This is a genomic window from Pseudoxanthomonas sp. SGNA-20 (assembly GCF_003931635.1).
Taxonomy (GTDB): Bacteria; Pseudomonadota; Gammaproteobacteria; order Xanthomonadales; family Xanthomonadaceae; genus Pseudoxanthomonas.
In genome coordinates, this window is record NZ_RRYK01000002.1 from 283,748 (window position 1) to 374,243 (window position 90,496).

Here is a 90,496-nt window from a genome sequence, read left to right on the forward strand (position 1 = left end):
CGTCCGCCGGGTTGAGCACGATGCGCGGGGCGACGTTGAGCGGATGCGCCTGCAGCGCGGCCGCGCGGCGCACCACCGCGTCGGTGCGGTAGATCGCCGGGACCAGGGCCAGCTCCAAGGCGCCCTCGCCCGCCGCGCCGGCCGAGCCGGCGCGCACCTGCACCTGGCGGCCGCCTTCCAGCATCGCGCGTGCGCCGGCCAGGTCGGTGAACTCGAAGCCGGCCAGCCCCAGCTCGCCGCCGAGCGCGCGCAGCACGCGCCAGCCCTCGCGGGCCTGGCCCGGCAGGCGGCCGGCCGCGTGCGCGGACTGCTCGACGCCGTTGAGGTTGGTCAGCGTGGCCTCGATCTCCGGCAGCAGGCCGATCGGCAGGATCACGTCGGCCACCGCGCGGGTGGATTCGCAGGCGAAGTGGCTGAAGGCCACGACCTTTGCAGCGTTCAGCGCCTTCAGCCCGGAGGCGGTGTCGGCGAAGTCCAGGCCCGGCTCGATGCCGTACAGCACGTAGGCGCGGCGCGGCTCGGCGAACATGCCGGCGACGTCGCGGGCGGCCGGCAGCACGCCGGCGCGGGCCAGGCCCACGGCGTTGGCGCCCTGCGGGATGCGGCACAGCGCCGCGCCGGTGGCGGCGGCGAAGTCGCGCGCGGCGGCGCGGATCGCGGCGGCCTGCGGGTGGTTCTCGGCGATGGCGCCGACGATCACCACCGGGCGGGTCGCGCCCTGCAGCGCGCCGCGCAGCTCGGCCCCGCCCAGCACCTCGGCGATGCGCGACGGCGGCACGATGTGCTTGCCGGCGGCGGCGAAGGTGAAGTCGAAGTCGACCGGGTTGACCACGTGGATGCGCGCACCGCGCTTGGTCTGCGCCTTGCGCAGGCGGGCGTGCAGCAGCGGCAGCTCGTGGCGGATGTTGGAACCGACCACGACGACCACGTCGGCCTGCTCGATCTCGGCGACCGGCAGGGCGAACGGCTCGGCGACCGCGGCGTCGGAGAAGTCGCGGTTGGCGATGCGGTGGTCGATGTTGGCGGTGCCCAGGCCGGCCGCCAGCGCGGCCAGCAGGCCGCCCTCCTCGTTCGAGGTCGCCGGGTGCACCAGCACGCCCAGGTCGTCGCCCTTGTTCTCGCGCAGGATCGCGGCGGCGGCGGACAGGGCCTCGGCCCAGGTCGCCTCCTTCCACTCCCCGCCCTGCTTGACCAGCGGCACGGTGGCGCGGTCGGCGGCGTTCAGGCCCTGGTGCGAATAGCGGTCGCGGTCGGACAGCCAGCACTCGTTGACCAGCTCGTTCTCGCGCGGCACGGCGCGCAGCACCTCGCCGCGGCGGCTGTGCAGGAACAGGTTCGAGCCCAGCGCGTCGTGGTAGCCCAGCGACTCCTTGGCGATCAGCTCCCACGGACGGGCGCGGAACTGGAACACCTTGTTGGTCAGCGCGCCGACCGGGCACACGTCGATGACGTTGCCGGACAGCTCGGTGGTCAGCGGCTTGCCGTCGTAGGTGCCGATCTGCAGGTTCTCGCCGCGGTACATGCCGCCCAGCTCGTACGTACCGGCGATCTCGCCGGTGAAGCGCACGCAGCGGGTGCACTGGATGCAGCGGGTCATCTCGGTGGCGACCAGCGGGCCGATGTCCTCGTCCGGCACCACGCGCTTGCGCTCGACGAAACGGCTGACCGAGCGGCCATAGCCCAGCGACAGGTCCTGCAGCTCGCACTCGCCGCCCTGGTCGCAGACCGGGCAGTCCAGCGGGTGGTTGATCAGCAGGAACTCCAGCACGTTGCGCTGCGACTTGAGGGCCTTCTCGTTGCGGGTGAAGACCTTCATGCCGTCCATCACCGGCGTGGCGCAGGCCGGCGACGGCTTCGGCGCGGCGCGGCCGCCGACCTCGGTGTCGACCAGGCACATGCGGCAGTTGGCGGCGATGGCCAGCTTGTCGTGGTAGCAGAAACGCGGGATCGGGATGCCGGCCTTGTCGGCAACCTGGATGATCATCGACCCCTTGGGCGCGGCCAGCTCGACGCCGTCGATGAAGACGGTGACGTGGTCCGGCGGAAGGTTCGGGTTGACGGGCTGCGCACTCACGCGGCCACCTCCACGTTGGAGCGGACGACCGTGCCGCTGCGCTCGTCGTCGACGAGGAAGCGCTTGTTCACGATCGCGTATTCGAATTCATGCCAGAAGTGGCGCAGGAAGCCCTGCACCGGCCACGCGGCGGCCTCGCCGAACGCGCAGATGGTGTGGCCCTCGATCTGCCCCGCCGCGGTGCGCAGCATGTGCAGGTCGTCCAGCGTCGCCTCCAGGTTGGCGATGCGGGTCAGCATGCGGTACATCCAGCCGGTGCCCTCGCGGCACGGCGTGCACTGGCCGCAGCTCTCCTTGTAGTAGAAGCGGGCGATGCGCTGGCAGGCGCGCACCATGCAGGTGGTGTGGTCCATGACGATGACCGCGCCCGAACCCAGGCCGGAACCGGCCTTCTGGATCGAGTCGTAGTCCATGGTCAGGCCCATCATCACCTCGCCCGGCAACACCGGCATCGACGAGCCGCCCGGGATCACCGCCTTGATGCGGTTGCCGTTGCGGATGCCGCCGGCCATCTCCAGCAGCTCGGTGAACGGGGTGCCGAGGCGGATCTCGTAGTTGCCCGGGCGCGCGACGTGGCCGGAGACCGAGAAGATCTTGCAGCCGCCGTTGTTCGGCTTGCCCAGGCCCATGAACCACTCCGGGCCGTTGCGGATGATCGCCGGCACCGAGGCGTAGGTCTCGGTGTTGTTGATCGTGGTCGGCTTGCCGTACAGGCCGAAGTTGGCCGGGAACGGCGGCTTGAAGCGCGGTTGGCCCTTCTTGCCCTCCAGCGACTCCATCAGCGCGGTTTCCTCGCCGCAGATGTAGGCGCCGGCGCCGAGGGCGTTGTAGATGTCGATGTCCACGCCCGAGCCGAGGATGTCCTTGCCCAGCCAGCCGTGCTTGTAGGCCTCGGCCAGGGCTTCCTCAAGGTGCTCGAACGGCTCGTGGTGGAACTCGCCGCGCAGGTAGTTGTAGCCCACGGTCGCGCCGGTCGCGTAGCAGGCGATGGCCATGCCCTCGATCACCGCGTGCGGGTTGAAGCGCAGGATGTCGCGGTCCTTGCAGGTGCCCGGCTCGGACTCGTCCGAGTTGCAGAGGATGTACTTCTGCATGTCGCCCTTGGGCATGAAGCTCCACTTCAGGCCGGTCGGGAAGCCTGCGCCGCCGCGGCCGCGCAGGCCGGACTGCTTGACCATCTCGATGATGTCGGCCGGCGGGATCTTCTCGGTCAGGATCTTGCGCAGCGCCTGGTAGCCGCCGGTCTTGAGGTAGTTCTCGTACGACCAGGGCTTGTCGAAGTGCAGCGTCGTGTAGACCGCCTGGTGCTCCTTCGGCGCGGGGCCGACCGGGCCGTAGCCCTCGGAAATCTTCGGGTGATGTGCCATCTGCGCCGGCCTCACTTCAGTCCGTCGAGCAGCTCGTCCACCTTCTCGGGGGTGAGCTTCTCGTGGTAATGGCCGTTGATCACGACCACCGGGGCGCCGCAGCACGCGGCCACGCACTCTTCCTCGCGCTTGAGGTAGACGCGGCCGTCGGCGGTGGATTCGCCCAGCTTGCAGCCCAGCTTCTTCTCGGCGTGCTCGACCAGCTCCTGCGCGCCGTTGAGCCAGCAGCTGATGTTGGTGCAGAACGCAACGTTGTTGCGGCCCACCGGCTGGGTCTCGAACATCGAGTAGAAGGTGGCGACCTCGTAGGCCCACACCGGCGGGATGTCCAGGTACTTGGCGACGGCGGCGATCAGTTCGTCGCTCAGCCAGCCCCCGTTCTGTTCCTGGGCCGCGTGCAGGCCCTGCAGCACCGCCGACCGCTTGCGGTCCGGCGGGAACTTGGTCAGCCAGTGGTCGATGTGCGCGCGCGTCGCGTCGCTCAGCACGACCATCGGGTCGACGTTGCGCGCGTTCTCGAAATTACCGGTGGCCTTCATCGATCCACCTCACCAAACACAAGGTCATAAGTACCGATCATGGCCACGACGTCGGCCAGCATGTGGCCGCGCACGATCTCGTCCATGGACGACAGGTGCGCGAAGCCCGGGGCGCGCAGGTGCACGCGGAACGGCTTGTTGGCGCCGTCGGAGACCAGGTAGCAGCCGAACTCGCCCTTCGGCGCCTCGACCGCGGCGTAGGTCTCGCCGGCCGGCACGCAGTAGCCCTCGGAGAACAGCTTGAAGTGGTGGATCAGGGCTTCCATGTCGTCCTTCATCTCCTCCCGCTTGGGAGGGGCGACCTTGTAGTTCCTGACCATCACCGGGCCCGGGTTTTCCTTCAGCCACTTCACGCACTGGGCGATGATGCGGTTGGACTGGCGCATCTCGGCGATGCGGACCAGGTAGCGGTCGTAGCAGTCGCCGTTGACGCCCACCGGGATGTCGAAGTCCACCGCGTCGTACTTGGCGTACGGCTGCTTCTTGCGCAGGTCCCAGGCGATGCCCGAGCCGCGCAGCATCACGCCGGTCATGCCCCAGGCATAGGCCTGCTCCGGGGTGACCACGCCGATGCCGACGGTACGCTGCTTCCAGATGCGGTTGTCGGTCAGCAGCGTCTCGTACTCGTCGACGCGCTTGGGGAACTCGCGGGTGAAGTGCTCGAGGTAGTCCAGGAGCGAACCCTCGCGGGCCTCGTTGAAGCGCTTGAGCTTGGCGCCCTTGTGCCAGGGCGACTCCTTGTACTTCGGCATCCGGTCCGGCAGGTCGCGGTAGACGCCGCCGGGACGGTAGTAGGCCGCGTGCATGCGCGCGCCGCTGACCGCCTCGTAGACGTCCATCAGCTCCTCGCGCTCGCGGAACGCGTACAGGAACACCGCCATCGCGCCCAGGTCCAGCGCGTTGGAGCCGACCCACATCAGGTGGTTCAGGATGCGGGTGATCTCGTCGAACATCGTGCGGATGTACTGGGCGCGCTCGGGCGCCTCGATCCCCAGCAGGGTCTCGATCGCGCGCACGTAGGCGTGCTCGTTGCACATCATCGACACGTAGTCCAGCCGGTCCATGTACGGGATCGACTGGTTGAACGGCTTGGACTCGGCCAGCTTCTCGGTGCCGCGGTGGAGCAGGCCCACGTGCGGGTCGGCGCGGACGATGGTCTCGCCGTCCATTTCCAGGATCAGGCGCAGCACGCCGTGCGCGGCCGGGTGCTGCGGGCCGAAGTTCATCGTGTAGTTGCGGATCTCCTGCCGCAGCGCGGAGGAGTCGCCGGCCGGCGCCTGGCCGGGCTGGCTGTGGCTGTCGGTAAGCATCTGGGCGCTCACTTGGCGGCCTCCCGTTGTGCGGCCTCGCCTGCGGCGGTCTGGTAGCGGGCGTCGTCGCGGATCACGCGCGGCACGCCGACGCGCGGCTCGACCGAGGTCACCGGCTCGTAGACCACGCGCTTGCGCTGCTCGTCGTAGCGGACCTCGACGTTGCCGATCAGCGGGAAGTCCTTGCGGAACGGATGGCCGACGAAACCGTAGTCCGTCATGATCCGGCGCAGGTCCGGATGGCCTTCGAAGACGATGCCGTACAGGTCGAACGCCTCGCGCTCGAACCAGTTGGCGCCGCGCCACACCGGGGTCAGCGACGGCACCACCGGCAGCGAGTCGTCCTCGGCGAAGCAGCGCACGCGCAGGCGGCAGTTGTTGGCGTAGGACAGCAGGTGGGCGACCGCGGCGAAGCGGCGCTCCGGCGCCAGCACCGGCAGCGAGCCGGCCGGGCCCTGCTCCATGGGCTTCTCGCCCCAGCCGAAGCGGCCCGGGCCCTTGCCCTCGACGCCGCGGCTGAAGCCGGTGGAGGACACGTCCTCGGTATCCCACTCGTCGCTGCCGTAGCCCATGTAGTCGACGCCACACAGGTCGGTGAGCTGCTCGAAGCCGAACTCGTCGCGCAGGGCGTGGCAGGTGGCCAGCAGGTCCTGGGCGGAAACCTCGAGGGTGACTTCACCACGGGGCTCGGCCACGGTGACCGTGGCGCCGGGGAATCGGTCGCGCAGTCGCTGGGCGAAGGTGGCAGCTGGCTCGGCCATGGGGCTTGGCGTTTCCGTCGTTCGTGCGCGCCGGGGCGCGCGGTGGATCAGGTAGGAGGGTCAGCGGGCGATGGTGTTGTTCTTGTTCGCCGCCACCGTCTGGGTGCGCCAGATCTTCTTCTGCAGCTGCAGGATGCCGTAGACCAGCGCCTCGGCGGTCGGCGGGCAGCCGGGCACGTAGATATCCACCGGCACGATGCGGTCGCAGCCGCGCACCACGGAGTAGGAGTAGTGGTAGTAGCCGCCGCCGTTGGCGCAGCTGCCCATGGAGATGACCCACTTCGGGTCGGGCATCTGGTCGTAGACCTTGCGCAGCGCCGGGGCCATCTTGTTGACCAGGGTGCCGGCCACGATCATCACGTCGGACTGGCGCGGCGACGGGCGGAACACCACGCCGTAACGGTCCAGGTCCAGGCGCGCGGCGCCGGCGTGCATCATCTCGACCGCGCAGCAGGCCAGGCCGAAGGTCATCGGCCACATCGAGCCGGTGCGGGCCCAGTTGACCAGGGCGTCGACGCTGGTGGTGACGTAGCCCTTCTCCAGCAGCGGGTTCTCGCCGGCGGGCCGCAGGATGTCCTCGACCCGGCCCTCGGGCATCGGGTTGGTCATCAGGCGGTCGATGGTTTGGATCACTCCCATTCGAGCGCTCCCTTCTTCCAGACGTAGACGAAGCCGAGGAAGAGCATCCCCACGAACAGGGCCATGGTGACCAGCGCGCGCGGCCCCAGGTCCTGGAACACGAGGGTCCACGGCACGATGAAGATGATTTCCAGGTCGAAGACGATGAACTGGATCGCGATGAGGTAGTAGCGCACGTCGAACTTCATGCGCGCGTCCTCGAAGGCCTCGAAGCCGCACTCGTACGGCGACAGCTTCTCGGCGTCCGGACGGCGCGGTCCGAGCACGCGGCCAACGATGATCAGCGCGATGCCGATCCCGGTGGCCACGATCAGGAACAGCAGGGTCGGCAGGTATTGGGCCAGCACGTGTGGTTCTCTCTTGCCTCTGCCCTGGAGCGGGCTTGGGTGGGCGGTGGCGGCCGCGTCAGCGGCTCCCCTCGCCTGTCCTGCCGCGGCCTGGCCGCGGAACTTGCCAATGCGCCGCGCGGCACGGGAGCCCCCGGCCGCGCGGTTGTGCATAGCAGCGGGATTGTAGCGTCCGCGGCGATAAGGGTAAACGCTTTGGACGTTTGTCGCCGCCTCCGCAACTTTCCCGCGGAAACAAAGAAGCCCGCCGAAGCGGGCCGTCTTCGCCCGGCGCACGCGCCGGGACCATGTAGTTGGTGCCCAAGAGGGGACTCGAACCCCTACGACTCTCGTCGCTACCACCTCAAGGTAGTGCGTCTACCAATTCCGCCACCTGGGCCTGAAACCTTCACCGCGCCGCCTGGCGCGGTGGCGCATTGTACGCGTTACTGCTGCGGCTGCGTAGCCGTTCCGGCGGCATTTTCTTCCTGCGCCGGGGCCGGGACCTCGCCCGCCGCCGGCGTGGCGGCCGGGACCTCGGAAGCAGCCGGCGGGGCCGGCAGCTCGCCCGGGGCCGCGACGGGCGCCGCCGGGACCTCGAGCTGGCCCATCACGCCCAGGTCCTGCTGCACCACCGGGCGGGCGCTGTGGGTGGCGTACCAGGCCATGAACAGGCTGATGCCGAAGAACACCACGGCCAGCCACTTGGTGCTCTTGGACAGGAAGTTGGACGCGCCGCGCGCGCCGAACACGGTGCCGGAGGCGCCCGCGCCGAAGCCGGAGCCGGCGGCCGCGCCGGCGCCGCGCTGCAGCAGGATCAGCACGATCATGGCGATCGCCACCAGCACGTACACCACGTTGAGGATCAGCATCAGCATTGTCAGGGTCTCGCTTACCGCGCCGCCGCAGCGGCCCGGGCAATGGCCAGGAAATCGGCGGCCACCAGGGATGCGCCGCCGATCAGCCCGCCGTCCACGTCCGGCTGCGCGCACAGCGCGCCGGCGTTGTCGGGCTTCACGCTGCCCCCGTACAGGATGGGCAGCGAATCGGCGATTCTAGCATCGTGCGCGGCGATCTGGCGACGGATGAAGGCGTGCATCTCCTGGGCCTGCTCCGGGCTGGCGGTGCGGCCGGTGCCGATCGCCCAGCACGGCTCGTAGGCGACCACCGCCGATTCGAAGCCCCCCACCCCGACCAGGTCCAGCACAGGCTGCAGCTGGGCGGCGATGACGTCCTGGGCGCGGCCGGCCTCGCGGTCCTCCAGGTGCTCGCCCATGCACAGCACCGGCACCAGCCCGGCCTGCAGGCAGGCCTGGAACTTGCGCGCGACCAGCTCGCTGCTCTCGGCGTGGTAGCGGCGGCGCTCGGAATGGCCGCACAGCGCGTAGCGGGCGCCCACGTCGGCCACCATCCGCGCCGAGACCTCGCCGGTGTAGGCGCCTTCCATGTTGGGGCTCACGTCCTGGGCGCCGAACACCAGGGCCGAGCCCTCGAAGTCCTCGATCAGGTCGCCCAGGTAGGGCATCGGCGGCATGACCACCAGTTCCACGCCCGGGACCGGGGCCTGCGCGGCGACCTCGGCCACCAGCGAGGTCGCGAAGTCCCGCGTTCCATAGAGCTTCCAGTTGCCGGCGACGATCCTGCGACGCATGCCTGCTCCCGAATCAGCGGTTGGGGCGCGGAAGAATACCCTGCGGTACGGAAAAGCGCCCCCTGACAACGCTGGACAGGGGGCGCTTCCACCCAGGTGGTGCTTACTTGAGCTTGATCTCGCGCAGGCGCTGCTCGAGGAAGCCCTGGGCGGTGATCGGCTCCGGATAGCGGCTGGGGTTGTCCGCGCTCACGCAGGACGGCAGCACGTCGATCAGGAAATCCGGGTTCGGGTGCAGGAAGAACGGCACCGAGTAGCGCGGCTTGCGCGCCTCCTCGCCCGGGGGGTTGACCACGCGGTGGATGGTCGACGGGTACACGTGGTTGGTCAGGCGCTCGAGCATGTCGCCGATGTTGACCACGATGGTGTCGCCCTCGGAGGTGAACGGCACCCACTCACCCTCGTGCGAGCGCACTTCCAGGCCCGCGGCGCTGGCGCCGACCAGCAGGGTGATGAAGTTGATGTCGCCGTGGGCGCCGGCGCGCACGTTGGGGATGTCGTCGGCGGTGATCGGCGGGTAGTGGATCGGGCGCAGGATCGAGTTGCCGAAGTTGGTCTTGTCGGCGAAGAAGTCCTCCGGCAGGCCGATGTGCAGCGCCAGCGCGCTCAGCACGCGCGAGCCCAGCGAATCCAGCGCCTGGTACAGGGCGTAGCCGTACTCGCGGAACTCCGGCACCTCCTCCGGCCACAGGTTCGGCGGCATGTACTGGCGGTACTTGGAGTCGTCCGGGATCTCGCGGCCGATGTGCCAGAACTCCTTGAGGTCGTAGTGCTGGCTGCCCTTGGCGGTTTCCACGCCGAACGGGGTGTAGCCGCGCGCGCCGCCGCCGCCGGGCACGTGGTACTTCTTCTTCACCTCCTCCGGGAGGGCGAAGAACTTCTTGAAGGCGGCGTAGGCGTTGTCGATCAGTTCCGGCGGGATGCCGTGGTTGCTGATGCCGGCAAAGCCCCACTCGCGGTAGGCCGCACCGAGCTCGGCGACGAAGGCCTCGCGGTCGGTGTCGTAGCGGGTGATGTCGAAGGTGGGGATACGGGCGGACATTAAGGGGAATACTCCGGGGTGGTGCGGCGCCGGCCACCCGGCCGGCGCCTTGGGGATCTGCCGGCTCAGCCGGCCGCCTGGCGCACGGCCGAGGCAAGGGTGTCGAGGGTGGCCTGCATCAGCGCGGCGTCGTCGGCTTCCACCGTGACCCGCACCACCGGCTCGGTGCCGGAGGGACGCAGGAAGGCGCGGCCGCGGCCCTGCACCGCCGCCTGGGCCTGCTCCAGCGCCTGGCGCACGCCCGGCGCGGCGACCACGTCGGCCGCCCTGGCGCCGTCCAGGCGCACGTTGACCGTGGCCTGCGGCACCACCGACAGGCCTTCCAGGGCCTGGTCCAGGCGCTTGCCGGCGCGGCGCAGGGCGTCGAGCACCTGCAGCGCGCTGACGATGGCGTCGCCGGTGGTGGCGCGGTCCAGGCACAGCAGGTGGCCGGAGGCCTCGCCGCCGAGCACGCCGCCGCCCTCGACCAGGGCCTGGTGCACGTAGCGGTCGCCGACCTTGGCGCGCAGGAACGGGATGCCGGCCTGCGCCAGCGCCTTCTCCAGGCCGTAGTTGGTCATCAGCGTGCCGACCACCGGGCCGCGCAGGCGGCCGCTGGCCTGCCAGTCGCGCGCCAGCACGTACAGCAGGCCGTCGCCGTCGACCGTGCGGCCGGCGGCGTCGACCATCAGCACGCGGTCGCCGTCGCCGTCGAAGGCGATGCCCAGGTCGGCACCGGCCTCCACGACCTTGGCCGCGAGGTTGCCGATGTGCATCGAGCCGACGCCGTCGTTGATGTTGATGCCGTCCGGGGCGGCGCCGATGGCGGTCACCTCCGCGCCCAGCTCGCGGAACATCAGCGGGGCGATGTGGTACGTGGCGCCGTGGGCGCAGTCGAGCACCACCTTCAGCCCGCGCAGGTCGAAGCCGCGCGGCACCGAGGCCTTGCAGAACTCGATGTAGCGGCCGACCGCGTCGCGCGCGCGCGCCACCTTGCCCAGCTGCCCGGACTCGACCGTGGCGAACGGCGCGTCCAGCGCGGCCTCGATCGCCAGCTCGGTGGCGTCGTCCAGCTTCTCGCCCTCGGCGGAGAAGAACTTGATGCCGTTGTCGTAGTGCGGGTTGTGCGAGGCGCTGATGACGATGCCGGCGTCCGCGCCCAGGGTACGGGTCAGGAACGCCACCGCCGGGGTCGGCATCGGCCCCAGCATCTGCACGTTGACCCCGGCCGCGACCAGGCCGGCCTCCAGGGCCGACTCGAACATGTAGCCGGAGATACGGGTGTCCTTGCCGATCACCACGGTCGGGCGGGCCTGGCCGCCGGCGGCCAGCACCCGGCCAAGGGCATTGCCCAGGCGCAGGACGAAGTCGGCGGAAATCGGCCCCTGCCCGACCCGGCCGCGAATGCCGTCGGTCCCGAAATAGCGGCGGGAACTGCTCATGCTGCGTCCAGCGCCCCGTCGTCGGGCTTGGGCTGGCGCATCAGCATGGCCAGCAGGGTGGCCAGGCGGTCGCGCAGCTCGCGGCGGTCGCAGATCTGGTCGATGGCGCCGTGCTCGAGCAGGAACTCCGAGCGCTGGAAGCCCTCGGGCAGCTTCTCGCGCACGGTCTGCTCGATCACGCGCGGGCCGGCGAAGCCGATCAGCGCCTCCGGCTCGGCGATGTTGAGGTCGCCCAGCATCGCGAACGAGGCCGACACGCCGCCGGTGGTCGGATGGGTCAGCACCGAGATGTAGGGGATGCCGGCCGCACGCAGGCGGCCCAGTGCCGCCGAGGTCTTGGCCATCTGCATCAGCGAGAACAGGCTTTCCTGCATGCGCGCGCCGCCGGAGGCGGAGAAGTTGACGAACGGGGCGCCGATCTCCAGCGCGCGCTCGGCGGCCAGGGTGAACTTCTCGCCCACCACCGAGCCCATCGAGCCGCCCATGTAGGCGAAGTCGAACGAGCTGGCCACCAGCGGCCGGCCCTTGAGGCGGCCCTCCATGGCGACCAGGGCGTCGTACTCGCCGGTGGCCTTCTGGGTGGCCTTGATGCGGTCGGCGTAGCGCTTCTGGTCGCGGAACTTGAGCACGTCGGTCGGCGCCAGGTTGGGGGCGATCTCGGTGGTGCTACCGGGGTCGAACAGCGAGGCCAGGCGCGCGCGGGCACGGATGGGCATGTGGAAGGCGCACTTGGGGCACACCTCCAGGTTCTCCTCCAGCTCCGGGCGGTAGAGCGCGGCGCCGCAGCGGTCGCACTTCTCCCACAGGCCCTCGGGGACGCTGCGCTTGCGGGTGGAGGCGCTTTCGGTGCGGATGCCGGAGGGCATCAGTTTGCTGAGCCAGCTCATGCGGGGCGGTCGTTTCCGTTCAGCGGCCGGGGCGGCCGGTAAAGGCGGACAGTCTAGCCCAGCACCCCCTCCCCCCGCGCATGAAACCATTTCCGTACCAATACGTATGGTACGCTCCTGCCCCCGCCCCCGATCCGTGTTCCCACCGCAATGACGCCCGCGCTGATGCGCCACGGCATGAACCTGTGGCCCCCGTTCCTGTTCACCGGCATCCACGTCGCCGAGCTGGCGCCGGACTGGCGCCATGCCCGGGTCGAGCTGCGCCTGCGCCCCTGGAACCGCAACTACGTCGGCACCCACTTCGGCGGCAGCCTGTTCGCCATGACCGACCCGTTCTGGATGCTGTTGCTGATGCACTGCCTGGGCCGGGACTACTACGTGTGGGACCGCGAGGGCCGGATTGAATTCCTGCGCCCGGGGCGCAGCACCGTCTCCACCGAATTCCGCATCGACGACGCGGTGCTGGAGCAGATCCGGGCCGCCACCGCCGGCGGCGACAAGTACCTGCACTGGTTCGCCAACGACGTGGTCGACACCGAGGGCCAGGTCGTGGCCCGGGTGCACAAGCAGGTCTACGTGCGGCGCAAGCCCGACCGGCGCCCGGCCCCGGGCGGCTGAAGCGGCCGACCGGCGACGGCATCCTCCACGCCGCCACCGCCGCGGCCAGCAGCCTGCCGGCTTCCGGGTCCGGGGGCGGCCCCCGGCCCGCCCGGACCATGCGGGTGGCGCTATACAATCCGCGCCATGACCCCCGCCGCCCCTGCGCCGTCGCGCGCCTCGCTGCAACGCCTGTTCCTCACCGGACTGCTGACCCTGTTGCCGCTGTGGCTGACCTGGGTGGTGATCAAGTTCGTGTTCGTGCTGCTGTCCGGGATCAGCAGCCCCTGGGTGGGGCCGCTGTCGCGGCGCATCGCCGCCTCCTTCCCCGGCTACCTGGACTGGGTCCAGGCGGTGTGGGTGCAGAACACCATCGCCATGCTCGCCACCCTGCTGGTGATCCTGGGGGTGGGCGTGCTGGCCCGGCGCGTGGTCGGCCAGCGCCTGCTGCGCTGGTTCGAGGCGCTGATCGCGCGGGTGCCGCTGGCCAACGTGATCTACACCAGCGCGCGCAAGCTGCTGGACATCCTGCAGACCAAGCCCGGCAGCACCCAGCGCGTGGTCCTGATCGACTTCCCGCACCGGGAGATGAAGTCCATCGGCCTGGTCACCCGGGTGCTGCGCGAGGAAGGCACCGGGCGCGAGCTGGCCGCGGTGTACGTGCCGACCACGCCCAACCCCACCTCCGGCTACCTGGAGGTGGTGCCGGTGGAACTGCTCACGCCCACCGACTGGACCGTGGACCAGGCCATGAGCTTCATCATCTCCGGCGGCGCCGTGGCCCCGGAAAGCATGCCCTTCACCCGCGCGGGGGAGCGCTGATGGAAGCGGCCGTGTTCGCCCGTCCGCTGCAGGACCGCGCGGTGCGGCTGTTCGTCGTGCTGGCCGCGTTCTTCTGCGCCAACGCGGTGCTGGCCGAGTTCATCGGGGTCAAGATCTTCGCCCTGGAGGACACCCTCGGCCTGGCCCCGTTCGAATGGAACCTGTTCGGCCAGAGCGGCTCGCTGAGCTTCACCGCCGGCACCCTGCTGTGGCCGGTGGTGTTCGTGATGACCGACACCATCAACGAGTTCTTCGGCCGCCGCGGGGTGCGCTTCATTTCCTGGCTGGCGGCCGCGCTGATCGGCTACGGCTTCCTGTTCGCCTTCGCCGCGATCTGGCTGGCCCCGGCCGGCTGGTGGCGCGAGGCCGCGGTGGCCCAGGGCGTGCCGGACTACCAGGCCGCGTTCGCCGCGGTGTTCGGCCAGGGCCTGTGGACCATTGCCGGCTCGCTGACCGCGTTCATGGTCGGCCAGCTGATCGACGTGGCCGTGTTCCATCGCATCCGCCGCGCCACCGGCGAGCGCCACGTATGGCTGCGCGCCACCGGCTCGACCGCGGTCTCGCAGCTGGTGGACAGCTTCGTGGTGATCTGGATCGCCTTCGTGCTCGGCCCGCAGAAGTGGCCGACCTCGCTGTTCCTGGCGGTCAGCACCCTCAACTACGCCTACAAGATGCTGTGCGCGATCGCCCTGATCCCGCTGCTGTACCTGATGCGGCGGGCGATCATCGCCTACCTGGGCGCCGAGCGCGCCCGCCAGCTGCGCGAGCAGGCGGCGGCCTGACCCCCGCCTTCCGGCATATCCCGGGGCCGCCCCGGGCACGCTAGGCTGCAGCCAGTCCCTGGACTGGAGCCGCGCCGATGCTGCGACTGCTGCCCTTGCTGATGCTTGCCGGCACCCCGGCCGCGCAGGACGTGCACGACGTGCCGGAGCAGGTGCAGGCGCTGCTGCGCGACTACCAGGGCCAGGTGCCCGGCGCCTCGGTGCTGGTGCTGCGCGACGGCGAGCCGCTGCTGCGCGCCGCCTGGGGCATGGCCGACCTGGAGGCCGGGGTGCCGGCCACCCCGCGCAGCTGCTACCGCCTGGCCTCGCTGACCAAGCAGTTCACCGCCGCGGCGATCCTGCTGCTGGCCCAGGACGGGCGGGTGTCGCTGCACGATCCGGCCAGGCGCTGGCTGCCCTCGCTGCCGCCGGCGGCCGCGGCGGTCACCCTGCACCACCTGCTGTCGCACACCTCCGGCCTGGTCGACTACGAGGACGTGCTGCCGGCGGGCCTCGACCGCCAGGTGCACGACGCCGACGTGCTGGCCATCCTCGAAGGCCAGGACCGCACCTACTTCCCGCCCGGCAGCGCCTACCGCTACAGCAACAGCGGCTACGCCCTGCTGGCGCTGGTGGTCGAGCGCGCCTCGGGGCAGGACTTCCCGGCGTTCCTGCGCGAACGCATCTTCGCGCCGCTGGGCATGGCCACCGCCGTGGCCCATCGCGAAGGCCACGACACCGTCGCCCACCGCGCCTGGGGCTACAGCCAGGCCGGCGGCGCCTGGGTGCGCACCGACCAGAGCCCGACCAGCGCGGTGCTGGGCGACGGCGGCATCTACGCCTCGGTCGACGACCTGGCGCGCTGGGAGGCGGCGCTGCACGACGACCGCCTGCTGCGCCAGCCCTGGCGCGGGCTGATGTTCGCCCCGCACACGGCCACCGACGAGCCCGACGTGCCGCACTACGGCTATGGCTGGCGCCTCAACGGCGACAGCACCTGGCACAGCGGCGAGAGCATCGGCTTCCGCAACGCCATCGTGCGCTGGCCGCGGCAGCGCCTGGCGGTGGTCGTGCTGAGCAACCGCGACGAACCCGGCCCCTATCCGCTGGCGCTGGCCCTGGGCCGCCTGTACGGCGCGCCCGCGGCCGGCGCCGGGCCCTGACTCGGATTTTCCCGCCCCCGGCACCCGCCATCCGCCGATGGCGCCGCCGGCCGACCGGTCCGCATCATCCAGGAGTTCCAACGGAGGAGACGAATGCTGTAGATCCGCTCGCTGTCCAAGACCTACGCCAACGGCGTACAGGCACTGAAGGACGTGTCGCTGGACATCCCCAGGGGCATGTTCGGCCTGCTGGACCCCAACGGCGCCGGCAAATCCACCCTGATGCGCACCATCGCCACCCTGCAGGAGCCGGACAGCGGCAGCATTCACCCTCGACGGCCTGGACGTGCTCGCCAACAAGGAACAGGCGCGCAAGCGCCTGGGCTACCTGCCGCAGGACTTCGGCGTGTACCCGAAGGTCTCGGCCGAGGCGATGCTGGACCACTTCGCCGTGCTCAAGGGCGTGACCGCGCGCGGCGAGCGCAGGGAGCTGGTGCAGGCGCTGCTGCAGCAGGTCAACCTGTGGAACGTGCGCAAGCGCAAGCTCGGCACCTTCTCCGGCGGCATGCGCCAGCGCTTCGGCATCGCCCAGGCGCTGATCGGCCAACCCTCGCTGGTGATCGTCGACGAACCCACCGCCGGCCTGGACCCGGAGGAGCGCAACCGCTTCCTCAACCTGCTGGCGGAGATCGGCGAGAACACGGTGGTGATCCTGTCCACCCACATCGTCGAGGACGTGACCGACCTGTGCCCGCGCATGGCCATCATCGCCGCCGGCCAGGTACGCCTGGCCGGCGAGCCGCGCGAGGCGATCCGTTCGCTGGAAGGCCGGATCTGGCGCAAGCGGGTGGAGAAGGAGGAGCTGGACCGCCTGGTGCACGAGCACGCGGTGCTGTCCTCGCGCCTGGTCGCCGGCAAGCCGGTGGTGCACGTGCTCGCCGACAGCGACCCCGGCGACGGCTTCGCCGCGGTCCCGGCCAGCCTGGAAGACGTCTACTTCGGCGAGCTGCGCCAGGTCGCGCTGGCTTCCGCCCCGGCAAAGGCGGCCTGAGCCATGTTGCGCCACATCCTGTCCTTCGAAGGGCGCCTGCTGCTGCGCAACGGCGTGTTCTGGATCGTGCTTGCGGTGTTCGGCCTGTTCGGCTTCGCCAGCATGGCCTCGGACAACGTCAGCTTCGGCGGCGGCGGCGGCGGCGGCAACATCATGCGCAACGCGCCGGCGGTGGTGGTCAGCCTGCTGTGCGCCTTCAGCGTGCTGAGCGTGCTGCTGTCGACCATCTTCGTGGCCGGCATCGCCTGCGCGACTTCGAGCAGCGCACCGCGGAGCTGTTCTTCGCCACCCCTCTGCGCAAGCGCGACTACCTGCTCGGCCGCTTCGGCGGTGGTTTCCTCGCCAGCCTGGCGATCATGCTGGTCATCGCCTTCGGGCTTTGGCTGGGCAGCCTGATGCCGTGGCTGGACCCGGAGCGCCTCGGCCCCACGCCCTGGTCCGCCTACGCCTGGGCGTTCGCGGTGCTGGTGGTGCCCAACCTGCTGTTCCTGTCGGCGCTGCTGTTCCTGCTGGCCACGCTGACCCGCTCGATGCTCTACACCTACATCGGCGCGATCGCCTTCATCGTGCTGTGGACGGTCTCCAGCTCGCTGACCTCGGACCTGGACACGCGCTGGATCGCGGCGCTGGTCGATCCGTCCGGCGGCGCGGCCGTGGACGAGCACATCCGCTACTGGTCCAGCGCCCAGTACAACACCCAGCTGCCGCAGCTGGGCGGCCTGCTGCTGGGCAACCGCCTCCTGTGGCTGGGCGTGAGCGCGCTGCTGCTGGCTGCCGCCTTCCGCCTGTTCCGCGCCGACCGCGAAGGCCTGGTCCTGCGCCGACGCAAGGGCGCGGCCGCGGCTGCGACGGCGCCGGCCGTGGGCCTGCGCGAGGGCCTGGCCGCGCGCTGGACCCAGTACCGCAGGCTGGCCGCGTTCGACCCGCGCGCCTCGCTGCTGGGCGCGCCGTACCTGGTCATGCTGCTGCTGGGCCTGCTGGTGATCCTGGTCGCCCTGATGTTCGGCGACAACATCTACGGCACCGAGCTGTACCCGGTGACCCGGCAGATGCTCGGCACCATCCGCGCCAGCATGAGCCTGTTCCTGGTCGTCGTGGTGACGTTCTACGCCGGCGAGCTGGTCTGGCGCGAACGCGGCGCGCGCGTGGCCGAGGCCACCGATGCCTACGCCCTGCCCGACTGGATCCCGCTGGCCTCGAAGCTGACGGCGCTGGCCGGTCTGGTGCTGGCCATGTACCTGGGCGGCGCGCTGTTCACCCTCGCCTGGCAGCTGGGCCACGGCTTCACCGCGATCGAGCCGCTGCTGTACCTGAAGGGCATCGCCCTGGACGCCCTCGGCTTCATGCTGATGGCGGCGCTGGCGGTGTTCCTGCAGGCGGTGTCGGGCAACAAGTTCATCGGCTACCTGCTGATGATCGTGTTCCTGGTCGCGCAGGCGGCGAAGGGCATGCTGCACTTCGACCACCTGCTGTACAGCTACAACGCCACCACCCCGCTGCCGTATTCGGACATGAACGGCTACGGCCACTTCCTGGGCGCGCACCTGACCGTGCGTGCCTACTGGGCCGCCCTGGCCGTGGCCCTGCTGGCCGTGGCCCTGCTGTTCTGGCCGCGCGGCACCTCGCTGCACTGGCGCGACCGCCTGCGCCAGGCGCGGGCGCGGCTGCGCGCGCCGGTGGCGGCCACCCTGGCGGCCTCGCTGCTGGCCTTCGCCGGGCTCGGCGGCTGGATCTTCTACAACACCAACATCCGCAACGAGTACGTGCCCGGCGACCTGGCCAAGGAGCGCGCGGCCGACTACGAGAAGCGCTACCGCCAGTACAAGGACCTGCCGCAGCCGCGCATCGCCTCGATCCGCGCCGACGTGGACATCTTCCCGGAGGAGCGGCGGCTGCAGATCCGCGGCCACTACCGCCTGGAGAACCGCGGCGACGCCCCGATCCGCGACCTGCACGTGCGCCTGTCCCCGGATTACGAGGTGCGGCGCATGGAATTCGGCCCGCACACCGTGGTCGATGCCGACAAGGTGCACGGCTACACCATCTACCGCCTGGAGACCCCGCTGGCGCCGGGTGCGGCGATGGACTTCGAGTACGAGATCGCCGCGCGCCCGAACGGCTTCACCGTCGGCGGCACCGATACCCAGCTCGTGTACAACGGTTCGTTCTTCAACAACTACGCCGTGCTGCCGCAGTTCGGCTACAGCGAGCGCGCGCAGCTGCAGGACCGCAACGACCGCCGCAAGCACGGCCTGCCCGAGCTGCCGCGGATGAACCCGATCGACGACCCGGCCGGGCGCAACGCCAACTACCTGACCACCAACGGCGACTGGGTGGACTTCGAGACCGTGGTGTCCACCAGTTCGGGCCAGGTCGCGCTGGCCCCGGGTTACCTGCAGCGCGAGTGGGAAGAGAACGGGCGCCGCTACTACCACTACAAGTCCGAGGCGCGGGTGCTGCCGTTCTTCTCCTGGCTGTCGGCCGACTGGAAGGTGGCGCGCGACCGCTGGAACGACGTGGCGATCGAGGTCTACCACCACCCGACCCACGCCTGGAACGTGCCGCGGATGATCGACGCGACCAAGAAGTCGCTGGACTACTTCAGCCGCAACTTCTCGCCCTACCAGTTCCGCCAGTTCCGGATCCTGGAATTCCCGGGCTACCAGACCTTCGCCCAGGCCTTCGCCGGCACCATCCCGTACTCGGAGTCGATCGGCTTCATCGCCGACCTGCGCGATCCGGACGCCATCGACTACGTGTTCTACGTGACCGCGCACGAGGCCGCGCACCAGTGGTGGGCGCACCAGGTCATCGGCGCCGACGTGCAGGGCGCGACCATGCTGTCGGAGTCGCTGGCGCAGTACTCGGCGCTGATGGTGATGGAGAAGGAGTACGGGCCGCGGCAGATGCGCCGCTTCCTCCGGTACGAGCTGGACCGCTACCTGGGGAATCGCGCGACCGAGCGCGTCCAGGAACTGCCGCTGGCGCTCAACGAGAACCAGCAGTACATCCACTACCGCAAGGGCTCGGTGGTGTTCTACGCCCTGCGCGACGCGATCGGCGAGGAGCGGCTCAACGCGATCCTGGCCGAGTTCCTGCGGCAGTGGGCGTTCAAGGGCCCGCCCTACCCCACCACCCGCGACTTCCTCGACCTGCTTTACGCGCGCACCGAACCGGAGCACCACCCGTTCATCCGGGACCTGTTCGAGCGGATCGTGTTCTGGAACCACCGCGCCACCGTGGCCGAGGCGCGCAAGCGCGAGGACGGCAAGTACGCGGTGACCCTCACCGTGCAGGCGGAGAAGGTCTCCACCGACGGCAAGGGCAAGGAAACCCAGGAACCGGTGGACGTGATGGTCGACATCGGCGTGTTCGCCCGTCCGCCGGGCGGCAGCGAGGCCGACGAGAAGGTGCTGTACCTGGCCAAGCACCGCCTCACCCAGGCGGAAACCACGCTGGAGCTGGTGGTCGACGAACTGCCCTACGAGGCCGGCGTGGACCCGTACAACAAGCTGATCGACCGCGCTTCCGGCGACAACCGCAAGAAGGTCACCGTGGTGCAGTGAGCCAAGGCTCCCGGCCCCGCATGGCGCGGGGCCGGAACCCATCCGGCTTGCGCGGCCCGCCTGCCGCGCGGCGGGCGCCGCCTCAGCGCAGGTCGCCGATCACCACCTGGGCGGCGTTGTGGCCCGGCGCGCCGGTCACGCCGCCGCCGGGATGGGTGCCGGAGCCGCACAGGTACAGGCCCGGGATGGCCCCGCGGTAGTGCGCCTGGCCCAGCATCGGCCGCGCCGAGAACAGCTGGTTGAGGCTCAGCGCACCATGGAAGATGTCGCCGCCGACCAGGCCGAACTCGCGTTCCAGGTCCAGCGGCGAAAGTACCTGCCGGCCCAGCACCGAGGCGGCGAAGCCCGGCGCGTAGCGGTCCACGGTGGCGATCATCAGGTCGGCCACTTCGTCGCGGTGGTCGTCCCAGCTGCGGCCGCCGGGAAGTTCCGGCGCCACGTGCTGGCAGAACAGGCTGGCCACGTGCATTCCCGGCGGCGCCAGCGAATCGTCCAGGCTCGAGGGCACCAGCATCTCGACGATGGGCTCGCGCGACCAGCCGTGCTCGCGGGCGTCGCGCCAGGCGCGGTCCATGTAGTCCAGGCTGGGCGCCAGGATGATGCCGGCGGTCAGGTGCTCGCCCTCTCCCGGCAACGCAAGGAAGTCGGGGGCCCGCGACAGCGCCACGTTCATGCGGAACGTGCCTGAGCCGCAGCGCCAGTTGCGCATGCGCTCGGCGGTGGCCGGCGGTACCGCGCCGGCCGGCAGCAGGCGCTGGTACAGCAGCTTCGGGTTGACGTTGGCCACCACCGCGCGGGCGCGCAAGGTCTCGCCCGCCGCGGTGACCACGCCGGTGGCGCGCCCGCCCTCGACCAGGATCCGCTCCACGCCCTGGCCGGTGTGGATTTCCGCGCCGGCCGCCTCGGCCGCGCGCGCCATCGCCCGGGTGATGGCGCCCATGCCACCGATGGCATGGCCCCAGGCGCCCTTGACCCCGTTGGCCTGGCCGAACACGTGGTGCAGCAGCACGTAGGCGGTGCCCGGGGCGTACGGGCTGGCGTAGTTGCCGACGATGCCGTCGAAGCCGAGCAGGGCCTTGATCGGCCCGCTCTCGAACCAGCGGTCCAGGTATTCGGCGGCGGAAATGGTGAACAGGTCCAGCAGGTCCTGGCGCAGCGCCGGCTCCAGCGCATGCAACTGCCGGCCCAGCCGTGCGGTGCGCAGCAGCTCCGGCAGCGCCTGCAGCCAGCCACCGTCGGTGACGTTGGGCGGTGGCTGCAGCGCCAGCGCGCGCAGCACGTCGGCCATCGCCTCCAGCCGCGCCTCGTAGGCCGGCAATGCCTCGGCGTCGTGGCGGGAGAACTTCGCGACCTCTTCGGCCGTGCGCCCGCCGCCGGTGAGCAGGTAGCGGCCGTCGGGCAGCGGCAGGAAGTTGTTGCGCCGGCGCAGGACGATGCGCAGGCCGTGGCCGTGCAGGTCCAGGTCCTCGATCACCTTCGGCTGCAGCAGCGAGACCGTGTACGAGGCCACCGAGTTGCGGAAGCCGGGATGGAACTCCTCGGTGACCGCCGCGCCGCCGACCACGCCGCGGCGCTCGAGCACGGTCACCTTCAGCCCGGCCCGGGCCAGGTAGGCGGCGCAGACCAGGCCGTTGTGGCCGCCGCCGACCAGGAGCACGTCACGCCGCGCGTCTTCGTTCCGCATGCGCGCAGGTATACCACCGGCCACCGGAGCCGCGCCTCAGACCGCCAGGCGGGTACCGGGCCGCGGCAGTTCCACCCGCGCCCCGAAGCGGCGGCCGAGTTCGCCGGCCAGTGCCTGGCGCGCGGGGTCCTCGCCGTGCACCAGGGCCACCGGCGGGGTGCCGCGGAACTGGCCGTACCACTGCAGCAGCCCGCGCTGGTCGGTATGGGCCGACAGGCCGCCGACGGTGTGTACCTGCGCCGCCACCCGCAGCTCCTGGCCGTGGATGCGCACCCAGGGCGCGCGCTCGACCAGGCGCCTGCCGAGCGTGCCCTCGGCCTGGTAGCCGACGAACACCACGTGGGTGTCGCGCCGCTCCAGGCGGTGGCGCAGGTGGTGCTGGATGCGGCCGCCATTGGCCATGCCCGACCCGGCGATCACGATCGCGCCGGAGGCGATCGCGTTGATCCCCATCGAGGCCTGGGTGGTCTCGGTGTAGTACAGGTTGGGCAGCCGGAACGGCGAGGGCCGCTGCCGCCAGACCTGGCTGGCCTGCTCGTCGAACAGCGCCTGGTGGCGGTCGTACACGGCCACCACCTTCCCCGCCATCGGGCTGTCCAGGAAGATGCGCCATCGCTCCAGCTTCCACTCCTGCCAGTAGCGCGCGAACCAGTACAGCAGCTCCTGGCTGCGGCCCACGGCGAAGGCCGGGATCAGCACCGTGCCGCGCTCGCGCCAGGCGTGCTCGAACACCTCGCCCAGCTCCTGCACGGTGGCGCTGCGCTCGCGGTGGTTGCGGTCGCCGTAGGTGGACTCCATCACCACCAGGTCGGCCTCGGCGATGGCCTCCGGGTCGCGCAGGATCGGCGTGCCCTTCGGCCCCAGGTCGCCGGAGAACACCAGCTTGCGGCCGTCGCCCCACAGCTCGACGATGCTCGAGCCGAGGATGTGCCCGGCATCGCGCAGGGCCAGCTCCACCCCCGGCAGGATCGCGGTGCGCGCGCCATAGTCCAGCGGCCGCAGCAGGTCCAGGACCCGGGCCACGTCGGCCGCGGTGAACAGCGGCGCCTGGGCCGGCTCGCCCGGTGCCCGCCGGCGGTTGGCGCGCTCGGCCTCGGAGGCGGCCAGCGAGGCGGCGTCCTCCAGCATCACCGGCAGCAGGTCGGCGGTGGCCCGCTGCAGCCAGACCGGCCCGCGGTAGCCGCGCGCCACCAGCAGCGGCAACCGGCCGATGTGGTCGATGTGGGCGTGGCTGAGGACCACCGCGTCCAGCCCGGCCGGGTCGAACGGGAACGGGGCGGCGTTGCCGGCCTCCAGCTCGCGTCCGCCCTGCAGCATCCCGCAGTCCAGCAGGATCCGCCGGCCGGCGGCCTCGACCAGGTGCATGGAGCCGGTCACTCCGCCGGCCGCGCCATGGAACTCGATTTCCATCCGCCCTCCTCCCGGGTCCCGGCCCATTGTGCATGACCTCCGGCAGTGCCACCGGCAGTAGACGCTGGCGTACAGTCCGTGCCACTGCCCCCCAGGGGGCCATTGCACGCCCATACGGGCCGGAGACCCCAAACCGTGAACATGCGCAAGACCCAAGCCCTGCTGCTGCCGCTGGCGATCGCCACGGCGCTGGCTGCCTGCTCCAAGAAGGACGAGTCCGCCCCCGCCGCGGAAGCGCCTGCCCTGACCCTGGACGAGAGCCGGCTGCCGCCGGTCAACCGCTTCCAGGTGGCCGACCTGGACGAGACCAAGCAGGCCTGCCACGACTTCGCCGGCTACGCCAACGGCAAGTGGCTGGACGCCAATCCGGTCCCGGGCGACCGCACCAGCTGGGGCGCGTTCGAGATGCTCGACGAGCGCTCCACCGCGATCCAGCAGCAGCTGGCCGAGCAGGCCGGCGCCGACGCTTCGGCCACCGGCGTGAAGAAGATCGTCGGCGACCTGTGGGCCACCGGCATGGACGAGGCGAAGATCAACGCCCAGGGCATCCAGCCGCTGGCCGCCGAGCTGGCCGCGATCGACGCGCTGGCCGACAAGGACGCGATCGCCGAGTACCTGCGCAGCCGCGCCGCCAAGGGCGGCAACTTCCTGTTCGGATTCGGCCCGGAGGCCGACTTCCAGAACCCGGACATGAACATCGCCTACGTGTCGCAGGGCGGCCTGGGCCTGCCGGACAGCAAGTACTACACCGACGCCGACAAGCAGGACATCCGCGACAAGTACGTGGCCCACATCGCCCGCATCCTCGAGCTGTCGGGCGTGGACGCGGCCGCGGCGCAGGAGCAGGCCAAGCAGGTGATGGCGTTCGAGACCCGCCTGGCCAAGGCGTCCAAGTCGCGCGAGGACCTGACCCGCGACGTGTCCCTGTTCTACAACCCGGTCAGCCTGGCCGACGCCGATGCGCTGACCCCGAACTTCCCGTGGTCGAAGTTCTTCGAGTCCCAGGGCGTGGCCGCGCCGGAGATGTTCTCGCTGGCGATCCCGGACTTCCACAAGGAGGTCGACAAGGCCCTGGCCGACACCGACGCGGCCGTGTGGAAGGCCTACCTGCGCTTCCACACCGTCGACGGCGCCGCGCCGTACCTGAGCGACGAGTTCGTGCAGGAGAACTTCAACTTCTACTCGGCCACCCTGCGCGGCCAGAAGGAAATGAAGCCGCGCTGGAAGCGCGTGCTGGCCACGATCAACGGCCAGGCCGGCGAGGCCCTGGGCCAGATGTACGTGCAGGTCGCCTTCCCGCCCGAGTCCAAGGCCAAGATGGAGGCCCTGGTCGCCAACCTCGGCGAGGCCCTGAAGGCGCGCATCCAGAACCTGGAGTGGATGAGCGAGGAGACCAAGGCCAAGGCCCTGGACAAGCAGGCCGCGTTCACCACCAAGATCGGCTACCCGGACAAGTGGCGTTCCTGGGACGGCCTGGAGACCGGCCGCGACAGCTACATCGGCAACGTGCTGGCCGCCCGCGAGTTCAACTACCGCTGGGAGCTGGGCAAGATCGGCAAGCCGGTCGACAAGTCCGAGTGGGGCATGCCGCCGCAGATGGTCAACGCCTACTACAACCCGCTGTCGAACGAGATCGCGTTCCCGGCCGCCATCCTGCAGCCGCCGTTCTTCGATCCGGAAGCCACCGACGAGATGAACTACGGCGGCATCGGCGCGGTGATCGGCCACGAGATGACCCACGGTTACGACGACCAGGGCAGCCGCTTCGGGCCGACCGGCAAGTTCGAGAACTGGTGGACCGAGGCCGACGCCAAGGGCTTCGCCGCACGCACCGCCAAGCTGATCGAGCAGTTCAACGGCTACACCACCGCCGACGGCCAGAAGGTCAACGGCCGCCTGACCCTGGGCGAGAACATCGCCGACCTGGGCGGCCTGGCCACGGCCTACGACGCGATGAAGAAGGCCACCGAGGGCCAGCCGGACCCGATGACCGACGGCCTGACCCGCGACCAGCGCTTCTTCCTCAACTGGGCCACGGTGTGGCGCCGCAACTTCACCCCGGAAGAGCTGAAGCAGCGCATCGCCACCGACGAGCACGCCCCGTCGCAGTTCCGCGCCATCGGCGCGCCCTCGAACCTGCCGGCGTTCGCCGCGGCGTTCAAGTGCGAGGCCGGCGCGCCCATGGCCCGCCAGGGCGATGCCCAGGTCGTGATCTGGTAAGCGCACGCGCAAGGCAAGCGCACGCGGGGCCCGGCATTGCCGGGCCCCGTTCTTTTTGCGCCGGCGGCGGGCACCCCGGGCCGTTCCCGGCATCGCCTCGGGGACCGTGCCCTCCCCGCCCCGCGCCGGCACCGCTTCGGTCCGGCCGCGCAAACAGGAAAGGCGCGGTTGCCCGCGCCTTTCACCTTTCCTTCCCGCCCGCGCCTACTTCACCCGGCGCAGGTGGCTGGGACCTCGCGGCGGGCGCCGCCCGCCAAACGGCGGCTGGCCGCGCCAGTAGCGGATCACCAGCCAGCCGAACAACATGCCGCCCAGGTGGGCGAAGTGGGCCACGCCCGGCTGCCAGCCGGTGAAGCCCAGCACCAGCTCGATCGCGCCGAACACGATGACGAAGGTGCGCGCCTTCATCGGGATCGGCGGGAACAGCAGCATCACCCGCTGGCTGGGGAACAGCATGCCGTAGGCCAGCAGCAGGCCGAACACGCCGCCGGAGGCGCCCAGGGTGGGATACGGCGGGCCGCCGGCGGAGACCGTCCACCAACCCACCAGCAGCTGGCACAGGCCGGCGCCGGCGACGCAGATGAGGTAGTAGGCCAGGAACCGGCGCGGGCCCCAGGTCAGCTCCAGCGGGGAGCCGAACATGTACAGCGCCAGCATGTTGAACAGCAGGTGGCCGAAGCTGCCGTGCAGGAAGCCGTAGCTGAGCAGCTGCCAGGGCTGGAAATTCTGCGCGGGCGAGAACGGATCGAAGCCTTGCGGCGGCCACAGCATGAAGGTCGAGAAGGTGGCGTTGCCCAGCATCAGCTGCAGCAGGAACACCACCACGTTGGCGATCAGCATGGCCTGGGTGACGGGGGGCAGTCGCGCGAACATCCGCGGCTCCATGGAAGGGGAAGCCCATCATAACGGCCCCGCGCACCGGGCCGGGCCCCGCGCTCAGCGCGGCGGCGGCCCCCACACCATGGCGTCCAGGTCGCCGTGCGCGTCGGCCATCAGCTCGCGGCGCACGCGCCCGTCCACCACCGCCACGCCCTCGGCGCGCAGCCGCTGGCACTGCTCGCGGTAGCCGGCCGACCCTTCGGGGAAGGCGATGCGGCCGTCGGCGCGCAGCACCCGGTGCCAGGGCAGCGTGCGGTCGGTGTTCTGCGACAACACCCGTGCCGCCAGGCGGGCGCGTCCGGGCAGGCCCGCGCGCCGCGCCACCTCGCCGTACCCGGCCACCTGCCCGCGCGGGATGGCGCGCACGGCGGCGAGGATGCGGGCGGCGGCGTCCTGGGTGGCGTCGGGCATGGGCCCAGCTTAGCCAGCACCGCCGCGCCGTAAAAGCGAAGGCCGCCTTGCGGCGGCCTTTGCTTTGCAGCGGCGTGGCGGCAGGCAGGCGCTCAGGCCCAGCCGAGCGCCTTCATCCCGCGCAGGAACAGCCAGGCCAGGCCGCCGGCGGCGGGGATGGTCATGATCCAGGCCCAGACGATGCGCTCGATCACGCCGATCTTCAGCGCGCGCGGGTTCTTGGCGAAGCCCACGCCCATGATCGCGGTGGAGATGCTGTGGGTGGTGGACACCGGCATGCCGAAGTGCGCGGCCAGGGTCAGCACCGTGGCCGAACTGGTCTCGGCGGCGAAGCCGTGGATCGGGTGCAGCCTGACCATCTTGTGGCCCAGCGTCTTGATGATGCGCCAGCCACCGGACGCGGTGCCGGCAGCCATCACCAGGGCACAGGTCAGCACGATCCAGGTGGCGATGTGGGTGCTGTCGGTGTCGCCCGGGTGCAGGAACGCCAGCCAGCCCGGCAGGTCGTCCAGGGTGCCGGCGGCCTCGGCGCCCATCAGGGTCAGGGCGATGATGCCCATGGTCTTCTGCGCGTCGTTGTGGCCGTGGGCGAAGCCCATGTACGCGGCCGAGGCGATCTGGACCTTGCCGAAGAAGGCGTTGACCCAGCGCGGGCGCGCCAGCCGGCGAAGCACGCCGCCGGCGCGGGCCATGGCGGCGATGATCGCCCACAGCAGGACCATCACGCCCACGCCCATGACGAAGCCGGCCAGCGGCGAGGTGACCATCGGCAGGAACACCTTCCACAGCAGGCCCTTGTTCTTGGCCCAGTTGCCGAGGTCCTGCGACCAGATCAGCGCGTCCCAGTTGTTGCCGGCGGCGGCCAGGCCGGCGCCGCACAGGCCGCCGATCAGGGCGTGCGAGGACGAGGACGGCAGGCCGAACCACCAGGTGATCAGGTTCCAGCCGATGCCGCCCAGCAGCGCGCACAGGATCACCTGCGAGCTGGCCTCGACCACGTCGGTGTTGAGGATGCCGGTGGCGATGGTCGCCGCCACCGCGGTCCCCATCAGCGCCCCGACCAGGTTCATCACCGCCGCCAGCGACACGGCCGCGCCCGGCGACAGCACCTTGGTCGCCACCACCGTGGCGATGGAGTTGGCGGTGTCGTGGAAGCCGTTGATGAACTCGAAGACGAGCGCGGCCAGGATCACCACCAGCACGAGGGTCAGCATGGCAGCGGCCCGTCAGCTGTTCTTGAGCGTGATCTGGTAGACCACCACGCCGGCCTCGCGGCAACGGTCGATGGCCTTCTCCAGGATCTCGAAGAATTCCTTCAGCAGGAACATCTGCAGGTGGTCCAGGCGCCCGGAGTAGATGTCGCGGTACAGCTCCAGCATCAGCCGGTCGGCCTCGTTCTCGATCGACCGCAGCTTCTCGTTGAGCACGGTCATCTTGTCCAGGTTCATGTGGCGCAGGCCATGGACCATCTCCACCACCACGCCCGCGGCCTGCTCCAGCATCGCCGCGCGCGGCGCGAAGTCGATGTGGGCCAGGTGCTGGGTCGCCAGCGAGTAGCGGTCCGCGAACTTCTCCACCTGCTTGGGGATCTTGTACAGCGCCGAGCCCAGGGCCTCGATGTCCTCGCGCTCCAGCGGGGTCATGAAGCTGTCCACCAGGGCCTGGCTGATCTTCTCCGAGGCGGTGCGCTCGCGCTGGCGGGCCAGCTTGAACGCATCCAGCGCCGGCTGCCGGTCGGCGGCCTTCATCATCTGGTACAGGGCCTTGGTGCTGTCGTGGGCCGCGATGGCCGCCTCGTCCAGCAGGGTGAAGAACTGCTTGCCGGAGCCGAAAATGGTCTGGAGTGAGAACATCGAAGACTGTCCTCCGCCTCGGGACGGGCGGCGATCCGGGAAATTATGACAGCCCGCGCCGGAGCCCGGTACTGCCGCAGCGCAACATGCCCCGGCGGGAGGCTCCCGCGCCTCTGTTATCATCGCCCCGCGCCCCGCGGGCGCAGCCTATGGACGACGACCCTAGCCCGCACTTCCGCCGCGCCCTGACGGCGCTGCACGACCAGCCCTCCCATGCACGCCGCGGGGTCCGCCGCCGTGGCTGAGCTGCTGATCGTTTTCGCCCTGATCCTGCTGAACGGCTTCTTCGCGATGTCGGAGATGTCGGTCATGACCTCGCGCAAGAGCCGCCTGAAGCAGCTGGCCCAGGCCAGCAAGCGCGCGGCGCGCGCCCTGGCGCTGTCGGAGAAGCCGGAGAACTTCCTGTCCACGGTGCAGATCGGGATCACCCTGATCGGCATCCTCACCGGCCTGTTCGGCGGCGAGGCCATCGGCCTGGCCATCGGCGACTGGCTGGACGACGTGTTCCCGGCCCTGGGCCAGTACGCGGCCGGCATCGGCAAGCTGCTGGCGGTGGCCCTGATCACCTACTTCACGCTGATCTTCGGCGAACTGGTGCCCAAGCGCCTGGCGATCACCGCCCCTGAGCGGATCGCCGGGTTCGTGGCCATGCCCATGGGCTGGCTGGCGAAGGCCGCCTTCCCGTTCGTGTGGCTGCTGTCGCAGAGCACCCGCCTGGTGCTGCGCGCCGTCGGCCTGGGCAAGGACCAGGTCAGCACCATCTCCGAGGAGGAGATCCGCATGCTGGTGGCCGAGAGCCACGAGCAGGGCGTGATCGACGCCTACGAGCGCGACATGATGAACCGGGTCATGCGCCTGGGCGACCGCACCGCCGACAGCCTGATGACCCCGCGCAACCGCATCGCATGGCTGGACGCCAACGCGCCGCTGGAGGAGAACCTGGCGGTCATGCGCGAACACCGCTTCTCGCGCTATCCGGTCTACCGCGGCAGCGACGCGGACGTGGCCGGCGTGCTGGAGGTCAAGTCGCTGCTGCACACCGGCGGCGGCATCGAGGGCGGGCTGTTCGACCACCTCAGGGACACGCTGTTCGTGTCAGAGTCCACCCATGCGATGAAGCTGCTGGAGATCTTCCGCGAGGAACAGCAATCGATGGCGCTGGTGGTGGACGAGTACGGCGAGATCCAGGGCCTGGTCACGGTCAACGACCTGATGGGCGCGATCATCGGCCGCCTGCAGGCGGTCGAGCACAACGACGGCGAGGCCCTGGTGGTCGCGCGCGACGACGGCTCGCTGCTGGTCGGCGGCGCCCTGCCCACCGACGACCTGCGCGAGCTGATGGACGGCGCCGCCCTGCCCGACGCCGAGGACGGCGACTACCACACCCTGGCCGGCATGTGCATCGCCCACTTCGGCCGCATCCCGCACGTGGGCGAGCACTTCGACTGGGCCGGCTGGCGCATCGAGGTGGTGGACCTGGACGGCGCCCGCGTGGACAAACTGCTGCTGACCCGCCTGCCGGCGGAGGAAGATGGCCAGCCCGCCTGACCAGGGCGGCACCACCCCGCGCAGCGGGCTTACCCGCGTGCTCGACGCGTTCGCGCACGGCGACCCGGAGGAGCTGCTGAGTCTGGACCGCCTGCTCGGCGGGCTGGGCCGCAGTGCGTTCGGGATGTTCCTGTTCGTGGCCATCCTGCCCGGCTTCATCCCCATCCCCGGCGCCGGCGGGGTCGTCTCCGGACCGCTGGTGATGCTGATCGGGCTGCAGCTGGTAGCCGGCCTGGCGCAGCCATGGCTTCCCCGCTTCGTCGGCCGCCGCGGTCCGCGGCGGCATACCCTCAACCGCTTCCGCGCGCGGATCGCGCCATGGCTGGCGCGGCTGGAGCACCTGGTGCGGCCGCGCCTGCAGGGCCTGGCCGGCAACCGCGCCGCCAACGTCCTGACCGGGCTCCTGCTGCTGGTGCTGGGCCTGCTGCTGGCGCTGCCGATCCCGATGACCAACTACATCTTCGCCGGCCTGCTGCTGCTGTTCGCCCTGGCCCTGCTGGAACGCGACGGCGCCCTGCTGCTGGGCCTGTGGCTGGTCTCGGCCGCCACCATCGCCGGCATGGCCCTGGTCTCGGGCGAGCTGGCGCAGCTGCTGGGCGAATGGATCGGGCGCCTGCGCCGCGCCTGAGCCGGCTCAGGCGTCCCGCGCCGCCAGCCGCGCGGCCAGCTCCTCGGCGCCCAGCGGGTGGCTGAGCCAGTAGCCCTGGACCAGGTCGCAGCCCAGGCCGGCCAGCAGGTCCAGCTGCGCCTGCTTCTCCACGCCCTCGGCCACCACGGTGATGCCCAGCGAGTGGGCCATGGCGACGATCGCGCTGGTCAGGGCCAGGTCGTCCGGGTCGCGCTGCATGTCGGCGATGAAGCTGCGGTCGATCTTGAGCCCGTCCACCGGCACCCGGCGCAGGTGGCTGAGGCCGGAGAAGCCGGTGCCGAAGTCGTCCAGCCAGACCTTCACGCCGGTGGCGTGCAGCCGGGTCAGCAGCGCCCCGGCCTGCAGCTCGTCGCTGATCAGCGCGGTCTCGGTCAGCTCCAGGTGCAGGCACCCGGCCGGCAGCCCGGACTCGGCCAGGCACTGGGCCACGATCCCCGGCAGCTCGCCGTGGCGCAGCTGGCGCGGCGACACGTTGACCGAGACGAACGGCGGCTCGCCGCCGCACTCGCGCGCCCAGCGCGCCGCGTCGATGCAGGCCTGGCGCAGCACGCGCGGGCCGAGCTGGTCGATCAGTCCGCTCTGCTCGGCCACGTCGATGAACGCCGCCGGCGAGATCGTGCCCAGTTCCGGGTGCTGCCAGCGCAGCAGCGCCTCGGCGCCGACGATCCGGCCATCGCTGGTGCGGCCGATCGGCTGGTAGACCACGCTGACCTCGCCGCGCTCCCAGGCGCCGCGCAGTTCCTGCTCCATGTGCGCGCGGCGCTCGACGGCGTGGTCCATGGCCCGGCTGTAGAAGCGGAAGCCGTTCTTGCCGGCGCTCTTGGCCTGGTACATGGCGATGTCGCCGTTCTTCATCAGGCCGCTGGCGCCGGTGGCGTCCTCGGGGAACAGGGTGATGCCGATCGAGGTGCCCAGGAACACCTGGCGGCCCTCGATCTGCAGCGGGTCGCGCAGTTCGGCCACCAGCACCCCGGCCAGGCGGGTGGCCAGCGGCCGCACGTCCTCGCCCTCGACCAGGATCACGAATTCGTCGCCGCCGAAGCGCGCCAGCCGCGCGTCCGGGCCGCCGTGGCGGCGGACCGCCTCGCGGATGCGGGTGGCGAACTGCAGCAGGGCCTCGTCGCCGGCCTCGTGGCCGAGGGTGTCGTTGACCCGCTTGAAGTCGTCGATGTCGGCGAACAGCAGCGCCAGCTGGCGGCCGGAGCCGTGCAGCTGCTCCAGGCGCTGTTCCAGGTCCTCGCGGAAGGCCAGGCGGTTGGTCAGGCCGGTCAGCGGATCGGTATAGGCGATCTGGCGCACGTCGCGGTCGTGGCGTGCCACGCTCTCGCTCATGCGGTTGAACGCGCGCTCCAGCTCGCCCAGTTCGTCGTTGCGGGCACTGGCGCGCACCTGGACGTTGTAGTCGCCGGCCTCGATCCGGCGCGCCGAGGCGGCCAGGTCGCGGATCGGCCGCACCAGCACCCGCTGCACGTACCAGGCCATGCCCAGCACCACGGCCAGCAGCAGGCCCAGCAGCAGCGCCACCCAGGCGTTCTGGCGCCGCGCCAGCTCGTCGGCGCGCTCGCGCAGGCGTTGCAGGTTCTGCTCCTCGAAGCGGTGCGCGACCTCCAGCGCCAGGCCCACCCGGACCTGGCCGATGCGGCGGCCGTCGCGGCGGACCGGCGCGATCGCCTCGAGCACGTCCTCGTCCTGGCGCACCACCACCTCGGCCACCGGCGGGGCCCCGGCCGGCGGCTCGATCACCCGGAACGGCCCCGCGTCGGCGCGCCCGGCTTCCTGCACCACCCGCCCGTGCGCGTCGGCCACCTGCAGGTACCGGACCAGGCCGTCCTGGCGCTGCTCGCGCAGCAGCGCGGCGATCGCCTCGGTGTCGCCCTCCTGCAGCGGCCGGGCCAGGCTGGTGGCCAGCTGCTGCGCCAGGGTACGGGCGCGCGCATGCAGGTGCGCGTCGATCAGCTCGTGGATCGCCGCACGGCTGAGCTCCTCCGACTCCTGGCGCATGGCCTGCTGCCGCTGCAGGACCAGGCCGAGCAGCACCAGGACCACCACCAGCAGCAGCGACATCGAGGCCAGGAACCTGGCCTGCAGGCCCATGCGCAGCTTCATTCGCCCTCCGTGCAGGCCAGCCGGCGCCGGGACGGCGCGGCCTTGGCAGGGCAAGGATCGGCCCGGAGGAAGGCCACCGCAACGGCCATCGCCCGGCCGTACCTCGACGCACCCGGCAGCGCCCGCGGCGCCACCAGGACCGGATTGCGCATGCTCGACAAGCGTGAATCCCCCCTGTGACCGGCAAAGCCTAGCCGAAAGCCGCTCAGGGCGACAGCGGCCCCTTGCCCGCCGCGCCTGCCAGCCGCGCCATGCGCTGGGCATCGGCCAGCACCCCGCGCAGCAGCCGCACCTCGTGCGCGGTCAGGCCGGTGCGCACGAACAGCCGGCGCAGCTTGCGCATGGCCGAATCCGGGGAGCGCCCCTTGTGGAAGTCGATCTCGTCCAGGGTCTGCGCCAGCTGCGCGAAGAAGCCTTCCAGCTGCTCATGGGTGGCCGGCTGCGCGTCCGGCGGCAACGGCTCGGCCGGAGCCGGATCGGCGGCCAGCACCGCCAGCCGCACCTCGTAGGCCAGCACCTGCACCGCCGCGGCCAGGTTGAGCGAGCTGAACGCCGGATCGGACGGGATGTGCACCGAGGCGTGGCACAGCTGCAGCTCCTCGTTGGTCAGGCCGGTGCGCTCGCGCCCGAATACGATCGCCACCGGCCCCTCGGCGGTGGCCTGCAGCGCCCGCTGCGCGGCCGCGTCCGGCTCCAGCTGCTCCAGCTGCACCCGGCGGCTGCGCGCGGTGCAGCCCAGCACCATGCGGCAGTCGGCCACCGCCTCGGCCAGGGTGGCGTATACCGGGGCGCGGTCGAGCACGTCCTCGGCGCCGGCGGAACGGCGGTAGGCGGTGTCGTCCAGCGGCTTTTCCGGGCTGACCAGGACCAGCCTGGACAGGCCCATGGTCTTCATCGCGCGCGCGGCGGCGCCGATGTTGCCCGGGTGCTGGGTGCCGACCAGGACGATGCGGATGGCGCCGGCGGCCCCGGCGGCGGATTGTGGGGCGATGGGGGATTCGGACATGGCGCAGATGGTAAACTGCGCGGCCGGCCTCGCGTGCCGGAACGCTCTTTTAATTCGCCCAACCCCCACAGCCTTTACCGGGAGCCTTCGCCATGCTCAAACCCGCCGTCAACGTCATGGTCAAGGCCGCGCGCCTGGGCGGTAACGTCCTGCTGCGCAACATCAACCGCCTCGACGCCCTGAACGTGGTCCAGAAGCAGCGCATGGACTACGCCAGCGAGGTCGACGCCGAAGCCGAGAAGGTCATCGTGAAGGAGCTGCGCCGTGCCTACCCGGACTACGGCGTGCTGGGCGAGGAAGGCGGCCACCAGCCAGGCCGCCAGTCGCGCTTCCAGTGGGTGATCGACCCGCTGGACGGCACCAGCAACTACCTGCGCGGCTTCCCGCACTACTGCGTGTCCATCGCCCTGGTCGACAACGGCGAGCCGATCGACGCGGTGATCTTCGACCCGCTGCGCAACGAGCTGTTCGCCGCCAGCCGCGGTGCCGGCGCGGTGCTCAACGACAAGAAGATCCGGGTGGCCGAGCGCAAGGACCTGTCCGGGACCGTGATCGGCACCGGCTTCCCGCCGCGCGAGCGCGCCCGCGCCAGCGCCCAGCTCAAGTGCGTGGACGCGCTGCTGGCCCACGCCGAGGACGTGCGCCGCACCGGTTCGGCCGCCCTCGACCTGGCCTACGTGGCCTGCGGCCGCCTGGACGCCTACTTCGAGGCCGGGGTGAAGGCCTGGGACATCGCCGCCGGCGTGCTGCTGGTGCGCGAGGCCGGTGGCCGGGTGTGCGACTTCCGCGGCGGCAACGCCGCGCGCATGGACGAGCGCGGCCCGGACGGCCGCCAGATCATCGCCGGCAACGTGAAGGTCGCCGACGAGCTGCAGAAGCTGGTGGTCAACACCGGCTACGCCGCCGCGTTCAACTGAGATCCGTCTGGAAAAGCCGCCTGCCCTCCGGGGTAGGCGGCTTTTTTCGTGCCTGGTGCCTGCCCGCCCCCTCTGCAACAGGGAGGGGCTGGGGTGGGTGCGGGATGGCAACCGTGCCGCGGGTGCAAACCGTGCCTGGCACCCTGCCCTCTCTCCCCCACACGCGGGGAAGGGTTGGGGAGGCAAAAGAAAAGCCGCCCAGGGGCGGCTTTTCCAATGCTGCAGGCGGCGCCTGCTTACGGACGGCGCGCCAGCTCCGCCTCGTCCCTGGCCTTGGGCAGCAGGTCCTGCTTGGTGACCTTCAGGAAGCCGATGGTCAGCAGCGGGCAGGCCAGGAAGATGGAGGACAGGGTGCCGACCACGGCGCCAATCATCTGGGTCAGGGCCAGGCCCTCCAGCGAGCCGCCGCCGTACAGGTACAGCGCCAGCACCGACAGGAAGAACACCAGCGAGGTGATGATGGTGCGCGACAGGGTCTGGTTGATCGAGCGGTTGAAGATCTCGTGCGGCTCCGCGCGCATGGAGCGGAAGTTCTCGCGCACGCGGTCGAACACCACGATGGTGTCGTTGATCGAGAAGCCCATCACCGACAGCAGGCCGGCCAGCACGGTCAGGTCGAAGTCGCGCCCGCTCCAGGCGAAGTAGCCGGCCACCACCAGCACGTCGAACAGCGTGGTCAGGGTGGCGGAGACCGCGAACTTCCACTCGAAGCGGAAGCCGATGTAGATCAGGAAGCCCACCACCACGAACAGCGCCGCGTACAGGCCGTTCATGGCCAGCTCGCGGCCCACCTGGGGACCGACGAACTCGGTGCGCATCAGCGTGGCCGGGTTTTCCGCGGTGGAGACCGCGGCCAGCACCTCCTGCGCGGTGCGGTTGTTGGCGTCGGTGGTGGTCTGGCCGTCGCGCGGCTGCAGCCGCACCAGCACGTCGGTGCCGCTGCCGAAGCTCTGCACCTGCGCGCCCTCGTAGCCGGCGCCGGCCAGGCGCTCGCGCACCTGGTCGACCGGGGTGGACTGGGCGAAGCGCACCTCGACCACGGTGCCGCCGGTGAAGTCCAGGGCGTAGTTGAAGCCCTTGGCGATGCCGGCCAGGGCGGCCACGAACATCAGCACGGCGGCGACCATCGCCACCCAGCGCATCTTCATGAAGTCGATGCGCGGCTCGTGCGGGATAAAAGTCAGCGGGAAGATCTTCATGTCCGGTTTCCTTCCCTCAGACGGCCAGGGACTTGAGCTTCTTGCGGCGGGCGTACACCAGCACCGCCAGGGAGCGCGACACGGTGATCGCGGTGAACATCGAGGCGAAGATGCCGATCACCATGGTCACGGCGAAGCCCTTCAGCGGGCCGGTTCCGAAGGCGTACAGCGCGATGCCGGCGAGGATGCCGGTGAGGTTGGCGTCGAAGATGGTGCCTGAGGCCTTCTCGTAGCCGTTGGCGATCGCCGCCTTGGGCGGCACGCCGGCGCGCAGCTCCTCGCGGATGCGCTCGTTGATCAGCACGTTGGCGTCCACCGACAGGCCGATCGACAGCGCCAGGCCGGCGAAGCCCGGCAGGGTCATGGTGGCGCCGAACAGCGACATCACCGCGACCACGATCAGCAGGTTGAACAGCAGCGCGATGCCGGTCAGCACGCCGAACATGCGGTAGTACACGGCGAAGAACACCAGGGTGAACAGGAACGCGTACAGCACCGCGGTGACGCCGCGCTCCACGTTCTCCTTGCCCAGGCTGGGGCCGACGATCTTCTCCTCGACGAAGTCCATCGGCGCGGCCAGCGAGCCGGCGCGCAGCAGCTTGGCCAGGTCGTCGGCCTCGGCCTTCTCCAGGCCGGTGGTCTGGAAGTTCTTGCCGAACACGCCGTTGATGTTGGCCACGGAGATCACTTCCTCCTTGACCCGGAAGCTGCGCACTTCCTGGCCGTTGACCATCTTCACCTGCGGGATGCGCTCGGTGTAGACCACCGCCATCGGCTTGCCGACGTTGGCGCTGGTGAACTCGAACATGCGGTCGCCGCCGACGTTGTTGAGGGTCACGCTGACCGCCGGCAGGCCGTTCTGGTCGACCGTGCTCTGCGCGGCCACCATCTGGTCGCCGGTCACGATCACGCGCTTGCTCAGCAGCACCGGCGAACCGTCGCGGCGGTAGTAGACCTTGGCTTCCGGCGGCACCCGGCCGGTGCGCACCGCGTCGATCGCGCTGCCCTCGACCACCGCGCGGTACTCCAGGGTCGCGGTGGCGCCGATCATGCGCTTGGCCTCGGCGGTGTCCTGCACGCCGGGCAGCTGCACCACGATGCGCTCCTCGCCCTGGCGCTGGATGATCGGCTCGGCCACGCCCAGTTCGTTGACGCGGTTGCGCAGGGTGGTGATGTTCTGCTCGATCGCCGAGCCGGCGATCTGCTGCAGCTCGGTTTCCGGGATCCGCACCAGCAGGCGGTTGCCGCCCTGCACCTCGACCGACATCGCCGGCAGCGCCTGCGCCAGCACGGTGCGGGCCTGGGCCGGGTCGGCGCCGCTGGCCAGGGCCACGGCGATGGTGTTGTCGGGGCGGCGGTCGACCGCGGTGTAGCGGATGCGGCGGTCGCGCAGGGTCACCCGCACGTCCTCGGTGTAGGCGTCCAGGCGCTTGTCCAGCGCCGCCTTCTGGTCGACCTGCAGCACGAAGTGCACGCCGCCCTGCAGGTCCAGGCCCAGCACCATCGGCTTGGCGCCGATGCGCTCCAGCCAGTCCGGCACGTTGGAGGCCAGGTTCAGGGCGACGGTGTAGTTCTCGCCCAGGCTGCCGCGCAGTGCGTCGGCGGCCAGGGTCTGCGCCTCGGCGTCGTCCAGGCGCACCAGCAGGTTGTCGCCCTCGACCGCGACCGACTTGGGCGTCACGCCGGCGGACGACAGCGCGCCGGCGACGCGCTCGGACAGCGCCTGGTCCAGGGCGGCGCCGCGGTTGCCGGTGATCTGCACGGCGTAGTCGCTCTGGTACACATTGGGCAGCGCGTACAGCACGCTGAGCGCCAGCACGGCCAGGATGACCAGGTATTTCCAGCGGGGAAACTCGAGCATTGCGGGACCCCGCGCGGCCCCGCCCCGCGGGACCACGCTCAGTGGTGGAACGGACGGATCAGGCGGACTTCAGGGTGCCCTTGGGCAGCACGTTGCCGATGGCGGCCTTCTGCACGCGGATGCGGACGTTGTCGGCGATCTCGACGGTGACGAAGTTCTCCCCGATCTCGGTGACCACGCCGGCGATGCCGCTGTTGGTCAGCACCTCGTCGCCGCGCTGCAGCTTGCCGAGCATGGCCTGGTGCTCCTTCTGCCGCTTCATCTGCGGGCGGATCATCAGGAAGTACATGATCGCGATCAGGATGATCGGGAACAGCAGCATGCCGAAGCCGCCCTGCGGCGCGGGGGCCGCGGCGATGATGGCGGTCGGGCTGAGGGTGGCGAGAAGGCTCATCGGTGGTTCCTGTCAAGGCTGAAAATAGCCGTGGATTATGCCATAGGGGCGGCCCGCCCCCATTGCAACCGTAGCTGGGACCTTTTCCCCCGGCGCCCGGTTCCCGCCGCCCTGCCCCGCCGGCGCAGGCGCCGGCTCAGCCGGCGCCGCGGGCGGCGTAGAACCCGCGGCGGAAGGCCTCGAACCGGCCCTGCTCGATCGCCGCGCGCATGTCCGCCATCAGCTTCTGGTAGTACCAGAGGTTGTGCAGGGTGCCCAGGATCGGCCCCAGCATCTCGTTGCAGCGGTCCAGGTGGCGCAGGTAGGCGCGGCTGTAGCCGCCGCTGCAGGCCACGCAGCCGCAGCCCGGCTCGATCGGGTCCATGTCCCGCTCGTAGCGGGCGTTGCGGATGCGGACCGTGCCGTAGGAGGTGAAATAGTGTCCGTTGCGCGCGTTGCGGGTGGGCATCACGCAGTCGAACATGTCCACGCCGCGGGCCACGCCCTCGACCAGGTCCTCCGGGCGGCCCACGCCCATCAGGTAGCGCGGGCGGTCGGCCGGCAGGCGCGGATGCAGGTGCTCGAGCATGGCGTTGCGCTCGGCCTCCGGCTCGCCCACGGCCAGGCCGCCGATGGCGTAGCCGTCGAAACCGATGGCCTGCAACCCATCCAGCGAGCGGCTGCGCAGGTCGTGGTAGACGCTGCCCTGGACGATGCCGAACAGGGCGGCGTCGTTGCCCAGCCCGTCGTGGGCATCGCGCGAGCGCCGCGCCCAGCGCAGGCTCAGCTCCATCGAGCGCCGGGCCACGTCCTCGCTGGCCGGGTACGGGGTGCACTCGTCGAAGATCATGACGATGTCCGAGTCGAGCACCTTCTGGATCTTCATGCTCTCCTCCGGCCCCAGGAACACCCGGGCGCCATCGGTCGGCGAGGCGAAGGTCACGCCCTGTTCGGTGATCTTGCGGCGGTGCGCCAGGGAGAACACCTGGAAGCCGCCGGAGTCGGTCAGGATCGGCCCGTCCCAGCGCGCGAAGCCGTGCAGCCCGCCGTGGTCGGCGATCACGTCCAGGCCCGGGCGCAGGTACAGGTGGAAGGTGTTGCCGAGGATGATCTGCGCGCCCAGGTCGCGGATCTGCCCCGGCAGCACGCCCTTGACCGAGCCATAGGTGCCCACTGGCATGAACGCCGGCGTCTCCACCGTGCCGCGCGGGAAGGTCAGGCGGCCGCGGCGGGCGGCGCCATCGGTGGTCTGGAGCTGGAACTGCAGTCGGGACATGGGCTCGGGGCGGCAAACGGGCCGCGTATTGTCGCCGATCGCGGGCGCCGGCGCGGGCCGGCGGCGGTCAGCGCTGGAACAGGGCGATGCTCTCCACGTGCGCGGTGTGCGGGAACATGTCCATCACCCCGGCCGAGACCAGCCTGTAGCCGCGCTCGTTGACCAGGAAGCCGGCGTCGCGGGCCAGCGAACCGGGATGGCAGCTGACGTAGACGATGCGGTCCATGTCCTGCAGCGGCAGCTGCCTGAGCACTTCCTCGGCGCCGGAGCGCGGCGGGTCCAGCAGCAGGCGGTCGAAGCCCTGGCGCATCCACGGCGTGCCGCGCTGGTCCTGGGTCAGGTCGGCGGCGAAGAACTGGGCGTTGGCCAGGCCGTTGCGCTCGGCATTGGCGCGGGCGCGGGCCACCAGGCCCGGATCGCCCTCCACGCCCACCACTTCGCGCACCTGGCGCGCCAGCGGCAGGGTGAAGTTGCCCAGGCCGCAGAACAGGTCCAGCACCCGGTGCCCGGGCGAGGTGTCCAGCAGTTCCAGGGCGCGGGCGATCATCTGCTCGTTGAGGCGGGCATTGACCTGGATGAAGTCCAGCGGCTGGAACGCCAGCTCCACGTTCCACCGTGGCAGGCGGAAGGCCAGCTCCGGCGCCGGCTCCTCCAGCGGATGCACGCTGTCGATGCCCTTGGGCTGCAGGAAGATGGCGAAACCATGCTCGCGGCCGAACGCGGCCAGCGCGGCGCGATCGGCCTCGCCCAGCGGCACCAGGTGGCGCACGGTCAGGGCGATGGCGTCGTCGCCGGCGATGAACTCGATCTGCGGGATGCTCTCGCGCGCCTGCAGGCCGTCGACCAGGGCCGACAGCGCGGCCACCTTCATCCCGATCTGCGGGATGGTGGTATGGCACTCGCGCAGGTCGGCGACGAAGCGCGGGTCCTGCTCGCGGAAGCCGACCAGGGTCTTGTCCTTCTTGTTGACCCGGCGCACCGAGAACCGGCCCTTGCGCCGGTAGCCCCAGCTGGACGCGGTCAGCGGCGGCAGCACCTCGCCCGGCTGGACCTTGCCGATCCGCTCCAGGTTCTCCAGCAGCACGTGCTGCTTGGCCAGGATCTGCTTGTCCTCGTCCAGGTGCTGCAGCACGCAGCCGCCGCAGGTGCCGAAATGCGGGCAACGCGGCAGCACGCGGTCGGCGGAGGGCTCCAGCACCTGGAGGGTGCGCGCCTCGTCGAAGCGGCGGCTGCGCGCGGTGGGCTCGGCCAGCACCAGCTCGCCGGGCAGCGCGCCGGCGACGAACACGGTCTTGCCGTCCTCGCGGCGGGCGACGCCGCGGCCGTCGTGGCTGAGGTCGAGGATGCGGGTCTGGAACGGGGTACGGTCGAATCGGGCCACGTGGCGGAGGCTTCGGGGTGGCAAGGGGGCGGGCATTATCCCGGAATGCGCCTGCGGCGTGTCCCAAATCTGAACGGATACCCTTGCGGGGCGGCGCCCCTGCGCTAGGATGCACCCAGCCGACAGGGAGTCAGCCACATGGGAGCGCGAGAACCCTCCGTGCCCGCCACCCCGCGGGTCCTGCTGGTCGAGGACGACAGCATCAGCCAGGCCTATTTCCAGGCCGTGCTCGAATCCCTCCCCGCCACCGTGGAACTGGTGGCCACCCAGCAACAGGCACTGGCGCACGGCACCGCCATGCGCCACGACCTCTGGCTCATCGACCTGACCCTGCCCGACGGCTCCGGGATCGAGCTGCTGCGGCAGCTGCAGGCGCACTGGCCGGAGCCGCCGCCGGCGCTGGCCCACACCGCCCATTCCGACCCGGCCGCCCACGCCCCGGCGCTGGAGGCCGGCTTCCGCGAGGTCCTGGTCAAGCCGATGCCCGGCGCCCAGCTATTGCAGGCCGTGCGCGCCGCGCTGGCCACCGCCGGCAGCCTGCCGGACTGGGACAACGCCGCGGCCGCCGCCGCACTCAACCACGACACCGAGAACATCCGGGTGCTACGCCGCATGTTCCTGGACGAGCTGCCGGGCGCGCGCGAAGAGGTGCTGGCCAGCGCCCGCCGCGGCGACATCGGCGCGGTGCGCGCGCGCCTGCACCGGCTGCAGGCCGGCTGCGGCCTGGTCGGCGCGCGCCGCCTGGGCGCGGCGGTCGAGTCGCTGCGCCGCGCCCCGGATTCGCCGCGGGCGCTGGAGCACTTCGACCACGTCGCCCGCGACCTGCTGCGCTGAACGCAGCCGGCCCCGGATGGCCAGGCCACCCGGGGCCGCGCCGGCGCCCCGTCAGCCCAGGCTCGCCGAACGCTCGTACCAGTCGATGCGGCGGGTGACCAGCATCACCAGGGCGAGCACGCCGAACAGCAGCAGCGAGCCCATCAGCAGCGCGTGGTCCTCGGCCGCCAGCAGGCTGTAGAGCATCCCGTACAGCCCGGACAGCAGCCCGGCGAACACGCCGGCGCGCCACCAGCTGCGCAGCACCCCGGACACGTAGGCGAACTGCAGGCCGATGCAGGCCGCGGCGGAGGCCAGGTAGGCCAGACCGAACGCGACGTGCTCGGACAGGGCCAGCAACAGCAGGAAGAACACCGCCAGGGCCAGGCCCACCATCAGGTACTGCAGCGGGTGGATGCGCAGCCCCCGCACCAGCTCCAGCAGGGCGAAGCCGACAAAGGTCAGGACCACGAACAGCACCCCGTACTTGGTGGCGCGGTCCACCCGGGTGTGGGCGTCGACCGGATCGACCAGGGCCACCTCCAGGCTGTCCCAGTCCGCCGGCGCGCCGGGGCGCGACGCGGCCTGGCCAGTCGCCGGATCGGCCACCGCGGCCAGCACCTGGGCGCGCGCCGCGCTGGCCAGCGAGGACACGCTCCAGCTGGCGCTGAATCCCTCCGCGCCGACCTCGCGCTGGCTGGGCAGGAAGCGCCCGCCGAACGAGGGATGCGGCCAGGCCGACCGCAGCCGGACTTCGTTGCTGTCGGCGACCGGCACGATCGCCAGCGAGCGGGTCCCGGCCAGGTCCATCCGCAGCCGCGCGCGCGAGGCCTCCAGTCGGCTCGCATCGGCGGCCGGCGGCACCAGGCGCGCATGCACGCCGTCCAGGCGGCCGCCCAGGTCGGCGGTGCCGGCGCTCAGCCGCGCCGCGGCGCCATCGACCTCCAGTCCCGGGGTGCCGACCAGCCCGCGCACGTCGCCCAGGCCGAATGCCAGGTACGGGGTGCCGTAGCGGCGCCCGTCCACGCGCGGCAGGGCCAGCGGCTCGAACGTCGCCTCCAGCTCGGCCTGCCAGCGGAACACGCGCACGTCGTACAGGCCGACCCGGCGCGCCTCCGGCAGCAGCACGCCGCCGGCGTGCAGCGTGGCCGGCGCCTGCACCAGATAGCCGGAGACCGTCTCCTCGCGCAGTTCCAGGCGGCCGTCGGCGCCGGCGGCATTCACCTGCCGGGTCGCGGTCCAGGGCACTACCCGCAGGGGCCCGGTCAGCCGCTGCGGCCCGGCCATGCCCTCGGCCACCCGCTGGACCGCCGCGGCGCGGTGCGCCTGGCGGTCCTGGACCAGCCCCCGGATCATCGCCAGCGGCACCAGCAGCAACAGCACCAGGGCGCCGACGGTGAGGAATCGCAACAACAGCCTGAATGAAGTCATCGGAATGCTCCGCGGTGGACTGCGGCGCATCCTCGACGGCGTGCGTGGCGGGGCAATGGGGCGTGTTTGAAGCCAGGGTGAAGTCGGCTTGCGGCTAGCCGCGCGGCAGGGCCAGGCCGGCCTCGGCGCCGCCGCCGGCGCGGTTGCCCAGCCAGGCCCTGCCCCCGTGCAGGCGCGCGACCTCGCGCACGAACGGCAGGCCCAGGCCGGAACTGCGCGGCTGGCCATCGGGCCGCGGCAGCGAATAGAAGCGCTCGAACACCCGCTCCAGGGCGTAGTCCGGCACGCCCGGTCCGCGGTCGAGCACGCGCAGCACCGCCTGGCCGCCCTCCTCCGCCAGCGCCAGCACCAGCATGCTGCCGCGCGGAGCGAAGGCCAGGGCGTTGTCCAGCAGGTTGCCCAGCGCCTGGCGCAGCAGGAAGGGATCGCCGGCGACGCGCGGCGGCTGCGCTGGCAGTTCCAGGCACAGGTCCACGCCCGCCGCGGCCAGGCGCGGCTCGCCCGCCGCCGCGACCGCGGCGGCCAGCTCCGCCAGGTCCACCGGCTCGCGCCGCTGCAGCCAGCCATGCTGCTCGACCTCGGCCAGGGCCAGCAGCTTGTCGATGGTCTCGGTCAGCCGCCCCTGCTGCTGCAGGATGTTGCGGGCAAAGCGCTGGCGCTCGGCCTCCGGCAGCGGTTCCTGCAGCAGCTCGGCAGCGCCGCGGATCGCCGCCAGCGGGCTCTTCATCTCGTGGGTCAGCGACTGCACGTACTGCTCCACGTAGGCCTTGCCCTCCAGCTTGCGGCGCATGTCCTCCAGCGCCCGCGCCAGGTCGCCGAGCTCGTCGCGGCCCGGTGGCGGTGGTGCGGCCGGCTCGCCGGCGGCCACCGCGCGCGCATAGCGGGCCAGGCGGCCGATGCGGCGCGACAGCCAGGCGGTGACCAGCACCGCGACCAGCGCCGACAGCCCGACCAGCCATGCCCCCTGGTGCAGCATGCGCCGCTGCCCGGCCTCGATGAACGGCTCCAGGCTGCGGTTCGGGCGGGCCACGGTCAGCACGCCGATCAGCCGTCCCGGATCGTCGGGGTCGTGCACCGGCGCGGCCACGTGCATCACCGTGTGGGCGTGGTCGCCGGGCGCCTCGGGGCTGGAGCGCGCGCCGTACTCGCCGCGCAGGGTGCGGTAGACGTCGTTCCAGCGCGAGTTGTCGCGGCCCAGGTCGCGCCCGCGCGAGTCGTACACGACGATGCCGCGGGCATCGGTCACGGTCACCCGCAGGTCGATGCCGCGCTTGGGCACGTCCCAGATGCGCGCGCCCGGGTCGCGCCTGGCCGCCTCGGCCAGCTGCCGGGCGAAGTCGCCCTCGGCGATGCGCCCGGCCTTGAGGTCGGCGGCGGCCATCACCGCCAGCGCGTTGGCGGTGTCGACCAGGGTGGATTCCATGGCCTGGCGCACGCCGGGCTTGACCTCGCCCACGAACACCTGCAGCACGAAGAACGCGGCCAGGCCCACGATCAGGAAGAAGCCGAGGAACAGGCGCAGGCCCAGGCGCATTCAGGCCTCGATCGCGTAGCCGAGGCCGCGGTGGGTGCGGATCGGGTCCGGCTCCACGCCGGCGGCGCGCAGCTTGGCGCGCAGGGTCTTGACATGGGTGTCCACGGTGCGGTCGCCGCTGGCGGCGGCGCTGTCCCAGGCCCGGTCCATCAGCTGGGCGCGGCTGAGGATGGCGCCGGGACGCTGCAGCAGGGCCTCCAGCAGGGCGTATTCGTAGCGGGTCAGGTCCAGCGGCCGGCCGCGGTAGTGGATGCGGTGCCCGGCGCGGTCCACGGCGAAGTCGCCGCGTTCCAGCCAGGCCGCGTCCGCGCCCGCGGCGGGGTGCCGGCGCAGGCGCGCGCGCACCCGCGCCACCATCTCCCGCGGCGAGAACGGCTTGGCCACGTAGTCGTCGCCGCCCAGTTCCAGGCCCAGCACCCGGTCGATCTCCTCGCCGCGCGCGGTGAGGAAGATCACCGGCACGTCGCTGAACGCGCGCACCTGGCGGCACACGTCGAAGCCGCCGATGTCCGGCAGGCCCACGTCCAGCACCAGCACGTCGACCCCGCCGGCGCGCACCCGCTCCACCGCCTGCCCCCCGAGCAGGCAGTGCTCGGCCTGCAGGCCCTCGCTGCGCAGGGCATAGAGCAGCGTGTCGGCGATCGCCGGTTCGTCGTCGACGATGAGGATCAGCGGCGCGGATGGCATCGGCCAAGCATAGTCGCGCCCCATGGCGGCGGCTATGCTGCGCGCATGAATTACCGCCACGCCTTCCATGCCGGCAACCATGCCGACGTGCTCAAGCACGTCGTCCTGCTGGCGCACCTGGACGCCCTGCTGCGCAAGGACGGTCCGTTCTTCGTGCTCGACACGCATGCCGGCCGCGGCCGCTACCTGCTGCAGGGCGAGGCCGCCGGCCGCACCGGCGAGGCGGCCGGCGGCATCCTCGCCCTGGCCGGGCGCGGCGAAGCGCCGCCGGCGGTCGAGCGCTACCTGCGCGCGGTGGCGGCGATCAACCCGGTCGACGCCCTGCTCGCCTACCCCGGCTCGCCGCTGCTGGCCGCGCAGGCCATGCGCGAACAGGACCGCCTGGCCGCCTGCGAACTGCAGTCGGAGGAAGCAGCGGAACTGAAGGCGCTGTTCGCCCACGACGGGCGCGTGGCGGTGCACGCGCGCGACGGCTACGACGCGGTGCGCGCCCTGCTGCCGCCGCGGGTGGACGGAGTGCGCTACGCGCGCGGACTGGTGCTGGTCGACCCGCCGTACGAGGCCCAGGAAGCCGAATACCCGAAGGTGGTGGCGGCGGTACGCGAGGTCCTGCAGCGCTGGCCGCAGGCGGGCGTGGCGATCTGGTACCCGGTCAAGCAGCGGCGCTCGCTGCAGCCGTTCTTCCGCAAGCTGGCCGGGCTGCCGGCGCGCTCGGTGCTGCTGGCCGAGCTGCTGGTGCGCCCGGACGACTCGCCGCTGCGCCTCAACGGCAGCGGCATGGCGCTCATCAACCCGCCGTGGAAGCTGGACGAGGCCATCGCCCCGGCCCTGCCGTTCCTGCAGCGCCACCTTGGCGAGGCCGGCGCCTCGACCAGGCTGGAGTGGCTCCGGCGCGACGAGGGCTGAGCGCGCTCAGGCGGCCGGGCGGTCCTCGCCCTCCGGTTCGAAGAAGCTCCAGCGCACCACCGGGAACCGCGCCTTGAGCGCGCGCTCGACGGTGTCGATGTCCTCGAGCATGGCCGGGCCATCGTGGGAACGGCGCATGCGCGCATGGGTGGAGACCAGCACGTCGTGGCCCTGCTGCAGGGTGATCACGTGCAGCACCTCGGCGATCTCCGGGCGCGCCGCCAGGAACTCGGCGACCTGCGCCTGCAGGAAGGGATCGACGCTCTGCCCGATCAGCATGGCCTTGACCTCGATCGCCACCAGCACCGCGACCACGATCAGCAGCAGGCCGATGGCGATGGTGCCCAGCGCGTCCCACAGCGGGTTGCCGGTGAGCACCGCCAGGCCAACCGCCACCAGGGCCAGGACCAGGCCGGTCAGCGCCGCCAGGTCCTCGCCGAAGATCACCACGAGTTCGGCCTGGCGGCTCTCGCGGAACCAGCCCCACAGCGAGCGGCCGCCGCGCGCCTTGTCCACCTCGCGCAGGCAGGCGCGCATGGAAATGCCCTCGGCGACGATGGCGAACACCAGCACCCCGGCGGCCCACCACCACTGCTCCAGCGGCTCGGGATGCTGCAGCTTGTGCACGCCCTCGTACACCGAGAACATGCCGCCGACGCTGAACAGCATCACCGCCACCAGGAAGGACCAGAAGTAGATGGCGCGCCCGTAGCCCAGCGGGTACTCCGGGCTCACCGGACGCTTCGACTGGCGCAGCCCCAGCAGCAGCAGGAGCTGGTTGCCGCAGTCGGCGAAGGAGTGCACGGTCTCGGCGAGCATCGCCCCGGAGCCGGTGACGAAGGCGGCCACGCCCTTGGCCAGCGCGATCGCCAGGTTGGCGCCCAGCGCGAAGAAGATCGCGCGCGTGGAATCTCCATTGCCGGCCATGCCTGTCCTCCGTCGCGGGGCCGGCGGAGTCTAGCAAGGCCCCCCGGCTCCCCGCGTGCAGCCCGATGTGGGAATATCGGACCCATGCCACGCAACCGGCTTCCCCCCTGGCACGAGGAATTCGTGCTGCCCAACCGCAGGGCCATCCTGATCCGTCCGATCCGCCCGGAAGACGCCGCGCCGCTGCACGCCGCGTTCGGGCTGCTGGGGCCGGAGGAGATCCGGGTCCGCTTCGCCGGCGGCGAAGGCGGGCTGGACCTGGACGAGGCCGGCCGCCTGGCCCGCCCCGATCCACGCCAGGAGCTGCTGCTGGTCGGCGCCGAGCCCTACCCGCCCGGCGAGGCGATGATCGCCGGGCTCGGCCGCGCGCGCCGGGTGCCCGGCACCCGCCAGGCCGAATGCACGATCCTGCTGGCCCGCTACGTGGCCGGCCTGGGCCTGGGCCGGCACCTGCTGCAGAAGCTGGTGAAGTGGGGCCGCGGCCGCGCCGTTGACCGCCTGTTCGGCGACATTCCCGCAAGCAACGTGCCGATGCTGGAGCTGGCGGAATCGCTGGGCTTCCGCCCGGAGCCGGAGGCGCAAGTCCCGGCCGGGCTGGTGCGGGTGGTGCTGGACCTGGCGCGCCGCTGAGCGCCGCGCGCGGACGCACCCGGTCGGGTGCGCACGGGCCGCCCGCGCCCGCCCGGTACAATGGACGGCTCATGTCGTCGTCGAACCGAGCCGTGTCTCCCATTCCCCCGCTTCCCCGGCGTGGCCAGGCCCGCGCCTGGTGGAACGCGCCGGCCTCGCCCTCCGCGCTGGCCTGGCACCTGGTGCGCGCCGCCCGCGCCCATCCCGGTCCGCTGCTGTTCGTGGCCCGCGACACCCTGTCCGCGCACCAGGTCGAGGCCGACCTGCTGACCCTGCTGGGCGCCGGGGCCGACCTGCCGGTGGTGCCGTTCCCGGACTGGGAGACCCTGCCCTACGACCGTTTCAGCCCGCATCCGGACATCATCAGCCAGCGCCTGGCCGCGCTGCAGCGCCTGCCGCGGCTGGAGCGCGGGATCGTGGTGGTGCCGGTGCAGACCCTGCTGCAGCGGCTGCCGCCGCTGCGCTACATCGCCGGCAGCAGCTTCGACCTGAAGACCGGCCAGCGCCTGGACCTGGACGCGGAGAAGCGCCGGCTGGAATCGGCCGGCTACCGCAACGTGCCGCAGGTGCTGGACCCGGGCGACTTCGCCGTGCGCGGCGGCCTGCTCGACGTTTACCCGATGGGCGCCGAGGCGCCGCTGCGGATCGAGCTGCTGGACGACGAGATCGACTCGATCCGCCGCTTCGACCCGGAGAGCCAGCGCTCGCTGGAGAAGATCGAGGCGGTGCACATGCTGCCCGGGCGCGAGACGCCGATGGACGAGGCCAGCCTGGCGCGGGTGATGGACGCCCTGCGCGAGCGCTTCGACGTCGATACCCGGCGCAGCGCGCTGTACCAGGACCTCAAGGCCGGCATTGCCCCGGCTGGCATCGAGTACTACCTGCCGCTGTTCTTCGCCCCCAGCCGCGATGGTTCCGGATCGACCGCGACGCTGTTCGACTACCTGCCGGTGAGCGTGCTGCCGGTGCTGGCCGACGGCGCCAGCGCCTGCGCCGACGCGTTCTGGCAGCAGGCCGGCAACCGCTACGAGCAGCGCCGGCACGACGTCGAGCACCCGGTGCTGCCGCCGGCCGAGCTGTACCTGCCGCCGGACGCGCTGCGCGAGCAGCTCAACCGCGGCATCCGCATCGAGGTGTGCGGCCCGCAACACACCCACGCCGCCGACGCCGCCGCCCTCGGCGACCAGCCGGCGCCGGCGCTGCCGATCGCCGGGCCCGACCAGCCGCGCGCCGGCGAGGCCCTGCGCAGCTTCCTGTCCAGCTACCCGGGCCGGGTGCTGGTGGCCGCCGACTCGCCCGGCCGCCGCGAGGCCCTGCTGGAAGTGCTGCAGGCCGCCGGGCTGCAGCCGAAGACCGTGGCCGGCTTCCCCGCCTTCCTCGAGGGCGACGAGCGCTTCGCCCTGGCGGTGGCGCCGCTGGAAGACGGCTTCGCCCTGGACGAGCCACGGCTGGTGGTGCTCACCGAGCGACAGCTGTTCCCCGAGCGCGCCACCCAGCCGCGGCGCGCGCGCCGCGCCGGGCGCGAGCCGGAGGCGATCATCCGCGACCTGGGCGAGCTGACCGAGGGCGCGCCCATCGTCCACGAGGACCACGGCGTCGGCCGTTACCGCGGCCTGGTGGCGATGGACATCGGCGGCATGCCCGGCGAGTTCCTGGACATCGAGTACGCCAAGGGCGACCGCCTGTACGTGCCGGTCACCCAGCTGCACCTGGTCAGCCGCTACTCCGGCGCCTCGCCGGAGACCGCGCCGCTGCACTCGCTGGGCGGCGAGCAGTGGACCCGGGCCAAGCGCAAGGCCCAGGAGAAGGTCCGCGACGTGGCCGCCGAGCTGCTGGAGATCCAGGCCCGGCGCAAGGCCCGCGCCGGCCTGGCGCTGGACATCGACCGCGCCATGTACGAGGGCTTCGCCGCCGGCTTCCCGTTCGAGGAGACCCCGGACCAGCACGCGGCGATCGAGGCGGTGCTGCGCGACCTGCAGTCCAGCCAGCCGATGGACCGCGTGGTCTGCGGCGACGTGGGCTTCGGCAAGACCGAGGTCGCGGTGCGCGCGGCCTTCGCCGCGGCCAGCGCCGGGCGCCAGGTGGCGGTGCTGGTGCCCACCACCCTGCTGGCCGAGCAGCACTACCGCAACTTCCGCGACCGCTTCGCCGACTGGCCGCTCAAGGTCGAGGTGCTGTCGCGCTTCAAGAGCAGCAAGGAGATCAAGGCCGAGCTGGAGAAGGTGGCCAGCGGCCAGATCGACGTGATCGTCGGCACCCACCGCCTGCTGCAGCCGGACGTGAAGTTCAAGGACCTGGGCCTGGTCATCGTCGACGAGGAGCAGCGCTTCGGCGTGCGCCAGAAGGAGGCGCTGAAGGCGCTGCGCGCCAACGTGCACCTGCTGACCCTGACCGCGACCCCTATCCCGCGCACGCTCAACATGGCCATGGCCGGCCTGCGCGACCTCAGCATCATCGCCACCCCGCCGCCGAACCGGCTGGCGGTGCAGACCTTCGTCGTGCCCTGGGACGACAACCAGCTGCGCGAGGCGTTCCAGCGCGAGCTGTCGCGCGGCGGCCAGCTGTACTTCCTGCACAACGACGTCGAAAGCATCGGCCGCATGCAGCGCCAGCTGCAGGAACTGGTGCCGGAGGCGCGCATCGGCGTGGCCCACGGGCAGATGCCCGAGCGCGAGCTGGAGCGGGTGATGCTCGACTTCCAGAAGCAGCGCTTCAACGTGCTGCTGGCGACCACGATCATCGAGTCGGGCATCGACATCCCCAACGCCAACACCATCATCATCAACCGCGCCGACCGCTTCGGCCTGGCCCAGCTGCACCAGCTGCGCGGCCGCGTCGGCCGCTCGCACCACCGCGCCTATGCCTACCTGCTGGTGCCGCCGGACCGCCGCGCCATGACCCCGGACGCGGAGAAGCGGCTGGAGGCGATCGCCTCGATGGACGAGCTGGGCGCCGGCTTCACCCTGGCCACCCACGACCTGGAGATCCGCGGCGCTGGCGAGCTGCTGGGCGAGGACCAGAGCGGGCAGATGGCCGAGGTCGGCTTCAGCCTGTACACCGAGCTGCTGGAGCGGGCCGTGCGCAGCATCCGCCAGGGCAAGCTGCCGGACCTGGACGCCGGCGAGGAAACCCGCGGCGCCGAGGTCGTGCTCAACGTGCCGGCGCTGATCCCGGAGGACTACCTGCCGGACGTGCACACCCGCCTGACCCTGTACAAGCGCATTTCCAGCGCCGGCGACGGCGAGGCCCTGCGCGAACTGCAGGTGGAGATGATCGACCGCTTCGGCCTGCTGCCGGACGCGGTCAAGAACATGTTCGCCATCGCCGAGCTGAAGCGGCAGTGCGACGCCCTGGGCATCCGCAAGCTGGAGCTGGGCGAGAACGGCGGCCGCATCGTGTTCGAGGCCAAGCCGAAGGTCGATCCGATGTCGGTGATCCGCATGATCCAGCAGCAGCCGAAGCTGTACGCGATGGACGGCCCGGACAAGCTCAAGGTGCGGCTGCCGCTGCCGGAACCCGCCGACCGCTTCAACGCCGCGCGCGGACTGCTCACCGCCCTTTCCCCCAGCTGAGCGCCCGCCACCGCTCCTCCCCCGCCCCCACATGCCCGACCCCATCCCCGCGCTGGCGCTGCCGCTTGGCCGCGCCAGCGCTTCGCTCCGTGCGCTGGCCCTGGCCCTCGAGCAGCGCGACGCCTACACCGACGGCCACTGCGACCGCGTCTGCCGCCTGGCGGCGCTGCTTGGCCAGCGCTTCGACCTGGACCGCGAGCGCCTGGCCCACCTGGCCCTGGCCGCGCGCTTCCACGACATCGGCAAGATCGGCGTGCGCGACGACGTGCTGCTGTATCCGGGCCGGCTCGACGCGGCGCGGCGGCAACGCATGCGCCTGCATCCGGAACTGGGCGAGCGCCTGTTCCGCGCCACCGAGCGCGACGACGCCGCGCAGGTGGCGCACCTGATCCGCCACCACCACGAGGCCTACGACGGCAGCGGCTATCCGGACGGCCTGGCCGGCGACGCGATCCCGCTGGAGGCGCGGATCCTGGCCGCGGCCGACGGCTACGACGCGATGACGTCCGACCGCCCGTACCGGCCGGCCCTGCCGGCGCGCGCGGCGCTGGAAGCGCTGGCCGCCGAGCGTGGCCGGCGCATCGACCCGGAGGTCTACCGCCAGCTCGAGGCGGTGCTGCGCCGCGATCCGGACGCCTGAGGCGCCGGCCTCAGAGCTGCGATTCCAGCGGCAGCCAGCCGATCACGCGCGCGGCGGCGCGTTGCCAGGCCTTTGCCTCCGGCTCGCGTTCCCAGGTGGCCGGCGGCTGCGCCGCGTCGTCGTGCCAGCGCAGGCGGCCGTCCTCCAGGGCCAGGCGGTAGGCGGTCTGCGCCGAGGTCTTCTTCGCGTACAGCGCCTCCAGCTCGGCCGCCGCGCCGGGATGGTCGAACATCAGCCCCATCTCGGTGTTGAGCTTGATCGAGCGCGGGTCGAGGTTGAACGAGCCGATGAAGCCGTGGCTGCCGTCGACCACGTAGGCCTTGGTGTGCAGGCTGGCGCCGCTGGAGCCGAACAGGCTGGTGTCGACCGCGCCATGCGGCTTGAGCTCATACAGCGCGATCCCGGCGCGCAGCAACGGCACCCGGTAGCCGGCGTAGCCGCCGTGCACCGCCAGCACGTCGTTGGCCGCCAGCGAGTTGGTGAGGATGCTCACCTCCACCCCGCGCCCGCGCATGCCGGAAAGCCACTCCAGGCCGGCGTGGCCCGGGACGAAGTACGGCGAGATCAGCTTCAGCTCGCGGCGCGCGGTGCTCACCCGCGCGACCAGCACCGGGGTCATCCAGTCCGGCCGTTGCGGCGCGCCCTCGGCCTTCTGCGGCGGGTCGGACACCAGCATGGCGTTCTCGGTCCAGTGCACGCTGCCCCGGCCCTGCAGCAGCTCGCTCACCCGCTCGGAGGCGCGCAGGCGCTCCAGGTAGGGGCCGGCGCGATCCGAGCCCAGGCCCGCGTCCAGGCTCGCGCGCACCCTGTCCAGCGCGTCCGGCGCCGGATCGACCAGCGCCGCCAGCGGGATCGCGCTGGCGCTGTTCCAGTAGGCGTCGAACACCTCCTCGGCCTGGCGCGCGGCGCTGCCGACCATGGCCACGTCGGTGTCCATGAAGTTCACGTCGGCGGCGGCGTCGAAGTACTCGTCGCCGATGTTGCGCCCGCCCACCACCGCGATGCGGCCGTCGGCCAGCCAGATCTTGTTGTGCATGCGCCGGTTGAGGCTGACGAAGCGCAGCAGCAGCTCCACGCCGCGCGCCAGCGTGCCCTCGCGGGCCCGGGTCGGGTTGAACAGCCGGACCTCGATCAGGGGGTGGCTGTCCAGCGCCGCCAGCACCGAGTGGCTGCCATGCACGTTCATGTCGTCCAGCAGCAGGCGCACGCGCACCCCGCGGTCGGCCGCGCGCAGCACTTCGTTGTGCAGCATGTTGCCGGTGAAGTCGTCGTGCCAGATGTAGTACTGCAGGTCCAGGCTGCGCCCGGCCGAACGCGCGGTCATCGCGCGCACGGCAAAGGCGTCGAGGTTGTCGCCCAGGATCACCATGCCGGTCTGGCCCGGGCGCGCGTCGGTGAGCGGCACCACCGCGCGGTCGATCGCGGTCTGCGCGTCGGCCAGCGGCAGGGCCATGACCACCTCGCCGCGCGCGCGCTCGGCGAAGCGGCCGTAGGCGTACAGCGACAGCAGCGAGGCCATGGCGAACACGGCCAGGCCGAGCGCGAGCCACTTGAGGACCTTCTTCGCCTTCGCCTTCATCGCGCCCTCGCCGGTGTGGATCGGCGGATTGTAGGCACGGACCCGCGAGGACGCCGCATGCGGGCGCGCCGCCGTGTCCGGCCTACTCGGCCAGCAGCCGATGCAGCGGCGCGGTCGCCTCCTGGCCTGCCTCGTCCTCGATCCAGGCAGCCACCGACGCCACTTCCGGGCGCAACTCGGCCTCGGCCTGCAGCAGCCAGTAGCCATGCCCGGAAGACGCCGGCGCCGGCAGCTGGTCCAGCACCACCAGCCGCCCCTCCTCCAGCAAGGGCCGCACCAGTTCGCGCCGGCCCAGGGCGATGCCCTGCCCGGCCAGCGCGGCCTGGATCACCAGGTCGTACTGGTTGAAGTGCAGGATCGCGCGCGGGCGTGCCTGGCCCCAGCCGATGGAGGCCAGCCAGGGCAGCCACTGGATCCAGGGATAGCCAGGCTTCTCGAACTCCAGCAGGGTCAGCCCGGCCAGCGCTTCCGGGCCCTCCAGCGCGCCCACCCGCAGCGCCGGGCTGGCGACCGGGACCACGGTCTCATGGAACAGCAGGCGCGCCCCGGGCGGCGCGCGTTCGGCGCTGGTGTAGCGGATCGCCAGGTCGACCCCGTCGTTGCGCAGGTCGACCACGCGGTTGTGCGCCGACACCCGCACGTCCACGCCGGGATGCCGGGCCTGGAACCGGCTCAGGCGCGGCAGCAGCCACAGCCCGGTGAAGCCGATGGTGGCGCTGACCGTGACCGGCCGGCTGCGGGCGCGCTCGCGCACCGCGCCCAGCGCGTCCTGCAGCTGCTGCAGGGCGGCGTCGGCGCTGCGGAACAGGCGTTCCCCCTCGGCGGTGAAGGCCAGCGAGCGATGGCCGCGGCGGAACAGCCGGGTCCCCAGCTGCTCCTCCAGCGCCTGCACCTGGCGGCTGACCGCCGACTGGGTCAGGCACAGTTCGCGCGCGGCCTCGGTGATGCTCAGCCGCCGTCCGACGGCGACGAAGCCGCGCAGCAGGTCCAGCGAAGGCAAACGGTGCAGGTCCACTCGCATTCCTCCAGCGCATGCGTGCAGTCCGAAATCTCGTTTGAGCCGGACGCTCCGACCACGGTTAATGGCGGCAACCGCAGCTTACACGGATCGCCGCCATGACTTCCCGCATCCCCGAGGATTCCATGACCGCATGCGAACCCGGGCCCGGCCGGGCCCGGGTGTGGATGGTGGTGGCGGCGGCCGGCGTGGTGATGGGCCTGGCCCTGGGCCTGCGCCACGTGCAGGGCCTGTTCCTGTTGCCGGTCACCGGGACCCGCGGCTGGTCGCGGGAACTGTTCGCCCTGGCCCTTGCAGTGCAGAACCTGGTCTGGGGCCTGGCCCAGCCGCTGGCGGGCATGGTCGCCGACCACCACGGCTCCGGGCGCGTCGTCGCCAGCGGCGTGGTGCTGTACGTGCTCGGGCTGTACGGCATGACCCGCGCCACCAGCGCCGCCGGGTTCGTGCTGGCGGCGGGCGTGGTCACCGGCCTGGCCCTGGCCGGGACCGCGTTCGGCGTGGTCTATGCCGCAGTCAGCCGCCAGGTGCCCGGCGAGCGCCGGGCCTGGGCGGTGGGCATGGCCGGCGCGTTGGGCGGACTGGGCCAGTTCCTGCTGGTGCCGGCGACGCAGGGGCTGATCGAAGGCCTGGGCTGGCAGGGCGCGCTGCTGGCCGGTGCCGCAGCGTTCGCCCTGGTGCGGCCGCTGGCGCGGGTGCTGCGCGAACCGCGCCCGGCCGCCGGTGCGCAGTCCGCTCCCCCGCAGGCGCTGGGCGAAGCCCTGCGCGAGGCCTGCGGCCATCGCGGCTTCTGGCTGCTCAACCTGGGCTTCCTCGCCTGCGGCTTCCAGCTGGCCTTCATCGCCAACTACCTGCCCGCCTACCTGGCCGACCGCGGCCTGGCGCCGGAGGCGGCGGTGGCCGCGCTGGCCACGATCGCGCTGGCGAACGTGGCCGGGATCTACGCCTGCGGCGTGCTCGGCGGCCGCTACCGGCCCAAGTACCTGCTCGCCGGGATCTACCTGGCGCGCAGTGTCGCCATCGCCCTGTTCGTGCTGCTGCCGCCGGGGCCGTGGACGCTCTACCCCTTCGCCGCGGTCATGGGCCTGATGTGGCTGGGCACGGTACCACTGACCAACGGCGTGCTGTCGGGGGTGTTCGGGCTGCGCTACCTCGGCACCCTGTTCGGCCTGGTGTTCATCGGCCACCAGCTGGGCTCGTTCCTGGGCGTGTGGATGGGCGGGCGCGTGTTCGAGGCGACCGGTTCCTACGTCCTGGTGTGGCTGCTGGCCATCGCCCTGGGCGTGCTCGCCGCCGCCCTGCACTGGCCAATCGACGACCGCCCGCTGCTCCGCTCCCCCGCGCCGGCCACCGCATGAGCCGCCTCCGGGCCGCCGCCGCGCTGCCGGCCGCCGCGGTGGCGTGCGTGCTGCTGTTCGCGGCCTGGCTGCACCCGCGCGTGGTCGCCGCCGGGCTGGGCGCCTGGACCACGGCGCTGTGCGGATGACCCCAACCCCGCTCCATGGAGTTCCGATGCGCATCCACTACGACAACGAACAGCATGCCGCCGACTTCATTCGCCTCAACGAAGCCTGGATCGGCGAGTACTTCCGGCTCGAGGAAGCCGACCGCGCGCTGGCACGCGACCCGATGCGGATCGTGCGCGAGGGCGGCTCGATCCTGACCCTCAGCAACCGCGGCGAGGTCATCGGTGCCTGCGCGCTGCTGCGCGAGGAGGACGGGGTGATGCAGCTGGCGCGCATGGCCGTGGCCGCCGGCGAACGCGGCAAGGGCTGGGGCCGGATCCTGCTGGCCACGGCGCTGCAGCGGGCGCGCCAGCTGGGCGCCAGGCGCGTGCGCCTGTTTTCGAACACGCGCCTGGGCGCCGCCATCCACCTCTACGAGGCCTTCGGCTTCCGCGCGGTGCACCGCGGCCCGCACCCCCGGTACGCCCGCTGCAACATCGTGATGGAATGCGAACTGCCGCCGGTCGAGGCCGGCGGCACGCCATCCACGGGTCCGGCCCCGGAGGTCGAGGCATGAACCGTTCCCAGCCGCGGCCGGTGGCGATCGTCACCGGCGGCAGCCGCGGCATCGGCCGCTGCATCGTCGAACGGCTGCATGCCGATGGCCATGCGGTGCTGTTCACCCATTCGTCCTCGGATGCGGAAGCGGTCGCGCTGCAGGCGGCGCTGGATCCGTCCGCGCGCAGCTGCCAGGCGCTGCGCCTGGACGTCACCGCCGCCGATGCCGCGCCCCGGCTGTTCGATGCCGCCGAGGCACTGGGACCGGTGGCCGCGCTGGTCAACAACGCCGGCGTGACCGGGCGGCTGGGCCCGATCGAGGCGCTGGACGACGCCGACCTGGAACGCATCCTCGCGGTGAACCTGGCCGCGCCGGTGCGCCTGTGCCGCGAGGCCGCGCGGCGCTGGCGCGGGCGCGACGCACGCTCGGACATCGTCAACATCAGCTCGGTGGCCGCGCGCACCGGCTCCCCCGGCGAATACGTGGCCTATGCGGCCTCCAAGGCCGCCCTGGAAGCGCTCACCGTGGGCCTGGCGCGCGAACTGGCACCGCAGCGCATCCACGTCAACGCGGTGGCACCGGGCACCATCGACACCACCATCCACGCACGCGCCGGCGAACCCGGGCGCGCCGCGCGGGTCGCCGCGCGCATCCCGATGCAGCGTCCCGGCCAGCCGGAGGAAGTCGCCGCGGCGGTGGCCTGGCTGCTGTCCGCGCAGGCGTCCTACGTGACCGGCAGCGTGCTTGCGGTCACCGGCGGCCTGTAGCGCCGGCCCGCCGTTCCGCAACGGAAATATGGCGCCCGGCGCACGTGGGCGCCGGGCGGACGTATGCTGCCCCGGCATCCCGCGCAAGGAGCACCGTCATGCCGCTGGTGACCGCCACCGTCCGCAAGCCCAAGAGCGCGGAATTCAAGACCCGCCTGCTCGATGCCGTGCACGCCGCCCTGGTCGCCTCCGGGGTTCCGGAAACCGACCGCTTCCAGCGCGTGCTGGAGCTGGAAGCGGCCGACTTCCGCTACGACCCCAGCTATCCGGACCTGTCCTCGCCGCGCGGCGAGGACTTCGTCCTGATAGAGATCCTGTGGTCGGTGGGCCGCAGCGTGAAAGTTAAGAAACGGTTGCTGGCCGACCTGATGGAACGGCTGGCCGCCCAGGGCCTGGATCCGGAGCACGTGATGGTGTGCTTCAAGGAAACCACCTGGGAGAACTGGTCCTTCGCCGGCGGCCGCCTGATCCACGCCTGACCGGCCGCGGGCCGCGGTAGCATCCGCAGGCCCACCCGCGCACCGGAGCCCGCATGCAGATCCGCAGTGCCACGCCCGAAGATGCCGCGGCCATCGCCGCGATCTACAACCCCTACGTCGCCGGCACCTGCATCACCTTCGAGACCGAGCCGGTAGCGACCGCGGAGATGGCCGCGCGCATCTCCGAAACCCTCGATGGCGGCCTGCCATGGCTGGTCGCGGAGGAAGCCGGCACGATCCTCGGCTACGCCCATGCATCGCGCTGGAAGGGGCGTTGCGCGTACCGCTACTCGGTCGAGACGACGGTCTACCTCGACCAGGCCCGCACCGGCCGCGGCATCGGCAAGGCGCTCTACTCGCCCCTGCTTGACGGGCTGCGCAAGGCCGGGCTGCATGCCGCGATCGGCGGCATCGCCCTGCCCAACGAGGCCAGCGTCGCCCTGCACGAACGGCTCGGGTTCCAGAACGTGGCCCGCTTCCGCGAGGTCGGCTTCAAGCAGGACCGCTGGATCGACGTCGGCTACTGGCAGCTGATGCTGCAGGGGTCCTGACCGCCACGCCGATCCACGGCGCCAGCCAGCGCAACCAGCGCGGACGCCAGGCCAGGGCGAACGCCACCGCCAGCGCCGCACCGGCCAGGGCCATCACCCAGACCAGTACCGCCATGCTGGCGTGGTCGGCGGCCAGGGCCAGCAGGAGGCCGACGACGAGCGCCGTGCCGCCAAGCACCCGCAGCAGGCGCGCAGCGCCCGGCGCCAGCGCCCTGCCCCAGGCCTGGCGCGCATGCACGTCCATTGCCAGCGCCAGCCAGCCCATGCCGGCCAGGCAAGCCAGCAGGGTCGCGGCATGCAGGAAGGCATCAGGCATGCACCGCCTCCCCCTGCCCCGCCTCGGCCTCGCGCAGCGCGGCTGCGGCCGCGGCAGCGCGGGCCTTGCGCCCAAGACGGACTGCGGCGGAAGCGGAAATCGCCGCGGCCGCCAGCAGCGACAGGTCCACGCCCGCCACCGGCCAGTAGCCCTGGCCGAGGGTGCGCAGCAGGTGGTCGCCGGTGGTGATCCAGTTCAGCACCGGTGCGGCCACGGCCAGCAGCGCGATCGCCCAGGCCTGCTCGCGCCAGGCCGGATTGGGCAGTCCGCGCGCCACCGGCGCGCTGCGCCAGGCGGCATGCACCAGCGACGCCAGCCAGGTGCCCCAGAACGCCCAGCGCTCCCAGTCGCCGCGCCCGGCCAGGTCTTCCGGCAACACGCGGTTGGCCACCAGGATGCCCAGGGTCGCCAGGACCATGCCGGTCACCGCGGCCACCGCCAGTGCGTCGACGATGCGCGCCCCCTGGCTGCCGCGCGCGGCATGCTGGCGCTTGCGCTTCTCCACGAAGAACAGGAAGCCGGTGGCGATGCATGCCGCCCCGCTGAGTCCGCCCAGCACGTACAGCCAGCGCAGCAGCCAGTGGCGGAAATGCTGCAGGTGCAGGCCGGTGAGGAACTCCGCCACCCGCGCCGCCGGCGTGGCCGGCGGATCCTCGCGCAGCAGCTCTCCGGTATCGGCCTTGAAGTGGATGCCCTGCCCGACCAGGGCGATGCGGTCGGTGCCAGCGCGGTACACGCTGACGTAGCCGTTGGCATCGCCCACGTGCTGCAGCACCAGGAAACCGACATCGCCGGCCATGCCCCGCGCCTCCCAGCGTCGCTGCGCCTCGGCCACCATCGCATCCACGTTGGCCAGCCCCGCAGGCACGCCGGAACGGCCGTGCGGCAGGCCCAGTGCGGCGGCCTCGTGCTTCTCGTGCAACTCGTGCAGGTCGTGCAGCTGGGTGTGGCCAACCGGGAAGTAGTAGGTCGAAGCGAAGATCAGCAGTCCGGTGAAGGCGAAGAAGAAGTGGAACGGAAGCGCGACCACGCCGGTGAGGTTGTGCAGGTCCAGCACGCTGCGCAGGCGGGCACGGTCGGGGCGGAAGGTGAAGAGCTCGCGGAACAGCCTGCGGTGCATGACCACGCCGCTGACCAGGGCCGCCAGCATCGCCATGGCGGCCAGGCCCACGATCCAGAAACCCAGGTTCTTCCAGTCCACGGTCAGGCTGTAGTGCATCGGGTAGAAGAACCCGCTGCCGATCTTCAGCTGGTCGTCCCGCAGCGCCGAGCCGTCACGCGGATCGATCGTGCCCAGCGCGTACAGCTGCTCGTCCGGGTCCCTGGCGCCAGGCACCTCCCAGCCGGCGTAGATCGCCAGCACCGGATCGCGATGCGTGGTGTAGGCGCTCCAGTAGGCGATGCGGTCGAAGCGTTCCGGCATCGGTCCGTCCACCCGCGGGCGCATCGCTTCGACCAGGGCCGGATCCGGCTGCAGGCGCTCGAACGCCGGCCGCAGCACCCGTTCGAACGAGGGCATCGGCTGCGGCTCGAAGCGCGTGGCCGGCAGCGCCCAGCGGTCGATCTCGCGGTCGAACACCGACAGGGCGCCGAAGAAGAACGCGGCCATCAGCACGAAGCCGAGGACCAGGCCGAACCAGGTATGCAGCCATGCCATGGCCTGGCGGAAGTTCTGGAACATGCGTGGTCTCCTTCAGGCCATCGTCGATTGCACGAACGAGCCCAGCGCCGCCAGCAGCGCACCGCCGCCGAGCAGCCCCAGCCAGGCCCAGGCCGGATTGCGGCGCCCGGCTACCACGCCCAGCAGCACCGCCAGCCACAGCAGCAGGCCCAGCGCGCTTGCGACGAACTCGGCGTCGTGGAATTCCATCCCGGCCTTGGACATCAACGCCATGCCGGCGGCGATGAAGCCCCAGGCGAAGACATAGCCGCCCACCACGCCGGCACCGACCCGCGCGGCAAGCTGCAGGCGTGGATGGCGGGAACGGATCGACGTGGCGGACATGGCTGCGTCTCCTGCGGGGCCGGCGTCAGAAACGCCAGTCCAGGCTCAGGGTGTAGTTGCGCGGGGCACCGTAGTAGCCGGCGCCGTAGCGCAGGGTATTGATGTACTTCTCGTCGCCGATGTTGCCGGCGTTGATGCGCACGGTCGCATTGGGCAGGAAGTCCCAGCCCGCGTACGCGTTGAGCACCGCATGGCTGTCCTGGCTCACCGTGCCGTTGAAGATGCGGCCCTGCCAGCGTCCACCGACACCCCAGGAAAAGGCTTCGTAACCGGGCACGCGGCCAGCCAGCAGCAGGTTGGCGCTGCGGCGTGGCACCCAGGGATAGGTGTCGTCGCCATCCAGCCCGTCCAGCTCGAGCGCGGTATAGCCCACCACCACGTCCAGGTGGTCGTTGATGCGGCCGGTGGCTTCCAGCTCCACGCCGCGCGATTCCACGTCCACGCCGGCGTAGATGTAGGAACCCAGGTCGTTGAAGCCCACCGGCGTGGCCAGGTTCTTCTGGTCGGCCCTGAACACGGCCATGGTGGCCAGCAGGCGGTCGTCCAGCCAGCTGGCCTTGACGCCGGCCTCGTAGTTCACGCCCTTGCTGGGGTCGAGGTAGCGGTCGTCCGCATCGACCTGGTCCTGCGGCTGGTACAGGTCCGAGTAGCTGACGTAGCCCAGCACCTTGTCGCTGAAGTCGAAGGTCAGGCCGGCATACGGGCTGGTGTGCCGCGTGGTCTGGTCGAACGGCGCCCCGTACAGGCTGCCGCTGCGGCGGTACTCGGCGAAGTTGGCGCCGAGGACGGCCTTGAAGCGGTCGGTCATGGCGATGCGGGTGGCGCCGAACACGCGCTTGAGGCGCTGGTCCAGCACCGAGTAAAGCGTGCGCTCGCCCCAGGCCGGCTCGGGGATGGCGTCGGTGGGATAAGGGAACGCAGGCAGCGCCCCCCAGCCCGGCGAGGCCGGATCGGCCGGGTACTCCCAGCCATCGGCATTGCTGCGCGACACGCTCGCGCCCAGCACCAGCTCGTGCTCGCGGCCCAGCCACTGGAAGCGGCCGTCCAGCACCAGCGAACCCAGGTGTGCGGTGGACGCGTCCGCCCCTCCCCAGGGATAGCCGTAAAGGCCCAGGCCGGTCTCCGGATCCAGCCCGTCCGCACCTTCGTAGGCATAGAACATGCGGTCGTCGCCGGTGGCGCGCCGGTAGTTGTAGGCGGCCTTCAGCTGCCAGGCGTCGCCGAGGCGGTGTGTGTACTCGACGAAGGCGGTGTGGTTGGTGGTGTTCCACCAGGTCCAGTCCTGGGTGGTGGTGGCGCTGGTCGGCCACTGCGCCTGGGTGCCGTCGTTGTTCGCAAACAGCAGCGCGCCCCACATGATCCCGTCGGACTTCGCGCGCTGGTACGACCAGCCCAGCGCCAGGGTGCCGTTCGCCCCGACCTGGCCATCGACCACGCCGTAGACGAAGTCGCGCTGGTTGCTGTTGGCGCGCAGCCAGGAATCGCCGTCCTCGTGCGCGGCCACCACGCGGCCGGCCCAGGTGGCGTCGGCGGTGAACGGCGTGGAATAGTCCAGCTCGACGCGGGTGGTGTCCCAGGTGCCGCGGCTGATGCCCACGTTGCCCTGCCGCGCGTTGGTCGGGCGCTTGCGCACGTAGTTGATGGTGCCGGCCGCGTTGCCCACCCCGGTCAGCAGGCCATTGGCGCCGCGGATCACTTCCACCTTCTCGTAGCCGGCGGCATCGAACGCGCCGGTGGCGATGCCCCAGCTGTTGGGCATGCCCACGCCGTCGATCTGGGTGTTGAGGATGTCGAAACCGCGCGAGCTGTAGCTGGTGCGGTTGGTCTCCCACTCGTCCACCTGCACGCCGGTGGCCAGGCGCAGGGCCTCGTTGACGCTGTCGGCCCCGAACAGGTGCATCTGCTCGGCGGTGACCACGCTGATCGACTGCGGGGTCTCCCTGATCTCCAGGTCGAGGTTGGTGGCGCCGGTACTGGCGCGGCTGGCGCGCTGCGCGACCACCAGGACCGCGTCCAGCTCGGTGGCGGCCGGCTCGCCGCTCTCCCCGGCCAGCACGGACGCGGCGGGCGCGGCCAGCGCGAGGGCCATCGCCACGCACGCGGCAAGGGTGCGGCGGCGGGCAGGCATCGGGACGGGAAACGACAGGGTGCAGCGAGGACTCACGTGACGGCTCCGGGAAGGACATGGAAGGCCGGTCGCCGGGCTCCGGCCCCACCCGCGCAAGCCAACCGCGATGGCGGTTTCAGGCGTTGGGGCGGCATGGACCAGTGGCATGGCGGTGGCGGCAGCGGTAACGCCCTGGCCGGCCGCTCATGCGTCCGGTGCCGGGGCTGTGCAGCCTGCTGCCTTGGAGTGCCTCGCCTTTCCCGGCGCTGCATCGGCGGCCGCGGGTCCCTGCGGCCGTCCTGGGTGGAGCTGCTGCGCGCATTAAATGCGAATCGCTCTCATTCCGCAAGCGCCACGACTCCGCACCGGCGGTAGGGCGCGAATCAGGGGTCGATGGCGATGCCCAGCCGGCGGCACACCGGCCCGGCCAGGAGCGCACCCAGCACGGCGCTGGGGAAGCCGTACAGCAGTACCGGCACATACGCCATGGACGCCCCGCCCCCGGCATCGGGCCGGATGCAGTCCACGTAACCGGCCCACAGCAGCCATGGCGCGAACAGCGCGCAGGCGCCCACCGCGCGCAGCGGATTGGCGGTGGCCAGCGAGACCAGCGCCGGCAGCAGCGGCGGCAGGACGAAGACGCCCAGGCCGATGGCGAACCGGCGCAGGTCCTGGCCATGGCAGCCGAACCCCAGCACGGCCTGGAGGGCGATCACCACCGTGATCGCGAGGATGCCGGCAAGCCGCGCGCGGGGTCGTCGGATACGCATGGGCCTGCTGCACGAAACGAAACACCCGGCCGGAGCCGGGTGTTTCGATGGTTGCCTACCTGGCCTTGCCCTGGGCGGCGACCGCCGCGGCGGCGCGGGCCGCCGCTTCCGGATCGCCCAGATAGCGGTGCGAGACCACCTTCAGCTCGTCGTCCAGCTCGAACAGCAGCGGGATGCCGGTGGGGATGTTGAGCTCGAGGATCTCTTCCTTCGAGACGTTGTTGAGGTACTTGTACAGCGCGCGCAGCGAGTTGCCGTGCGCGGCCACCAGCACCGTCTTCCCCGACTTCAGCGAGGGCGCGATGGCGTCGTGCCAGTACGGCAGCACCCGGTCCAGGGTGGTGGCCAGCGACTCGGTCGACGGCAGCGCGTTGCGGTCCAGCCCGGCGTAGCGCGGGTCGTTGGCCGGATGGCCGGCGTCGGACGGATCCATCGCCGGCGGCGGGATGTCGTAGGAGCGGCGCCAGATCTTGACCTGCTCCTCGCCGTGCTTGGCCGCGGTCTCGGCCTTGTCCAGGCCCTGCAGCGCGCCGTAGTGGCGCTCGTTGAGGCGCCAGCTCTTGTGCACCGGGATCCAGTCCTGGTCCAGCTCGCCCAGCGCGATGTTGAGGGTGCGGATGGCGCGCTTGAGCGTGGAGGTATAGGCCACGTCGAAGCGCAGGCCTTCCTCGCGCATCAGGCGGCCGCCGGCCGCGGCCTCGGCCCGGCCCTGCTCGGTGAGGTCGACGTCGACCCAGCCGGTGAAGCGGTTCTCGAGGTTCCACTGGCTCTGGCCGTGGCGCAGCAGGACTAGCTTGCGGGTCACTGTGTGGGGTCTCCGGTTCGGGGGCGAAAGCGAGGCCGATTGTAGCGGCAAGTTGTAGCGGCAAGTCGCCGCCGCAAGCCGCGCCGCATCCGTCCGTCCGGGCGCGTACGGCCACCCCGGCGGCGGCGCGGAAAGCACCGTCGCGGCCACGCGCGCGCAGCGGCGCGCCGGGCATGCAATGCTGCGCCCCGGTCCTTCCCCGGAGCGCCGCCATGACCACCCTCGTCGAACCCCGCGTCCACGATCTCGGCAACGGCTTCCTGGTACGCCGCGCGGTCCCCTCCCTGCAGGCGCGCAGCGTCGGTCCCTTCGTGTTCGTCGACCACATGGGCCCGGTGGTGTTCGACCGCGGCCACGGCCTGGACGTGCGCCCGCATCCGCACATCGGCCTGGCCACGGTGACCTTCCTCTGGGACGGCGCGATCCGCCACCGCGACACCCTCGGCTCGGACCAGGTGATCCGCCCGGGCGACGTCAACTGGATGACCGCCGGCCGCGGCATCGCCCATTCCGAACGCACCCCGGCCGAGGAGCGGGCGACCGGCAGCATGGCCCACGGCATGCAGACCTGGGTGGCCCTGCCGCAGGCGCACGAGGAAGCCGAGCCGGCGTTCTTCCACCACCCTGCGGCCACCCTGCCGCAGCAACGGCGCGAGGGCGCCTGGCTGCGGGTGCTGGCCGGGCGCGCCTACGGCGAGGAATCGCCGGTGCGGGTGTTCGCCGACACCCTCAGCGTGGCCATCGACCTGGAGCCGGACGCCGAAGTGGCGCTGGACACCGGCCATGCCGAGCGCGCGCTCTACATCCTCGAAGGCGAGGCCCAGCTCGACGGCCGCGACATCCCGGCCCGGCACCTGGTGCTACCCGACCGCGGCACGCGCCCGGTGCTGCGTGCGCGCACCCCGCTGAAGGCCATGCTGCTGGGCGGCGAGCCGCTGGACGGGCGCCGCCACCTGTGGTGGAACTTCGTCTCCAGTTCCAGGGAACGCATCGAGCAGGCCAAGCAGGACTGGCTTGAAGGCCGTTTCGGCCAGATCGACGGCGACCCCGAGTTCATCCCCCTTCCCGCCCGCTGAACGCACGTCTCACGCAGGCTGCGACGCCCACGTCGACCTGCGTCCTCTTCGGTTACGATGGTGCAATGCAACAGCCAGACCCGAAGCGTGGACCCTCCATGCTCTACCAGCTGCATGAACTCAACCGCGCCATGATGGCCCCCTGGGTCCATCTGGCCGAAGCCAATGCCCGCATCTTCTCCGACCCCAACAGCTGGGTGTCGTCGCTGCCGGGGGCCGAGCGCATCGCCGCCAGCAACGAGCTGGTGCACCGCCTGGGCAAGGACTACGAGAAGCCTGCCTGGAACATCCACGAGGTGGAGGTCCAGGGCCGGCAGGTCCCGGTGCTCGAGCAGGAGGCGCTGCGCAAGCCGTTCTGCCGGCTGGTGCGCTTCAAGCGCTACAGCGACGACGCGGCCACCATCGCGGCGATGAAGGACGACCCGGTGGTGCTGGTGGTGGCGCCGCTGTCCGGCCACCACGCCACCCTGCTGCGCGACACCGTCTCCACCCTGCTGCGCGACCACAAGGTCTACGTGACCGACTGGGTCGACGCGCGCATGGTGCCGGTGGAAGCCGGCGCGTTCTGCCTGGACGACTACGTGGCCTACGTGGAGGACTTCATCCGCCACATCGGCGCGCGCGACCTGCACGTGGTCAGCGTGTGCCAGCCGACGGTGCCGGTGCTGGCCGCGGTGTCGCTGATGGCCGCGCGCGGCGAGCCGATCCCGCGCTCGCTGGTGATGATGGGCGGCCCGATCGACGCCCGCCGCAGCCCGACCGCGGTCAACAACCTGGCCACGCGCAATCCGCTGTCCTGGTTCGAGAACAACGTCATCCACACGGTGCCGCCGCCGTACCCGGGCCAGGGCCGCGACGTGTACCCGGGCTTCCTGCAGCACGCCGGCTTCATCGCCATGAACCCCAGCCGCCACTTCATGTCGCACTGGGACTTCTACTCCAACCTGGTCAAGGGCGACCTGCAGGACGCCGAGGCCCACCGCCGCTTCTACGACGAGTACAACGCGGTGCTGGACATGCCCGCCGAGTACTACCTGGACACCATCCGCATCGTGTTCCAGGAGTTCCTGCTGCCGCGCGGGGAATGGGTGATCGGCGGCGAGCGCGTGGATCCGGCGGCGATCAAGGACACCGCGATGTTCACCATCGAGGGCGAGCTGGACGACATCTCCGGCCTCGGCCAGACCGAGGCAGCACACGACCTGTGCAGCGGCATTGCCAAGTCGCACCAGAAGCACCTGATCGTCGAAGGCGCCGGCCACTACGGCATCTTCAGCGGCCGCCGCTGGCGCGAGAAGGTCTATCCGCAGGTGCGCGAGTTCATCGCCAGATACGCACGCGACTGAGCCTTGCCCCATTGGCACAACGGAAAGGCCGCCCCATGGGCGGCCTTTCTTCCTGCAGGACCGGGATGCCGGCTGCGTGCTCACTGCGCGCTGATGTCCTCGGGCGCCAACCGGCGCACCACCTTGCCGGCCTCGTCCAGGAACTCGACCGCGGCGGCGCCGTCGGCGGCCACCCTCAGCACCAGCCGGACCCTGCCTTCGGCGTCCCTCAGGGACAGCAGGGAGGAGCGCTCGTGGTCCTTGCCCAGGAACACGCGCGCGACATTGGCCGGTCCGCCGGTGAGTTCGACTTGGCGTTTCTGCCTCTCGTCCGGCGGCAAAGCGTTCAGCTCCTCCAGGTTCTCCAACATTGGCTCGGACGATCCATCGGGCTGGTCCAGCACCGTGACTCCCGCCCAGCGGATGCCACCCCGTTCGTACTGACCGAACGTGGCCACCTGGTCCTGCTCGTACTGGTCGAAGGAAAAATGCCCTCCTGCACGGGGCTTTCCATCCGGACCGCGCGAGCCACCAAAGACCAGGCCACCGTTCTCGGTGCCCTCATCGTTGTAGAACAGCATGCCGGCGACCTCGCGCGGATGGCGGTGCTCCTTGCCGCGGAAGATCAGGCCCGGGAAACGCGTCCGGTTCGATACCACCAGGCGCAGCGTGCCGTCCGGCTCGCGCACGTTGATGCGCTGCACGTCGATCTCCTCGAAGCTGGCGCGCTTGCCCGGTGCGGCCGCGCCGGTCAGCAGGAAGGCGCATACGGCCACCGTCAGCGCGCCTGAATAGGCCAGCAGCCAGCGCATCGCGGTTCTCTGCTCCATGTCGTCCTCTCCACAGACGCCGCGGATCACGGCGGGGGCGACGTTACCGCACCGGGTTGCTCCCGGCAGGACCTTGGGGGCCAACCGCCGAAATTGCCGACCAGACTGCCGGATCGGGGCGCGAACGCGGCCCGGGTGCGCACATCCATCGCCGGATACGCGCGCGCCCGGGCCTTGCGCCACGGCTCCGGAAAACGGAAAGGCCGCCCCATGGGTGGCCGTTCCCCTTGCCCGGCGCGGAATGTCCAGGCCTGCGGCAGCCGCCCCCCTGCCTCGCCCCTGGCGCCGAGGCGTCGAGGGCCTCGACCCGCGGCACGGTTTCGGGAAGGACCGGCCGGCGCCATTGGCCGGCCGGGAGGCGGGCTCAGACCACCGGATTGCGCACCAGCAGGTGCTTGGCCAGCCAGCCGTGGCAGCGCCCGACCAGGCGCGCCAGGTGCAGGGTCGCGAACAGCAGCAGCAAGCCGATCGCGAACGCCAGCAGCGCGCCCGCCCAGCTGTCGGCCAGGGCGAAGTACAGGCCGTCCAGGTGGAAGCCGGGGCTATCCCACCAGCCGAACAGGGAGGCCAGCGGCGTCAGCAGCAGCCCCAGGCTCACCGCCAGCAGGGTCACGATGCAGCTGAAGTACGCCGTGCCCAGCGGCAGCATCGCCAGCATGTAGGCCATCGCCGTCCAGGTGCGGCCGTCGGTGAACAGCTCGCCGATGCGGGTCAGCCAGGGCTTGTCGCGCTGGATGTACAGCGGCCGCCGCGGCATGCGCACGCCCAGCAGCACCTCGACGATGCGCCCTTCCACCAGCGACAGCAGCCGCACCGACATCAGGAACAGCAGCAGCAACGGCACGCCGATGATCAGGATCAGCAGTCCGCCCGAGGTGGAGATGCCGGTGACGACCCAAGTGAAATAGAACACGCCGGTGGCCAGCGACAGCAGCATGTAGAACAGCGCGCCGTAGGTGTACGGGTCGGCGGCCACGCCGAAGAAGCGGCCGACCAGCGAGCGCTGCTTCGGCGGACGCGGCGGGCGCAGGGCGCGGTTCACGGTGACCTCGGTCTCGCGGTAGATCTCGGCCACTTCCTCCGGCGCGCCGTAGCTGCCGGCCACCGAGGCAATCACCTCGGCCTCGTCGCGGCCGGCCTGCTCGGCCAGCTCCGAGCGCAGGTATTCCTCCGCGTCGTACAGCGCGTCCTGGACCAGCGCCGGATCCGCGCCGCGAAGCGCCTCGCGCAGCTGCTCCAGGTATTCCGGGATGGTGGTCGGCAGCGGCCGACCCTGCTTGGCGTTCATGCGCTTACTCCTCCAGGACGGAATCGACGGAATCGCGGGTGGCGCGCCAGGCGGCGGCCCATTGCGCCAGGACCTCGCGGCCGGCGCCGGTGATGCGGTAGCAGCGCCGCGGCGGGCCGGCATCGGATGGCTCGACGTGGCTTTCCAGCAGGCCTGCGCCCTCCAGGTTGCGCAGCACCGGGTACAGCGCGCTCTGCTTGCCGCTGAGCACGCCGCCGCCCACCTGCTCCAGGCGCTTGGCGATGAGGTAGCCGTACAGGGGCTCGCTGGCCCGCGCCAGCACCGCAAGCAGGACCAGCGACACGGTGCCGGCGCTGAGCTCCTTCTGGAACTTCTTCAGCTGGGCCTCGATGTCGACCATGGATGGGCTCCTCGCCTGCCTCTGGCAGGCTCCGGAGCAAGGCTATTCTTAACTTCGGTATAGCGGATGTGCCGATAGTCACCCGGGGCCGTACTGGCCCTGGCGGCCGGGGTCGGGCCAGAATCCGGGCTCCATTCCCAGGTGCCGCCCATGACCCTGCGCCCCGTCCTGCTCGCCTGCGCCCTGTGCGCCGCCTTCGCCGCTCCTGCCCCCGCCCAGGCCCAGACCCGCGGCCTCCAGGAGATCCTCGCCGACGCGCCGGCCTCGGCCTGGCGCGACCTGGACCCGGAGCGCACCCTGTACATGGACCTCGAAGCCGGCCGCGTGGTCATCGAGCTGGCGCCTGCGTTCGCCCCGGCGCACGCGCGCAACATCGCCACCCTGGCGCGCGGCCATTTCTGGGACGGCACCAGCATCTACCGGGTGCAGGACAACTTCGTCGCCCAGTTCGGTGATGTCGATGGCGAGGACCCGGAGAAGGCGAAGGATCTCGGCCGGGCCGCACGCAAGCTGCCGGCGGAATTCGAGCGCGAGGCGGCGGGACTGGATTTCCACCGCCTGCCCGATGCCGATGGCTGGGCGCCGGAAGTCGGCTTCGTCGACGGCTTCCCCGCCGGCCGCGACCCGCACGAAGGCAAGGCCTGGCTGGCCCACTGCTACGGCATGGTCGGCGCCGGCCGCAACGCCGAGCCGGACAGCAGCATCGGCGCCGAGCTGTACGCGGTGATCGGCCAGTCGCCGCGCCAGCTGGACCGCAACATCACCCTGGTCGGTCGCGTGGTGAAGGGCATCGAGCTGCTCAGCTCGCTGCCGCGCGGACCCGAACCGATGGGCTTCTACGAAGACCCGGCCCAGCGCACGCCGATCCTCTCGGTGCGGCTGGCCAGCGAGGTGCCGGCCGGCGAACGCCTGCGCCTGCAGGCCCTGCGCACCGACAGCGCCGCCTTCGCCGAGCTGGTGGAAGCGCGCCGCAACCGCCGCGACGACTTCTACAAGCGCCCGGCCGGGCACATCGACCTGTGCAACGTGATGCTGCCGGTGCGCGTGGCCGCCAACTGAGGCTCAGCGCGCGCGCTGGCTGATCGCCACGCTGCCCAGGATCAGGGCGCCGGCCAGCAGCATGGCCAGGGTCACCGGCTCGCCCAGGAACACCCAGGCGAACAGCGCGCCGAACAGCGGCACCAGGTAGGTCACGGTGGACGTGCGCGCGGCGCCGATGCGGTGGATCAGGCCGTAGAAATAGATGAAGGCCAGCCCGGTGCACAGCACGCCCAGGCCGATGGCCGAGCCCCAGGCCTGCGCCGAGACCGCACCGGCCGGCCAGTGGGTGGCCGCCAGCGGCAGCAGCAGCAGCGCCGAGCAGCCCAGGGTCACCGCCGCCGAGGCCGCCGGCGGCAGCCCGGCCATGTAGCGCTTCACCAGGTTCAGGCCGACGCCGTACAGCAGCGCCGCGGTGGCGCCGGCGAACACCGCCGGGCCGATGCTCAGACCGGACACCTTGGCCGTGGCCAGCACCACCACGCCGATGAAGCCGGTCAGCAGCGCCACGGCGCGGCGTGCGCCGATCTTCTCGCCGAACACCAGGTACGCCACCAGTGCGGCGAACAGCACGACCATGGCGTTGCAGATCGCGCCGATCGCCGCCGGCGCGCGCTGCGCCGCCCAGGCGAACAGCAGGAACGGCAGCGCCGAGTTCACCACGCCGATGGCCGCCAGCTTCGGCCAGATGCGCAACGGGAACTGCGCCCGCGCCAGCCACAGGAACGGCAGCAGCACCATCGCCCCCAGCGCCAGGCGCAGCTCCACCAGGGCGTAGGGCCCGAACTCCGGCGCGGCCACCCGCATGAACAGGAACGAGCCGCCCCATACCGCGCCCAGCGCAAGCAGTTCCAGCGGGGTGCGCCAGTCGCGGGCGCCGGCCACGGGCGCGGCGCCGGCTTCCAGGCATTGCTTGGTGCCATCCATCGGTATCTCCTCGGGTAACCGGAGCGGCCACGTCGCGCACGCGGCGCGGCGGCCAGGGGGAAGGAATCGTGCGCCGGTGGCTGCCTTGCCGCTCGCCGTTTCCGGACATCGCATCACCGGCGCGATGGCCACAGCTTCGGCGTCGCCGGGCGCGCCGACAAGCGCGTAGTATCGGGGCGAGCCACAAATCTGGTTCGTGCCTCGCATGGTCATCCGTCCTGCCCTGCTGCCCGCGCTGGCGGTGTTCGCCGCCGCCGCGCGCCACCAGAACTTCGCCCACGCCGCCGAGGAACTGCACCTGACCGCCAGCGCGGTCAGCCACCACGTGCGCAAGCTGGAATCGCTGCTGGGCACGACCCTGTTCCAGCGCCACGCCCGCGGCGTCACCCTCACCCCCGAGGGCCGGCAGCTGGCCGACGCCGCCGCCGCGGCACTGGCCGACGTCTCGGCGGTGGCCGGCAACCTGCGGCCGGATGCAGGCACCCGGGTGCTGCGGATCAGCACCCTGCATTCGCTGGTGCACTGCTGGCTGCTGCCACGGTTGCCGCAGTTCTGCGCCGCGCACCCGGAAGTCAGGCTGGAGATCGACACCAGCCCGGCGCTGGCGCGCTTCGACGAGGGCGGCCCCGACCTGGCGGTGCGCTATGGCCCCGGGCACTGGCCCGGGCTGGTGGCGCACCACCTGATGGACGATGCGATGTTCCCGGTGGCTTCACCGCGCCTGCCGGGCGTGGCCGGCATCACCGATCCGCGCCAAATCGCATCGCTGCCGCTGATTTCGGACCTGACCCAGCAGGGCTGGCGCGAATGGTTCCGCGCCGCCGGCGTGCGCGGCGTGCGGCTGCCGCCGATGCACAGCTTCAGCGACAGCACGGACGCCATGCGCGCGGCCGCCGAAGGCATTGGCGCGACCCTGGCCCGCCGCCACCTGGCGCTGGGCTGGCTGGAGCGCGGCGACGTGGTGCGGCTGCCCGGACCGACGATGCAGGCGCGGTTCGCGTACTACGCGGTGTATCCGGCGCACCGCCCGCTGGCGCCGGCGGCCTCGAAGTTCGTCGACTGGATCAAGCAGCAGGCCAAGGAGGCGCCATGGGCCGACGCGCCGGAACGGCGGCCGCCCGGCGCGCGCCGGCGCAAGGCCCGGGAGGAGGCCTTCCTCACCCGGCCTTGAAACCGGCGTGGCTAGGCTGCGCGGCATCCATCGGGAGAGTCCGCCATGCCCCAGCTACGCCTCCGCATCATCGGCAACCAGGACGACCTGCGCGCGGTCGCCGACCTGCTGCAAAGCATCGAGGGCGTCGAGCACGTCGAGGAAGTGGCCGACCTGATGCCCCGCCTGGACGACGAGGATTCCAGCTCGGCCGGCCTGTCCGACGACATCGGCCCCGGCGCGCACGACCTGGAGATCGAGGCGCCCAACGATTACACCGCCCGGCGCGTGCGCCAGGCGGTGGAGGAGCTGGCGGTGCGCCTGGGCCTGGTGGTGGAGTTCGAGGCGGAAGAGGAATAGGCCGCCGCCGCGCTACACGCTGGCGCCGTCGAAGCGCACCACCTTCAGCGCGTCCAGGTCCACCTCCGGCAGGCAGCGCACGTTGATCGCCACGGTCGCGGTGCCGTCCGGGGCGGTGCCCTCGCCGAACGGCGCGATGCCGCAGGTCGGGCAGAAGTGGTGCTGGATGTGCTTGCGGTTGAACAGGTAGGTGCCCAGCCGCTCGCGCGGGGTGGCCAGCTCGAACGCGCTGGCCGGCACGAACCACAGCAGGCCGCCGCGCCGCCGGCACATCGAGCAGTTGCAGTCGACCACCTGGTCGATCTGTCCTTCGACGGTGGACGCGATGCCGCCGCAATGGCAGCTTCCCTGGTACTTCATGGTGTCCTCCCCGTGCGTGGTGGCGCGGCCCAGCCAATGGCAGGGGCATGGGCGGCGCCTTGCCCCTATCCTGCGCCATCCCTCGACACCGGTATAGCCATGCGCCCGAACCTGCGCCCCTGCCTGCTGGCCCTCGCCCTGCTCGCGCCGCTGGCGGCCTGCCAGAAGCCCGAAGCCCCGGAAGCCGCGTCCACCGCCACCGCGCCCAGCCCGGCCGACGCCGCCTTCGCCGACCTGTCCGCGCGCGCGCTCGAGGCCTGGATGCGCTTGTCGCCGGTGGCCGCCACCCAGGCCGGCGACCACCGCCATGACGCCGAGCTGGACGACCTCTCCGCCGAGGGCCGCCGCCAGGCGCTGGAGACCAGCCGCGCCCTGCTGGCCGAACTGGATGCGCTGGACGTGGCCGCGCTGTCCCGCGACAACCAGGTCGACGCCGCGATCCTGCGCAACCGCCTGGAGTACGACATCTGGAGCGCGGAAGTGCTGCAGCCCTGGGCCTGGGACCCGCAGGTCTACGGCGACCTCGCCGGCAGCGCGATCTACGGACTGATGGCGCGCGAGTTCGCGCCGCTGCCCGAACGCCTCAGGTCGGCCACCGCGCGCATGCGCCTGATCCCCGACCTGCTGGCGCAGGCGCGCGCCAACCTCGATCCGGCGCGGGTGCCGAAGATCCACGCCGAGACCGTGGCCCGGCAGAACTCCGGCCTGCTGGGCCTGGTGGACCTGCTCGTGGTCCCGGCGCTGGACCAGCTGGACGCGGCCGACCGCCGGGCCGCCGAGGAGGCGATCGCCGGCCTGCGCGCGGCCGTGGTCGAGCACCAGGCATGGCTGGACCGGACCCTGGTCCCGAACGCGCGCGGCGACTTCCGCATCGGCGCGGAGCTGTACGACCGCAAGCTGCAGTTCGCCCTGCTGTCCTCGCTGTCGCGCGCGCAGATCCGCCAGCGCGCCGAGGCCGAGCTGGAGCGCGTGCGCGCGGAGATGTACGGCATCGCCCGCACGGTGCTGGCCGACCGCCCGGGTGTCCCCGAACTGCCGGACTCCCCGACCCCGGAACAGCAGCAGGCGGCGATCGAGGCCGCACTGGAGCTGGCCTACGCCGAGCGCCCGGCGCGCGACCGCGTGGTCCCCGACGCCGAGGCGGCACTGGCGCAGGCCACGGCGTTCGTGCGGGAGAAGGACCTGGTGACCCTGCCCGACGCGCCGGTGGAAATCATCGAGATGCCCGAATTCCAGCGCGGCGTGGCGGTGGCCTATTGCGACTCGCCCGGCCCGCTGGACCGCAACCTCAAGACCTTCTACGCGGTCTCGCCGATCCCGGAGGAATGGACCCAGGAACAGGTGGACTCGTTCCTGCGCGAATACAACTCGCGCATGATCCACCTGCTGAGCATCCACGAGGGCACGCCCGGCCACTACCTGGAGGGCTGGCACTCGGCGCGGCATCCCTCCACCCTGCGCGCGGTGCTGCGCTCCGGTCCGTTCGCCGAGGGCTGGGCAGTGTACACCGAGAAGGTGATGGCCGACGCCGGCTACCTTGGCAACGACCCGCTGTTCCGCCTGGTGCAGCTGAAGTTCTACCTGCGCACCATCGCCAACGCGATCCTCGACCAGGGCGTGCACGTGGACGGCTGGAGCCGCGAGCAGGCCATGGACCTGATGGTCCGGAAGACCTTCCAGCAGGAGCGCGAGGCCGCCGGCAAGTGGGTGCGCGCGCAGCTGACCTCGGCGCAGCTGCCGACCTACTTCGTCGGCGCGCAGGAGCACTTCGACATGCGTGCCGCGGCGGAGGCGGAGCTGGGCGAGCGTTTCGACGCGAAGACCTACCACGACCAGGTCCTGTCCCACGGTGCCCCGCCGGTGCGCTTCGTGCGGCAGCTGCTGCTGGGCGAACCGGTGAGGTGACCGGTTCGTGATTCGTGATTCGTGATTCGTGATTCGTGATTCGTGATTCGTGATTGGTGATCCGCGGGAGCCGCCGTCGTCCCGGCATTGGCCGGAGCGACGGGACGCATGCGCAGCCCGGATACGCGCAGCGCGTCCGGGCTGACGCGGCTGCCATGCCAGCCGAAGCCATGGCCGAATGTGCCTGGAGCCGGCACTGCCCTGGCGGGGGCTTACTCCACCGGCTTCAGCACCAGGTCCTGGAAGTCAAAGCTGAAGTCGGTCAGGTCCGAGGCCGCCTCCATCCGCGCCTCGCGCACCTTGCCGTCCGGATCCAGGTGGAAGGTGACGAAGGCATCGCCGTTGAGCGTGCGCTCGCGCCACTTCACCAGGAAGGTGTCGTGCTGCCAGTGCTGCAGCTCGCCCACCAGCAGCGGGCTGCGGGTGAAGCGCATCAGCAGGCGCCCGTTCTCCTGCTTCACCTCGACGTCGCCGTACCAGGCATCGCGGTAGGTCGCGGCGTAGCCGGACAGCGGCAGCGAGGGCTTGGAGCGCTTGTCGCGCGCGGCCACGCGCTTGGCCCAGGCGTCGTCGGCGCGGGCCTTCGACTTTTCCGCCGCCGCGGCATAGGCCGCCACCCAGTCGACCCGTTCGGCCGGCTGCAGGAAGGCGTCGAGCACGTGCAGGGTGACGGCGTTGAACGCGCCGCCGGATTCCTGGTTGGTCAGCACCACCACGCCCAGGTTGCGCCCCGGCACCAGGGTCACCCGCGAGACCATGCCGGGCCAGCCGCCGGTGTGCCACACCAGCTTCTCGCCGCGGTAGGTCGAGAGCATCCAGCCCTCGCCGTAGCCGAGGAAGTCCGGCCTGGACGCGGCCAGTTCCGGCACCGCCGGCTCGGGGATGTTGATCGGCGTGTGCAGCGTCCACATCGACTTGTGCCGGCGCTCGGAGAACAGCCGCTGCTCCCGGCCCTCGGCATCGGTGTAGCGGCCGCCGGCCAGCTGCGCGTTCATCCAGCGCGCCATGTCGTGCACGCTGGAGTAGATGCCACCGGCGCCGGCGGCGTTGTGCCAGGTGAGCGGGAAGGTCGGGCGCAGGGTGGTGAAGTCGGCCTTGGCATGGCCGCTGGCGGCGCGGTCGCCGGGACGCAGGGCGTCGGCGTTGAAGCGCGTCCCGGCCATCCCCAGCGGGTCGAAGAAGCGCTGCTGCAGGAACTGCGCGTAGGACTGGCCGGAGACCCGTTCGATCAGCAGGGTGGCCGCGGCGTACAGGATGTTGTCGTAGGCATAGCGCTCGCGGAAGCTGCTTGCCAGCGGCACGTCCTTCAGGCGCGCCACCACTTCCTCGGTGCTGTAGTCGCTGCCCGGCCAGAACAGCAGGTCGCCGGCGCCCAGGCCCAGGCCGCTGCGGTGGGTCAGCAGGTCGCGCACGCGCATCTGCGCGGTGACGTAGGGATCGGCCATGCGGAACTCCGGCAGGTGCTCGACCACCCGGTCTTCCAGCGACAGCTTGCCCTCGTCGGCCAGCATCGCCAGCGAGGCGGCGGTGAAGGCCTTGGTGTTGGAGGCGATGGCGAACAGGGTGTGGGCATCCACCGGATCGGGCTTGCCCAGCTCGCGCACGCCCCAGCCGCCCTCGAACACCACCTGGCCATCCTTGACCACCGCCACGGCGATACCCGGCACCTCGAAGCGCTCGCGCGCCGCTTCCACCCAGGCGCCAAGCTGGGCCGGATCCAGCGCGGCCTGCGCCGGAGCGGTGGTGGCGGCCGGCTCCTGCGCCACGGCCGGTGCCAACGGCACCAGGCCCAGCGCGAGCAGGCAGGACAGGCACAGGGACGAAGGGCGCAGGGCCATGGGCAGCTCCGGTATGGGTGTGCGCCGATTCTAGGCGCAGCCGCCGTGCGCGCCCGAGTGTCGGAAGTCGGGGCGTGGCCGATGCAGGACCCGCGCGCCGGGTCGGCTACGATCGACATCCGCTCCTCCCCGGCCACCGCCATGTCCGACCTGTTCGATCCCGCCCCCGCCGCTTCCGGCCAGCCGCGCATCCGCGTCGGCATCGGCGGCTGGACCTATGCGCCGTGGCGCGGCGGCGTGTTCTACCCGGAGAAGCTGGTGCAGCGGCGCGAGCTGGAATACGCCAGCCGCCACGTCACCGCGATCGAGATCAACGGCACCTACTACGGCGCGCAGAAACCGGAGACCTACGCCCGCTGGCGCGACGAGACCCCGCCAGGCTTCGTGTTCACCGCCAAGGCGCCGAAGCGGATCATGGCCAGCCGCCGCCTGGCCGGCACCGGCGCGCAGGTGCAGGACTTCGCCGGCGGCATCGCCACCCTGGGCGACCGCCTCGGCGCCATCCTGTGGCAGTTCGACCGGGGCCAGAGCCCGTCGCTGGAGGCGCTGGCCGACTTCGTCGCCCTGCTGCCGCCGGAGGTGGGCGGCCTGCGCCTGCGCCACGCGCTGGAACTGCGCGACCCCGCGGCCTTCACCCCGGAGCTGCTGGCCCTGCTGCGCCGGCACAACATCGCCCTGGTCGCGGCCGCCTCCGACGAGCACCCGTCCTTCGCCGACATCACCGCCGACTTCGTCTACGCGCGGGTGATGCAGGCGCGCGCCGGGCTGGCGCAGGGCTATGCGGACGCGGAGCTGGACGCCTGGGCCGCACGGGCCCGCGCCTGGCATGCCGGCGAGGATCCGGCGGACCTGGCGCACGTCGGTCCGCCGCTGCCACCCGCGAAGCCGCGCGAGGTGTTCGTGTTCTTCATCGCCGCGGCCAAGGAGCGCAACCCGGCCGCGGCCATGGCCTTGCTGCAGCGCCTGTCCGCGGCCTGAGCCCGCCCGTCGCCGGCCCCTGCCCGGCCGCGGCGGTCCGTGCGAGGATGCGCGCCCATGAGCGCGCCCGCATCCGTACGCCGTCCCGTTCCCACCCGCCATGCCCTGGCACTGCTCGCCGCCTACGCGGCGATCTGGACCGCCCTGGCCATCAATCCCAGCTACCGCGAGGACTGGGCCCTGGAGAACGTGCTGGTGGTGGCCGCGGTGGCGCTGCTGCCGGTGCTGTGGCGGCGCATGCCGCTGGCCTGGCCCAGCTGCATCGGCCTGTTCGTGTTCGGCGTGCTGCACGCCATCGGCGCGCACTACACCTATGCCGAGGTGCCGTACGACGCGTTCTTCCTCGACCACTTCGGCTTCTCGGTCGATGCCCTGTTCGGCTTCCAGCGCAATACCTACGACCGCCTGGTGCACTTCGGCTACGGCCTGCTGCTGGCCCCGGCCTGCGTCGAGCTGCTGGACCGGGTGGCGCCGCCGCGCGGGGCATGGCGCTACGTGCTGCCGGTGAGCTTCGTGATGTCCCACGCGCTGTTGTTCGAGATCTTCGAGTGGCTGGCCGCCAGCATGTTCGGCGGCGACCTGGGCCAGGCCTACCTGGGCACCCAGGGCGACGAGTGGGACGCGCAGAAGGACATGCTGCTGGCCACCCTGGGCGCGGCCTTGTCGGTCACGGCGCTGGGCCTGGCCGGCTGGCTGTCGCCGCGGCGCTGAGCCCATGGACGCGCGCCGGCGGCCCCGCCGCGGGCCCCGCCGCGGGCGATAATGCGCCATGCCGATGAACCCCCACACCCGCGCCCTGCTGCAGGTCCACTTCTGCGTCCTGCTGTGGGGCTTCACCGCCATCCTCGGCAAGCTGATCGCGCTGCCCGCGCTGCCCCTGGTGTGGTGGCGCATGCTGCTGGTGGTCGCCGCCCTGGCCCTGCTGCCGCGCGTATGGCGCGGGCTGCGCGCAATGCCGCCGCGGCTGGTGGCCGGCTACGCCGGCGTCGGCGTGCTGGTGGCCCTGCACTGGCTGACCTTCTACGGCGCGATCAAGCTGGCCAATGCCTCGGTGGCGGCCACCTGCATCGCCCTGGCGCCGGTGTTCACCGCGGTGATCGAGCCCTGGGTGGCGCGGCGCCCGTTCCGCCCGCGCGAGCTGGTGCTGGGCGTGGCGGTGCTGCCGGGCGTGGCCCTGGTGGTCGGTGGCGTGCCGGACGGCATGCGCGCCGGCGTGGCGGTGGGCGCGCTCTCGGCGCTGCTGGTGGCGGTGTTCGGCTCGCTCAACAAGCGCCTGGTCGAGCATGCCGATCCGCTGACCGTCACCGCGCTGGAACTGGGCGCCGGCACCCTGGTGCTGGGCGCGCTGGCGCCGCTGATGCCGCTGCTGGCGCCGGAGTTCGCCGGCCGGCTGCTGGCCCTGCCGGGCCTGCACGACGGCATCCTGTTGCTGGTCCTGGCACTGGCCTGCACCCTGCTGCCGTTCGCGCTGGCGCTGGTGGCGCTGCGCCGGCTCAGCGCCTACGCGGTGCAGCTGGTGACCAACCTCGAGCCGGTGTACGCGATCGTGCTGGCGGCGCTGCTGCTGGGCGAGCAGCGCGAGCTGAGCCTGCAGTTCTACCTGGGCGTGGCCATCGTCCTGGCCGCGGTGTTCCTGGACCCGCTGCTGTCGCGCCGGCGCCCGGCGGCGAGCGCGCCGGCGGCGGACGCCGCGCGCCAGCTGGTGGACTGATTCAGTCGGCCACTTCCACCCGCGCGCGGCCGCCGACCTTGGCGCGGTACATGGCCGCGTCGGCGCGGGCCACCGCCTGCCCCGGCTCCTCGCCGGGGCGCCACTGCGCCACGCCGATGCTGGCGGTCACCCCGCCGCCGCCCTCCACCACCGCCACCGCGCGGACCAGGCTCTCGCAATGCGCGCGCGCCTGCCCCAGGTCCAGGCCCGGCAGCAGCAGCGCGAACTCCTCGCCGCCATACCGCGCCGCCACGCCCACGCCCTGCATCCGCTCGCCCAGCGCGTGGCCGACCTGGACCAGCACGCGGTCGCCGGCGGCGTGGCCGTAGGTGTCGTTGATCGATTTGAAGTGGTCCAGGTCCAGCACCGCCAGCGACAGCGGCGTGCCCTCGCGCCCCGCCCGCTCCACCGCCGCGCGCAGTGCCTCGCCGTAGCCTCGGCGGTTGCGCAGCCCGGTCAGCGGGTCGGTACGGGTCTGCTCGGCCAGGTCGGCGTTCTGCGCCTCCAGCAGCTGCGAGTAGTGCAGCAGCTGCTGCTCGTACCAGGCGCATTCGCGCACGTACAGGTTCAGCGCCTCGGTGGTGCGGCGCAGTTCGATCAGGAAGCCGGCCTGGCGCGCCAGCGCGCGCAGCGCCTCCGCACCCTCCTCGCCCAGTACCCGCGGGCGGCTGTCGAACACGCACAGGCTGCCCAGGGCGTGGCCTTCGGCATCCAGCAGCGGCACCCCGGCGTAGAAGCGGATGTGCAGGCCGCCGGTGACCAGCGGGTTGGCGGCAAAGCGCGGGTCGCGGGTGGCGTCCTCCACCACCAGCATGCGCTGCGGCTCGAGGATGGTGTGCGCGCAAAAGGCGGCGTCGCGCGGGGTCTCGCAGGCGTCGAAGCCGGTGCGCGCCTTGAACCACTGGCGCTCGGCGTCGATCAGCGAGACCGCCGCCATCGGCGCGCCGGTGATCGCCGAGGCCAGCGCCACCAGGTCGTCGAACGCCTGCTCGCGCGGGGTGTCGAGCAGGCGGGTGGCGCGCAGCGCCGCCAGCCGTTCGGCTTCGTTGCCCGGCCGCGGCGGACGCGGCGCTGGTGCTGTTGCCGGCTGCATGGTCTTCACCAGTTGTCGAACTGCGGGAGCAGGCCGCGCAGTTCCTCCGGGGTCAGGTTGCGCCACTGCCCGGGCTTGAGTGCGCCGAGCCTGACGTTGTCGATGCGCACCCGCCGCAGCTGGGTGACGCGGTAGCCGAACGCGGCTGACATCAGCCGGATCTGCCGGTTCAGGCCCTGGCGCAGCACGATGCGGAAGCCGAACTTGGCGATCCGGCTGGTGCGGCACGGCAGGGTCATCTGCCCGTGCACCGGCACGCCGCGGGCCATGCCGCGCAGGAACTCGTCGGTCACCGGCTTGTTCACCGCCACCAGGTACTCCTTCTCGTGCCCGTTCTCGGCGCGCAGGATCTCGTTGACGATGTCGCCGTTGCTGGTCAGCAGGATCAGACCTTCGGAATCCTTGTCCAGGCGTCCGATCGGGAAGATCCGCTGCTCGTGGCCGACGAAGTCGACGATGTTGCCCTTCACCGAGCTCTCGGTGGTGCAGGTAATGCCGACCGGCTTGTTCAGGGCGATGTAGACATGGCGGCGCTTGCCCGGCCTGGCGGCGCGCAGCTTCAGCGGCTGGCCGTCCACGCGGACTTCGTCGCCCTCGCCGACCACGACGCCGACGCCGGCCGGCTGGCCGTTGACGGTCACCCGGCGCGCGGCGACCAGGCGGTCGGCCTCGCGGCGTGAACAGAAGCCGGTGGCGGCGATGTACTTGTTGAGGCGGACGGCGTCTTCGGTCATGGCCCATTATCCGCTTCCGGCCGCCGCCGCGCTGCGTCGCGCGCTCCCCGTGGTCGGGAACGGCTCAGCCGGCCAGCTGGACCTGGTCGCGCCCGCCGCGCTTGGCCGCGTACATGGCCTGGTCGGCCCGGCGCAGCAACGCCGCGGCATCGGCATCGCCGTCGCGCAGGGTGGCCACGCCGATGCTGGCGGTCAGCGACAGCCCCTCCAGGCCCAGCTCGCGCGTGGTGGCGGCCAGGCGCGCGCGCAGGGCATGCATGCGCTGCACCGCCGAGTCCGCGGCCACGCCCGGCAGCAGCATCAGGAACTCCTCGCCGCCCATGCGCGCCGCCTCGGAGGCACCGCGCACCGTGGCCCGCAGCGCCTGCGCCACCGCCACCAGCACCCGGTCGCCGGCCTCGTGGCCGTGGTCGTCGTTGATCGCCTTGAAGTGGTCGATGTCGATGAAGGCCACGCTCAGCGCCGTGCCGTCCTCGCGGGCGACGGCGAACATCTCGCCCAGCCGGCGCAGGCCGGCGCGGCGGTTGGGCAGGCCGGTCAGCGGGTCGGTCTCGGCCAGCTGCTGCATCTCGTCGCGCTGGCGGCGCAGGCGGCCCAGGCGCAGGTTGAGGGCGTAGGCGCTCACCGCCAGGAACCAGGTGACCGCCAGCTGGATCACCTCGACCCGGTACTCGATCAGCAGGCGGCTGCCGGCCAGCTCCAGCAGCGCGATCAGGGCGAACGGCAGCATCCCCGCCAGCGCCGGCAGCACCCCCGGGCGCTGCCGCCACAGCCGGTGCAGGGCCCAGCCCAGGATCAGCAGGTAGACCATGCGGAACGCCAGCTCGACCCCGACCGCCAGCGGCTCCAGCCACGCCAGCGGAGCCAGCAGCACGGTGAGGCTGGCGGCGATCCAGGTGCCGACGGTGGCCAGGACCATGCGCCGGCGCACGCCCGGCGGGAGGCCGGGGCCGGCCACCAGCAGCCACATGCCGCACAGCACCGCGCCCAGGCCCATGCTGGACAGGCCCACGAACCAGCGCGGCTCGTGCCCGGCCACCGGCAGCCAGGGTTCCGGATAGCCGCTGAGGCCGCTGAGCACCGCCTGCCAGACCACCGACAGGCCGCACAGCGCCGCATAGCCGAGGAAGGTCCAGTCGCGCGCGCCGGGATAGGCCATCAGCGCCGTGGCCGCCAGCACCAGGGCCACCGCCAGGCACGCGGTGCGCACCACCAGGCGCAGGGTGTCCACGTGCTGCACCTCGCTGGGCGCGCCGATGCGGATGGTCGGGATCCAGCCGGGCTTGAGTGCCGGCTGCCAGTACACGATCACCGGGTCCTGGTTACCGGCCTGCGGCACGATCACCATGCCCACGCCCGCGCGGAAGCGGGAATCGCGGGTGCGGGCGTCGTGCATCAGCCCGCACACCCGGTGCCCACCGTACTCCAGGCGCACCTCGCCGGCGAACACGTTGAACACGCTCACCGCCTGCGGCACGCCGGGCCAGCCGCCCGGCGGCGGATGCACCACCGCCCGCGCCGGCGGCACCGGGGCGTCGGCGGGGCAATCGCGGGTGCGGGGCTGTTCCTGGGTGGGCTGGCCGGTCACCAGGTGGGCGGTCGGCGGCCAGCGCTGGATGCGGCCGAAGGCATTGGCGACCACCACCGCGATCGCCAGCAACGCGAGCACCATCAAGCCGACCCTGGGCCAGGTCCATGGATGGAGCCGCGCGCGGCCCGGTCTGCTCCGTTGCGGTTTCACCCGCCCATGATACGGAGCGCGGCCACGGTCACCCACGGGCCTGGATCATCCTTTGGGATTGTTGCTTTTGTGACCGACATCAGCCTACCCCGGGGCCGGCCCCGCGCCGGTCAGGAACGCGGGCGCGGCGGTCCCTTGCGGTGCGGTTTCGGGCCGCGCGGTGCGGGGCGCGTCCCGGTCGGGCGGAAACGCCCGCGCGCCGGCGGCGCGTTGGGCGACGGCGCATGGCTGCCATCCCAGCGGCTGATGCGCAGCTGCTGCCCGACCACCCAGGCCTTCTGCAGCACGCCCATGATCTCCGGCGGCATGCCGGCCGGCAGGTCGAGGATCGAATGGTCCTCGTGGATGTCGATGCGGCCGATGTAGCGCGATTCCAGGCCGGCCTCGTTGGCGATCGCGCCGACGATGTTGCCCGGCTTGACGCCATGCACGTGGCCGACCTCGACCCGGTAGGTCTCCATCCCCGGCTGCGGCGCTTCGCGCGGCGGCTTGGGCGCACGCGGGGCGCGCGGGGCGAAGTCGTCGTCGCGGCCACGCGGCGGGCGCGGGCCACGCTCGCGCTCCTCGAACGCACGCGGCTCGCGGGCCGGGCGCGGCTCGCGCGGGGCCGGCTCGTCGCGGGCCTCCAGCAGCAGCGGCACGTCGCCCTGCAGCAGGCGCGCCAGGGCGGCGGCGATCTCGGCCGCGCCCACGTCGTGCTCGGTCGCATAGCGGTCGACCAGCTCGCGGTATTCCTCCAGGCCACCGGCCTCCAGGGCACTGCTGATGCGCTCGAAGAACCGCGCCACGCGGCGATCGTTGACCGCCTGCACGGTCGGCAGGCGCATTTCCTCGATCGGCTGCCGGGTGGCGCGCTCGATCGCGCGCAGCATGCCCTTCTCGCGCGGGGTGACGAACAGGATCGCCTCGCCGCTGCGCCCGGCGCGGCCGGTGCGGCCGATGCGGTGGACGTAGCTCTCGGTGTCGTAGGGGATGTCGTAGTTGAGGACGTGGCTGATCCGCTCCACGTCCAGGCCGCGCGCGGCCACGTCGGTGGCCACCAGCACGTCCAGGCGGCCGTCCTTGAGCTGCTGGATGGTGCGCTCGCGCTGCTGCTGCTGCATGTCGCCGTTGATCGCCGCGGCGGCCACGCCGCGCGCCTGCAGCTTGTTGGCCAGCTCCTCGGTGGCGGCCTTGGTGCGCGCGAACACGATCATCGCGTCGTACGGCTCGGCCTCCAGGATCCGGGTCAGGGCGTCGAGCTTGTGCAGGCCGCTGACGAACCAGTAGCGCTGGCGGATGTTGGCCGAGGTGGTGGTCTTGGCCGCGATGGTCACCTCGACCGGATCGCGCAGGTAGGTCTGGGCGATGCGCCGGATCGGCGGCGGCATGGTCGCCGAGAACAGCGCCACCTGGCGCTGCGGCGGGGTCTTCTGCAGCACCGCCTCGACGTCGTCGATGAAGCCCATGCGCAGCATCTCGTCGGCCTCGTCCAGCACCAGCGCGCGCAGGGCCGACAGGTCCAGCGAGCCGCGCTCGAGATGGTCGATGATGCGCCCGGGGGTGCCGACCACCACGTGCACGCCGCGGCGCAGCGCGTGCAGCTGCGGGCCGTAGCCCTGGCCGCCGTAGATCGGCAGCACCTGGAAGCCGGGCATCTTCGCCGCGTAGCGCTGGAACGCCTCGGCGACCTGGATGGCCAGTTCGCGGGTCGGCGCCAGCACCAGCGCCTGCGGCCTGGCCTGGGCCAGGTCCAGCCGGGCCAGGATCGGCAGGGCGAAGGCCGCGGTCTTGCCGGTACCGGTCTGGGCGGTGCCCAGCACGTCGCGGCCGGACAGCAGCGCGGGGATGGTGGCGGCCTGGATCGGCGAGGGGGTTTCGTAGCCGACTTCGGTCAGGGCAGCCAGCAACGGCTGCGGCAGGCCGAGTTCGCCGAAGCTCGGCGCGGCAGGGGTTTCTTGGGCGGGGGAAGACATCCGGGACTCCGGCGGCGGCGCCTGGAGGCGCGGCGGGGACACATGAAAGTTCGCCATTGTGCGCTGCAACGCGGGGTTTGTCGCCCCACGGCGGGATTCGGACGGGCCGTCCATTCAGCCCCATCATGCGCCGGGCCGCCGTGTACCGGCCGCGAAGCCCGGTGGCGGGAAGCCTCAGCCGCCGCCGGCAACCCCGGTGGCCGCGCCGGCCGGCGCGCTGGCAGCGGCCGCCTCGCTGGCACCCTCGCCGTCCGGTTCGCCGGCGGTGGACTCGGCGTCCAGCAGCACCACTTCCACCGCGTTGAACTCGGCCAGCGGGCTCTCCGCCGGGCAGGTGTCGTCGGGGAAACCAAGCCCGCGGCGCAGCTCCAGGCCGCAGGCATTGCGCGCGTACACCTCGCGCTCGCCGCGGCAGCGCTCCTCGAACGCGCGGATCCAGCGGTCGCGCCGCTGCATGAAGTCGTCGCCGCACTTGGCCAGCAGCCGCATCCGGTCCAGGTCGTCCTGGGCGGCGTTGTTGCCGTCCAGGCCGTAGGCCGCCAGTTCGTCCTGGTTGAGCAGGCGCAGGCTGCGGTTGGGCACGGTCTTCATCACGTCGGCCAGCAGCGGCGAGGCGCCGTTGCGTTCCAGGTAGGCGCGCACGGTGCCGTACACCGCCTGCAGCTCGGTATTGAGTTCCTGGCGGCTGGTGGCGGTGGAGCTGAGGCGGATGATGCGGTGGATGCCCACCCGCCCGGCCAGCATCCGGCTGTCGCCGCCGGCCAGCACGAACACGCAGGCGCTGTGGCAGACCGAGTCCTCGCGCACCCACAGGGTCCAGTGGTGGTTGCCGATCCAGTCGCCAGCGCGGATCGCGTCCTCGACCTGGCCGCCGGTGGAGTCCAGGTCCAGCACGCGGTGGACGATGCCCAGCTCGTCGGCGGTCACCGTGACCCGCTGCACCAGGGCGGTGAACTCGGGGCTGATCTTGCCGGTGTAGCGCACGCGCACGACCTGCCCTTCGCGGCAGGCCTCGACGCCCTCGCGCAGCGCTTCGCGCTCCAGCGAGGCCAGCGCCGCGCCGTCGCCCTCGCGGTAGTCCAGGCTGCAGCTGATCCAGGCCTGGCCGGACAGCTCGCGCGGCGACCAGTCCACCTCGCCCTCCGGCTCGGCCGCCTGCCCCTGCGGCAATGCCTCCACCGACATGGCCTCTTCGGGCATCGGATCGCGGCTGACCGCGCCACCCTCTTCCGGCGAGGCCACCGGCTGGGTCTGGACCTCTTCCTCATCGGCCACGAAACGCTGGCAGGCGACCAGCACCCCAATGGCCGCGGCCAGCAGCAGGACCACGGACAGGATTCGGCGGGAGGCCTTGGACATGGAAGGACGGTCGGCTTGCATGCACCCAGTCTAGGCGGTGCCCGGCCGCGCCGGACAACCGCCGATGAACGTCGACGAACGGTTCAGCGCAACAGCGGCAGCAGCACCAGCAGCAGGCCGGCCATCGAGACGCCCCATGCCAGCGAACGCAGGTAGCGCACGCCGTACACGTACAGCGGCACGTACACCACGCGCGCCCAGAAATAGGCCTGCACCCCGAGCGCGGTCCAGGCATCGGCCTGGCCGGTGGCGACCACCGCCAGCACCGCGGCGGCGAAGAACGGGAAGGTCTCCATGAAGTTGCGGAACGCGCGGTCGGCACGCCCGGCCCTGGGCGGGAGCGGACCCGGATCGGCATCGCGCGGCCCGGTATTCCATTCGACCCCGCGCTGGCGGGTCACCAGCATGCCGGCCAGCAGCAACTGCGCCACGCCCAGCACCACCGACCAGCCCAGATAGTGGATCTCGATGCCCACGGCCACCTCCTGTGATGCAGGCCCTCAGGGTAGCAACGGCGTTGGGGCTACGATATGCGCATGTCGAACGCGCCCCTGCCCCCGGTCCCGGAGCCTCCTTCCCCGGGGCCGCAAGGCCTGCTGCGCGAGATCCGCCACATGCGCCCGCTGCCGCCTGGCCGGCTCGGTTTCTCGCTGCGCGCCGCCCTGGCCATGGGCATCCCGGTCCTCGCCGGCTGGCTGGCCGGGGATACCGCGGCCGGCATGATGGCCACCATCGGTGGCTTCACCGCCCTGTATTGCGGCGACCGCCCCTATGCCGCCCGCGCCATCGCCCTGGCGGCGGTGGCGCTGGGCTTCGCCGTGGCGGTGATGTTCGGGCTGTGGCTGCAGCCGCACGCCTGGGCCATCCTGCCGGCACTGGCCCTGGTGGCGATGTTCGCGACCTGGCTGTGCAACGCCATGCGCATCGGCCCGGCCGGCGCCTACCTGTTCGTGCTCGCCTGTGCCGCCAGCACCGCGATCCCGGCCGACCACCTGCCGCCCTGGCAGGCCGGCCTGCTGGTGCTGGGCGGCGGCATGGGTGCCTGGCTGCTGCACACCGTCGGCATCCTGCTGCATCCACGCAAGCCGGAGCGGCGCGCGGTGCTTGCCGCCGCCCGCGCGGTGGCCGCGGCGATCTCCGCCGACGCCAACGGGCATCCACGCGCCCGCCGGCGTGCGGCCCAGGCCCTCTACGACAGCTGGCAGATGCTGGTGGGCTTCCAGCCGATCCCGGCGCGCCCGAACGGCGAGCTGGCCCGGCTGCGCGGGATCAACCGCGAGCTGCACCAGACCTTCGCGGCCAGCCACGACCCCGACCTGCCGGCCGAACGCCGCGCACAACTCCTGCGGCACGCCGTCCAGCTGGGCGAGGAGGTCCAGCAGGAAGCGATCCGGCGTCCGCGCACGCTGCCGGCCGGCACCGTGCCGCACGGTTACCCGCGCTCCTGGACCCTGCTGCGCGAAGGCCTGGCACCCGGCTCCAACCCGCGCCGCCAGCTGCTGCGCATCGGCATCGCCTGCCTTGCCGCCGGCCTGGTCGCCGGCGCCCTGGACCTGGAGCGCGCGTACTGGGCGGTGGCCGCGGCCCTGCTGATGCTGCACCAGGGCCTGACCTGGCCGCGCACCCTGCAACGCAGCCTCGAGCGCACCCTCGGCACCCTGGCCGGCCTCGCCCTGGCCGGCGCCATCCTCTGGCTGCATCCGACCGGGCCATGGCTGGTGCTGACGGTGATGGCGCTGCAGTTCACCATCGAGATGGTGGTGGTCCGCAACTACGCGCTGGCGGTGGTGTTCATCACCAGCGCGGCGCTGACCATCGCCAGCGGCGGCCAGGCCGTGGACGACATCCCCGGCATGCTGCTGGCACGCGGCGTGGACACCGTGATCGGCTGCGGCTGCGCCCTGCTGGCCTTCCGCCTGCTGCCGCCGCGCGCCAATGCACGCACCGTGGCCTCGGAGATCGGCCAGTGCCTGCTGGCGATCCGCCGGGTCTGCCCGCACCTGGAGCGCGGCGAGGTGACCACGCCGCAGGCGCGGATCGACCGACGCGACCTGCAGCACCGCAGCTTCCTGCTGGAGCAGGCGCTGGACCAGGCCCTGGACGGCTCGGCGGAGGAGCGCCGCAGCGCCAGCGAGCACTGGCCCGCGGTCGCCGCCTGCCAGCGCCTGGTCTACCGGGTGCTGGCCGCGTGCTGGGACCTGGAACGGGAAGCAGAGGCCGAGGCGCCGGCACGGGATTCGGCCCAGGCCTCCGCCAAGGCCCTCCCGCAGGCGCCCGCGGACGATCCGGGAAGCATGGATGCGGCGGTCGAGGCCCTGTCCAGCCTGTCGCGGGCCTGGACCCACGGCGAGCCACCGCCGCGCCTGCCACACGGGCTGCCCCCGCTGTTCGCCGGCGACCTGGGTGACCTGCACCGGTTCCTGCGGCAGAAACTCCGGGCCTCCTGAGCAGGCTGGCGAAGACGGTCAGCTGGCAGTGGCACGGCGCGCCGGTCTAGCTGGTGTGCGCGTCCTCTCCAGCCTCGATGCCGTATTCGTAATGCCTAACGCCTGAACTAAGCCGCGCCGCGAAGCGGCGTCGGCTTGAATGAATTGTTAGGCATTACCAGAAAACGCTGAAATCAGGATATACCCGGCGGCGAGGACGTAACAGATGCACGTAAGCGCCATGCCAGTGACCCGAAATCGCAAGACTTCGTTCTCCTGCGACACTCCGTAGGCATGGACGAGCCGACCGAGCGCCAACAGGCTGCCAAGGGAATGAACCAGCAGACTCGGCGCACCCAGTTGCTCAGACGCTGCCATAAGGAGCAGTCCGAGCGGCACGTACTCGGCGAAGTTACCGTGGACGCGGATGGCCCGCATTAGGAGAAGATTCTTTCCGTGACCGAGCGAAACGCGGTAGCGCTGCCTAAGGCGAATGGTGCGGAAAGTGAGAAATGCGAAGAACAAGCTAAGTAGGGCAGCGTAAATAGTCCAGATCATGAAAATCTCTCCGTAATGCCTAACGTTTGAGCTCAGGCCGCGGCCCGTCAGGGCCGTCGCGCCTGCAGCGAATGGTTAGCGCGCAACGCACCTACTTGAACATGCCAATAAGGATGAGAAGACCAATTACCACCCACACCCATGTGTAGTTCTTCTTCTGCGGCGCCTTGGCCGGCGAGAGCGGAACCTTCGGCGGCTCAATTTTCAATTGAATGTGCGTGGTGCTGGAGGCCTGCGCCTCCTCCCACTCAGGCTTGAAGCCGCCGATGATGTAGCGGTTTACCTTCTTGAGGATTGGCTGAATTCCAACCGCCACCTCCTTGTAATTTCCCTTTACCTCTTCATAACTGGTTCGATATTTCCAGTTTTTGTCGGTTTTAGGATCGATGGTGGCGGGAAGCTTCTCAAGAGTTTCCAGTACTCTGGCACGATTGAGCGCTGGGCAGAGCTCATGCTCCTTAAGCGCAACCTCAAGTTCATGACGAATACGGGCCTTGTCAAAGTGCCAGACGCCATTTCCGTCAAACTGACCATAGTCCAGCCAACCACCACCCCACTCATAGACCGGCATTCCGAGTTTCTTGCAGCCCCAAATATTGGCTTCGAATTGGCGCTCTCCGTAACAGAAGGCCTCGGGCTTGAAGGCCTTCTGCCGGTTTCGGTAACAGCCCACGCCGTAATACGTAAGGTCTTTCTTTGTGGCTGCCTGCCCGTTAATGAGCATTTGAGAAGACTTCCAGCTTCCCACCAAATCAAAAATGTTGGCAATGAGCTCAACTTCTGTAAGTGGCAGCGTGATTTTGTGCTGCACCTGCTTACCTTCGCCGGCGACCTCATAGGACGGCAGCTTTTCACAGATTGCGACGGCCTTCGCATAGCCGGCTGATGTGCTGTTACCGAACGTTATCTGCACTGTGGCGACGCCCGATGCAGACACGCCCTTGGACACTTGATCTGCTTCGGTGACTGGATCACCGCACTGCGCGCAGAACTGAGAGCCCGTACTAATGCTTGCTCCGCACTTATCACATATCAGCATCTCGTATTCTCCTTTGCGCGCTAACACTCAAGTTAAGCCGACTCGTGTAGCGGAGCAAAGAACATGGCAAGCTTTTCCTGTCATGTTGTTTGCGTAGCGAAACGAGTTCGGCTTGAACGCATTGTTAGCCGTCCAGCCCGGAAACTATCAAGCCGAGTGCCCAGAAGACTAGTCCAGTTGCAGCCAGTGCAAGGAATGCTTGAATCTGAGCGCACC

At 71.4% G+C, this 90,496-nt stretch carries 82 protein-coding genes, 1 tRNA gene and 1 pseudogene (1 of these 84 only partly in view); 32 read left to right on the plus strand and 52 right to left on the minus strand.

The features are described from left to right. The 13 genes from nuoG to accD form a co-directional block, all read right to left on the minus strand. On the minus strand, positions 1-2,074 hold the 5' portion of the coding sequence (nuoG, locus tag EIM48_RS06590) for an NADH-quinone oxidoreductase subunit NuoG (protein WP_028914713.1). It extends 170 nt beyond the left edge of the window; the window shows 2,074 of its 2,244 coding nt (coding positions 1-2,074); it begins with the start codon at positions 2,072-2,074; the stop codon falls past the left edge of the window. Further along, complete coding sequence (nuoF, locus tag EIM48_RS06595) at positions 2,071-3,441, minus strand: NADH-quinone oxidoreductase subunit NuoF (protein WP_125111332.1); 1,371 nt, start codon at positions 3,439-3,441, stop codon at positions 2,071-2,073. The genes nuoG and nuoF overlap by 4 nt, the downstream gene beginning before the upstream one ends. 11 nt (positions 3,442-3,452) lie before the next feature. Then, positions 3,453-3,980 carry an NADH-quinone oxidoreductase subunit NuoE gene (nuoE, locus tag EIM48_RS06600; protein WP_019398065.1) on the minus strand — a complete coding sequence of 176 codons (528 nt, stop codon included), beginning with the start codon at positions 3,978-3,980 and terminating at the stop codon, positions 3,453-3,455. Further along, positions 3,977-5,290 carry an NADH-quinone oxidoreductase subunit D gene (locus EIM48_RS06605; RefSeq protein WP_050992146.1) on the minus strand — a complete coding sequence of 438 codons (1,314 nt, stop codon included), beginning with the start codon at positions 5,288-5,290 and terminating at the stop codon, positions 3,977-3,979. Before EIM48_RS06605 ends, nuoE begins: the two co-directional genes overlap by 4 nt. A gap of 8 nt (positions 5,291-5,298) precedes the next feature. Further along, a complete protein-coding gene (locus EIM48_RS06610) occupies positions 5,299-6,051 on the minus strand; it encodes an NADH-quinone oxidoreductase subunit C (RefSeq protein ID WP_028914714.1) in 753 nt (250 codons plus the stop codon). 60 nt (positions 6,052-6,111) lie between these two features. Next, positions 6,112-6,690, minus strand: a complete 579-nt coding sequence (locus EIM48_RS06615) for an NADH-quinone oxidoreductase subunit B (RefSeq protein WP_026010402.1) — start codon at positions 6,688-6,690, stop codon at positions 6,112-6,114. Continuing rightward, positions 6,681-7,037 carry an NADH-quinone oxidoreductase subunit A gene (locus EIM48_RS06620; protein WP_019398069.1) on the minus strand — a complete coding sequence of 119 codons (357 nt, stop codon included), beginning with the start codon at positions 7,035-7,037 and terminating at the stop codon, positions 6,681-6,683. The genes EIM48_RS06615 and EIM48_RS06620 overlap by 10 nt, the downstream gene beginning before the upstream one ends. 294 nt (positions 7,038-7,331) lie before the next feature. After that, positions 7,332-7,416: transfer RNA gene (locus EIM48_RS06625), tRNA-Leu, on the minus strand. 46 nt (positions 7,417-7,462) lie between these two features. After that, complete coding sequence (gene secG, locus EIM48_RS06630) at positions 7,463-7,894, minus strand: preprotein translocase subunit SecG (RefSeq protein WP_037034456.1); 432 nt, start codon at positions 7,892-7,894, stop codon at positions 7,463-7,465. A gap of 14 nt (positions 7,895-7,908) precedes the next feature. Then, positions 7,909-8,667 carry a triose-phosphate isomerase gene (gene tpiA, locus EIM48_RS06635; protein ID WP_019398071.1) on the minus strand — a complete coding sequence of 253 codons (759 nt, stop codon included), beginning with the start codon at positions 8,665-8,667 and terminating at the stop codon, positions 7,909-7,911. Positions 8,668-8,770: 103 nt separating this feature from the next. Then, on the minus strand, positions 8,771-9,709 hold the full coding sequence (locus EIM48_RS06640) for a 2-oxoglutarate and iron-dependent oxygenase domain-containing protein (RefSeq protein WP_019398072.1): 939 nt from the start codon (positions 9,707-9,709) through the stop codon (positions 8,771-8,773). Positions 9,710-9,774: 65 nt separating this feature from the next. Next, positions 9,775-11,130, minus strand: a complete 1,356-nt coding sequence (glmM, locus tag EIM48_RS06645; RefSeq protein ID WP_019398073.1) for a phosphoglucosamine mutase — start codon at positions 11,128-11,130, stop codon at positions 9,775-9,777. Further along, entirely contained in the window at positions 11,127-12,017 is an 891-nt protein-coding gene (accD, locus tag EIM48_RS06650) for an acetyl-CoA carboxylase, carboxyltransferase subunit beta (RefSeq protein ID WP_026010403.1), read from the minus strand. Before accD ends, glmM begins: the two co-directional genes overlap by 4 nt. A gap of 150 nt (positions 12,018-12,167) precedes the next feature. Between accD and EIM48_RS06655 the strand changes: the two genes are divergently transcribed. The 7 genes and pseudogenes from EIM48_RS06655 (at position 12,168) to EIM48_RS06680 (ending at position 19,917) form a co-directional block, all read left to right on the plus strand. After that, positions 12,168-12,635: a DUF4442 domain-containing protein gene (locus EIM48_RS06655; RefSeq protein ID WP_019398075.1), complete on the plus strand. Its 468-nt coding sequence runs from the start codon at positions 12,168-12,170 to the stop codon at positions 12,633-12,635. 126 nt (positions 12,636-12,761) lie between these two features. Beyond that, on the plus strand, positions 12,762-13,436 hold the full coding sequence (locus EIM48_RS06660) for a DUF502 domain-containing protein (protein WP_019398076.1): 675 nt from the start codon (positions 12,762-12,764) through the stop codon (positions 13,434-13,436). Further along, the gene (locus EIM48_RS06665; RefSeq protein WP_019398077.1) at positions 13,436-14,218 is read left to right on the plus strand and encodes a queuosine precursor transporter; all 783 of its coding nucleotides are present in this window, start codon (positions 13,436-13,438) and stop codon (positions 14,216-14,218) included. The genes EIM48_RS06660 and EIM48_RS06665 overlap by 1 nt, the downstream gene beginning before the upstream one ends. A 77-nt stretch (positions 14,219-14,295) precedes the next feature. Continuing rightward, positions 14,296-15,360, plus strand: a complete 1,065-nt coding sequence (locus EIM48_RS06670) for a serine hydrolase domain-containing protein (RefSeq protein WP_125111333.1) — start codon at positions 14,296-14,298, stop codon at positions 15,358-15,360. A 102-nt stretch (positions 15,361-15,462) separates the two neighbouring features. After that, positions 15,463-16,351: pseudogene (locus EIM48_RS06675) on the plus strand (ABC transporter ATP-binding protein). A gap of 3 nt (positions 16,352-16,354) precedes the next feature. Continuing rightward, the gene (locus tag EIM48_RS15550) at positions 16,355-16,747 is read left to right on the plus strand and encodes a hypothetical protein (protein WP_233581649.1); all 393 of its coding nucleotides are present in this window, start codon (positions 16,355-16,357) and stop codon (positions 16,745-16,747) included. Then, complete coding sequence (locus EIM48_RS06680) at positions 16,708-19,917, plus strand: M1 family aminopeptidase (RefSeq protein WP_233581650.1); 3,210 nt, start codon at positions 16,708-16,710, stop codon at positions 19,915-19,917. The genes EIM48_RS15550 and EIM48_RS06680 overlap by 40 nt, the downstream gene beginning before the upstream one ends. Positions 19,918-19,999: 82 nt before the next feature. Here EIM48_RS06680 and EIM48_RS06685 read toward each other — a convergent pair whose 3' ends face one another. Together EIM48_RS06685 and EIM48_RS06690 are read right to left on the minus strand one after the other, a co-directional pair. Continuing rightward, complete coding sequence (locus EIM48_RS06685; protein WP_026010404.1) at positions 20,000-21,601, minus strand: NAD(P)/FAD-dependent oxidoreductase; 1,602 nt, start codon at positions 21,599-21,601, stop codon at positions 20,000-20,002. 36 nt (positions 21,602-21,637) lie between these two features. Then, entirely contained in the window at positions 21,638-23,011 is a 1,374-nt protein-coding gene (locus EIM48_RS06690) for an MBL fold metallo-hydrolase (protein WP_019398082.1), read from the minus strand. A gap of 141 nt (positions 23,012-23,152) precedes the next feature. Between EIM48_RS06690 and EIM48_RS06695 the strand changes: the two genes are divergently transcribed. Further along, on the plus strand, positions 23,153-25,231 hold the full coding sequence (locus tag EIM48_RS06695; RefSeq protein ID WP_125108702.1) for a M13-type metalloendopeptidase: 2,079 nt from the start codon (positions 23,153-23,155) through the stop codon (positions 25,229-25,231). A gap of 204 nt (positions 25,232-25,435) precedes the next feature. Here the strand turns inward: EIM48_RS06695 and EIM48_RS06700 are convergent, their stop codons facing one another. From EIM48_RS06700 to EIM48_RS06715, 4 genes are all read right to left on the minus strand, one after another. Beyond that, positions 25,436-26,104, minus strand: coding sequence for a rhomboid family intramembrane serine protease (locus EIM48_RS06700; protein ID WP_028914723.1), 669 nt, complete (start codon positions 26,102-26,104; stop codon positions 25,436-25,438). Positions 26,105-26,167: 63 nt separating this feature from the next. Continuing rightward, complete coding sequence (locus EIM48_RS06705; RefSeq protein ID WP_125111334.1) at positions 26,168-26,521, minus strand: MGMT family protein; 354 nt, start codon at positions 26,519-26,521, stop codon at positions 26,168-26,170. A gap of 92 nt (positions 26,522-26,613) precedes the next feature. Beyond that, positions 26,614-27,735, minus strand: coding sequence for an inorganic phosphate transporter (locus EIM48_RS06710; protein WP_125111335.1), 1,122 nt, complete (start codon positions 27,733-27,735; stop codon positions 26,614-26,616). 12 nt (positions 27,736-27,747) lie between these two features. Then, entirely contained in the window at positions 27,748-28,374 is a 627-nt protein-coding gene (locus EIM48_RS06715; protein ID WP_019398087.1) for a DUF47 family protein, read from the minus strand. A 237-nt stretch (positions 28,375-28,611) separates the two neighbouring features. On the opposite strand from EIM48_RS06715, the gene EIM48_RS06720 reads away from it, so the two are divergent. After that, positions 28,612-29,922: a hemolysin family protein gene (locus tag EIM48_RS06720; protein ID WP_019398088.1), complete on the plus strand. Its 1,311-nt coding sequence runs from the start codon at positions 28,612-28,614 to the stop codon at positions 29,920-29,922. Continuing rightward, positions 29,906-30,550 carry an exopolysaccharide biosynthesis protein gene (locus tag EIM48_RS06725; RefSeq protein ID WP_125111336.1) on the plus strand — a complete coding sequence of 215 codons (645 nt, stop codon included), beginning with the start codon at positions 29,906-29,908 and terminating at the stop codon, positions 30,548-30,550. Before EIM48_RS06720 ends, EIM48_RS06725 begins: the two co-directional genes overlap by 17 nt. Before the next feature lie 6 nt (positions 30,551-30,556). Here EIM48_RS06725 and EIM48_RS06730 read toward each other — a convergent pair whose 3' ends face one another. Continuing rightward, on the minus strand, positions 30,557-32,677 hold the full coding sequence (locus tag EIM48_RS06730; protein WP_125111337.1) for an EAL domain-containing protein: 2,121 nt from the start codon (positions 32,675-32,677) through the stop codon (positions 30,557-30,559). A gap of 205 nt (positions 32,678-32,882) precedes the next feature. Then, positions 32,883-33,683, minus strand: coding sequence for an RNA methyltransferase (locus tag EIM48_RS06735; protein WP_019398091.1), 801 nt, complete (start codon positions 33,681-33,683; stop codon positions 32,883-32,885). 92 nt (positions 33,684-33,775) lie between these two features. Between EIM48_RS06735 and EIM48_RS06740 the strand changes: the two genes are divergently transcribed. Continuing rightward, positions 33,776-34,600, plus strand: a complete 825-nt coding sequence (locus EIM48_RS06740) for an inositol monophosphatase family protein (protein WP_026010409.1) — start codon at positions 33,776-33,778, stop codon at positions 34,598-34,600. Between the two features lie 236 nt (positions 34,601-34,836). Here EIM48_RS06740 and secF read toward each other — a convergent pair whose 3' ends face one another. The 5 genes from secF to rlmD all read right to left on the minus strand — a co-directional run bounded on the left by secF (position 34,837) and on the right by rlmD (position 40,726). Then, a complete protein-coding gene (secF, locus tag EIM48_RS06745) occupies positions 34,837-35,799 on the minus strand; it encodes a protein translocase subunit SecF (RefSeq protein WP_019398093.1) in 963 nt (320 codons plus the stop codon). 16 nt (positions 35,800-35,815) lie between these two features. Beyond that, entirely contained in the window at positions 35,816-37,660 is a 1,845-nt protein-coding gene (gene secD / locus EIM48_RS06750; protein WP_019398094.1) for a protein translocase subunit SecD, read from the minus strand. A gap of 58 nt (positions 37,661-37,718) precedes the next feature. Then, positions 37,719-38,054 carry a preprotein translocase subunit YajC gene (gene yajC, locus EIM48_RS06755; RefSeq protein ID WP_019398095.1) on the minus strand — a complete coding sequence of 112 codons (336 nt, stop codon included), beginning with the start codon at positions 38,052-38,054 and terminating at the stop codon, positions 37,719-37,721. A gap of 136 nt (positions 38,055-38,190) precedes the next feature. Next, positions 38,191-39,309: a tRNA guanosine(34) transglycosylase Tgt gene (tgt, locus tag EIM48_RS06760; protein ID WP_125111338.1), complete on the minus strand. Its 1,119-nt coding sequence runs from the start codon at positions 39,307-39,309 to the stop codon at positions 38,191-38,193. Positions 39,310-39,376: 67 nt separating this feature from the next. After that, positions 39,377-40,726, minus strand: a complete 1,350-nt coding sequence (rlmD, locus tag EIM48_RS06765; protein ID WP_125111339.1) for a 23S rRNA (uracil(1939)-C(5))-methyltransferase RlmD — start codon at positions 40,724-40,726, stop codon at positions 39,377-39,379. Positions 40,727-40,849: 123 nt separating this feature from the next. On the opposite strand from rlmD, the gene EIM48_RS06770 reads away from it, so the two are divergent. Beyond that, positions 40,850-41,524 (plus strand): response regulator, encoded by a 675-nt coding sequence (locus EIM48_RS06770; RefSeq protein WP_051403641.1) that lies wholly within the window; start codon positions 40,850-40,852, stop codon positions 41,522-41,524. Positions 41,525-41,575: 51 nt separating this feature from the next. Here the strand turns inward: EIM48_RS06770 and creD are convergent, their stop codons facing one another. The 3 genes from creD to creB form a co-directional block, all read right to left on the minus strand. Further along, positions 41,576-42,934, minus strand: a complete 1,359-nt coding sequence (gene creD, locus EIM48_RS06775) for a cell envelope integrity protein CreD (RefSeq protein WP_125111340.1) — start codon at positions 42,932-42,934, stop codon at positions 41,576-41,578. Between the two features lie 94 nt (positions 42,935-43,028). Next, positions 43,029-44,468, minus strand: a complete 1,440-nt coding sequence (creC, locus tag EIM48_RS06780; RefSeq protein WP_125111341.1) for a two-component system sensor histidine kinase CreC — start codon at positions 44,466-44,468, stop codon at positions 43,029-43,031. Beyond that, positions 44,469-45,155, minus strand: coding sequence for a two-component system response regulator CreB (creB, locus tag EIM48_RS06785; RefSeq protein ID WP_125111342.1), 687 nt, complete (start codon positions 45,153-45,155; stop codon positions 44,469-44,471). It abuts the gene before it with no gap. 45 nt (positions 45,156-45,200) lie between these two features. On the opposite strand from creB, the gene rlmJ reads away from it, so the two are divergent. Further along, positions 45,201-46,061 (plus strand): 23S rRNA (adenine(2030)-N(6))-methyltransferase RlmJ, encoded by an 861-nt coding sequence (gene rlmJ / locus EIM48_RS06790; RefSeq protein WP_125111343.1) that lies wholly within the window; start codon positions 45,201-45,203, stop codon positions 46,059-46,061. Between the two features lie 6 nt (positions 46,062-46,067). Here the strand turns inward: rlmJ and EIM48_RS06795 are convergent, their stop codons facing one another. Continuing rightward, positions 46,068-46,988, minus strand: a complete 921-nt coding sequence (locus tag EIM48_RS06795; RefSeq protein ID WP_028914735.1) for a cation diffusion facilitator family transporter — start codon at positions 46,986-46,988, stop codon at positions 46,068-46,070. Between the two features lie 84 nt (positions 46,989-47,072). Here EIM48_RS06795 and EIM48_RS06800 point away from each other — a divergent pair, with 84 nt between their 5' ends. The 3 genes from EIM48_RS06800 to EIM48_RS06810 all read left to right on the plus strand — a co-directional run bounded on the left by EIM48_RS06800 (position 47,073) and on the right by EIM48_RS06810 (position 51,830). Next, positions 47,073-47,618: a GNAT family N-acetyltransferase gene (locus EIM48_RS06800; RefSeq protein ID WP_026010494.1), complete on the plus strand. Its 546-nt coding sequence runs from the start codon at positions 47,073-47,075 to the stop codon at positions 47,616-47,618. Between the two features lie 71 nt (positions 47,619-47,689). Next, the gene (gene mfd / locus EIM48_RS06805) at positions 47,690-51,190 is read left to right on the plus strand and encodes a transcription-repair coupling factor (protein ID WP_028914737.1); all 3,501 of its coding nucleotides are present in this window, start codon (positions 47,690-47,692) and stop codon (positions 51,188-51,190) included. Between the two features lie 31 nt (positions 51,191-51,221). Further along, complete coding sequence (locus EIM48_RS06810; protein ID WP_037034461.1) at positions 51,222-51,830, plus strand: HD domain-containing phosphohydrolase; 609 nt, start codon at positions 51,222-51,224, stop codon at positions 51,828-51,830. 10 nt (positions 51,831-51,840) lie between these two features. On the opposite strand, the gene EIM48_RS06815 is transcribed toward EIM48_RS06810, so the two are convergent. Next, the gene (locus tag EIM48_RS06815) at positions 51,841-53,409 is read right to left on the minus strand and encodes a phospholipase D family protein (RefSeq protein WP_019398470.1); all 1,569 of its coding nucleotides are present in this window, start codon (positions 53,407-53,409) and stop codon (positions 51,841-51,843) included. 82 nt (positions 53,410-53,491) lie between these two features. After that, positions 53,492-54,430, minus strand: a complete 939-nt coding sequence (locus EIM48_RS06820; protein ID WP_125111344.1) for a LysR substrate-binding domain-containing protein — start codon at positions 54,428-54,430, stop codon at positions 53,492-53,494. Between the two features lie 95 nt (positions 54,431-54,525). On the opposite strand from EIM48_RS06820, the gene EIM48_RS06825 reads away from it, so the two are divergent. The 6 genes from EIM48_RS06825 (at position 54,526) to EIM48_RS06845 (ending at position 58,225) form a co-directional block, all read left to right on the plus strand. After that, entirely contained in the window at positions 54,526-55,782 is a 1,257-nt protein-coding gene (locus tag EIM48_RS06825) for an MFS transporter (protein WP_233581651.1), read from the plus strand. Further along, entirely contained in the window at positions 55,779-55,910 is a 132-nt protein-coding gene (locus EIM48_RS15675) for a hypothetical protein (protein WP_255416929.1), read from the plus strand. Before EIM48_RS06825 ends, EIM48_RS15675 begins: the two co-directional genes overlap by 4 nt. Positions 55,911-55,936: 26 nt before the next feature. Beyond that, entirely contained in the window at positions 55,937-56,446 is a 510-nt protein-coding gene (locus EIM48_RS06830) for a GNAT family N-acetyltransferase (RefSeq protein WP_158675198.1), read from the plus strand. Next, complete coding sequence (locus EIM48_RS06835) at positions 56,443-57,195, plus strand: SDR family oxidoreductase (protein ID WP_125111346.1); 753 nt, start codon at positions 56,443-56,445, stop codon at positions 57,193-57,195. The genes EIM48_RS06830 and EIM48_RS06835 overlap by 4 nt, the downstream gene beginning before the upstream one ends. Before the next feature lie 98 nt (positions 57,196-57,293). Continuing rightward, complete coding sequence (locus EIM48_RS06840; protein WP_125111347.1) at positions 57,294-57,674, plus strand: tautomerase family protein; 381 nt, start codon at positions 57,294-57,296, stop codon at positions 57,672-57,674. Positions 57,675-57,727: 53 nt separating this feature from the next. Next, positions 57,728-58,225 carry an arsinothricin resistance N-acetyltransferase ArsN1 family B gene (locus EIM48_RS06845; protein WP_028914742.1) on the plus strand — a complete coding sequence of 166 codons (498 nt, stop codon included), beginning with the start codon at positions 57,728-57,730 and terminating at the stop codon, positions 58,223-58,225. Here EIM48_RS06845 and EIM48_RS06850 read toward each other — a convergent pair. The 6 genes from EIM48_RS06850 to gpmA form a co-directional block, all read right to left on the minus strand. Beyond that, on the minus strand, positions 58,167-58,541 hold the full coding sequence (locus tag EIM48_RS06850; protein WP_125111348.1) for a DUF3325 domain-containing protein: 375 nt from the start codon (positions 58,539-58,541) through the stop codon (positions 58,167-58,169). The two genes, EIM48_RS06845 and EIM48_RS06850, sit on opposite strands and share 59 nt — an antisense overlap. Further along, on the minus strand, positions 58,534-60,222 hold the full coding sequence (locus EIM48_RS06855; protein ID WP_125111349.1) for a PepSY-associated TM helix domain-containing protein: 1,689 nt from the start codon (positions 60,220-60,222) through the stop codon (positions 58,534-58,536). Before EIM48_RS06855 ends, EIM48_RS06850 begins: the two co-directional genes overlap by 8 nt. A 12-nt stretch (positions 60,223-60,234) precedes the next feature. Further along, complete coding sequence (locus EIM48_RS06860; RefSeq protein ID WP_028914744.1) at positions 60,235-60,546, minus strand: hypothetical protein; 312 nt, start codon at positions 60,544-60,546, stop codon at positions 60,235-60,237. Between the two features lie 25 nt (positions 60,547-60,571). Continuing rightward, positions 60,572-62,674: a TonB-dependent siderophore receptor gene (locus EIM48_RS06865; RefSeq protein ID WP_233581652.1), complete on the minus strand. Its 2,103-nt coding sequence runs from the start codon at positions 62,672-62,674 to the stop codon at positions 60,572-60,574. 362 nt (positions 62,675-63,036) lie between these two features. After that, positions 63,037-63,423 (minus strand): hypothetical protein, encoded by a 387-nt coding sequence (locus tag EIM48_RS06870; protein WP_028914746.1) that lies wholly within the window; start codon positions 63,421-63,423, stop codon positions 63,037-63,039. 55 nt (positions 63,424-63,478) lie between these two features. Beyond that, positions 63,479-64,228 (minus strand): 2,3-diphosphoglycerate-dependent phosphoglycerate mutase, encoded by a 750-nt coding sequence (gene gpmA / locus EIM48_RS06875; protein ID WP_028914747.1) that lies wholly within the window; start codon positions 64,226-64,228, stop codon positions 63,479-63,481. 212 nt (positions 64,229-64,440) lie between these two features. Between gpmA and EIM48_RS06880 the strand changes: the two genes are divergently transcribed. After that, positions 64,441-65,304, plus strand: a complete 864-nt coding sequence (locus EIM48_RS06880) for a pirin family protein (protein WP_125111350.1) — start codon at positions 64,441-64,443, stop codon at positions 65,302-65,304. A gap of 98 nt (positions 65,305-65,402) precedes the next feature. Continuing rightward, the gene (phaZ, locus tag EIM48_RS06885) at positions 65,403-66,650 is read left to right on the plus strand and encodes a polyhydroxyalkanoate depolymerase (protein WP_019398456.1); all 1,248 of its coding nucleotides are present in this window, start codon (positions 65,403-65,405) and stop codon (positions 66,648-66,650) included. 80 nt (positions 66,651-66,730) lie between these two features. Here phaZ and EIM48_RS06890 read toward each other — a convergent pair whose 3' ends face one another. From EIM48_RS06890 to EIM48_RS06900, 3 genes are all read right to left on the minus strand, one after another. Further along, entirely contained in the window at positions 66,731-67,459 is a 729-nt protein-coding gene (locus tag EIM48_RS06890) for a hypothetical protein (protein WP_125111351.1), read from the minus strand. A 364-nt stretch (positions 67,460-67,823) separates the two neighbouring features. Next, complete coding sequence (locus tag EIM48_RS06895) at positions 67,824-68,747, minus strand: sensor domain-containing protein (protein WP_019398454.1); 924 nt, start codon at positions 68,745-68,747, stop codon at positions 67,824-67,826. 4 nt (positions 68,748-68,751) lie between these two features. Then, entirely contained in the window at positions 68,752-69,108 is a 357-nt protein-coding gene (locus tag EIM48_RS06900) for a PadR family transcriptional regulator (protein WP_019398453.1), read from the minus strand. A gap of 150 nt (positions 69,109-69,258) precedes the next feature. Between EIM48_RS06900 and EIM48_RS06905 the strand changes: the two genes are divergently transcribed. Next, on the plus strand, positions 69,259-70,167 hold the full coding sequence (locus EIM48_RS06905) for a peptidylprolyl isomerase (RefSeq protein WP_125111352.1): 909 nt from the start codon (positions 69,259-69,261) through the stop codon (positions 70,165-70,167). A 3-nt stretch (positions 70,168-70,170) separates the two neighbouring features. Here the strand turns inward: EIM48_RS06905 and EIM48_RS06910 are convergent, their stop codons facing one another. Beyond that, positions 70,171-71,073 (minus strand): DMT family transporter, encoded by a 903-nt coding sequence (locus tag EIM48_RS06910; protein ID WP_125076217.1) that lies wholly within the window; start codon positions 71,071-71,073, stop codon positions 70,171-70,173. Between the two features lie 205 nt (positions 71,074-71,278). On the opposite strand from EIM48_RS06910, the gene EIM48_RS06915 reads away from it, so the two are divergent. Beyond that, complete coding sequence (locus EIM48_RS06915) at positions 71,279-72,244, plus strand: LysR substrate-binding domain-containing protein (protein ID WP_125111353.1); 966 nt, start codon at positions 71,279-71,281, stop codon at positions 72,242-72,244. A 45-nt stretch (positions 72,245-72,289) separates the two neighbouring features. After that, positions 72,290-72,583 (plus strand): hypothetical protein, encoded by a 294-nt coding sequence (locus tag EIM48_RS06920; RefSeq protein ID WP_019398449.1) that lies wholly within the window; start codon positions 72,290-72,292, stop codon positions 72,581-72,583. A 12-nt stretch (positions 72,584-72,595) separates the two neighbouring features. Here EIM48_RS06920 and EIM48_RS06925 read toward each other — a convergent pair whose 3' ends face one another. Further along, positions 72,596-72,943: a GFA family protein gene (locus EIM48_RS06925; RefSeq protein WP_125111354.1), complete on the minus strand. Its 348-nt coding sequence runs from the start codon at positions 72,941-72,943 to the stop codon at positions 72,596-72,598. Positions 72,944-73,054: 111 nt separating this feature from the next. Between EIM48_RS06925 and EIM48_RS06930 the strand changes: the two genes are divergently transcribed. Further along, positions 73,055-74,848, plus strand: a complete 1,794-nt coding sequence (locus tag EIM48_RS06930; protein ID WP_199728398.1) for a DUF885 domain-containing protein — start codon at positions 73,055-73,057, stop codon at positions 74,846-74,848. Between the two features lie 212 nt (positions 74,849-75,060). On the opposite strand, the gene EIM48_RS06935 is transcribed toward EIM48_RS06930, so the two are convergent. Next, positions 75,061-76,686 carry a serine hydrolase gene (locus EIM48_RS06935; protein ID WP_125111356.1) on the minus strand — a complete coding sequence of 542 codons (1,626 nt, stop codon included), beginning with the start codon at positions 76,684-76,686 and terminating at the stop codon, positions 75,061-75,063. Positions 76,687-76,827: 141 nt separating this feature from the next. Between EIM48_RS06935 and EIM48_RS06940 the strand changes: the two genes are divergently transcribed. From EIM48_RS06940 to EIM48_RS06950, 3 genes are read left to right on the plus strand one after another with little or no spacing between them, the layout of a single operon-like run. Then, entirely contained in the window at positions 76,828-77,664 is an 837-nt protein-coding gene (locus EIM48_RS06940) for a DUF72 domain-containing protein (RefSeq protein WP_125111372.1), read from the plus strand. Between the two features lie 57 nt (positions 77,665-77,721). After that, positions 77,722-78,375, plus strand: a complete 654-nt coding sequence (locus EIM48_RS06945; protein ID WP_125111357.1) for a DUF2238 domain-containing protein — start codon at positions 77,722-77,724, stop codon at positions 78,373-78,375. 58 nt (positions 78,376-78,433) lie between these two features. After that, complete coding sequence (locus tag EIM48_RS06950) at positions 78,434-79,375, plus strand: DMT family transporter (RefSeq protein WP_028914754.1); 942 nt, start codon at positions 78,434-78,436, stop codon at positions 79,373-79,375. Position 79,376: 1 nt separating this feature from the next. Here the strand turns inward: EIM48_RS06950 and EIM48_RS06955 are convergent, their stop codons facing one another. From EIM48_RS06955 to EIM48_RS06980, 6 genes are all read right to left on the minus strand, one after another. Next, positions 79,377-80,468 (minus strand): sensor domain-containing diguanylate cyclase, encoded by a 1,092-nt coding sequence (locus tag EIM48_RS06955; protein WP_028914755.1) that lies wholly within the window; start codon positions 80,466-80,468, stop codon positions 79,377-79,379. A 5-nt stretch (positions 80,469-80,473) separates the two neighbouring features. Next, positions 80,474-81,202: a pseudouridine synthase gene (locus EIM48_RS06960; RefSeq protein ID WP_125111358.1), complete on the minus strand. Its 729-nt coding sequence runs from the start codon at positions 81,200-81,202 to the stop codon at positions 80,474-80,476. A 64-nt stretch (positions 81,203-81,266) separates the two neighbouring features. After that, on the minus strand, positions 81,267-82,874 hold the full coding sequence (locus EIM48_RS06965; RefSeq protein WP_125111359.1) for a GGDEF domain-containing protein: 1,608 nt from the start codon (positions 82,872-82,874) through the stop codon (positions 81,267-81,269). A gap of 179 nt (positions 82,875-83,053) precedes the next feature. Then, entirely contained in the window at positions 83,054-84,898 is a 1,845-nt protein-coding gene (locus EIM48_RS06970) for a DEAD/DEAH box helicase (RefSeq protein WP_125111360.1), read from the minus strand. A 174-nt stretch (positions 84,899-85,072) separates the two neighbouring features. Continuing rightward, positions 85,073-86,257 carry a hypothetical protein gene (locus EIM48_RS06975; RefSeq protein ID WP_125111361.1) on the minus strand — a complete coding sequence of 395 codons (1,185 nt, stop codon included), beginning with the start codon at positions 86,255-86,257 and terminating at the stop codon, positions 85,073-85,075. 83 nt (positions 86,258-86,340) lie between these two features. Next, positions 86,341-86,739, minus strand: a complete 399-nt coding sequence (locus EIM48_RS06980; protein WP_028914758.1) for an MAPEG family protein — start codon at positions 86,737-86,739, stop codon at positions 86,341-86,343. A 54-nt stretch (positions 86,740-86,793) separates the two neighbouring features. On the opposite strand from EIM48_RS06980, the gene EIM48_RS06985 reads away from it, so the two are divergent. Beyond that, on the plus strand, positions 86,794-88,704 hold the full coding sequence (locus EIM48_RS06985; RefSeq protein ID WP_158675199.1) for an FUSC family protein: 1,911 nt from the start codon (positions 86,794-86,796) through the stop codon (positions 88,702-88,704). A gap of 147 nt (positions 88,705-88,851) precedes the next feature. Here EIM48_RS06985 and EIM48_RS06990 read toward each other — a convergent pair whose 3' ends face one another. Both EIM48_RS06990 and EIM48_RS06995 read right to left on the minus strand, forming a co-directional pair. Further along, positions 88,852-89,241, minus strand: coding sequence for an MAPEG family protein (locus EIM48_RS06990; protein ID WP_125111363.1), 390 nt, complete (start codon positions 89,239-89,241; stop codon positions 88,852-88,854). Between the two features lie 91 nt (positions 89,242-89,332). Further along, positions 89,333-90,190, minus strand: a complete 858-nt coding sequence (locus EIM48_RS06995) for a hypothetical protein (protein ID WP_199728396.1) — start codon at positions 90,188-90,190, stop codon at positions 89,333-89,335. Between the last annotated feature and the right edge of the window lie 306 nt (positions 90,191-90,496).

Coding starts and splice junctions, on each gene's coding strand:
- nuoF (WP_125111332.1), bottom strand. CDS start 3,441: ATGGCACATCACCCGAAGATTTCCGAGGGCTACGGCCCGGTCGGCCCC.
- nuoE (WP_019398065.1), bottom strand. CDS start 3,980: ATGAAGGCCACCGGTAATTTCGAGAACGCGCGCAACGTCGACCCGATG.
- EIM48_RS06605 (WP_050992146.1), bottom strand. CDS start 5,290: ATGCTTACCGACAGCCACAGCCAGCCCGGCCAGGCGCCGGCCGGCGAC.
- EIM48_RS06610 (WP_028914714.1), bottom strand. CDS start 6,051: ATGGCCGAGCCAGCTGCCACCTTCGCCCAGCGACTGCGCGACCGATTC.
- EIM48_RS06615 (WP_026010402.1), bottom strand. CDS start 6,690: ATGGGAGTGATCCAAACCATCGACCGCCTGATGACCAACCCGATGCCC.
- secG (WP_037034456.1), bottom strand. CDS start 7,894: ATGCTGATGCTGATCCTCAACGTGGTGTACGTGCTGGTGGCGATCGCC.
- tpiA (WP_019398071.1), bottom strand. CDS start 8,667: ATGCGTCGCAGGATCGTCGCCGGCAACTGGAAGCTCTATGGAACGCGG.
- EIM48_RS06640 (WP_019398072.1), bottom strand. CDS start 9,709: ATGTCCGCCCGTATCCCCACCTTCGACATCACCCGCTACGACACCGAC.
- glmM (WP_019398073.1), bottom strand. CDS start 11,130: ATGAGCAGTTCCCGCCGCTATTTCGGGACCGACGGCATTCGCGGCCGG.
- accD (WP_026010403.1), bottom strand. CDS start 12,017: ATGAGCTGGCTCAGCAAACTGATGCCCTCCGGCATCCGCACCGAAAGC.
- EIM48_RS06655 (WP_019398075.1), top strand. CDS start 12,168: ATGACGCCCGCGCTGATGCGCCACGGCATGAACCTGTGGCCCCCGTTC.
- EIM48_RS06660 (WP_019398076.1), top strand. CDS start 12,762: ATGACCCCCGCCGCCCCTGCGCCGTCGCGCGCCTCGCTGCAACGCCTG.
- EIM48_RS06665 (WP_019398077.1), top strand. CDS start 13,436: ATGGAAGCGGCCGTGTTCGCCCGTCCGCTGCAGGACCGCGCGGTGCGG.
- EIM48_RS06670 (WP_125111333.1), top strand. CDS start 14,296: ATGCTGCGACTGCTGCCCTTGCTGATGCTTGCCGGCACCCCGGCCGCG.
- EIM48_RS15550 (WP_233581649.1), top strand. CDS start 16,355: ATGTTGCGCCACATCCTGTCCTTCGAAGGGCGCCTGCTGCTGCGCAAC.
- EIM48_RS06680 (WP_233581650.1), top strand. CDS start 16,708: ATGCTGGTCATCGCCTTCGGGCTTTGGCTGGGCAGCCTGATGCCGTGG.
- EIM48_RS06685 (WP_026010404.1), bottom strand. CDS start 21,601: ATGCGGAACGAAGACGCGCGGCGTGACGTGCTCCTGGTCGGCGGCGGC.
- EIM48_RS06690 (WP_019398082.1), bottom strand. CDS start 23,011: ATGGAAATCGAGTTCCATGGCGCGGCCGGCGGAGTGACCGGCTCCATG.
- EIM48_RS06695 (WP_125108702.1), top strand. CDS start 23,153: ATGCGCAAGACCCAAGCCCTGCTGCTGCCGCTGGCGATCGCCACGGCG.
- EIM48_RS06700 (WP_028914723.1), bottom strand. CDS start 26,104: ATGTTCGCGCGACTGCCCCCCGTCACCCAGGCCATGCTGATCGCCAAC.
- EIM48_RS06705 (WP_125111334.1), bottom strand. CDS start 26,521: ATGCCCGACGCCACCCAGGACGCCGCCGCCCGCATCCTCGCCGCCGTG.
- EIM48_RS06710 (WP_125111335.1), bottom strand. CDS start 27,735: ATGCTGACCCTCGTGCTGGTGGTGATCCTGGCCGCGCTCGTCTTCGAG.
- EIM48_RS06715 (WP_019398087.1), bottom strand. CDS start 28,374: ATGTTCTCACTCCAGACCATTTTCGGCTCCGGCAAGCAGTTCTTCACC.
- EIM48_RS06725 (WP_125111336.1), top strand. CDS start 29,906: ATGGCCAGCCCGCCTGACCAGGGCGGCACCACCCCGCGCAGCGGGCTT.
- EIM48_RS06730 (WP_125111337.1), bottom strand. CDS start 32,677: ATGAAGCTGCGCATGGGCCTGCAGGCCAGGTTCCTGGCCTCGATGTCG.
- EIM48_RS06735 (WP_019398091.1), bottom strand. CDS start 33,683: ATGTCCGAATCCCCCATCGCCCCACAATCCGCCGCCGGGGCCGCCGGC.
- EIM48_RS06740 (WP_026010409.1), top strand. CDS start 33,776: ATGCTCAAACCCGCCGTCAACGTCATGGTCAAGGCCGCGCGCCTGGGC.
- secF (WP_019398093.1), bottom strand. CDS start 35,799: ATGAAGATCTTCCCGCTGACTTTTATCCCGCACGAGCCGCGCATCGAC.
- secD (WP_019398094.1), bottom strand. CDS start 37,660: ATGCTCGAGTTTCCCCGCTGGAAATACCTGGTCATCCTGGCCGTGCTG.
- yajC (WP_019398095.1), bottom strand. CDS start 38,054: ATGAGCCTTCTCGCCACCCTCAGCCCGACCGCCATCATCGCCGCGGCC.
- tgt (WP_125111338.1), bottom strand. CDS start 39,309: ATGTCCCGACTGCAGTTCCAGCTCCAGACCACCGATGGCGCCGCCCGC.
- rlmD (WP_125111339.1), bottom strand. CDS start 40,726: ATGCCCGCCCCCTTGCCACCCCGAAGCCTCCGCCACGTGGCCCGATTC.
- creD (WP_125111340.1), bottom strand. CDS start 42,934: ATGACTTCATTCAGGCTGTTGTTGCGATTCCTCACCGTCGGCGCCCTG.
- creC (WP_125111341.1), bottom strand. CDS start 44,468: ATGCGCCTGGGCCTGCGCCTGTTCCTCGGCTTCTTCCTGATCGTGGGC.
- creB (WP_125111342.1), bottom strand. CDS start 45,155: ATGCCATCCGCGCCGCTGATCCTCATCGTCGACGACGAACCGGCGATC.
- rlmJ (WP_125111343.1), top strand. CDS start 45,201: ATGAATTACCGCCACGCCTTCCATGCCGGCAACCATGCCGACGTGCTC.
- EIM48_RS06795 (WP_028914735.1), bottom strand. CDS start 46,988: ATGGCCGGCAATGGAGATTCCACGCGCGCGATCTTCTTCGCGCTGGGC.
- EIM48_RS06800 (WP_026010494.1), top strand. CDS start 47,073: ATGCCACGCAACCGGCTTCCCCCCTGGCACGAGGAATTCGTGCTGCCC.
- mfd (WP_028914737.1), top strand. CDS start 47,690: ATGTCGTCGTCGAACCGAGCCGTGTCTCCCATTCCCCCGCTTCCCCGG.
- EIM48_RS06810 (WP_037034461.1), top strand. CDS start 51,222: ATGCCCGACCCCATCCCCGCGCTGGCGCTGCCGCTTGGCCGCGCCAGC.
- EIM48_RS06815 (WP_019398470.1), bottom strand. CDS start 53,409: ATGAAGGCGAAGGCGAAGAAGGTCCTCAAGTGGCTCGCGCTCGGCCTG.
- EIM48_RS06820 (WP_125111344.1), bottom strand. CDS start 54,430: ATGCGAGTGGACCTGCACCGTTTGCCTTCGCTGGACCTGCTGCGCGGC.
- EIM48_RS06825 (WP_233581651.1), top strand. CDS start 54,526: ATGACTTCCCGCATCCCCGAGGATTCCATGACCGCATGCGAACCCGGG.
- EIM48_RS15675 (WP_255416929.1), top strand. CDS start 55,779: ATGAGCCGCCTCCGGGCCGCCGCCGCGCTGCCGGCCGCCGCGGTGGCG.
- EIM48_RS06830 (WP_158675198.1), top strand. CDS start 55,937: ATGCGCATCCACTACGACAACGAACAGCATGCCGCCGACTTCATTCGC.
- EIM48_RS06835 (WP_125111346.1), top strand. CDS start 56,443: ATGAACCGTTCCCAGCCGCGGCCGGTGGCGATCGTCACCGGCGGCAGC.
- EIM48_RS06840 (WP_125111347.1), top strand. CDS start 57,294: ATGCCGCTGGTGACCGCCACCGTCCGCAAGCCCAAGAGCGCGGAATTC.
- EIM48_RS06845 (WP_028914742.1), top strand. CDS start 57,728: ATGCAGATCCGCAGTGCCACGCCCGAAGATGCCGCGGCCATCGCCGCG.
- EIM48_RS06850 (WP_125111348.1), bottom strand. CDS start 58,541: ATGCCTGATGCCTTCCTGCATGCCGCGACCCTGCTGGCTTGCCTGGCC.
- EIM48_RS06855 (WP_125111349.1), bottom strand. CDS start 60,222: ATGTTCCAGAACTTCCGCCAGGCCATGGCATGGCTGCATACCTGGTTC.
- EIM48_RS06860 (WP_028914744.1), bottom strand. CDS start 60,546: ATGTCCGCCACGTCGATCCGTTCCCGCCATCCACGCCTGCAGCTTGCC.
- EIM48_RS06865 (WP_233581652.1), bottom strand. CDS start 62,674: ATGCCTGCCCGCCGCCGCACCCTTGCCGCGTGCGTGGCGATGGCCCTC.
- EIM48_RS06870 (WP_028914746.1), bottom strand. CDS start 63,423: ATGCGTATCCGACGACCCCGCGCGCGGCTTGCCGGCATCCTCGCGATC.
- EIM48_RS06880 (WP_125111350.1), top strand. CDS start 64,441: ATGACCACCCTCGTCGAACCCCGCGTCCACGATCTCGGCAACGGCTTC.
- phaZ (WP_019398456.1), top strand. CDS start 65,403: ATGCTCTACCAGCTGCATGAACTCAACCGCGCCATGATGGCCCCCTGG.
- EIM48_RS06890 (WP_125111351.1), bottom strand. CDS start 67,459: ATGGAGCAGAGAACCGCGATGCGCTGGCTGCTGGCCTATTCAGGCGCG.
- EIM48_RS06895 (WP_019398454.1), bottom strand. CDS start 68,747: ATGAACGCCAAGCAGGGTCGGCCGCTGCCGACCACCATCCCGGAATAC.
- EIM48_RS06900 (WP_019398453.1), bottom strand. CDS start 69,108: ATGGTCGACATCGAGGCCCAGCTGAAGAAGTTCCAGAAGGAGCTCAGC.
- EIM48_RS06905 (WP_125111352.1), top strand. CDS start 69,259: ATGACCCTGCGCCCCGTCCTGCTCGCCTGCGCCCTGTGCGCCGCCTTC.
- EIM48_RS06910 (WP_125076217.1), bottom strand. CDS start 71,073: ATGGATGGCACCAAGCAATGCCTGGAAGCCGGCGCCGCGCCCGTGGCC.
- EIM48_RS06915 (WP_125111353.1), top strand. CDS start 71,279: ATGGTCATCCGTCCTGCCCTGCTGCCCGCGCTGGCGGTGTTCGCCGCC.
- EIM48_RS06920 (WP_019398449.1), top strand. CDS start 72,290: ATGCCCCAGCTACGCCTCCGCATCATCGGCAACCAGGACGACCTGCGC.
- EIM48_RS06925 (WP_125111354.1), bottom strand. CDS start 72,943: ATGAAGTACCAGGGAAGCTGCCATTGCGGCGGCATCGCGTCCACCGTC.
- EIM48_RS06935 (WP_125111356.1), bottom strand. CDS start 76,686: ATGGCCCTGCGCCCTTCGTCCCTGTGCCTGTCCTGCCTGCTCGCGCTG.
- EIM48_RS06940 (WP_125111372.1), top strand. CDS start 76,828: ATGTCCGACCTGTTCGATCCCGCCCCCGCCGCTTCCGGCCAGCCGCGC.
- EIM48_RS06945 (WP_125111357.1), top strand. CDS start 77,722: ATGAGCGCGCCCGCATCCGTACGCCGTCCCGTTCCCACCCGCCATGCC.
- EIM48_RS06950 (WP_028914754.1), top strand. CDS start 78,434: ATGCCGATGAACCCCCACACCCGCGCCCTGCTGCAGGTCCACTTCTGC.
- EIM48_RS06955 (WP_028914755.1), bottom strand. CDS start 80,468: ATGCAGCCGGCAACAGCACCAGCGCCGCGTCCGCCGCGGCCGGGCAAC.
- EIM48_RS06960 (WP_125111358.1), bottom strand. CDS start 81,202: ATGACCGAAGACGCCGTCCGCCTCAACAAGTACATCGCCGCCACCGGC.
- EIM48_RS06965 (WP_125111359.1), bottom strand. CDS start 82,874: ATGGTGCTCGCGTTGCTGGCGATCGCGGTGGTGGTCGCCAATGCCTTC.
- EIM48_RS06970 (WP_125111360.1), bottom strand. CDS start 84,898: ATGTCTTCCCCCGCCCAAGAAACCCCTGCCGCGCCGAGCTTCGGCGAA.
- EIM48_RS06975 (WP_125111361.1), bottom strand. CDS start 86,257: ATGTCCAAGGCCTCCCGCCGAATCCTGTCCGTGGTCCTGCTGCTGGCC.
- EIM48_RS06985 (WP_158675199.1), top strand. CDS start 86,794: ATGTCGAACGCGCCCCTGCCCCCGGTCCCGGAGCCTCCTTCCCCGGGG.
- EIM48_RS06990 (WP_125111363.1), bottom strand. CDS start 89,241: ATGATCTGGACTATTTACGCTGCCCTACTTAGCTTGTTCTTCGCATTT.